We start from the raw sequence: 115,343 nt of genomic DNA, 5'->3' as shown, positions 1-115,343 counted from the left end.
CCCACCACGGATGGCCCGAATGGAGTACTGTGGCGAGCCCTGGGTCCGGTCTCCCGTCAGGGTGCCCGGGACTCTTCGCACCGGAGCGGCCGGCCATCCGGCCGAAGCGGGTCCGTCCGCGAGGGGACGACCGGCGGTGGTGGGAGAGTTCCGTCGCCTCTGGGAGTCCGGGTGGTCACTCAGCGTTGCAAATGAGTACCGTGCCATAACGGAGTGTCAGGGCCCCTGCCCGACACGCCGGGCAACTCGGCAAGGTTGTGGCAGGCTGCACCCGGGCAGGCCACACTCGACTAGCGGAAGCAGCGACGCACGTGACGTCGGCAGGCACCACCCGGGAGGTCCCCATGCCCGAACTGCGTGTCGTGGCCGTCAGCAACGACGGCACACGTCTTGTGCTGAAAGCTGCCGACAACACGGAGTACACCCTCGCCATCGACGAGCGGCTGCGCGCCGCCGTGCGCGGCGACAGGCCGCGCCTCGGCCAGATCGAGATCGAGGTCGAGAGCCACCTGCGGCCGCGGGACATCCAGGCCCGTATAAGGGCAGGGGCGAGCGCGGAGGAAGTGGCGCAGCTCGCGGGCATCCCCGTGGACCGCGTACGGCGCTTCGAGGGCCCCGTCCTCGCCGAGCGCGCCTTCATGGCCGAGCGGGCCCGCAAGACCCCTGTACGCCGTCCGGGCGAATCCGCCGGGCCCCAGCTCGGGGACGCCGTGCAGGAGCGGCTGATGATGCGCGGGGCCGACAGGGAGACCGTGCAGTGGGACTCCTGGCGCCGCGACGACGGCACCTGGGAAGTCCTTCTCGTCTACCGGCTCGCGGGCGAGACGCGCTCGGCGAGCTGGACGTACGACCCGCCGCGCAGGCTCGTCCAGGCCGTGGACGACGAGGCGCGGGCGCTCATCGGCGAGTCCGACGAGCTGTCCTCGCCCGAGCCCATGCCATTCGTGCCCCGTATCGCGCGGCTGCCGCGCGAGCGCACGATCGACCGCTTCGACCGCGACCGCCCCGCGCTCCCCGACCGGCCCCCCGCCCTGCCGCAGGCGCCGGCCCCCGAGGACGGCGAGGACGAGGACCACACCCCCGCGGCCTCGGCCGAATCGGGGCGCGACTCGCTCACGAGCCTCCTGGAGGCGGTCCCGAGCTTCCGCGGCGACATGGTGGTGCCCGAGCGGTCCTCCGCCTCCGGCGAGCGCACGGGGCAGGACGAGCCGGAGCGCGAGCCCGAGGTCGAGGAGCCCCCTGCCCCCGCGGCATCGGCGGGTTCGGCGTACGCGGACGTGCTCATGCCGCGTGCGGTCTCCAGCCACCGCGACCGGCTCATCGGCTCCACCGACCGCCAGGCCGAGGCGGACGGCGTACGTCCTGGCCGCCGCGCGGCGGTTCCCAGCTGGGACGAGATCGTCTTCGGCACCCGGCGCAAGAAGCAGGACTGAGCCCGGCACGGGGCACGCTCACCACAGCGCCCGCCCCGCGCCGGGCCGACCGGCTCTCAGCCCCGCTCCGCGCCCGTGGCCACCGGGCGCCCTCCGTCGGCCGTCCACTCCGACCACGAGCCCGGGTAGAGGGCGGCCCGCACCCCGGCCAGCTCAAGGGCCAGCACCTCCTGCGCCGCCGAGACGCCCGATCCGCAGTACACGCCCACGGTGCGGGCACCGTCCGCACCCAAGTCGGCGAAGCGCGCCCTGAGTTCGGCGACGGTCCTGAACCGCCCGTCGGGCAGCACGTTCTCCGCGGTCGGCGCCGACACCGCGCCGGGGATGTGGCCGCCCACGGGGTCGACGGGCTCCACATCGCCCCGGTACCGCTCCGCCGCCCGCGCGTCGAACAGCACGCCCGTGCGCGCCAGTTCGGCGGCGCTCTCCGCGTCGAGCGTGGGCAGCGCGCCGGGCTCGGGCACGAAGTCACCGGGCGTGGGGACCGGCGCCCCGGTCTCCACGGCGCCGGTCCAGGAAGGGAATCCGCCGTCGAGCACCCGTACCGCGGCGTGCCCCGACCAGCGCAGCAGCCACCAGGTGCGGGCCGCCGCCCAGCCCTGCCCGTCGTCGTAGACGACGACCTCGCTGTCCGCGCTCACCCCGGCGGCGCGCATCGTGGCCCCGAAGCCGGCGGGCTCGGGCAGCGGGTGGCGGCCGCGCGGTCCCGGCGGGGCGGCGAGCTGGGTGTCGAGGTCGACGAAGACGGCACCGGGGACGTGCCCTTCGAGGTACGCGGGCCGCTGGCTGGGTTGCCCGAGCCGGTAGCGCACGTCGAGGACGACGGGCGGGCGGGGCCCGGCGAGCGCCGTGGCGAGGCTGTCGGCGTCGATGAGCGGGGAGACGGAGGCCGGTTGCGAAGTGGCCATGGGGTCATCCTGGCCCACCGCACCCGCGCGCACTCCCCCGGCCGCCGCACCCGCCCGCCGCTTCCGCGGCCACCGCTCGCCCCCGCCGCACCCCGCGCACTCCCCCGCCCGCGCGCCCCGCTCCCACCCGCGCGCCCCGTACGTCCCCCGGTGCGCGCGCTCGCGCGGTCGGGGCGGGGCCCGCCGGTCCCGGACAGGTCGTGCACGGCACGAGGGGTGCACAATCGGGTACGCACCGTGGCAGCGGGTGCGCTGGGTGCGGGTGGAGCGGGTGGAGAGCGAGGGGCGATGACCGAGGCACGGGCGGCGAAGGAGCGGGACGGCTTGGCGGGAGGGGCGCAGGGGGGACCGTGCTGGGTGAGCCTCATGGTGCGCGAGCCCGCCGCGGCACGCGCGTTCTACGGGGCGCTCTTCGGCTGGGAGTACGAGGAGGGGCCGCGCGGGCTCGGCCCGTACGGCCGCGCCCTGCTCGACGGACGCCCCGTCGCCGGGCTCGGGCAGCTGCCCACGGGCACGGGCCTTCCGGTGGCCTGGACCACGTACTTCGAGACCTCCGACGTCAATGAGCTGGCCGCCACGGTGCACGCCTGCGGGGGTACGGTCGGGGTCGGGCCGCTCGACTCGCCGGGCGCCGGGCGGCTCGCGCTCGCCTCGGACCCGGGCGGCGCGCGCTTCGGCCTGTGGCAGCCGGCCGAGCACCGGGGCTTCGCCGTGACCGGCGTCCCCGGCGCCCACTCCTGGTCCGAACTCCTCACACGGGACACCGCTTCCATCGCGCCGTTCTACCGCGCCGTGCTCGGCTTCGGCGTACGGCAGGACGACCCCGATCACCTGACGTTCACGCGCGAGGGGCAGCCCGTGGCCGCCGCGCTCGGCGTGGGCCGCTCGCGGGCGCGCGAGCGGGGCGCCGGCTGGCTCGCGTGCTTCGGGGTCGGCGACGTGTCCGCCGCGTGCGCGCGTCTCCCCGGGCTCGGCGGCCAGGTCGTGGAGGAGCCCGCCGATGGGCCGCGGGGGCGCACGGCGACGGTCGCCGATCCGGAGGGCGCGGTCTTCGCCCTCGTCGGGACGGAAGGCGAGCGCGGCTGAGCCGCCTCAGCCCTGCACGGGCAGGACGTCGGGGGAGCGCACGCCCGCCTTCGCCGTCGCGCTCGTCACGCGGCGCAGGTGGTGGCGGCGGCACAGCACCTCGTAACCGACCTCGCCCGCACGGCGGTTGACGTCACCGACGACGACCTGTGCGCCCTCGACGACCATTTCGCCGTCCACCGTACGGGCGTTGTGCGTGGCCCGCGCGCCGCACCAGCACAGCGCCTCGACCTGGAGCGCCTCTATCCGGTCGGCCAGCTCGATGAGCCGCTGCGAGCCGGGGAAGAGCTTCGTGCGGAAGTCCGTCGTGATGCCGAAGGCGAAGACGTCGAGCCGGAGTTCATCGACGACGCGCGCCAGCTGGTCGATCTGGCGCGGCGCGAGGAACTGCGCCTCGTCGACGATGACGTAGTCCACCTTGCCGCCCTGCGAGAGCCGCTCGACGAGGTATCCGTACAGGTCCATGTCCTCGGCCGCCTCGACGGCGTCCGTGACGAGCCCGAGCCGCGAGGACAGCTTCCCCTCGCCCGCCCGGTCGTCCCGCGTGAAGATCACGCCCTGGAGTCCGCGCGCCGACCGGTTGTGGCCGATCTGGAGCGCCAGTGTGCTCTTTCCGCAGTCCATCGTCCCGGAGAAGAAAACCAATTCGGACATCAGCGGACCGGGCCTTTCTGGAACACACGGCGGCGGGGCGGGGCGGTGGTACGGGGACGGGCGGGGCGGTACGCGCCGGGGCGACCCCAGACCCTACGCCACGGGCGCGGCCGGGACGGGGCCGGGTGCGCGGCCGGAGACGGGGCCGGGTGCGCGGCCCGGGGAGCGCGCGCCGCTCAGGTACGGATCTCGATGAGCGGCACGTACTGCTCCGCCGCCGTGAGCGAGCCGTGCATCCCGACAAGCGCCGTCTCGCGCGGCTCGGTCTCGCTCGCGACGATCGCGCTGAGGTCCCGCGGTGCGGCGACGACGTCGCCGATGCGCGCGTACACCCGCTCCTCGCACCGCTCCGGCGGCCCGAACCACCCTGCGGCGAGCGCCTCTTCGCGGCTCGCGACCCAGAAGCGGTCACCGAGGACCTCGCGCCACACGGCGAGGACGTCGGCGGCCGCGCCCGGGTGCGCGTAGACGTGCCGGGCGCGGCCTTCGCCGCCCAACAGGGCGACGCCCGCGCCGAGTTCCCAGTCCTCGTCGTAGTCGACGCGGCTCTCGGAGTCCTCGGGGACGTCCACCATGCCGTGGTCCGCCGTGACGTACAGCGCGGTACGCGGCGGGAGTTGACCCGCGAGGCGCTGCACGAGCCGGTCGACCTGCATGAGCTGGCCGCGCCAGGCGTCGGACGCGGTCCCGTACTTGTGCCCCGCGCCGTCGAGTTCGCTGTAGTACGTGTAGACCAAGGAGCGGTCCCCGGCGGCCAGTTCCTCGGCTGCGCGGTCCATGCGCTCCTCACCGGTGAAACGGCCGTGGAAGGTGCCGCCCGAGAGCGCGACCTTGGTGAGCGGCGTCTCACGGAAGTGCGGGGCGGAGACCTGCGCGGTGTGCACTCCGGCCGCGTCGGCGGCGCGGAAGACGGTGGGGTGCGGCTGCCAGGCGGTGGGGTCGGTCCAGGGCTGCCAGCGGAGCTGGTTCATGAGCGCGCCCGTCGCCGGGTCGCGCACCGCGTAGCCGAGCAGTCCGTGCTGCCCCGGGACGGTGCCGGTGCCGACCGAGGCGAGCGAGGCGGCGGTGGTCGCGGGGAAACCGGAGGTCAGCGGGCGGCCCGTGCCGCCGCGCGAGGTGCCGAGGAGGCTGTGCAGGAAGGGGGCTTCGTCGGGGTGCGCGCGCAGCTGCTCCCAGCCGAGGCCGTCGACGAGGAAGACGCAGGCGCGGTCGGCGGGGGCCAGTTCGCCGATGACCGGGGTGAAGCCGGGGACACCGAGACCGGCGGCGAGGGTGGGGAGGAGGTCGGCGAGGCTGCCGCTCCCGTACTCGGGCACGAGAGCCGAGGAGAGCGGGAGGGGGGCGTAGGGGTCGGGGCCGCGCCCGGCCTCGTAGGCGTCCCAGTCCGTGTGGTGCGTGGGGGGTGTGCCGCTCATCAGCGGCGGGTCCCCGAGGGGCCCTCGCCGAGCGCCGCGGTGGCCTCCGAGAGGGCCTGCGCGAAGGTGAGCGCCTGGCGGACCGTCTCGGGCCCGTCGCCCGCCTCGCTCACGCGCAGACTCAGGTCGTCGGCGGTGGAGCTGCCCGTGTAGCCGTGGTCGGCCTCGCAGTTGGGGTCGCCGCAGGCGGCGGGCTCCAGGTCGATGCGGGAGACGGCGCCCCAGCCGATCGTGAGGACGACCTCACGGGGCAGCGTGCCGGGCGTGTACGCCTCCGGGTTCGCGACGACGCGGCTCGTCACGACCGAGGAGATCCGCTCGATCCGTACCGACTCGGTGGACGTCGTGGCGTACGGGGTCGGCGAGGTGTCGTCGGCGGCCTGCTCGTCGGTGTGGCTCACGATGAAGCGGTGCTCGGTGAGGACGAGCACGGTGACGTGCCTGCGCACCTCGTTCGCGTCGAACGTCGTCTCCTGGTGCACCAGGTACGACACCACGGGGTCCCCGCCGACCGCGGCCTCCACGGCCTCGGCCACGAGGGCCGGGTAGTAGCCGCTGCGCTCGATCGCCGCGCGCAGCCCCTGGGTCGTCGTACCGGTCTTCGCCATGCGCCCATCCTACGGGGGCGGGGGGCATGGCCGGTCACTCCGTGGCGATTCGTCCGGGGGCGGGGGCCGGGGCACGGGGCGGGCCTGGCGCGAACACGGGGCGGCTGGCGTGGTCGTACGCCGCACCGAGCGGGAAGCGGGCGCCGCACAGGGGGCACAGGGCGGAGTCGAAGACGTGCGCGATGCCTTCGCCGAAACCGGGTCGGCGCTCGCGCGAGGCGAGGTGGTGGAACCAGGCGCCCGTGCCCCTCAGCTCGCCGGGCGCGGCCGGGCGCAGCGCGGTGCGGTGCGGTGCTCGCGGTCCCCGTCCCAGGCCGGCACGTACCGGCCGAAGCGCCCGGTGGCGCAGGTCGGCTCCGTACCGCAGTGCGGGCAGTCCAGCCGGAGGATGTCGTCCTCGAAGCCTTCGCGTACGTGCGCCCAGTGGTACTCGCCCCGGATCGCGAGGAGGTACCGCACGCAGGTGAGCCAGTCGGCGGGGCGCGTGGACAGGTGGCGGTCGGGTACGTCGCCGAACGCGGCGCTCACGGGGGGGCCAGGTCCTCCACCATGCCGTGGTGGCCGTCGTGGCCGTGGTGGCCGTGGTGGCCGTGGTGGCCGTCGTCGCCGTCGTGGCCGTGGTGGCGGGCGGCCCGCAGGACCGTCCGGCGGCCGCGCCCAGTCGCTCTCCCCGCGCCCCCGCCTCAGCGCCCGGGCGCCTCAGCGCCTCCGAGCCCCGGCACTCGTCGTCTCCGTACGTCCCGCCTCAGTACGTCGGCATCCTGCGCGGGCCCTCCGCCTGGCCCACCGCCGGGGGGTGGGCCAGGCGGAGGGAGGCGCCGAGGACGCGGACCGTGTGGGGGGCGACGACGACCGGTTCGAGGGAGACCGCGACGATCTCCGGGTGGTCGTCGACGAGGCGCGAGACGCGCTGGATCAGCTCCTGGAGGGCGTCCGTGTCGACGGGGGCCGCGCCGCGCCAGCCGAAGAGGAGGGGGGCGCTGCGCAGCGAGCGGACCTGCGCGGCCGCGTCCCTGTCGGTCACGGGGACGAGGCGGTGCGCGGTGTCGCCGAGGAGTTCGGAGGGCGCTCCGGCGAGCCCGAAGGAGAGCACCGCGCCCGCCGCCGGGTCGATGACGGCCCGTACCACCGTGTCCACGCCGCGCGGCGCCATCGCCTGCACGACGGGCCGCAGTTCGGCGGGCGCGCCGAGCAGCGCGGTGAGGTCCGCGTAGGCGCGGCGCAGGTCGCTCTCGTCGGCGAGGTCGAGGCGGACGCCGCCGAGGTCGGGGCGGTGGCGCAGGTGCGGGGCGGTGATCTTGAGCGCGACGGGGTAGCCCAGCTCGGCGGCCGCGCGCGCCGCAGCGTCGGCGTCGGGCGCGGGCAGCGCGCGCTGGACGGGGATGCCGTAGCGGCGCAGGAGGTCCTCGGTCTCCTCGGGCCCGGGCGTCGTACCGCGCGCGCCCGGTGGCAGCGCGTCGAGCAGCGCCGCGACGCGCTCGGCGGCGCCGTGCTCGTCGATGTCGTCGAACTCGGGCACGCGCCCGGGGTGCTCGGTGTCGTTACGCCACTGCGCGTGCCGCACGGCACGGGCGAGCGCGCGGACGGCGCGCTCGGGGGCGGGATAGGCGGGGATGCGTGGTGCGGCGGGGCGCTCGTCCGGCTCGTTCACGGGCGCGGGGATGCCGTGTACGGGCGCGGGGGTGCCGCGTGCGGGCGCGGGGGTGCCGTGTACGGGCCGGTCGCCCCCGTCCCGTGCCGCCGCGCCCGGCTCCCGTACGGCCGCACGCGTGGTGCCCGCCGCGTCCCGTACGGCCCCGGGCCCCGTGTCGCGCACGTCCGCGCGCACCGCGCCGCCCGGCGTGTGCGGGCCCGCGCTCGCCGGGAGCGTCGCGGTCGCCGCCGAGAGGGCGTGGGCGAGACCGCCCAGCTCGACGTGGACGACGAGGACCGGCTTGCGCGACTCCGCGGCGGCGACCGCCTCGCGCAGCGCAGCGCCGAGCACTTCGCCCTCGGGCCAGTCGAGGGCGCCCTCGCCGACCCACGGGATCGCGGTGACGACGACGGCGTCGCTGTCCGGGTCGGCGAGCGCCTGCTCCAGGGCGCGCCGGAAGTCCTCGGGGCTCGCCGATGTCGTGAGGTCGAGCGGGGTGCGCGGGCGCAGGCCCTCGGTCAGGCAGGCGTCGTACGTGAGCAGGCCGAGCGACTCGGAGTTGCCGAGGATCGCGACGCGCGGGCCCTCCGGCAGCGGCTGGCCCGCGAGCAGGACGCCGGTGTCGACGAGGTCCGTGACGGTCTCGACCCTGATGACCCCGGCCTGCGCGAGAAGCGCGGAGACCGTCGCGTGCGGGAGGCGGGTCTCGGCGACGGCGTGCGAGGGCGGCGTCGCGGCGCTGTGCCGGGCGCCCTGGACGACGACGAGCGGCTTGCTCGCGGCGGCGCGGCGGGCGAGGCGCGTGAACTTGCGCGGGTTGCCGATCGATTCGAGGTACATGAGCGCGACGTCCGTATCGGGGTCGTCGTACCAGTACTGGAGGACGTCGTTGCCCGAGACGTCGGCGCGGTTGCCCGCCGAGACGAAGGTGGAGAGCCCCGTGCCGCGCTGGTGCAGTTCGGACAGGAGCGCGATGCCGATAGCGCCCGACTGCGTGAAGAGCCCGACCCGGCCGCGCGGGGCGAGTTCGGGCGCGAGAGAGGCGTTGAGGCGTACGGCGGGATCGGTGTTGACGAGGCCGAAGGCGTTGGGCCCCACGAGCCGCATCCCGTAGCTGCGCGCCTGGCGCACGAGGCGCCGCTGCCGCGCCCTGCCCGCCGCCGCGCTCTCGCCGTACCCCGCGCTGATGACGACGAGCCCGCGGACCCCGTGCTCGCCGCACTCGGCGACGGCCTCGGGCACGCGCTCGGCGGGGACGACGACGACCGCGAGGTCGACGTCCTCGCCGATCTCCTTGACCGTACGGAAGGCGGGGACGCCGTCGAGCGTGCCCTGGTCCTCGGGGAAGCTGTTGTTGACCGCGTAGAGACGGCCCGTGTAACCCGCCGCGAGGAGATTGCGCAGGATGCTGCGGCCCACACCGCCGCCCGCGCGCTTGGCGCCGACGACGGCGAGCGAGGCGGGGGCGAGGAGGCGCTGCACGGAGCGGGCCTCGGCGCGCTGCTCGCGCGCGTACTGCACCGCGAGCGAGCGTTCGGTGGGCTCCAGGGGGAAGGTCAGGTGGACGACGCCGTCCTCGAAGCTGCGCTTCTGCTGGTAGCCCGCGTCCGTGAAGACCTTGATCATCTTGGTGTTGTGGGGCAGTACCTCGGCGCCGAAGCGGCGGATGCCGCGCTCGCGCGCGACGGCGGCGATGTGTTCGAGGAGCGCCGAGGCGACGCCGCGCCCCTGGTGCGCGTCCTGCACGAGGAAGGCGACCTCCGCCTCGTCGGCGGGCGCGGAGGCGGGACGGCCCGTCGCGTCGACGCGGTCGAAGCGGACGGTCGCGATGAACTCGCCGCCGATCGTCGCCGCGAGCCCGACGCGGTCCACGAAGTCGTGGTGCGTGAAGCGGTGCACGTCCTTCGCGGAGAGCTTCGGGTAGGGAGCGAAGAAGCGGTAGTACTTCGACTCGTCCGAGACCTGCTCGTAGAAGCTGACGAGCCGTTCGGCGTCGTCCTCGGTGATGGGCCTGATCCGCGCGGTGCCGCCGTCGCGCAGCACGACATCGGCCTCCCAGTGGGCGGGATAACCGGCCTCGTGGGGCTGCGCCGAGGGGTGCAGGTCCTGGGGACGCGGCGCGTCCAGCGGGCGTCCCCCGACGGGACGCGACGCTGCTGAGCGGGGCTCCTCGGAGCGGGACGGATCGGCCGGGGTCTGCATGGGGTCAGCGTACGACCGTGTGTACGAAGCGCGGGGGCGCCGTGCGGGTCCGAAACGACGGGATCGGGGGGGCGGAGGGATGGGGGCCTTCGGCGGATCGGGGGCTCGGTGGGGGGCTTCGGTGGGGGCTCGTGGGGCGGGGGACTCCCTGGGGGGCTTCGGTGACGGGGGGCTCGGTGGGGCGGTGGACTCCGTGGGCCGGGACTGGGTGGGGCTTCGGTGGCGAGGGGACTCGGTTGGCGGGGGCGGTCGACGGGGCAGCGGGCCAGGGCTTCGACGGGCGGAGGCGGTCGGGCGGAGGCCGTCGGGGAGGGCGGAGGCGGTCGGGGGCGCAGGCTCCGGCAGGCCGGGAGCGCGGCAGCCCGAGGTAGGTGGGGCGCGCGAACCCGGAGACGCGCAGGCCCAGGCGGGCGCGGCCCAGGGCTGGGCAGGTCCAGGCGGGCGCGGCCCAGGGCTGGGCAGGTCCAGGCGGGCGCGGCCCTGGGGCCGCGGCAGGCCGGGGGCTTGCCGCAGCCCGGCTTCGGTGGGGCAGGGCTTGCGGCTGGTGCTTCGGCGGCCGTGTCCCTCCGGTGCCCGCGAGGACCCCTCGTACGGACCCCGCCCCCTTGCGCCGCCGGGCGCGCCGTGCCACCACGAGGGGAGAACGCGTCCCGGAACGGGAAGACCCGTACCGCGACCCCGCACCGACCGCACCACCGGAACCTGAACACCCGCGTATCCGCACCGGGCCCGCACGCGCGCGGGCCCCGGACCCGAAGGGCTGCATCATGGCTGAGCGTCGCGTCACCGTCGGCTGGCCGGAGGGCCTCCATGCCCGTCCCGCCTCCCTCTTCGTCCGGGCATCGACCGCCACAGGACTCCCCGTGACCGTCGCCAAGAGCGAGGGCGAAGCGGTCAACGCCCGCTCCATGCTCGCGGTGCTCGGTCTCGGGGTGCAGGGGGGCGAGGAGATCACGCTGAGCGCGGAGGGAGAGGGCGCCGAAGAGGCCCTCGACCGGCTCGCCAAACTCGTGACGGAAGGTCTTCAGGAACTTCCGGAAACGGTCTAGTCAATGCACAGGTGACCCCGGCGCGCGGAATTCTTCCCGGCACATTCTCCGCGCGCCCGGGCCACCACGCATTTCCCCGGAGCGCACGCCGATAAAGCCCGCAGAAAACGCACCGCATTACGGGCAGCGAATACCCGCTCCGCCGGGACGGCCACCGGGACGAACGGGACCGCGCCGGGCTCCCGCGACTTCGCATCCCTTTGTATACGGCCCCCGTGTTAATGCGGAAGGCCCGGATTGTTTACGGGATGTTGCGAAGTCCTCACCGGACCTCACCGGACCTCACCGGACCTCACCCGATCTCACGGGACCTCACCCGGCCTCATCAGCCGGGCCCCGCCGCGCTCTCGACGTACGCGCCCGGCACCGGCTCGCCGGGCGGGCCTGTGCGCAACCTCCCGGCGCCAAGGCCAGCCCCGCCGGGTTTCACCCCTCCCCCACCGGACGGTCCCCGCACGGCCTCACCAGGCCGGGGCCTCCTCCGGGCTCCGCCCCGGCGGGCGGCGCGGCGGGCGGGGACCCGGGCCGCGCAGGCGGTGGGCACGGCGGGCGCGTTCGGCGTGCTGCGCGGTGAGCGCGCGGGCCCGCTCCGCGTCGCCGCGCGCCACCGCGTCGACGATCGCGCCGTGCTCGGCCCAGGACTCCTGCGGGCGGGCGGGCGACTCGACCACGTACATCCATGCGATCTTGTGGCGCAGCAGGGTCAGGAGCGAGGTCAGGGTCTCGCTGGCGCTGGCCTGGACGAGGGTCTCGTGGAACCAGCCGCCGAGCGAGCGCAGGTCCTCCTCCTGCCCCCTGCGCGCCCGCTCCTGCCCGAGCCTGACGAGGCCGCGCAGCACCTTGAGGTGCGCCTCGGTCCTGCGCTGCGCGGCGCGCGCCGCGCACAGCGGCTCCAGGAGCAGCCGGGTCTCCAGGACGTCCACGGCCTCCTGCGCCCCCGGCTCGGCGACCTGCGCGCCCGCGTGCCGGCGCGTCACGACGAAGCCCTCCGCCTCCAGCGTCCGCAGCGCCTCCCGCACCGGCACCCGCGAAACCCCGTATCTCCGCGCGAGCAATTCCTCCGTGAGCCGGCTCCCCCGCTCGAACACGCCCGAGACGATATCGTCCCTGATCGCCGTGCATACCGAGTGCGCGGGAATGCTCATGACCCGACCTCCGCATTAATCACCGCGAAACGCCGCCGTTGGACGTCCGCGAGGTGACTCCATTAGAGCAGTGACTCTATGAGAACAGCGAAGAATTCCTCACGGCAGGGCGCATTCCCCGGATATCCTCGGGCCCCGGTGCGCTGTTTACGGCGGGTTCGGGGTGGAAAGGGCGGGGTGTGCGGTCCCGGGCGGTGGAGCCCGGCCCGTACGCGGAATACCGAAAGCCCCCGGGGAGCCGAGGGCTTTCGGAGGGGACCGCGGCGCGGCGTCGGGGACATGCCGCGGGCGGGACCCCCGGGCGGCTCAGATGTCGACGCCGTGGCCGCGCAGGTAGGCGAGCGGGTCCATGTCGGAGCCGTACTCGGGGCTCGTACGGGCCTCGAAGTGCAGGTGGGGCCCCGTGACGTTGCCCGTCGCGCCCGAGACGGCGATCTGCTGACCTGCGGTCACCGACTGCCCGACCACGACGGTCGCGGCGCTGAGGTGCCCGTACTGCGTGTACGTCCCGTCGTGCATACGGAGCACGACCTCGTTCCCGTACGCGCCGCCCCAGTCGACCTTGACGACCGTCCCGGCCCCGACCGCGTGGACGGTCGTGCCGCTCGCCGCGTGGAAGTCGATGCCGGTGTGGCTGCCGGAGGACCACAGCGAGCTGCTGGCGTGGTAGCCGGTGGAGACGTACGAGCCCGGGATCGGCAGGACGAAGGTGTTGAGGCGCTTGCGTTCGGCGGCCCGTGCGGCGCGCTCCTTCGCGGCCTTCTTCCGCTCGGCCTCGCGCTTCGCCTTCGCGGCCTCCTTGCTCGCCTCGGCGGCGGCCTTCGCCTCGGCGGCCTCCCGCTCGGCCGCCGCGTGCACGAGGGAGGCCTGCGTGGCGATCTCCTCGGCGACGCTGTCGAAGCCGATGACGCGGGTGAGGCCGGTGTCGGGGCCCTCGTGGCTCGCTGCGTGCGCGGGCGCGGCGAGGGTGCCGACGACGGAACCGGTCGTGAGCGCGGCGAGCCCTGCCACCCTGACACCGGTACGGGACGTTGCGGCGGCAGGACGACGGTGCCTGCCCGTGGGGCGCGTGAACGCCATGAAGCGGCTGTTCCTTTCCTTCCCTCTCGCCTACCGGGTTAGCTGACGGGTTCGGAGCAGGAAGGTCTCCTACGGCCACCGGCGGACGGCGCCCGATTCACCCCTGGGACACATGGGTCCCCGGCTCCCGGGTACGAGCCCCGGAACTCGGCGAAGGCCGTCCGCTGCCGCGGGTGCGGCGCATACCTGACGAACAGCCGGAGTGACGCTAAGCGGGACAAGACTTCCGCAACAAACGGAACCGCGCCTTTGTTGCTCATGCCACACCCCAGACAGGCCGCCATGCACCCAATCCGGACACAGACATGGTCGATATTCGGACAGCGATGCACTCGTTTTCAGACACGCGGGAGTCCTTGTCCGGACAAAGACGCCCAGCCGGTCGTACGGAATCACCCCGGCCCCACCGCCCCGAGGCCCCTGACCGCCCTTCACGGCCGGCGGACCACCGGACATGAGCAGCCGTCACCCGCCCGGTGCCGCATGCGCCGGACGGCCCGCGCGACCGGTCGTACGGGGCCACCCCTGCCTCCCTCGTACGGGGCCGCCGACCCCGGCCCGGCCACCGGCCGCGCACCCCGCCGGAGACTCAGCCACCCCCGAGGGACCGCGCCACGAGCGGCAGCGGGCGAGCCCGGTGGCGGGCGAGCCCGGTGGCGGGCGAGCCCGGTGGCGCTGAAGGCGTCGGTGTCGGAAGCCGGACATGGTGAAGCCGTGCCGGGTGCGGGGAGACCTCCGAGGTCCGGTCGGCCCCGGCGGCGCCGACTGCCTCGTGCAGCGCGCCGAGGTCCTCGGGCGTCAGATCGCCCTCCGCGTGGCCGAGATGAACCTGCCCGGTGAGCGCGGCACAGACACGGGGCCCTGCCGCCCCCACGGGAGCTGCGACGGCGGCGACGGCGGCCACCTTCGCCAGGGTGCGGCGAGGAAGGCGAGGTAGGCGGGGAAGGCTGGGTAGGCGTCCGCGTCCCTGCGGGCGCGTTCGGCGGTGTGCGCCTCGACGAGAGGCATCACCCGGGCGACGGCCGGCGCCTCGCCCTCTCCCCCGATGTACGCGGGGAGTGCGGTCACGGGACGGGCCCGTGCCGGTGAACTGGGCGGGCACGAGCACGTGAGTGCCCGCGCCCGCCCAGTTCACCGGCGAGGTCCCGCAGTACGAGCCGGAGGCCGAAGCCGTCCGGGTGCAGGAGCACCCCGGGGTGCCGCTCCCCGTACGCGGAAAAGGCCGCGACAGGCTTCGGCGTAGCCGTCCTCGGTCGCGATGGTCAGCGTCTTGGCGGGCATGAACTCTCCTGTCGTGGTTGATGTGCCGAAGCTGCGATCACCACGACGGAGGGCGGAGAGCGGACGGCGGCCCCGGAGCCGTGACGGCGTACCGGAGAACGCGGCCGGAGAACGCGGCCGGTGAGGGCGCCCGGGAGAGCGTGCCCACGGCGGCACCGGGAGACTCCCGGGTCGCGGGGGCACGCGACCGGTCCGCCGAGGCTCACGTCCGAACCGCGTCCCGGCGGCACGAGGCGGCGACAGGCCCCCCGCGACGGGCGTGAGCACCGGCCCCGGCGACGGGCGTGAGCACCGGCCCCGGCGACGGGCGTGAGCACCGGCCCGCGCGACGGGCGTCAGTACGGGGCCCTTGCGGCAGGCGGCCGTTCCTGGTCCGCTGCCGACCGCTCGGCCCGCCGTCCCGGCCCGCCCGGCACTCAGGAGGACACCGGGTCACCGATCCATGCGTGGCCCGAGGCCGTCCCGGTCGTCATGCCGCGGAGCCAGCCCGACCGCCGTGCCGCGGCGTCCGGTTCAGCGGCTTTGCGTCCCTCCCCGCACCACTCCCCGCTCTGCCAGGGACGTCGGCGGAGTCGCGTACGACCACGCCCCGCCCTTCCGTCCTCCACCGGGCAGGGCACCCGCGCGGGACAGCGCCCCGGCTCGTCGGCCGGAATCCCCCGGCCGCGCCGCCCGCGCCCACCCGGCCTCCTCACCGGACCGGCCGGACCGCGCCGCCCGGCCGGCCCCCGTGGAGGATTCAGCCCTGCACCACCGTCACCTCCCCGATCCCCAGCTCCCGCACCGGCTCCGCGATCTGCGCCGCGTCGCCGACCAGGACCGTGACGAGGCGGTCCGCCGGGAAGGCGTTCACGACGGCGGCCGTGGCCTCCACCGTGCCCGTCTCGGCGAGGCGGCGGTAGAAGGCCGCCTGGAAGTCGTCCGGGAGCTGCTGCTCGACCTGATCGGCAAGCGTCCCCGCGACGGCGGCGGCGGTCTCGTACTTGAGCGGCGCGACGCCCACGAGGTTCTGTTCGGCCGTCTCGCGCTCCGCGTCGGTGAGCCCGCCCGCCGCGAGGTCGCGCAGCACCTTCCACAGGTCGGCGAGCGCGGGCCCGGTGGACTCGGTGTCGACCGAGCCGCTGATGGCGAGGAGCGCGGCCCCCGGCGCGAGCCCCGTGCCCTCGGCCGGGCTCCCGGAGCGCAGCACCTGCCCGAAGGCCCTTACACCGTAGGTGTAGCCCTTCTCCTCGCGCAGCACGCGGTCCAGACGCGAGGTCAGCGTCCCGCCGAGGCAGTAGGTGCCGAGCACCTGCGCCGCCCACACCTGGTCGTGCCTGTCGGGGCCCGTACGGCCGATGAGGAGCTGCGTCTGCACGGACCCGGGGCGGTCGACGATGTAGACGCGCCCGGTGTCGTCCGAGGTGATCGGGCTCATGGGCGGCGAAGCGGGGCCCGAGCCCGTCCACGTGCCGAGGCTCTCGGCGAGCAGCGCGTCGAGGTCGGCACCCGCGAAGTCGCCGACGACGACCACGGTGGCCGTGGCCGGGTGCACGTACCGCTCGTACAGCTCCCGCACGGCCTTCGCGTCGATCGCCTCGACGGTCTCCGCCGTGCCCTGCCGGGGGCGGGAGATGCGGCTGTCCGCGGGGAAGAGCTGCTTGAACAGCTCCTTGGCCGCCCGACGGGCCGGGTTGGCGGCCTCGTGCGGGATCTCGTCGAGCCTGTTCCGGACCAAGCGCTCGATCTCGGACTCGGCGAAGGCCGGGGCGCGCAGGGCCTCGGCGAGCAGGTCGAGGCCCTTGGCCAGGCGCGAGACCGGCACTTCGAGCGAGAGCCGGAGTCCCGGGTGGTCCGCGTGCGCGTCGAGGGTCGCACCGCAGCGCTCCAGCTCGGCGGCGAACTCCTCGGCGGAGTGCTTGTCCGTGCCCTCGGTGAAAGCACGCGCGAGGATCGTGGCGACGCCGTCGAGGCCCTTCGGCTCGGCGTCGAGCGGAACGTCGAGCAGCACCTCCACGGCGACGAGCTGCTGGCCCGGGCGCTCGCAGCGCAGCAGGGTCAGCCCGTTGGGCAGCGCCGAGCGCTCCGGGGCGGGGAAGGCCCAGGGCTTGGCGGGGCCCGGCTGGGGGCGCGGGTGGAACTTCATGGTGCTCTGCACGGCTTCACTCACTGCTGTGCCGCCTCCTCGTCCTGGTCGGTGGCCGCTTCCTCGGCGGCGGGGGTCTGCTCGGGCGCGGTGGGTTCGTAGACGAGGACCGCGCGGTTGTCCGGGCGCAGCCGGGCGGCAGCGACCTCGCGCACCTCGTCGGCGGTGATCGCGAGGAGGCGGTCCACGGCGGTGAAGGCGAGCTGCGGGTCGCCGAAGAGCACCGCGTACCGGCACAGCTGGTCGGCGCGGCCGGCGACGGTGTCGAGCTGGTCGAGCCACTCGCGCTCCAGCTGGGCCTGGGCGCGCTCCATCTCCTCCGCCGTCGGCCCCTGTTCGGCGAAGCGGGCCAGCTCCTCGTCCACGGCCGTCTCGATCGCGGGGATCTCGACGTCCGCGCTCGTCTTGACGTCGAGCCAGCCGAGCGAGGGCGCCCCCGCGAGGCGCAGCATCCCGAAACCGGCGGCGACGGCCGAACGGTCGCGGCGCACGAGGCGGTTGTAGAGCCGCGAGGACTCGCCGCCGCCGAGGATGGTGAGCGCGACGTCGGCGGCGTCGCCCGCGCGGGTCCCGTCCTCGGGGAGCCGGTAGGCGGCCATGAGCGCCCGCGAGGGGACGTCCTCGCGCACGGTCTCACGCAGCTGCCCGCCCATCACCTCGGGCAGCGCGCCGTCACGCGGCGGGCGCTTGCCGTCGTGGCCGGGGATGGAGCCGAAGTACTTCTCCACCCAGGCGAGGGTCTGCTCCGGGTCGATGTCGCCGACGACGGAGAGGACCGCGTTGTTCGGCGCGTAGTACGTGCGGAAGAAGGCGCGAGCGTCCTCCAGGGTCGCCGCGTCCAGATCCGTCATGGAGCCGATGGGGGTGTGGTGGTACGGGTGGCCCTCGGGGTAGGCGAGCGCGGTGAGCTTCTCGAAGGCGGTGCCGTAGGGCACGTTGTCGTACCGCTGACGGCGCTCGTTCTTGACCACGGCGCGCTGGTTGTCGAGGGACTCCAGGTCGAGCGCGGTGAGCAGGGAGCCCATGCGGTCGGCCTCCAGCCACAGGGCCAGTTCCAGCTGGTTCGAGGGCATGGTCTCGAAGTAGTTGGTGCGCTCGAAGCTCGTCGTGCCGTTGAGGGAGCCGCCGGCGCCCTGGACCAGCTCGAAGTGCCCGTTCCCCTTGACCTGTGCCGAGCCCTGGAACATCAGGTGCTCGAAGAGGTGCGCGAGCCCGGTGCGCCCGGCGACCTCGTGGCGCGAGCCGACGTCGTACCAGAGGCAGACGGCCGCCACCGGGGTCAGGTGGTCCTCGGAGAGGACCACGCGCAGTCCGTTGGCGAGCCGGTGCTCCGTCGCGGTCAGTCCGCCGGAACCGGCCCGCTCGGTGGCCGTGTCACTCATGGGCATGTACGTCCCTTCGTGTCGCCGAACCGCTCGTGGCCGCCGCGAGGCGCCGGGCGTGCTCGTCGCGCAGCTGTTGAGTCGGAATCGCTGTTGTCTCGTCGCGCTGTCACTCTATGCAACCGCACCGACGAGCGGGGAAGTTCCCGCCCCCGGAGTTCATTCGCCGCGGATCGGCGCAGGGGGCGCGCGACGTTGTTCGTACGCGCCCCGCGCGCCGGTCGGGTACGTACCCGCGCGCCGCTGCGGTACCTCCGGGGGAGACGGCACCGTACGGAGCGCACACGAGGCCCGCCGCGCTCCGGCACGTACGCCCCCCGGGGGAGAACACGCCGGGGCGGACGGCACCGCCTCCCGCTCACGACCGACCCGTCCCTCCTGGGGCGGAGATCAGTGACTCCGCCGGAAGTACCCCCTTGCTCCGGCTCCGTGGGCCCGCGAGGGCGTCTGCGGACGGGTCGAGGTCGGGACTGTCGGCGCGGCGGTCCACAATGGTCCGCGTCAGTACAGCCGCAGTACAGCCGATGCCGTGACGAGAACGCGAAGGAGCCGCAGCAGCGATGGCCCGCCGCAGCACGAAAACCCCGTCTCGGGGCACCTCCCGGGCCGACGAGGCAGACTTCGAGGAGAGAATCCTCGACATCGACGTCGTCGACGAGATGCAGAGCTCCTACCTGGAGTACGCGTACTCCGTGATCTACTCCCGGGCGCTCCCCGACGCCCGGGACGGGCTCAAGCCGGTGCAGCGCCGCATCGTCTACCAGATGAACGAGATGGGCCTGCGCCCCGAGCGCGGCTACGTCAAGTGCGCCCGCGTCGTCGGCGAGGTGATGGGCAAGCTCCACCCGCACGGGGACGCCTCCATCTACGACGCGCTCGTCCGCATGGCGCAGTCCTTCTCCATGCGCCTCCCGCTCGTCGACGGGCACGGCAACTTCGGCTCGCTGGGCAACGACGACCCGCCGGCCGCGATGCGGTACACCGAGTCCCGCATGGCGGACGCGGCGATGCTGATGACGGACTCGATCGACGAGAACACCGTCGACTTCGCGCCCAACTACGACGGCCAGGAACAGGAGCCCCTCACCCTTCCAGCCGCGTACCCGAACCTGCTGGTCAACGGCGCCTCCGGGATCGCCGTCGGCATGGCGACGAACATGGCGCCGCACAACCTGGGCGAGGTCGTCGCCGCCGCGCGCCACCTGATCCGGCACCCGAACGCCGATCTCGACACGCTCATGAAGTACGTGCCGGGCCCCGACCTGCCCACGGGCGGCCGCATCGTGGGCCTCGCGGGGATTCGCGACGCGTACGAGAAGGGGCGCGGCACCTTCAAGACCCGTGCCACCGTGACGGTCGAGAACGTGACGGCGCGCCGCAAGGGCCTCGTCGTGACGGAACTGCCGTTCACCGTGGGCCCCGAGAAGGTCATCGCGAAGATCAAGGACCTCGTCGGCTCGAAGAAGCTCCAGGGCATCGCCGACGTCAAGGACCTCACCGACCGCGAGCACGGACTGCGGCTCGTCATCGAGATCAAGAACGGCTTCGTGCCCGAGGCCGTACTCGAACAGCTCTACAAGCTGACGCCGATGGAGGAGTCCTTCGGCATCAACAACGTGGCCCTCGTGGACGGCCAGCCGCTCACGCTCGGCCTCAAGGAGATGCTGGAGGTCTACCTCGACCACCGCTTCTCCGTCGTACGACGGCGCAGCGAGTTCCGGCGCACGAAGCGCATGGACCGGCTGCACCTCGTGGAGGGCCTGCTCGTCGCACTCGTCGACATCGACGAGGTCATCCGCCTCATCCGCTCCAGCGAGAACTCGGCGGAGGCGAAGCGTCGCCTCATCGAGCACTTCTCGCTGAGCGAGACGCAGACGCAGTACATCCTCGACACCCCGCTGCGCCGGCTCACCAAGTTCGACCGCCTTGAACTGGAGTCCGAGCGCGACCGGCTCAACGCCGAGATCGAGGAGCTGACCGCGATCCTCGAATCGGACGCCGAGCTGCGCAAGCTCGTCTCCTCCGAACTCGCCGCCGTGGCGAAGAAGTACGGCACCCCGCGCCGCACCGTGCTCCTCGAATCGGCCGACTCCCCGGTCGCCGCGCTCCCGCTCCAGGTCGCTGACGATCCCTGCCGCGTGCTCCTCTCGTCGACCGGGGTCATCGCCCGTACGCCGGGCACCGAGCCGCTCCAGGAGGGCACGGCCAAGCGCGCCAAGCACGACGTGATCCGCTCCGCCGTGCCCGCCACGGCGCGCGGCGAGGTCGGCGCGGTCACCTCGGCGGGGCGGCTCCTGCGCATCACCGTCGTGGACCTGCCCCAGCTCGCCGAGGGCGCGGGCCCCGCGCTCGCGGGCGGGGCACCGGTGGCGGAGTTCGTCCGCCTTGAGGACGACGAGACGCTCGTGTGCCTGTGCACGCTGGACGAGTCCTCGCCCGGGCTCGCGATCGGCACGGCGCAGGGCGTCGTGAAGCGCGTCGTGCCCGATTACCCGGCCAACCGCGAGGAGCTGGAGGTCATCACGCTGCGCGAGGGCGACCGGATCGTGGGCGCCGCCGAGTTGCGCACGGGCGAGGAGGACCTCGTCTTCATCACGGACGACGCGCAACTCCTGCGTTTCCAGGCCTCCGCGGTACGTCCTCAGGGCCGCCCGGCCGGCGGGGTCGCCGGGGTCAAGCTCGCCGAGGGCGCGAAGGTGCTCTCCTTCGACGTCGTGGACCCGGCCGTGGACGCGGCGGTCTTCACGGTGGCCGGTTCGCGCGGCACGCTCGACGACTCGGTGCAGACGACGGCGAAGCTCACGCCCTTCGACCAGTTCCCACGCAAGGGCCGTGCGACCGGCGGGGTGCGCTGCCAGCGTTTCCTCAAGGGCGAGGACTGTCTCAGCTTCGCCTGGGCGGGGCCCGTCCCCGCCCGCGCGGCCCAGCGCAACGGCACCCCTGCCACACTCCCCGAGCCCGACCCGCGCCGCGACGGCTCGGGGGTCTCGCTCGCGAAGCCGGTCGCCGCTGTGGCGGGCCCGGCCTGAGCGGAGGCCGCCGTCGGCGTGCCCGTCCACGAGTTGTCGTGCGTACGGGCACGCGGGCGGCGGCCGGTGGCCGGGATGGCCCGGGGAGGATGGGCACTCCGGGGCGGTGCCCCGTCCTGGGCCGTCAGCCGTCAGGCCGGGCCACGCAGACCCCCTGGCCCGCCCAGACCCACTGGCCCGCCCAGACCCACTGGCCCGCCCAGACCGCTCGCCCGCCCAGACCGCTCGCCCGCCCAGGCCCTCGGCCCGCCTGCCTAAGGCGCGAACTCCGGCTCGTGCTCGCCCGGCTCGGGGTCGCCCGGCTCGGGGTCGCCCGGCTCGGGGTCGCCCGGGTGATCCGCCTCGGGGTCCCGTACGTACCTCAGGACGCCCCACATGCGGCGCTGCCCGTCCGCGTCCGCCCCTCCGGCGAGGCTCAACGCGTCGGGTGCGGCGGCGAGTTCCGCCTCGCGGCAGGCGTCGAGCTCGACGGTGACGCGCGCCGCGTCGATGCCCGCGCCGATGAGGACGAGTTCGCTGCGACGGGCCGCCGCGTCCGGCCAGGGCTCGGGGGTGAAGCGCAGGAAGCGGCCCACGGCGTGCACACCGTAGCGGTGGAGCGGGTCGGCCGCGCCGAAGTCCACGTACCCCTTGATCCGGTACAGCCCTTCGGGCCGCCCCTCCAGGAAGGACATGAGCCGTACGGGATCGAGCGGGACCTCGTAGGTCCGCGCCACGCTCTCGTACCCCTCGTGCAGGTGTGGGGCGGGCTCCTCCTCGGCGCGCAGGTCGTCGAAGGAGAGCTGCCCGCGCCGCTCGGTCACGGGACGGCGGTCGAAGAGCAGCTCCGGGTCGAGGCGGCCGTGCGTGACGGGTACGACGGCGGCACCGCGCGCCAGGCCCCGTACCTCCGCGAGCAGTTCGGCGCGCGCGGCGGCGCCGATCCGGTCGGTCTTGTTGAGGACGACGAGGTCGGCGACGGCGAGCCGGGTGCCGAGCCCCGGATGCCGGGCGCGGGTCGCGGGGAACTCGGCGGCGTCGACGACCTCCACGAGCCCGCCGTAGACGAGGCGCGGATTGTCGGCCGCGAGCACCATACGGACCAGCTCGGCCGGCTCGGCGAGCCCGCTCGCCTCGATGACGACGAGGTCGACGCGCACCCCGGGGGCGGTGAGCCGGGCGAGCTGTTCGTCCAGCTCACTCACATCGACCGCGCAGCACAGACAGCCGTTGCCGAGCGAGACCGTCGAGCCCGCCTGCCCCGCGACGGCCATCGCGTCGATCTCGATACTGCCGAAGTCGTTGACGAGGACGGCGATCCTGCTGCCCCTGCTGCTGTGGAGCAGGTGGTTGAGCACCGTGGTCTTCCCTGCCCCGAGGAATCCGGAAAGCACCACGACGGGGATCTGCTGCGGCGCGGGACGCGCGTTCTCTTCCGCTGTCACCCTCCCAGCCTACGAACCGTCCCCCGGCATCCCGCACCGCCTCGGGTCAGCGCGGCGCCTGGCCCGTCGAGCCCCGGACCACCAGCTCCGGCTCGAACAGCAACTCCTCGGCCGTCGCCGTCGCCCCGGCGATCTGCACCGCCAGCAGATCGACAGCCGCACGGCCCATCGCCTCGATGGGCTGCCGCACGGTCGTGAGCGGGGGCTCCGTGCAGTTCATGAAGGCGGAGTCGTCGAAGCCGACGACGGAGACTTCGCCCGGCACGGACAGTCCGCGCCGCTTCGCCGCGCGGATCACGCCGAGCGCGTACGGGTCACTCGCGCACACGAAGCCCGTGACGCCCTGGTCGAGCAGCCGTGCCGCGGCCGCCTGACCGCCCTCCAGCGAGAACATCGCCCGGACGACGTGCGCCTCGGGCAGTTCGCGGCCCTCCGCGGCGGCGAGCTGGCGGGCGGCGGCGAGCTTGCGCTGCGAGGGAACGTGGTCGGCGGGACCGAGGACGAGACCGATACGCTCGTGGCCGAGCGAGGAGAGGTGCCGCCAGGCCTGCTCGACGGCGACCGCGTCGTCGCAGGAGACGCCGGGGAAGCCGAGCTGCTCGATCGCCGCGTTGATGAGCACGACGGGGATGCGGCGCTCCGCGAGCCTGCGGTAGTGGTCGTGCGGGGCCTCGGCCTGCGCGTAGAGCCCACCGGCGAAGACCACGCCGGAAACCTGCTGTTGCAGGAGGAGATCGACGTAGTCGGCCTCCGAGACGCCGCCCTTGGTCTGCGTACACAGGACGGGGGTGAGGCCCTGCTGCGCGAGGGCCCCGCCGATCACCTCGGCGAAGGCGGGGAAGATCGGGTTCTGCAATTCGGGCAGGACCAGTCCGACGAGTCGGGCCCGCTCACCGCGCAGCTGCGTCGGCCGCTCGTAGCCGAGCACGTCGAGCGCCGAGAGCACCGCTTGGCGCGTGTTTTCGGACACCCCCGGCTTGCCGTTGAGGACCCGGCTGACCGTGGCCTCGCTGACTCCGACCTTCTGGGCCACTTGGGCTAGTCGACGTGTCATGGCCGAAAGATTAGCGCAAGGACCGCAAGCGGTTTGCGGGGTTCTTGAAAATTTCACTGCTGGCTTCCGCCGGATTCTGCTCGTCCCGCTGCGAGCGACGCACATGGCTGTCACCGAACCCGACAGCCCTCGCCCGGTCACGGCCGGAGGGCGGCCCCGTTCCGGTGCGGTTAGGCTCACCTTCGTGAGTATCTGCGCCACCGCCTCGCGTGCCCTCGGCGAACCCCTCGCCGGGACGGCGGCAACCGCCCGCACCTGGCTCCTCATCGAACAACCCGGACCGTGGGGGGCCAAGGCACTGACCTCCAGCCGCCTCGATCCCGGCCTCGGCGGACGCCTGGAGGAGGCCGCGCGCGGCACCGGCGTCCGCCTCGCCCTCGTCCGCCGCCCCGGCCGCACCGAGCCCACGTCCACCCGCCGTGTCTTCGCCGCGCACGTCGTACCCGGGCAGGGCTGGGTGTACGAGGCGAGTACCGACGACCCGGAGCGGCTGTTGAACCTGGACCTCAAGGAACTCGGCGCGGGGAACGCGGCCTCCTTCGCCGGCGAGGACAGTGCGCTCTCCGGCACCCCCTACACGGGCGCCCCCCTCGTCTGCGTCTGCGCCAACGGCAAACGCGACCGCTGCTGCGCCCTCCTCGGCCGCCCCCTCGCGGCCGAACTGCACGCGGCGGGCACGGAAGGGCTCTGGGAGGTGACGCACCTCGGCGGCCACCGCTTCTCCCCCACCCTGCTCGTCCTTCCGTACGGCTACGCCTACGGGCGCGCGGACGCCGCGCTCGCCCTCGCAGCCCAGCGCGCCGCCGCCTCGGGCCGCGTCCTCCTCGGCGGCAACCGTGGCCGCTCCGTGTGGGAACGCCCGGAGCAGGCCGCCGAGCTGGCGGTACGGGCGGAGTCGGGCGAGGAGCGGGCCGAAGCGCTGACCGTGCGCACATTGCCGCCGGGCGAGGACCCCGCGGTGCACCGCGTGCGCGTCGACCACGGCGACGGCCGCCGCTGGACGGCCGACGTGGTCCGTACGGTCACCGAGGACGCGCGTCCGGAGAGCTGCGGCGCGGCCCCCGTCGTCGCCGCCCGCTTCGAGGTCGTACGCCTGACGGCGGAAGCCCCCTCGCGCTGAACGCCGGTACGGGTACGGGGCGTCCTCCCCACCGAGGGAGGACGCCCCGTACCCGTGTACCCGCGCCCGCCCGCGGCGGCAGGCGCGTCTTCGGCGCGGGCGGGGACTTCAGACCGCTCCCGCCCCGGTGAGGGAACGCACCTCGGTCTCCGCGTGCCGGGCCTCGTCCGGTTCGTCCTTGGACGTGACCGTCCCGATCCAGCCGAAGAGGAAGCCGAGCGGGATCGAGACGAGTCCCGGGTTCTCCAGCGGGAAGAGGTGGAAGTCGACCCCGGAGATGATGGATTCGGGACCGCCGGAGACGACGGGCGAGAAGAACACGAGCAGGAGCGCGGGCACCAGTCCGCCGTAGACGGACCAGACCCCGCCCCGCGTCGTGAACCGGCGCCAGAAGAGCGAGTAGAGCAGGATCGGCAGGTTCGCCGAGGCCGCGACCGCGAAGGCGAGGCCCACGAGGAAGGCGACGTTGAGATTGCTCACGAGCAGACTCAGCGCGATGGCGAGCACCCCGATCCCCACCGCGGCGAGGCGCGCCACGGCGACCTCGCTGCGCTGCTTGCGCCCGGGGCGGCGCAGCGTCGCGTAGAGGTCGTGGGCGACGGAGGCGGACGAGGCGAGGGTGATGCCGGCGACGACGGCGAGGATCGTCGCGAAGGCGACCGCGGCGACCACGGCGAAGAGGACCGTGCCACCCGTGGAGTTCTCGCCACCGCCGAGATCGAGGGCGAGCAGCGGGATCGCGGTGTTCCCCGCCGCGTTGGAGCGCCGCACCTCGTCCGAGCCGACGAGCGCGGCGGCGCCGAAGCCCAGGATGATCGTCATGAGGTAGAAGGCGCCGATGAGGCCGATCGACCACACCACCGAGCGCCGCGCCGCGCGCGCCGTGGGCACGGTGTAGAAGCGCGACAGGATGTGCGGCAGTCCCGCGGTGCCGAGCACGAGGGCGAGACCGAGGCTGATGAAGTCGAAGCGGGAGGTCCAGTCTCCGCCGTACTTCAGACCCGGCTTGAGGAAGTCCATGCCGTGGCCGCTGCGTTCGGCGGCGCTCTTGAGGAGCTGGTTCACGTCGCCGTGGAAGCGGAGCAGGACGAGGACGGTCAGAGCGATGGCCCCGGCCATCAGGAGCACCGCCTTGACGATCTGAATCCACGTCGTGGCCCGCATCCCGCCGAACGAGACATAGATGATCATCAACGCGCCGACCCCGATGACGGTCCAGACTCGCGCCGCACCGCTCGTGCCGCCGAGGAGCAGAGCCACCAGGGAGCCCGCGCCGACCATCTGCGCCACGAGGTAGAGCACCGAGACCGTGACCGAGGCGGCCCCGCTCGCGGCCCGCAGCCGTGGCGCGCTCATCCGCGCGGCCACCACATCCGCCAGGGTGAACCTGCCGCAGTTGCGCACGAGTTCGGCGACGAGCAGCAGGACGACGAGCCAGGCGACGAGGAAGCCGACCGAGTAGAGCAGCCCGTCATAGCCGACGAGCGCGATGAGGCCGGCGATGCCGAGGAACGAGGCGGCGGACATGTAGTCCCCCGCGATGGCGAATCCGTTCTCCATCGGGGTGAAGAGACGGCCGCCGGCGTAGAACTCCTCAGCGGAACCGTGCCTGTTGCGGCTGACCCAGGTGGTAATGCCCAGGGTGACCACTACGAAGGCGCTGAACAACAACAGCGCCAGGGTCTCGTGGTTGCTGCTCAACGCCGCACTCCTCGCGTCATCTCCTGGGTGTCCCAGCGCAGTTCGAGCGCGGCCCGGTCCCTGCGGAGCCGTGCGTGACGGGCGTAGGCCCAGGTCAGCAGGAAGGTGGTGGCGAACTGCGCGAGCCCCGCCACCATCGCCACATTGATCACCCCGGCCACCGGCCGCGCCATCAGGTCCGGCGCCATCGTCGCGGCGATCACATAGGCGACGTACCAGAGGAAGAAGGCCACGGCCGCCGGGAAGGCGAAGCTGCGATAACGGCGACGCACTTCCTGGAACGCGGGGCTGTGCTGCACCTCCAGGTAGACGTCCGCCGCCCGACGGGCCGGCTCCGGCTCGGAGGCAGGTGCGGGAATGACGGGCGCAGAGGTTCCGACGCCGTCCACCCCGTCCCAGCCGGAGGCGAGCGAATCCCGCCAGGGGTCGTCGAGCCGGACCTGCCCGGCTTCACGACCATCGTGCTTTTCCACCGAACTCTCCTTGTCCGCGGCGAGCTGAGCCGCGAGCACAAGAATGAGCAGTGCGGGAAGACCCGAGGCACCTGAGCCCGGAAGTTTCACCCTTTCAGGTGAGAGCAGAACCCGGTGGCGTAACTATCCCATGCAGATAGGCATATCGGACAGCCTGGGCGCGATCGCGAAGGCCGGCTTTGGCGAACAGATTGTTGATGTGGGTCTTCACCGTGGCGGTGGACACGTGGAGCGCGCGTGCGATGTCCGCGTTGCTCATCCCCTGCGCGATCAACGCGAGCACTTCGGCCTCCCGGGCCGTCAGCCCGTCCGGCGGCGCGGCCCGTCCGGGGCCCGCCGACCGGCCCTCCGCCTGCTCCGGCGAGATGTCTCCCCCACTCCCCTTCATCCCCTCCCCCGACCGGCCCTGCGTCCCCTGCGGCGCCTGCGGAGCGGCTGGAGTCTCGCCCGCGATCCGGTCGAGAAGCCGCCGCTGGATTCCGGGAGCGAGCCCCGCCTCGCCGGAGAGCACGTCCTCGATGGCGCGCACGATCTCCTCGCCCCCCGCGTCCTTCGTGAGATACCCCCTGGCCCCCGCACGCAGGGCAGGGAAGAGGTCCTGATCATCCGCGTACGTGGTCAGGACGACGACTTGCGTACCGGGGTGCTCGGCCCGGATTCTGCGGGTCGCCTCCACACCGTCGCAGCGGGGCATCCGCAAGTCCATGAGAACGACGTCCGGAGCAAGCTCCCCGACGAGACGCACCGCCTCCTCGCCGTCCCGCGCCGAGCCCACCACGTCGATCCCGGGCAGCAGACCGAGCAGCATCACGATGCCCTCCCGGACCACCGACTGATCGTCGGCCACCACCACCCGCGCGCTCACGCCGGAACCCTCAGTCGCACCACGAAGCCTTCCTCACCGTCCTCCGGAGGCCCTGCCGACAACGTCCCGCCCAGCAACTCGGCCCTCTCCCGCATACCTCGCACACCGTAGCCGTTGCCGCTTCGCGCCAACTCGGCACCACCGAGGCCCTCCCCGCCCACCTCGTCTCCCCCGCGCACCGCATCCTCCGGACCCGCCGGCCCCGGGCTCCCCGCCTCTCCCCCGCCCTCCCCGGACGCGGCCCAGTCGCGCGGCCGGGCCGGGCCGCCGGGCGCGGCCCCTTCGACACGCTCGGCGCGCCGCGCGCGCTCGGCCCCCTCCAGCCGTTCGGCCCGACCCGACCGGCCAGCCTCCTCCCCCTGCCCCGCCACCTCCCCTTGCCCGGCCTCGTCGAGGCGCCCGGACCGCTCGGAACGCTCGCCCCACGCCACCCGCCCCGCCCACGGCTGCCGCCCTGGCCCGTTGCGCACTTCCAGCTCGATGGTCTCCTGACCGTAGACGAGGCGCAGCCGCGGTCGGGCCCCCGGCGCGTGCTTGCGCACATTGGTCAGCGCTTCCTGGGCGACCCTCCGGAGTGTCTGTCCCGCCTCCGCCCCGACAGGCCGCGCCTCACCCTCGACCCGCAGCACCGTGCCCTCCCGTGCGGCCAGCTCGGCGAGCGCCTCGGCGACGGGAGCCATGTCGCCGCGCAGCGCGGAGAGCGCCTGCCTGGTCTCCTCCAGCCCCTCCCTGGCCATCGCCCGGGCCGCGACGACCCGCTCCAGGACCTGCTGCCGGTCGGCGCCCTGTTCGAGCTGGATTCTGGCCGCCTCCAGGTGCACGAGCTGCGCCGAGAGACTGTGCGCGAGGACATCGTGTATCTCCCTGGCGATCCTCGCCCGCTCCGCGAGAGCGGCGGACTCCGCCCGCGCCGCCTGGCTCGCCTGCTCCTCGATCAGCAGCCGGTGCGCTGCTCCCCGCGCTTCCGCGTCGAGCCGCATCACGAGCCCGGCCAGGACCAGCCCGCCGCAGGTGACCAGCGACGCTATCCAGTTGTCCCTGTCCGTCAGGAAGTACGCCCCGAGCCCGAGGAGCGCCGCGCCCCCGCCGAAGGCCAGGGGAAGCCGCTCAAGGGCGACGACCGCCCCCAGGCACCAGACCACGGACGAGACGAGGTGCCAGCCGAGACCGTGGGCCCCCGCCCCCGAGAGGAGGAGGGCCGCCATGCAGGGGAGGGCCGCGCGGAGCTGGTGCTCCCGGGTCACCCGGAAGAACCGTCTCAGGGCGGCGATCGCGAGGGCGAGGAGCACGAGCCCGCCGATCACCCGGGCCGGTCCCGCGTGCGGATTCAACTGGTGGCTGACCCACAGGAGGAAGCACAGGAGCGTGAACCGGATTCCCCGGGTCGCGGCCGTGCGGGCCTCGCTCTCCACCCGGCGGCGGCTCTCCCGCGAGAGCGCCTCGCGCGAGGGCCAGGCCGACCAGACGTCCTTCCTCATACATGGTCCTTCGGGAGGGGTGCGCGGTCGTTCCGGCGAGCCGACGGGAGCGCTCCGGAACCCTCACCGTACGACGGCCCGAGAAGCGCGGCCCGGCGGTTGAGGAGGAGACCGCGGGCGAGGAAGGTGGCGGCCAGCCCCAGGAGGAGGACGGGCGTGTGCTGCGATATCCCGAGCGAGGAGCCGACCCCGTAGAGCGCGAGCCGTATCAGGATGCCGCCGCACCACACGGCACCCGCCGTCTTCGAGCCCGAGGACCACAGGCTCCCGTCGGCCTCCCGCCAGACTCGCGAGGTCCACGCCCAGGCGGCCCCGGTGAGCAGGCCGGCGAGGACGTTGAGCAGCAGGAGCGTGACGGCGGCGGAAGGGTGCGTGTGATCGACGAGCCCGGGCTGGCGGAGCGCGACGACGGCGAGGATGACGGGCAGGAGCCACCAGCGCCGACCGCCGTCGATGCGCTGAGCCCGGAACAGCCTGAAAGCGATGAGGAGGACCGCTGCCACGACAAGCAGGATCTCCAGGGCCCCGGACATATGTGCCTCCGTAGGTCGGGGTGTCTCGAACACCACCGAAACTACGGAGCGAGCCTGGTCAGGGGATCGGAGCCAGGGTGGAAAACGGGTGGATTCTGTTTCTCCACCCCAGGGTGGAGAACCCGGAGATCCGGGCCCCCGGAGGTGGAGAAACAGCATCCGGCGAAGGCGCGCGCGCCTCCGCGCCTACGCGTCGATGCGCGAGCGGTCCAGCGTCGCCGCCGAATTGGTGATGAACTCCTTGCGCGGCGCGACCTCGTTCCCCATGAGCAGGTCGAAGACCTGCTCGGCGCTGTCCAGGTCGTTCATGCTGATGCGCCGCAGCGTGCGGTGCCGCGGGTCCATCGTGGTCTCCGCCAGCTGGTCGGCGTCCATCTCGCCGAGGCCCTTGTAGCGCTGGATGGAGTCCTTGTACCGGATGTTCTTGCGCTCGAAGTCGAGCAGCGTCTCGCGCAGCTCGCGGTCCGAGTACGTGTAGACGTACTTGTCCTGCCCCTTCTTCGGCTGGCTCAGCTCGATCCGGTGCAGCGGCGGGACGGCCGCGAAGACCCGCCCCGCCTCGACCATCGGGCGCATGTAGCGCTGGAAGAGCGTGAGCAGCAGGCAGCGGATGTGCGCCCCGTCCACATCGGCGTCCACGAGCAGGATGATCTTGCCGTAGCGCGCCGCGTCCAGGTCGAAGGTGCGGCCCGATCCTGCTCCTATGACCTGGATGATCGCCCCGCACTCGGCGTTCTTGAGCATGTCCGAGACCGAGGACTTCTGCACGTTGAGGATCTTGCCCCGGATCGGCAGCAGTGCCTGGAACTCGGAGTTGCGCGCGAGCTTCGCCGTGCCGAGCGCGGAGTCGCCCTCCACGATGAACAGCTCGCTGCGGTCCACGTCGTCGCTGCGGCAGTCGGCGAGCTTGGCGGGCAGCGAGGAGGACTCCAGGGCCGTCTTCCTGCGCTGGGCCTCCTTGTGCTGACGTGCGGCGATACGGGTACGGGCGGCAGCGACGACCTTGTCGAGCACCGCGCGGGCCTGCGCCTTCGCGTCGCGCTTGGTAGAGGTCAGGAACGCCTTCAGTTCCTTGGCCACGACGTTCGCAACGATGCGGTTCGCCGCCGAGGTGCCCAGTACCTCCTTGGTCTGCCCCTCGAACTGCGGCTCGGCGAGACGCACCGTGACGACGGCCGTGAGGCCCTCCAGGGCGTCGTCCTTGACGATGTCGTCCTCGGCGACCCGGAGCAGCTTGGCGCCGCGCAGGACGTCGTTGACGGTGCGCGTGACGGCACGCTCGAAGCCCGTGACGTGGGTGCCGCCCTTGGGCGTCGCGATGATGTTCACGAAGGAGCGCACGGTGGTCTCGTACCCCGTGCCCCAGCGGAGGGCCACGTCCACACCGAGGTCGCGGACGACCTCCGTGGGGGTCATCTGCCCGTACTCGTCGAGGACGGGGACGGTCTCCTTGAAGGTGCCCTGCCCGCTCAGCCGCAGCACGTCGCACACGGCCTTGTCGCGGGCGAGGTACTCGCAGAACTCGCTGATACCGCCGTCGTAGCGGAAGGACTCCTCGCCCTTGCTCCCGCCTTCGCCGAGGCCGTACTCATCGCGGACCACGAGGGTGAGCCCCGGCACGAGGAAGGCGGTCTGGCGGGCGCGCTGGTGGAGGGTCTCCAGCGAGAGCTTGGCGTCCTTGAGGAAGATCTGCCGGTCCGCCCAGTAGCGGACCCTGGTCCCCGTCCTGGCCTTCGGGATGCGCTTGGTCTTGCGCAGCCCCGTCGTCGGCTCGAAGGAGCTCTCCGGGCCCACGCCCTTGAACTGGCCGGGGACCCCGCGGCGGAAACTCGTGGTGTGCACCGAGCCGCCCCTGTCGACCTCGACGTCGAGACGCGCGGAGAGCGCGTTGACGACCGAGGCGCCGACGCCGTGCAGGCCGCCGGAGGCCGCGTAGGAGCCGCCGCCGAACTTGCCTCCGGCGTGCAGCTTGGTCATGACGACCTCGACCCCGGACAGGCCGGTCTTGGGCTCGACGTCGACAGGAATGCCGCGCCCGTTGTCCCGCACCTCCACGGAGCCGTCCTCGTGGAGTATCACCTCGATGTGGTCGCAGTGGCCGCCCAGGGCCTCGTCGACGGAGTTGTCGATGATCTCCCACAGGCAGTGCATGAGACCGCGGCTGTCGGTCGACCCGATGTACATACCGGGCCGCTTGCGCACCGCTTCCAGGCCCTCCAGGACGAGCAGGTGCCGCGCGGTGTAGTTGGAGTCGTCGCGATCTGCTCCTGCCAGCAGAGCTGTCGACGACACGGATGTATCGGCGGTCACGCGGTTCGCTCCTCGCTGAATTTTCTTCTGGGGCCTATTGGCTCAACGTCCGGTCCGGGACGCCGCTCAGAGGGTACCGAGGCCAGGTAGAGCCGCTGTGACGCCACCCTCGCTTCAAACCCACCCTAGTGCAGAATCACACACTCGTTCGAACATGGAAGGTGGTGACTCTCATGTCACGTTCCCATCCAGGCATGAACCATCTAGGCTCCGGGCACGTCCTCATGCACAGACCGGCAATCCAGCCGGGAGGATGTGACCCTGCACACCACGCGAAACCGTAAAGCACGCCACGCTGTAATACGGCACATTCGCCGCCAACCGGCAACGGACAGCCGCCCTCGAAGTTTTTTCGCGAGAAAGGCCGCGAGCGGGAACGTTTTCGGCCTGGTTGGATGTTGACCCTGGTACGACAGCTCGTCGAGCTAGAGAAGAGGCGACGTGACTACTGTTCTGACACCCGCGAGCCCGCTGACGGCCGCTGACCGCTGCGACCGGTGCGGCGCCCAGGCCTACCTGCGCGTTGTCCTGACCAGCGGCGGTGAACTGCTCTTCTGCGCTCACCACGGGCGCAAGTTCGAGCCGGAACTCAAGAAGATCGCCGCTGAGATACAGGACGAGACCGATCGCCTGACCGCTCCCAGCACGGCGAGCGACGAGGAGCACTGAGGCTCCAGGTCGCACCCACCCACGACGAGCCGGCACCGGTGTGAGCCGGTGAAGCGGGCGGGTCTCCCCCAGGGAGACCCGCCCGCTTTCGTACGGCTCCGCAAGGCCCGGGCGCCCGCGTAGCGCCGTCGGCCCCGTACGCGCTCCAAGCGGCCCCCAGCCGCCCGCGTCACCCCCGGGGCGGCCCCGCGGGGTCGCCGCGTCGCGCGAGAGCGGCTCAGCGCTCGCGCAGCCCCTCGCTGTCCGCCACCGCGGAGATCCGCGTGTAGACGCCGGGCTTGCCCGCCTCGGCGCAGCCGCTCCCCCAGGACACGAGGCCGATGAGCTTTCCCCCGGCGACGAGCGGCCCGCCGCTGTCGCCCTGGCAGGCGTCCTTGCCTCCCTCCCGCTCGCCCGCGCACAGCATCGTGCCCTGGTCGTAGGCGCCACCGCCGCTGCCCGGGTACGCCCGACCACAGTCACCGTCCTGGAGGACCTGGACGTCCGCGGCGTGCAGAGTGCTGGCGTACGAGCCACGCCCTGTCGTGTCCCCCCAGCCGTAGACCTGGGCGCGGGTGCCTGGCCGGTAGCCCGGGTCCCCCGCGAGAGCGAGCGGCAGGACGTGGCTCTGCGGCTGAGCGGCCTCCAGCGTCAGCGTCGCCACGTCGCCGGAATTGCTGCCCGGGTCGTAGTCGGGGTTGATCCACGTCTTCGTGACACGCGCCTCCGTACCCGCCCGGCCCGAGAGGTCGTCGCGGCCGACGAGTACCCGCAGGTCCTTGAGCCGGCTGAGGGGGACGCCGAGGACCTTTCCGCTGAGGCAGTGCGCCGCCGTGGCGACCGTACGAGGCCCGACGAGCACCCCGCCGCAGTACTGGCCCGAGCGCTCCGCCCCGAAACGACTGCGACTGGAGAGGGCCACCACCCAGGGATGATCAGCCACTGCCACCTGCTTGCCACCGACGATCACCCCATCGGCGGCGGCCGGTCCTGGGACGAGGACGGGGCTGAGCGCAGCGGCCGTGGCGAGCACTCCCGCGCTCAGCCGGGTGCGAAGTCCGCGAAGCGGCATACCGTACTCCTTCACTCTGGGTACTGAACTCGCACTCAGCGTGATTCAGCCACCCGAAGAGCGCACGCCCAGCCCAGTCCCTTCCGGCAACCGGCCCAATCCGAGCGCAGCACGCCATCCCCGTGCCCGCGCATGGCGAAGGCCCCGCCGGTCGAAACCGGCGGGGCCTTCGCTGACCTGCGCCTGGGGACCTGTCGCGGGGCCCGTGGATCAGTCCAGGTAGTCGCGCAGCACCTGGGAGCGCGAGGGGTGCCTCAGCTTGGACATCGTCTTGGACTCGATCTGGCGGATGCGCTCGCGCGTCACGCCGTAGACCTTGCCGATCTCGTCGAGGGTCTTCGGCTGACCGTCGGTGAGACCGAAACGCATCGAGACGACGCCCGCCTCGCGCTCGGAGAGCGTGTCCAGGACGGAGTGCAACTGCTCCTGGAGGAGCGTGAAGCTGACCGCGTCCGCCGGGACGACGGCCTCGGAGTCCTCGATGAGGTCACCGAACTCGCTGTCGCCGTCCTCGCCGAGCGGGGTGTGCAGCGAGATGGGCTCACGGCCGTACTTCTGGACCTCGATGACCTTCTCCGGGGTCATGTCGAGTTCCTTGGCCAGCTCCTCCGGGGTGGGCTCACGGCCCAGGTCCTGGAGCATCTGCCGCTGCACGCGGGCGAGCTTGTTGATGACCTCGACCATGTGCACCGGGATACGGATGGTGCGGGCCTGGTCCGCCATCGCGCGCGTGATCGCCTGGCGAATCCACCAGGTCGCGTACGTGGAGAACTTGTAGCCCTTGGTGTAGTCGAACTTCTCGACCGCGCGGATCAGACCGAGGTTGCCCTCCTGGATCAGGTCCAGGAAGAGCATGCCGCGTCCGGTGTAGCGCTTGGCCAGGGAGACCACGAGGCGGAGGTTCGCCTCCAGGAGGTGGTTCTTCGCGCGGCGGCCGTCCTCGGCGATGATCTCCAGCTCGCGCTGGAGCTTCGGCGCCAGCTTGTCGCTGTTGGCGAGCTTGTCCTCGGCGAAGAGACCGGCCTCGATGCGCTTGGCCAGCTCGACCTCCTGCTCCGCGTTGAGGAGCGGGACCTTGCCGATCTGCTTGAGATAGTCCTTGACCGGGTCGGCGGTGGCGCCGGCGGCTGCGACCTGCTGCGCCGGAGCGTCGTCCTCGTCGTCGTCGGACAGGACGAAGCCCTGGCTCTCGCCACCGGCGGCGGGCTCAGCGGCCTCGTCACCCTTGCCCGGCGTCTCCTCGGTGTTCTCCTCGTCCAGGAGCTCGTCCGATTTCTTGCCGGCCTTCTTCGCGGTGGCCTTCTTGGCCGTCGTCTTCTTGGCCGCGGTCTTGCGTGCCGTCGTCTTCTTGGCGGCTGGCTTCTTCTCGGCGGTCTCGTCCTCGACGGTCACCGCGGCGGAGGCGGAGGGAGCGGTCACGGTCGCTGCCGCGGTCTTCTTGACCGCCGTCTTCGTGGCCACCGTCTTCGTAGCGGTGCGCTTCGCCGGACTCTTCGCTGCGACGCTCTTGCGGGTGCGCTTGGGCTCCGCGGCACTGACCATCAGCGTCACACCCTCTTCCTCAAGGATTTGGTTGAGGCTGCGCAGTACGTTCTTCCACTGAGTGGCCGGAATCTGGTCAGCTTCGAAGGCCCGACGCACATCGTCACCGGCGATCTGCCCATTAGCCTTTCCCCGCTCGATGAGCGCCATGACAGACACAGACTCGGCGATCTCCGGCGGGAGCGTACGGGATGTGCTGGCCGACACGAACAACCTCTCGGAACGTTGGAAAACGGCTTCCGGCTCTCGCCCGGAGGGCGGGGGCCGACGACCGTCGGTGGGGATGACCGACGACGCGGGCGGGCGCCGCGGGGACCACAGCACCGGAACCAGTGGCCGTATTCCCCTGAGCGACTCTCACCTCTTAGGTCATCGCGCTGTACCCGGGAGCGTTACGCGCAATCTGCGTGGCCCGAGTCACACACCGAAAGGACACAAGGAGGCACATACACGAGCATATGCGCTCGGCAAACGTTCCGGAATGGTCGGTGACGGACACGAAGATCAGCGGTGGAGGCGAGGTGCGGCGCGGGGACACAAGGGGGCACGGGGGCATGAAAAGGGCGGGCACAGGGGGGTTCGGCAGCATGAGGGCTCGGGGTACGGGACGCCCTCGGACGGCCTGATCCAGCGCCCGCGACGTCCGGCGCAACGGCCCGGGGCCCCTCCTCCACTAGGGAGAGGGGCCCCGGGCCAAGGTGCGCGTGACTAGTGCTGCTCGCGGGGCCCGGGCACGACGCGCTCGCCCTCCGGGTGCACGGTGAGCAGCTGGCGCATCGCCGCCTCGGCACCGACCCCGTCCCCCGAGGCGAGGGCGTCGACGATGCGGGCGTGATGGGCGACGGACGCCTCGTTGGGGCGTTCGCAGCCCATCGCCGGGCCGCCCGAGACGTGCAGCGCCGCGCTCACGATCCCCGAGAGGTGCTCCAGCATGCGGTTGCCACCGATCTGGATCAGCAGGGAGTGGAATTCGGCATCGGCACGCGAGAACGTGATGCCGTCCCCCTGCCCCAGGGCGTGCCCCATGATCTCGACCATGTCGACAAGACGCTGCTGCACGTCCTCGCGGCCGTGCCCTGCGGCGAGCCGCGCGGCGAGCGGCTCGATGCTCCAGCGCAGCTCGTTCAGCTCGCGGCGCTGGTCATCGCGCTGCGGGCCGTAGGCGCGCCATTCGATGATGTCGGGATCGAGCAGATTCCAGTCACTGACGGGACGCACCCGGGTCCCCACATTGGGGCGGGCGCTCACCAGGCCCTTGGCCTCCAGGACGCGCAGGGATTCCCGCACGACGGTACGGGACACCTCGAAACGCTGGCCGATCTCCTCGGGGACGAGGGGGCGGTCGGCACCCAGGTCGCCCGAGACGATCATCTGGCCCAGCTGCTGAACGAGTTGGCCGTGCAGGCCGCGGCCTCGGCCGGCACCGCCGCGTCGCGGCACCCGGCCAAGTTCCGGCTCCGCGGCACCCCAGGAAGGAACTCCGATCCTGTCCTGGGCGGCCTCGGCATAGGGGTAGCGGTCGATGTCGCCCGGGCCGGCGAGGCCGGAGTCGGCGGAACGGGCGGCGGTCATCATGGTGTGCGCAACGGTACTCACAAAAGCTTTGTCGGCGTTCCCCTCAACAGCCTTGAGGTCTTTGGTGAAAAGCACACGAAAGGGTGATCGCTTACCGTTAGCCAATTGACGCTTTATCGGAAATTCCCGAGCAACTGGCGGGGAGTTGCGCGCGTTTCCCCTCAGTTTCCCCTCACGCACGGCATCTTGCGGTATGGTCCGCGCCCACCGCTCGCCACGACGGTTCAGCAACCCCCAAAATCCGCGCGGCAGCGTCGACTTCGGGGCCCCGCAAGATCACACAAAGGAACCGGCCCAGGATAAAGCCCTGTTCGAGGAGCGCGGAACGCTACTCTCCGTGAGAAGCGCACTCTTGTACGTGTCATGGCAGCCGCCGGCGCGCCCGTCAGATCTCCGGGCGCAGCATGGGCGGATTCAGCAGCGTGGCGCCTCCCGCCCGGAAAAGCTGCGCGGGCCTGCCACCCTGCCGGGTCGTGGTGCCGCCGGTGGGAACGAGGAAACCTGGCGTACCTGTCACCTTGCGGTGAAAATTGCGCGGATCGAGCACGACTCCCCAGACCGCCTCGTAGACACGGCGGAGTTCACCAACTGTGAATTCCGGGGGGCAGAAAGCAGTGGCGAGCGAGGAATACTCGATCTTCGAGCGTGCGCGCTCGATCCCGTCGGAGAGAATCCGCGCGTGATCGAAGGCAAGGGGCAGTAGTTGCTCGTCTTCGCGCCCCGCTCCCTCCTCACCCAGAAGGCGCTCGACCGGCGCCCACCTGGCACCGCTGGCGTCGCCGCCCGCGGTGGGCGAGGGAAGGTCGGGGGCCAGGGCGAGGTGCGCCACGCTCACCACCCGCATCCTGGGATCGCGCCCCGGGTCCCCGTAGGTGGCGAGCTGTTCCAGGTGCGCGCCATGTCGTTCCTCACCGGAGCCCCCCACGCACTCACCGTCGTGGGCGCACAAGCCGGTCTCCTCCTCCAGCTCCCGTCCCGCCGCGGCCGCAAGATCCTCTCCGGGACGGACGAACCCCCCGGGCAAGGCCCATTGCCCCTGGTACGGGGCCTCCCCACGGCGGACGAGGAGTGCCCGCAGCCCGTTGTGCCGCACCGTGAGCACCACCAGATCGACGGTGACAGCGAAGGGCGGAAAGTCGGAGGGGTCGTAGGGAGACATGTGCCTGATCATAGTCGTCCACCTGACGATAAGCACGTCGTTCGCCGAAGCTCGGGGGCTCCCCACTGCCTGAAGACGCCGTCCCGCTCGCCAGCCTCCGAGAGCCCCGGGCCAGGCCTGCGGCTCGGCCTCTCCGAGCGAAGGCCGCACCACCCTGGAAACGTTCCCGCCCCGGCTGCCCGGCTCCCTCTCGTCCGCTCATCGAGGGATGCCGTCACCAACTCCCCCCGTCCCCCAAGCGTCGTGCCACGCCGAGCCGGCCCTGGTACGGCCGCGAACCGTCGCTCCCGAGTCGGCATCGGGAGCGACGGCCCGCTGACCGCGCCCTCACGCCCGCAATTGCAGACGCTCGGGCGCCTCCTCCACCATCGCGAGCCCCAGCCGGGTGACTCGCGCGGAGAAGCTTTCCCCGGCAACGCCGAGACCGGTCAGGCCCAGCTCGCCGAGCGGCGCGCCACGCACGGGGCGCAGTGCGACGGACCCCTCGGGAACGTCTGGGCGGATGCCCACGAGCCCCGCGATCACGTGCACCCCGGCGGCTGCCGCCACCGCCGCCGGCCGACAGGCGGCGGGGTGCGGCCACGGCTTGGTCCCCTCACCGCGCGGCTCGCCTGCGAACATCTCGGGCAGCCGGTACTCGAAATGCTCCGCCGCCGCGAGCAGGCCGTGCAACAGGGCGTGGGACTGCTTCTCGTAACCGGCGGCGGCGAGGCCCGTCACGGCGATCGCCGTCTCGTGAACCCGCACGGCGCCGCCCCGGTGCCCGAACGGGCTGTACCCGTACTCTTTCGCGCTCAGACTCCGCAGCCCCCAGCCGCTGTCCATCGCCGGGGCGCCGAGCAGGCGGGCAAGCTGTCCTGTCCGGGCCGAGTCGAGGAGCGAAACGGCCTGTTGGCCCGCAGGCCCCAGGCCGGTGTCGAGCAGGTGCGCCACCGTACTGCCCAGGTGCGGCACGGGGCGGCCCGCCGGGTCGAGCGCCGCGGGAGGCCGTCCGCCACCGCGGTCGTCGCACCAGAAATCGGCCTGGAAGCGCTCGGCGAACTCCACTCCCCAGTCACGGAGTTCGTCGCCGCCGGACCGGTTGATCCCGTCGAGAAGGCCCGCTCCGAGAAGGGCGGCACGGTAGGCGTGCGCCTGTGTCTCGACGCGCGCCATGCCGCCGGTCTCCCGGTCCCGTACGTAGGCGTGCCGTGCGGTCTCACGCCGCAGCCAGCCAAGACAGGCCTCGGCGGCCGGGGCGAGTTCCTCGACAACGGAGGTGTCGAGCCCCCACCGCCACGCCTCTGCCAGCAGCGCGGGAAAGAGCGCGGTCGCCTCCACGCTCGTGCTCCCAGGCGGCAGGTGCGGTCCGGCGTCTCGCAAGGGGCCCGGAATCCGGCCCTGTTCGGGGCCCTGCGGCACCTGTGTACGCGCCAGAGTCCGCAACGTGCCCACCGCGAGCCGGGTGCCGAGGGGCAGGGCCATGCGGGCGGCGGCCAGAGCCTCGGCCGGAGCGAGGCCGCAGCGCCACGGAGCCCCTGCCGCGAGGTGCACCTCCCCCGCCTCACCCGGCTCCCGCACCAAGAGCGCGTTGAGGTCGCCGAGCGAAGCCCGCAGCAGGGCCGCAGCCCGTGGATCGTCTCCAGAGGCATGGGCATCGGCGAGGATCGGCGATCCCCCGCGCGCCACCGGGCGCACGCCACCGGGGAGTTCGGGCTTCAGTCGCAGTTCGATGGACCTTCTGCCTCCCGCTGGGATCTCCAGCACCCAGCGCAGCAGGCCCGATGCGGCCACGACATCGGCCGCGGGCGGATCAGCGGTGAGCGCCACCTTGCCGACGGGGGACGACCACTGCAATCCCGCACCGTACACGGAAGCCCGCAGGGCGGGGACCGGGTGTCCGGCTGCCACCGCTCCGAGGTCCGCGAGGTCGCAGCCCAGGGTCACTTCGACCACGAGCCGCAGCGGCCGCACGGTCGTACTCCGCAGGGTGATGCGCTCGCTGCCCTCCGCATGCCGCTCTCGCTCCACCAGCAGATCGGGATCGGGCCCCGGTCCGCCCAGCCCCCGCAGCACCCCAGCGAAGCGCGAACTGCCCGCCCCCACCGCGCGTGCCTCCACCGGCAAGGGGTCGCGCCCGGCGACCTTGAGCCGGCACAGCGAGAGCAATCGCTTTCCCGAGTGGTAGAAGCCTTCAAGCCCTTGGCCGGTCAACTGCCCGTGCTCGGCGGAGATCGCGAGGCCCGGCAGGGCGACGGCGGTCAAGGTCCGGTGCGTCGCCGGAGGTTCCGCCGGAGCCCGCCCCCCGCCGCCGCGCGGGCCGGGCGCGGGAGCCGGTCTTCCCGGGGCGGATCGGTACTCGCGACCACCGGGTCGTGGTGCGGTCAAGGACATCAGGGGGCTTCTTCCGCGTGCCGATCGAGGGGAGGGGGCGGGGCGGTACGCAGGGGCCGAACGACTCCGCCACCGAATGAACGCCCGAAGGGGGGTACGGGTCACGGGCGCAGGACGACTTCCCCCGACATTCCTCCAGCCGTCCGTCCCCGGCGCTGCCGCGGTCGGCCCTGCCTTCATCCCGTGCGGGGAAATCCTCCGCATGCGTCGGGTCCCTCCTCCTCACGTCTCAGGGGTTCGCCGCTATTCCTCGCCGGTCGAAGGCGCCTGGTCACGACCGGGACGCGGGCGGGGCGACGACGCCTCCTGACCGGACTCGGTCCGGCGCGCGGGCACGTCGCTATCGGCCAACTCCGAATCGGCCACCCGTGCGTTGTCACCGCCACGTCGTGATCCAGACGCCGGGGCCTCCTGACTGCCCCGGCCCGAGCCACGGAAAGGCGCCTCGCGGCCGTCCCGCTCCCCACCGGACGCCAACGCGTGGCGGCTGTCCCGCTCCCCGTCGGGCGTCGGCACCTCGCGGCCGCGCTCCATACCGGGCACGTGTCCGTCGTGCACTTCCGCCCCCGAGCCCTGTACGGGCGCATCCTGGCCAGGAAGTTCAGGGCACGGCGCGCTGCTCGTCAGCGAGGGTTCGGCCTTGCCTGTGGGCTCCTCGCGGTTCGCCTCCGGCCGCTCCTCCTCCCTGGGCCGTGTCAGGGCATCCGAGGCCTGGGGATCGGGGCGCCGCTGGTCAGAGGACCGGAAATCCACGTGCCGCTGGTCCGCTTGCTGGAGGTCCTGATGGTCTCGCCCGTTCAGCGGCGGACGGTCGACCGCGGCACGGCGGTCACTCGCCCCGGCCCGCCCCGCCTCCCGTTCCTGCTGCTGCGGCTCCCCAGGGGCCGTCCGCTCACATCCGGGCGGCGTCACCGTGAGTCGCCGCCGGGCTCGCGTGTACGCCTCCTTGCCCGTACCTTGCTTCCCCTTCACGGCTTTGCCCCCGGGACGCCCCGGCACGGCTTCACCAGGACGCCTGGCGTCGCGCCGTCGTGTCGCCGGGCGAGCGGTGGCACCCCTGCGGCGGCGTCCGCCGCCTGCCCTCCCTTGAGTGCTCTCCCTGCCGGGGCCACTCTCCGGTGACTCCTCCGCCCTTTGGGGCGCTCCAGTCTTCCCCTGGCTCCCCGGTACGCGCCCCACACCGTCGGTGGCCGAGCCTTTGCACGCCGAAGCAGGACCGGCGGACGTACGGCGCACGGCGGGGCGTGCCGTACACCCGCCCAACTTGCGCTTGATCTCTTCCGGTTCGATTCCGTCGTCGAACGCCTGGTCCAAAAGCGCCGCGAAGGTGTAGTGCGGGTCGACGGCAAGGGCGAGGTGCAGAGCCAAACGTGCCTCACTCTCGTCGCCCAGCGACCAGGCCGTCCAGCCGACGAGGGAGAGCGGAGCGGCCGCGTGTTCCTCGTACGAGAGCACACACCTGCGTGCGAGAGCCCGCCACAAACGACGCGCGGCGTCGGGGAAGACGAAGAAACTCGCCGCCTCGTCCCTGGCCTCCCTGTCCTGGAGACCGATGACGAGCCGTGCGGCTTCCTCGTGGGTGAGCGCCTCGTCATCCGCGAGGTCGGCTTCGAGCGGATCCGAGGGGACGGACGCCGTGGCGAAACGCGTCAGCACGTTGTCCAGCAGCCCGATGGTCCCCCGCCGGATCATGAGCACGTTCTCCCTGCTGCTGAGGATCTGCGGCAGGAGATCGAGAGCGACCAGGTCGAGAACCCGCTCCTGGGCGTGCGCGGCAGCCGTGCGCCAGGGCAGCAACCGGCCCTCCAGCTTCGCGGCGGGGAGCGGGATCGGCGTCCCCTCGTAGACGGAGGTCGCGGCGAGGACAGAGCTTCCGGCGGGCAGCAGGGCGGCGCCCGCCTGCTCCTGCTCCTCCAACGGGGTCACGTAGGACCAGGAGCGCCCGTTGGAGAGGCACAGCGCCTCGACGACCGGGACATCGAAACGGCCGCAGGCCACGCGGATGTGCTGGGCCAGGGGACGCAGGCCCTCGCGCACCTCTGCGGCTCCCGGAGGCGGCACGGCACCGGGCTTGGCCTCCTCCGGCTCCTGGAACAAGAAGGCGATGACGCCGTCCGGCCAAGAGTTGCCACGCCGCTTTCGCGAGTGGCGGGCATCGCCCCGGCCGGGGCCGTCCGCGGGGGAATCGAGCAGCATCGTGGCCACTCGCTCGGCGGCGTGCGGCCACTGCGCCGGGTCATCGGGGATGCGCACCGCCGTGCGACGCCCCAGCCGGCCTCGTACTCCGTGCAGCGCGAGCAGGACGACGCTGTTGCCGGGGGCGTAGCCCAGAAGGTAGGGGAGGGAGTCGGCGAGATCCGCGAGGGACTTCAGTGAGATCGTCTGGCTTCCCGCAAGCCTCTCCTCGAAGGACTCCACGTCGGGCAAGGACGCGGAGGGTCCTGTGTCGGGGGCCCCGAACGGGCTGTGTTCGTCCCGGTGGTGCGAGGGGTCGCCCTCGGGTGAGCGTCGCTGCCCGGGAACCCTGGGCTCCTCGGGCGGCGACGCCGGAGAGCCCCCGCCTGTGCGCTGGGTGGGGACGACGGCGTCCGGCTCCTGGGCGACTGCGGGGTGATCCGGCGCGGGTCCAGAGGGGGGCGAGTCGGTTGCGGAAACGGACGGCGGCTCCTCGGTGGGCTGCCGGTGCGGACGAGTGGTGCGGTCGTGGGCTGTGTCCTGCGCCTGCTCCCGAGTCGGTTCGGAGGGCTGATCCCGCAGCGAAGCGAGGGGCTGCGGCGGGGATACGTCCCGCGCTTCGAGACCGGTCGCCGGTTCGGCGGACGGAGTCGCGGGCTGCTCGGGGGAAGGCACGGCGGATTGCGGGGCGGAAGGGACGGCGGACGGGTCGGATGCGTCGTTGCGATGCGTCATGGAGAGCACTCTGCACGGAAAAGCAAAACTCTGGCTCGCCCGCCTGTGGATAACCACTCGTATTGAGTTTTGTCGCACACGCTCTTTATCGGATTTTCTCAATACTCTCGCGTTCGTTCATCCGATGATCTCCAGATGAGGGAGTTATCCACAGCCCGCGAGGCCCTCGTTCGCCGGTTGTCGCTCCGATCAGGTTGCATGGGGGCATGAACGACGAAGACCTGCGGACCAGTGCCGACGAAATCCTCGCCCAGCTGGTGGGGGACCCCACCGGGCGAGCACGGCTGCGCGAGGACCAGTGGCAGGCCATCGAAGCGCTGGTCGTGCACCACCGCAGGGCCCTGGTCGTGCAGCGCACGGGCTGGGGGAAGTCCGCCGTGTACTTCGTGGCCACGGCGCTCATCCGGCGACGCGGCGGCGGTCCGACCGTCATCGTCTCCCCGCTGCTGGCTCTCATGCGCAACCAGGTGGAGGCGGCCGCCGCCGCGGGAATCAAGGCCCGCACGATCAATTCGGCGAATCGCGAGGAGTGGGACACGGTCCAGGAGGAGATCCGAGCCGGAGAGGTCGATGTACTTCTCGTGAGCCCGGAGCGCCTCAATCATCCGGTGTTCCGCGACGAGGTCCTGCCGAGTCTCACGGCAGCGACAGGGCTGCTCGTGGTGGACGAGGCGCACTGCATCTCGGACTGGGGACACGACTTCCGCCCGGACTACCGGCGGCTGCGCACCATGCTCGCCGAGTTGCCGGCCGGAGTGCCCGTGCTGGCCACCACCGCGACGGCGAACGCCCGAGTAACCGCGGACGTCGCGGAGCAGCTCGGCACCGGCGGTGACGGGGACGGTGCTCTCGTGCTGCGCGGTCCGCTCGACCGCGAGAGCCTCAGCCTCGGCGTACTCCGCCTGCCCGATGCCGCCCACCGCCTCGCGTGGCTCGCGGATCACCTCGACGAGCTTCCGGGCTCGGGAATCATCTACACCCTGACTGTCGCCACGGCCGACGAAGTAGCGGCGTACCTGCGTCAGCGCGGCCACGACGTGATCTCGTACACCGGTCGCACGGAGAACGCGGACCGGCTGGAGGCGGAGCAGGCCCTCCTCGCCAACCGCGTGAAGGCGCTCGTGGCGACGTCCGCACTCGGCATGGGCTTCGACAAGCCTGACCTCGGCTTCGTGGTCCACCTCGGCGCACCTTCGTCGCCCATCGCCTACTACCAGCAAGTGGGCCGTGCGGGCCGCGGGGTGGAGCACGCCGAGGTGCTGCTGCTGCCGGGCAAGGAGGACGAGGCGATCTGGAAGTACTTTTCCTCCCTCGCGTTTCCTCCGGAGGAGCAGGTACGGCGCACCCTGGACGTCCTCGCCGGTTCCTCCCGCCCGATGTCCACCCAGGCACTCGAACCGCTCGTCGACCTGAGGCGTACCCGGCTGGAGGCCATGCTGAAGGTCCTCGACGTCGACGGGGCGGTCCGCAAGGAGAAGGGTGGCTGGACCGCCACTGGGCAGCCGTGGGCCTACGACGCGGAGCGGTACGCCTGGGTGGCCGGGCAGCGCGCGGTCGAGCAGCAGGCGATGCGGGATTACGTGACGAGCACCGGATGCCGGATGGAGTTCCTGCGTCGTGCGCTCGACGACGAGGCGGCCGTGCCCTGCGGCCGTTGCGACAACTGCGCGGGGTCACGCTTCGGCACGGAGGTGTCCCCGGTCGCCCTCACCTCGGCACACGGTGAGCTGGAACGCCCCGGGGTCGACGTGGAGCCACGCCGTATGTGGCCGACGGGCCTGAGCGCCGTCGGCGTGACGCTCAAGGGGCGTATTCCGGCCTCCCAGCAGGCCGAGACCGGACGGGCTCTGGGCCGGCTGTCGGACATCGGCTGGGGCAGCAGGCTCCGTCCGCTGCTCGGCCCCGACGCACCTGACGGGCCGGTGCCCGACGACGTGCTTCAGGCGGTGGTGACGCTCCTCGCCGACTGGGCCAAGGGCCCCGCCGGCTGGGCCTCGGGCGAGGAGAACGCGCTCACGCGGCCGGTCGGAGTGGTCACGCTTCCTTCGCGGACTCACCCCGAATTGGTGGACTCGCTCGGCGAGCGTGTCGCCCGGATCGGTCAACTGCCGTTTCTCGGCGGGCTGGTCCTGCACGAGGACAGCGAGCCGCGGCGCGCGCACCGGGGGAACAGCGCGCAGCGACTTCTCTCACTGCGGGGAACCCTCGCCGTACCCGCCTCGCTCGCCGAGGCGCTGAAAGGGCACCCCGGCCCCGTCCTCCTCGTGGACGACTTCGCGGACACGGGCTGGACGATCGCCGTGGCGGCAGGCCTGCTCAAGGACGCGGGCGCGGAGGAGGTGCTGCCGTTGGTGCTCGGAGTCCAGGGCTGAGAGCCCGGGAAGCGGGCCGCTGAGGAGCGACGACCGACCTCAGGAAAGTGGATGGCCAGTCCATCCACCGGTCGTCGGGCGCGTACCGCATCGCGGACGGCAAGGAGTTGAGGAGATGGACAGCGAGGAGGGAAATAGGGAATGCATCGTCAGATATGGGGCCGGCTTGGCGAATGCTCGTTGCCGCAGCTCTCTCCTCGTACGAGAATTGAAGTCGCTCCCCGTACGGCGATTCCGGCTCCGGTACTGCCGTTAGGTGGTGCGCTCTCCCACGTCCCGATCCCGCCCGCAGTGCGGGCGCGTAGCCGAAGGGAGGACCGTGACCTTCGGATTCGCTCCGTCCGCCGCGTCGAGGAAGACGCCACCGCCCCCGTCCACTGCCCCCTCGCCCCTGGTGCCGGTGCCGTCCCTGCCCGCCGAGCCGACCGGCTCGCCACCGCGTGTGGTCGGTGCGCAGGAGTGGTCCACCGCGAACGTCCCGCTGCTCGGCAACCCGCGGGAGGTCGTGACCGGACTCTACGAACGCCATCACCCGGCGGCCGGGACCGTAGTGGTGGGGGTCCTCGATCCGGACGAACGTCTACGGGCGAGCGCGTCCTTCACGCGCCGCCCGGGCGAGTCCGACGGCTGGGTCTTTCGCAACGCGCTGCTGGCCCAGTTGCGCAGGATCATCCCCCACGACCTGCGCCGGAGAACGCCGGTGCGCACGGCGGTGCTGCTGCACTGCCGCGAGGGCGAGTCCCGCTGGACGGTGGAGGACGGGGCCTGGATGTGGGGCCTGCGCGACGCCTGCACGTTGCACGGCCTGCGCTGCGGAGCGTACGTGACGCTCACCGGCGCGGGTTGGCAGGTCCTCGGCGAGGGACGCGGGGGTCGTCATCCCCAGCTCGGCTCCCGTACCACCCTGTTCGTGCCCCGGACGGACAAGGTCTCATCACTGCCGGGGCAGTTGGGACCCCTGTCGGAACAACGTGCCCACCGCGCGGAGCGCTTCGCGCCGGGTACGGAGCTGCCGGAACAGCGCTCGCCGCGTGCGGAGTCGCTGACGGAACGGGCCGCTGGACTCCTGTCGCGGCCGATCGACACGCCGCGGGAGCAGTGGCCGCGTACCGCCGTGCGCTGACCTCGGCACGCCCTTCGCCCGCAAGGCATGCGGACGGGCCTTGCGGCCGACCCGGCGGCACCGGTGATCGGCTCCGCTCCGCCCGGCCGGTGCCGGCCGGGCGGGGGCGGTGTCGGTCAGACGCCCGCGCCCAGCACCGCGTTGACGCGTTGCGGGTCACCGCAGACGATCAGCAGGGTGTTCGCGCGCTCGCGGGCGAGGGGCAGGATCGTGGCGACGGCGCTGTCCGTGCCACCGTTGAGAGCCACCACGACGACCGGGCGCGAGGCGAGACGAGCCGCGTGCGCGAGGTCGGCATAGAAGACGTCGTCACCGGCCTCGTGCTGGGCCCAGTAGGCGGCCTCGCCGAAGGACAGCTCGTGGGTGGTCCACGGGTGGGCTTCGCCGGTGGTCAGCACCAGGACCTCGCCGGGCGCGCGGCCCGAGTCGAGGAGCAGGTCGACGGCCTCTTCCGCGGCGTCGAGCGCGCCGTCGGCAGGGGCGGGAATGAGCTGGATCTGCGTGGCGACCGGAGCCTGTGGCTTCGGCTGCTTCTCGCGCTGGGCGGGAGCCGGGCGCGGGGGCCCCGGACGACCGGGGCGAGGCGGCGCCACAGGACGCGGGCCGGGTACGGGGCGGGGGGTCTGGGCGCTGCGGCCTGCGGCCGGAGTCGCGCGGGGACCCTGGGCACTCTCGGGAATCTGAGGCTCCTCGGGACTGAGAGGCATGACATGACTGGTGGGCTGGTCGCCGGGGTCCGTCCCGGCGATGCTGCCCGTACGGGCGATCGGAGAATCAGAAGTCGAAACCGAGCTGTCCTTCGATCGCCGCAGGGCTCCCGTCCGTCCGGGCGCGCACCTTCTTCAGATGCCGCCATTGGGGCATCGCGTCGAGGTACGACCAGGAAAGCCGGTGGTACGGGGTCGGACCCCGTTCCGCCAGGGCCGTCTTGTGCGCCGGCGAAGGGTATCCGGCGTTGGCGGCGAAGGCGAAGTCTTCGTGTTGAGCCCCGAGTTCGGCCATCAGGCGGTCACGGGCGACCTTGGCGAGGACGGACGCCGCAGCGACCGACACGCAGGACTGGTCCCCCTTGATCACCGTGCGGACGTTCCACGGTGCTCCGAGGTAGTCGTGGTTGCCGTCGAGAATCACCCAGTCGGGACGTACCGGGAGTCCGTCGAGCGCCCGTATGGCGGCGAGCCGCAGGGCGGCCGTCATACCGAGCTCGTCGATCTCCTCCGGCGAGGCGTGACCGAGGGAGTGAGCGGTGACCCATTGCTCCAGCTCCACGACGAGAGCGGCACGTCGTTTGGGAGTGAGGAGTTTGGAGTCGGTCAGCCCCTCGGGTGGTCGCCGCAACCCGGTGACCGCGGCGCAGACCGAGACAGGCCCGGCCCAGGCCCCACGTCCCACTTCGTCGATGCCTGCCACGACCTTGGCTCCAGTCGTGGCACGGAGCGAGCGCTCAACGCTGTGGGTGGGTGCTTCGTACGGCATAGCGGGTGACAGCGTACGCGCCCTTCATCCGGTGCGACACCCCGGCTCCCCTCTGCTGCCGTAATGAGACCTACCGGAGACCTGGGCCTGGCGCCGAAGGCCGTTCGGCGTCATTTTCGTGGGCGAGTTCGGCCCAGGCCGGGAGGGATTCGGTCCGCTCGCGCCAGGCGGGCGGCGGCGCGCCCGCGGGGCTCGCCGCGACGATCCCGCCGACGATGGCGCAGGTCGTGTCGATATCGCCGCCCGCACGGGCGGTCGTCCAGAAGGCTCGCTCGAAGTCGCCGAGCGAGCGAGCAGCGGACCAGATGGTGAAGGGCACCGTGTCCTGGGCCGTCGTACGGCGCCCGCAGCCCAGGACAGCGGCGACCGTGGCGACGTCGTCGTAGTCGAGCATCGAGGCGGCGCGTCGGAGTCCGAGTTCCACGGCGCCGCGCGGTACAAGCGCGAGGACGGAATCGAGCAGCGCGCCGGGCTCCGGCGAGGTCGGTCCCGCGGCCGCGACGAGGGCGGCCGTCACGGAAACGGCCACCGCCCCGGCGATGCCCTCGGGGTGCCGATGCGTGGGACGTGCCGAGAGGACGGCCTGACGTGCGGCTTCCTTGGGGTCGTCGGCGTACCAGGCTCCGAGCGGGGCGACGCGCATGGCAGCGCCGTTGCCCCAGGACCCTTGCCCCTGGAAGAGCCCGGCGGAGAGTTCTTTCCAGTCACCCCCTTCACGCACGAGGCGGAGGAGCCGGTTGACGCCGGGGCCGTAGCCGCGGTCGAAATCGTGGTGGTGGGCGAAGGAGTGGGCGAGAACGTCCTCGTCGATCCGCCCGTCGGTAGCCAGAACGGTCACGACCGAACTGGCCATCTCGGTATCGTCCGTCCACTGCCAGCGGCCTGGAGGCAGCTGTCCTGTTGTGAGGTGGGGACGGTTCCGTGGCACGAAGAACTGCGAGCCGAGTGCATCGCCGACGCGGAGCCCGGCGAGGCTCGCGCGGGCGCGGGCGAGACGTGCGGGGGTGGAGGAGGAATCGGGAGAAGAGGTCTGTTCGGCGGTCATGGCCGCATCACTCTATCCAGCGACGGCACGTACGCCGACTGAGAAAAGGATTCCTCTTGTCCAACGGCACGCATGGTTCCGCGAGGTTCAGCTGGTCACGCCGTACGGCTCCGGCTCGCGCCATTGAGCGAAGGGACGGTCCAGGTGATAGCGACCGTCCGGGCCGAGTTCGAGACAACGCGTCTCGCCGTTATCCGGGTTGGAGAGCGACTCGAATTCGGCCACCGTCCAGTGGAACCAGCGCATGCAGAAAAGCCGCATGGTCAGCCCGTGGGTGACAAGGAGCACGTTCGGGGGGTGGTCCGGGGCCTCGAAACTACGGAAGAGACTCTCCAGAAAAGCGCCGACCCTGTCGTACACGTCCGCGCCGGATTCACCCTGCGCGAAGCGGTAGAAGAAGTGCCCGTAGGCGTCGCGGTATGCCTTCTGGAGACGCACGTCGTCACGGTCCTGCCAATTTCCCCAGTCCTGCTCCCGCAGCCGCGGCTCCTCGCGGACCCGGACGCGGTCGGGGTCGAGGTGGAAGAGCCGCAAGGTCTCGTGGGTCCTGCGGTACGGGGAGACATAAACGCTGACGCGTTCGTCGCCGAAGAGCGTGCGCAGCCTGTCCCCCGCAGCAAGGGCCTGGGCGCGCCCGGCCGCAGTCAGACACAGGGCGTGGTCGGGCTCGCGCTCGTACACGCTGTCGTCGGCGTTGCCGTCGGATTCACCGTGCCGGACCAGAACGATGCGTCGTGGTCGTGCCATGTCCTCCAGCCTAGGACGCGGTCCACAGGGAGGTGCGGCGGGGCGGGCTCCATCCGGAGCAGCAGCTGCGGCGGCCGCCCGGGGCGGCGGCTGTCGCGGCGCTCCGGGATGCGGGCGAGGACGCGGGCCGGGTCAGACGGTCCAGGAAGGTTCCAGTTCGACTACGGCGCCGTCCAGACTGAGGACGTCTTCCTCCGCCTCGGCCCGCGCCGAAAGCCGGTGCAGGCCTTCTGGCCGGTATTTGCCTCGTTCGGCAGTGGACTGCCACATGGAGAGCACGAGGAATTCGCTGCCGGGAGCCTCCGCGAAGAAGCCGCGGACCATCCCGGGCGAGCCGGCCATCGCCGGGTTCCAGATGCGGCGCTGCGCAAGGGTGAAGTGCTCGACGCGCTCGGAGCGTACGCGGGTGTGGGCGATCCGGACGAGATCCACGTCGTGGAAGAGCGGCTCGAATCCCGTCTTCACGTCGAAGCGGTGGTCGAAGAGCGTGGTGCGCACGTCCGTGCAACTGCCCGCCTGGGCGGCGGCGAGCCGGTCGTGGGTACGGGCCATGAAGGAGTCGTAGAAGGCCCTGCTCTCCCAGAAACCGAAGATGTGAGCCTGCCCCGGTTCTTCGCGACTCCACCCTCCCGCCTGTCCCCTGAATCCTCGTACGTCGGCGAGTTCCGCCCATCGCCGCTGACCTCGATCGAACCGGCTCCGGTCGGCGACCTCGCAGCGAATCCACTTGAACAGCACCGCGCCATCGTACGGCGGCGGGACGGGTACCGGTCATCCTGCACCACGGCTCCGACACTCGTTCGGTTCCCGTGCCACCATGAAGAACGAGCATGATATGCCGCCTGCCTGACAAGACGTCAGTCACGCGGTCGCACGATGCGTCCCAAGCGAAGGGAAAGCCCAATGGAGAGCTTGAGCAAGGGTCTCGCGAAAGTCGAGGTCGCTCTCAAATGGGATCCGAGCCCGCCCGGTGCACCCGACATGGACCTGGATCTCGTCGCGGCGGTATTCACCCTGGACGACCCGCACGGCACGCCGGCCTACGCCGTTTACTTCGATCACCGTGCTCCGGACGGCACCATCACCCTCAACCGCGACAGCCGTACGGGCCAGGGCCTGGGTTTCGACGAAATCATGGTCCTGGAGCTGAACCGGCTCTCCGAGGCGTACGGCAGGGTGGCCGTCGGCGTGGTGATCCAGCAGAACGGCGGACACCGCACCTTCGCCGACGTCCACCAGCCCGGCCTGCGGCTGCGCGAGGGTTACGACGAGTTGGGGACGGTCGACTTCGCGGGCCTGGCGGGCGCCACCGGCGCGGTGGTGGCCGAGTTCCAGCGAGGGGACGAGGGCACGTGGGGGTACGTGCCGACAGTGCGGGGGTACGACACCGAGCTGCCCGACTTCCTGGAACGACTGCGCGGCAAGCCCGAAGCCGGCTGATCCGGCGGGGGGCCGGCCCGCCGAGGAAGGATGTCGCACGAGGGCAGGGCCCCGCCGGAACCGGGTGACCACGCCGCCGCGCTCGCCCGGCCACCGCAGCCCTCCTTGCGGGCCGCGCCAGCGCGCGGTGCGGGAGCGCTCCCAGTACCTGTAAGGCGATCAAGGACGCGCCATGCCGCTCCCCCCGTTGCCTCCCCCTCTGGCCTATCACCCGTTCGAAGGAGGATTCGAGCGCAGGACCGTTTCGGCGGATTTCTCACTGGCAGGATTGCTCTCACGAGGCCCGCTGCACCACCGCGGACGTTGAAACCTTCGCCGTGGACATGGTCTCGTGCACCCCGGGAGGAGCCGGCTCGCCGACTCTTCTCCTCCCGGGGTCCTTTGGTCCCGCTCCGTGGTCGTCCCTATGCCGCTGGTGAGCCGACGCTCTCACTCCGGCGGAATCGGTACGGGCACACGACCGAACTTCTCCTGGCACTCCCGCAGCCACGCGTGCCGGGGGTCGGTCACGTACTCCAGGAAGAGCCGCAGCGCGAGCCGGTACGTGCTGATGGTGGAGAGTCCGATGGGACGCTGGGCGGAGCGGAGGTGGGCAGAGAGCAGGTGGTCGAGGAAGGCGTCCGCCTGCCCCGGTTCCCACTCCCAGGGATAGCGGTCGGTGTAGACCGCGAAGCGATAGACGAGGTCGAGTCGGGACTGGACGGTGTACGACGGCAGGGAGCCCGCCCGTTGCTGGCGCGTCCAACCATCCAGCATCGCTTCGAAAACCGGTTGAGCCTGCGGGCTGTGGGCTGCACTTGTCACGACGCGCACAACGCGCGAGAACGGGCGTGGTTACGCCCGGGAAGAGGAGGGACACGCGAAAGGGGACACTGACGGGTGGCGGGCTGACCTGCTGGTACTACAAAGAGGCGGCCAAAGAGCGGGCGCCAAGGGTGCGGGATCGCTCCCCCGCGGACGCTGCGGGTCGCGGGGACGACCGCACCAGGCGGACAACAAGGCAGGCACACGAGCGCGACGCGGCACCGGACCTTCCCCGGTGCGGCGTCCCGGTCGAATCGCAAGCACGCGGCGGGTTCCCCGCCGATGGGGAACCCACCCGGCGGGGAACCCACGCAGCCGGAAACCTACGCGGCCGGAGACCCGCCCGGCCGCGAGGCCCGCGCGCGCAGGGAGCACGGCTCAACCGGCGGCAGGGCTCCCACAGCGCCGCGCATCTTGGAGGGGGACGCCTCTCCAGGGGGACCTTCCTGTTCCGCCTCCCGAGCGGCCTCATACGGTTCAGCGTCGACCGTCAGCGGGCCGCCGGGGAGTGGAGAGGGCGCGGGCTGCCCACAGCACGCCGGGAGGGGGCCGACCCTGCGGAACGGCTCTCTCCCGCGGCCGCGCTTCACGCGCTCGTCAGGCACCTGGCCGTCGTCAGGCACCTGGCCAGGGGTGGCCGAGCTGATCGGCCAACGTCTTCGAGCCGCCGCACGTCTCGGCGGTCTCGCGCGGGTCTTCACCGGTGAGACGCGCCTCAAGGCCCTCTGCCTGGGCATCGGGTTCGTCTTTTGAGACCGAAAGGATCACCCGGAACTGAAGCCAGGGACGGCCTTCCCTGCGCGAGGGACGGCGGGGGATGGAACAAGAAGACACTGATCCGGTGCGGTTCCCCCCCGCCAAGCCGAGACGGCTTGCAGTGCGCATTCCCAGGTCGTCAGTCGGTCGACACTCCCCCTGAGCCGTTCCTCCGCAAGTCTGGCGACCGTTCGGACCTGCCATTCCCAGCTGTGGTCGGTGGAGACCCGGCGGACTTCCGCGTCGTACTGACCGACGTCGAACCGGAACTCTGGGAGATCGATATCGCCCTTGTCCGGGTTGCGCCAGCCGCTCCGGACAACCTGTTGTGCCTCGCGCCTCACAGTCACGTAGACAGCGCCGCAGCAATCTTCGGTGCACTCGGCCTCGGCAAGCCGTACCCCGTGCGGAGCGTCTGTCGCGTGAAGCGGCGCGCTGGGCCCCAGCAGATACCGGGGGTCGTCTGCCGGCCCTTCACCGAACACGTCGGCCGGGATGTCTCGTCCGTTGACGATCGGACGGCATTGCACGCTGCCATGCCGGCTTCCCGGCGACGGCACGACGATACGGTGCGACAGCGCATACGGTTCTGCGGCCAATGGCTGATGGTCTCGGGGCCGGGGGAAGTTGTCCTGCGTATTCCTTGGTGGAAAGAGCGTGCGACTCCGCATTGAACGCTCTTACCCACATGGCTGGAGGCCGCACGGCGTGGCGTGGCGTGGAGCGGCTGAGCGCTCGGTCCAGGAAGCCCTGCCGAAGTCCGACCTGCGGAGGGAGGGCGGCGAGGCCACTGTCCAGCCAGGCGGGGCGGTCGAGTTCCTCGTGTCACGGCCCGAGAGCGCGCTGAGGCGAGGGACGCCGCAGGAACCTTTGGCTGAGCCCGATCGGTGCGGCCAGGCGCCGGTGCCGATCCCGCACGTGTGGAACGCGGTCCATCCCACAACAGCACACGCATACGAGGGCGCCGCCGGTCGGCGCCCTCTGACCCACGAGGCCCCGGCATGGCTCGACGCTGACGTTGGCGGCATCACGCCGCCCAGGGCCAACTCCGTATGCCAGGCCCAGCGATGTCGCGCGATGCCGAGGGGCCGCGCTGTGCGTTCCGCCAGTGCCACCGGGAGCAGCACCCGGCCGCATCCGCTGGCTGATCGGATCTGGGACTCGGCCACTGGACCTACCCCCGACGCGCGGTGCCCCAGCTGCGTTCTCACCGCCTGCCTTCCGTTGCTGCTGTCCGCCCCGACAGACGCATCCGGGCACCGCGACTGCCTTTGCTTTGCGCCCGGTCTGGCCCGCACTGGCCCGCCCCGCCCCGCCCTGGCCCGCTCCAGGCCGCGCATCCGCCGTCCTCGAACCGGGCTTTGAAAGGCGGGCCCATGCGGTCCGGCATGCCCGGGGAGCCGCCGGTGCAGGCTCGGGATGCGCGGCCTCTGTCGTCCGCCGGCACCTGATCGGGCCAGGCCCGATCAGGCAAGAGGAACGACGAGAGGGACCGGCCCTTGGCCGGTCCCTCTCGTGAGCCGCTAGTCAGCTAGCCGCGCGGAGTGCGTCGGGTGTGGCATCCAACGCCACTCCGCCCGGGATCAGCTGCACCCGCTCGTCGAGCCACAGCCCTCGCAGATGTAGCAGGAACCGGCGCGCTGCATCTTCGTACCGCAGGAGAGGCAGAGCGGGGCGTCGGCACTGATGCCGAGCTGCATCTCGACCAGTTCGGCGGAGGTGTGGGCCTCGCGCGGAGCCGGTGTGGCGGCCTCGTCGGTGCCGGCCACGACCGTCGTCGCCTGGACCGGGGCGGACTCGGCGAGCGCCTCGGTGTCGGACTCCTCCTCGGCCGGTTCGTAGGAGCCGGTGTCGAGGTGACGCTGGCGCTCCTCGGCGGAGTGGATACCGAGGGCGGAGCGGGTCTCGAAGGGCAGGAAGTCCAGGGCCAGGCGCCGGAAGATGTAGTCGACGATGGACTGCGCGAGGCGGACATCCGGGTCGTCGGTCATACCGGCCGGCTCGAAGCGCATGTTGGTGAACTTCGAGACGTACGTCTCCAGGGGAACGCCGTACTGGAGGCCCACGGAGACGGCGATGGAGAAGGCGTCCATCATGCCCGCGAGGGTCGAGCCCTGCTTGGACATCTTGAGGAAGACCTCGCCGAGGCCGTCATCGGGGTAGGAGTTGGCGGTCATGTACCCCTCGGCGCCGCCCACCGTGAAGGAGGTGGTGATGCCGGGACGGCCCTTGGGGAGGCGCTTGCGCACCGGGCGGTACTCGACGACCTTCTCGACCGCCGCGCGGATGGTCTCCTCGGACTTCTCGGTGATCTCGGCCTGCTTCTCCTCCTTCTTCTTGGCGGAGAGGGGCTGGCCGACCTTGCAGTTGTCGCGGTAGATCGCGAGAGCCTTGATGCCGAGCTTCCAGGCCTCGAAGTAGATCTCCTCGACCTCTTCGACGGTCGCCGACTCGGGCATGTTCACCGTCTTGGAGATGGCGCCGGAGATCCAGGGCTGGATCGCGGCCATCATCCGGACGTGGCCCATCGGGGAAATCGCGCGGTCGCCCATCGCGCAGTCGAAGACCTCGTAGTGCTCGGTCTTGAGGGCGGGGGCGTCGACGACGTTCCCGTTCTCGGCGATGTGCGCGACGATCGCCTCGATCTGCTCCTCCTGGTAGCCCAGGCGGCGCAGGGCCTGCGGGACCGTGCCGTTGACGATCTGCATCGAGCCGCCGCCGACGAGCTTCTTGAACTTGACCAGGGCGAGGTCGGGCTCGACACCGGTGGTGTCGCAGGACATCGCGAGGCCGATGGTGCCGGTGGGGGCGAGCACGCTCGCCTGGGCGTTGCGGAAACCGTTCTTCTCGCCGACGCGCAGGACGTCCTGCCAGGCTTCGGTGGCCGCGGCCCAGACCGGGGTGTCGAGGTCGTCCATCCGGACGGCGGCACCGTTGGCGTCGGCGTGCTGCTTCATGACGCGCTTGTGGGCTGTGGCGTTGCGGGCGTAGCCCTCGTACGGGCCGACGACGGCGGCGAGTTCGGCGGAGCGGCGGTAGGCCGTGCCGGTCATGAGCGAGGTGATGGCTCCGGCGAGCGCGCGGCCGCCCTCGGAGTCGTAGGCGTGGCCCGTCGCCATGAGGAGGGCGCCCAGGTTGGCGTAGCCGATGCCGAGCTGACGGAAGGCGCGGGTGTTCTCGCCGATCTTCTCGGTGGGGAAGTCGGCGAAGCAGATCGAGATGTCCATCGCGGTGATGACCAGCTCGACGAGCTTGGCGAAGCGCTCCACCTCGAAGGACTGATTGCCCTTGCCGTCGTCCTTGAGGAACTTCATGAGGTTGAGCGAGGCCAGGTTGCACGAGGTGTTGTCCAGGTGCATGTACTCGCTGCACGGGTTCGAGCCGTTGATACGGCCGGACTCGGGGCAGGTGTGCCAGTTGTTGATGGTGTCGTCGTACTGGATGCCGGGGTCGGCGCAGGCCCAGGCGGCTTCGGCCATCTTCCGGAAGAGGCTCTTCGCCTCGACCTCTTCGATGACCTCGCCGGTGAGGCGGGAGCGCAGCCCGAACTTGCCCGCAGTCTCGACGGCCGTCATGAACTCGTCGTTGACACGGACGGAGTTGTTGGCGTTCTGGTACTGGACGGACGTGATGTCGTCACCGCCCAGGTCCATGTCGAAGCCCGCGTCGCGCAGGGCGCGGATCTTCTCCTCCTCCTTGACCTTGGTCTCGATGAAGTTCTCCACGTCCGGGTGGTCGACATCGAGGATGACCATCTTGGCCGCGCGACGCGTGGCGCCGCCGGACTTGATGGTGCCGGCCGAGGCGTCGGCACCGCGCATGAAGGAGACGGGGCCCGAGGCGTTGCCGCCGGAGGTGAGCAGCTCCTTGGAGGAGCGGATGCGGGAGAGGTTGAGACCGGCGCCCGAACCGCCCTTGAAGATCATCCCCTCTTCCTTGTACCAGTTCAGGATCGACTCCATCGAGTCGTCCACGGAGAGGATGAAGCAGGCGGAGACCTGCTGCGGCTGCGGGGTGCCGACGTTGAACCAGACCGGGGAGTTGAAGCTGAAGATCTGGTGGAGGAGCGCGTAGGCGAGTTCGTGCTCGAAGATCTCGGCGTCCGCGGGGGAGGCGAAGTAGTGGTTCTCCTCGCCGGACTTCCGGTAGGTCTTCACGATGCGGTCGATGAGCTGCTTGAGCCCGGTCTCGCGCTGCGGGGTACCGAGGGCACCCCGGAAGTACTTGCTGGTGACGATGTTGACCGCGTTGACCGACCAGAAGTCGGGAAACTCGACGCCACGCTGTTCGAAGTTGATCGAACCGTCACGCCAGTTGGTCATGACGACGTCACGCAGCTCCCAGTTCACCTCGTCGTAGGGGTGAACCCCAGGCGTGGTGTGGATGCGCTCGACCTTGAGCCCCTTGCCCGCCTTCGCGTTCTTGCGGGTCCCGCGTGCCGGACCACTCGCCGTCTCTGTCATGCCGCCTCCTCGTACCAGGCTTCAACGCCTCGTAGCGCCTCAGACTTCCGTCCTGGCGCGGTTTTTCTCCGCTTTCCCCGGAGCCTCCCGGGGAACATGAGCCCCATACGTCGTCCGCCGCAGGGACGACGGGCGCGGGCTCGACCTGGTACGGAGCGCCGGTGGAACGCTCCGCACCACTTCCCGGGCTACTTCGCTCGCCCGGGCCCCCGCTTTCGTGTCTCTCCGTGCGTGACGCCCTCCGTTCGGAGACTCGGCGCACGCATGACCGCGCCCCGTCACCAGGGGCGCGAACCGACGAAGAGTGACCACTCAAAGAACAGAATTGATCACACAGGGTGATAAATGAAGTGTCGGCGCGGTCCGCGCGGGTGCGTGACACATCCCGCCCGTCCCGCTCCAGCACTCCTGCTACGCCGCAGGCGGGCCGCCGCTCGCTCGTGCGCTCACTCGCGCGCGCCCGCCGGGGTGGGCACCTCGGGGTGCACACGCAGTTCGGCGATGGCCGTCTCGAAGTCCTCCAGCGAGTCGAACGCCCGGTACACGGACGCGAACCGCAGGTAGGCGACAAGGTCCAGCTCCTGGAGCGGACCCAGTATGGCGAGACCGACGTCGTGGGTGCTCAGCTCGGCGTTGCCCGTCGCCCTCAGCGCTTCTTCGACCCGTTGACCGAGCAGGGCCAGGGCGTCCTCCGTGACGGGGCGACCCTGGCACGCCTTGCGCACTCCGTTGATCACCTTCGTACGGCTGAAGGGCTCCGTGACACCACTCCGCTTGATCACCATCAGTGAGCAGGACTCAACGGTGGTGAAGCGGCGGGAGCAGTCCGGGCACTGCCGGCGGCGGCGAATGGCCGCCCCGTCGTCAGTGGTCCGACTGTCCACGACCCGACTGTCCGGATGCCTGCAGAAGGGACAGTGCACGGGACTCCCCACCCTCCTAGACGACACGACACTCTGTGCTCACCAGGAACCTGAGCCCCTGGAAGCAGCCCCCAGCATAGGTGATGCCCGAGGCGGCGAAGCACCCGGACCACAAGTTCTAGGTTGCGCCACACAGCTGACCACTAGATCTTGGGACGCAGGGGCCTTGCAGCGAAGGCAAGCATTCCGCGTGTCGCGCGGAGGGGACGGGGCGGGCCGACCGGCGGGGGCGCACCCCGCGGAAGGCACGGGCGGCTTACGGACCACGCTCGACGGACGCGTGGATCCCGCGCGGACGGCCCGCCGCAGGAAACACCACTCGGGGTCGGCACTCGCATCACCGGGGCACACACGGAGTGTGACGCCGAAGGCGCCGCCGAGCGGTCAGAGCGTACGTCGCGCGCGGTGGACGACGAGGCCGGGGGTGCTCCCCGCGCAGGCGGGCGCGGGTGACAAACTGGGGCCGCCCCTTTTCGCACCCGGGAACGTCGCGGACGGGGACAGGAACACCACTCTCGTCAACGCCCCACACCCCAACCCCCACCACCCCTCACGCGTCACGCACTCAGCGCCGCCTCAGGTGTTCGAGTACCGGCCCCGGCGAGAGCCCCGCGCCGGGGTGCCGAGTTCGCGCAATTCCCCTTTACCCACACGAAATAGCCCCGCCTCTATACACCTCAGGCCCCGTTCTCGACAGGTAAGTGCGGGTTTTTCACTCGAACGTGTGTTTGGCGCAACCTTTCGAAAGCCACTACCGTTGTGCAGCCAGGGAGACCATTCGAGAGGGGCCCAATGTGACCACCACAGCCGACAGTGCCACCATCACTGCCCAGGACCGCTCCCAGGGACGATTCCAGCCGGCCCGGGCGCTCGGCAATGAGAGCGCCACACACCAGGAGGGCGGTAAGCCCGCGCGCTCACTCCCTGGACGACCTCCTGGCATCCGGGCGGACAGCACCGGACTGACCGACCGGCAACGACGGGTCATCGAGGTGATCAGGGATTCGGTGCAGCGACGGGGGTACCCGCCGTCGATGCGAGAGATCGGCCAGGCGGTCGGCCTCTCCAGCACCTCTTCCGTCGCACACCAGCTCATGGCCCTCGAACGCAAGGGCTTCCTGCGCCGCGACCCGCACCGCCCCCGCGCCTACGAGGTGCGCGGCTCGGACCAGCCGAGCCCCCAGCCCGCCGACACGACCGGCAAACCCGCCGCCTCCTACGTCCCCCTGGTCGGCCGGATCGCGGCCGGCGGCCCGATCCTCGCCGAGGAGTCCGTCGAGGACGTCTTCCCGCTCCCGCGGCAACTCGTCGGTGACGGCGAGCTGTTCGTCCTCAAGGTGGTCGGCGACTCCATGATCGAGGCGGCCATCTGCGATGGCGACTGGGTCACCGTGCGGCGCCAGCCAGTGGCGGAGAACGGCGACATCGTGGCCGCGATGCTCGACGGTGAAGCGACGGTGAAGCGGTTCAAGCGCGAGGACGGCCACGTCTGGCTGCTCCCGCACAACGCCGCGTACCAGCCCATCCCCGGCGACGAGGCGACCATCCTCGGCAAGGTCGTCGCCGTACTCCGGCGGATCTGACCGGCCGACCCGGCGGCCCGGTACCGCCTCCTTCAGCAGGGCCCTGAGACTCACTGCGCCGGTCTCGGGGCCCGTCGCGCACACAGGCCCGAGGGCCGGAGGCCGCGGCCCATCGTTGTCGCCCGGCCCGAGCAGAGCCGGGAGCCCAAGGGCGCACGGGGACGGGGCAGGCCCGGCCCCAGCCAGTTCGCGGGCCCCCACCCAGTTCACCGGCCCGCCCCGGCTCGCAGGCCCGCCCACAGTTCGGGTCAGGCCCGCCGCAGGCGCGGGCCGAGGGCGCCCGGACACCCGTCTACAGGCGGCGCGAGCCCGTGCGATCGGAGCCCCTGAGTCCCCCGCAGCCACGCCTGCGGTGGACCTCGACGACACCCGCCGGCCGCGCTCTCGCGCCCGGCACGCGCCGTCCCCTCCTCACCCCTCCGCGCCGACCACCACCTGCTCCCCCGACGGAGCCTTGGGCTCCGCGGCCTTCGCGGCCGCCTCCGCCTTCGCCGCCGCGTCGATCGCCGCGAGGGAGCGGCGGACCTGGTTGCGGTCGTTCGTGTACCAGAAGTCGGGGAGCGAGGCCCGCAGGTAGCTGCCGTACCTGGCGGTCGCGAGACGCGGATCGAGGACCGCGACCACACCCTTGTCCCCCGTGGCGCGGACGAGGCGGCCCGCGCCCTGGGCCATCAGCAGGGCCGCGTGCGTCGCCGCGACCGCCATGAAGCCGTTGCCGCCGCTCTGCTCCACCGCCTTCTGCCGCGCGCTCATCAGAGGATCGTCCGGGCGGGGGAAGGGAATGCGGTCCATCACGACGAGCTGGCAGCTCGGCCCCGGCACATCCACGCCCTGCCACAACGACAGCGTCCCGAACAGGCACGTGCGCGGGTCCTCGGCGAAGGCGCGGATCAGCTCGCCGAGCGTCTCCTCGCCCTGGAGAAGTACGGGGACGTCGAGTCGGCTCCGCAGCTCCTCGGCCGCCGCCTGCGCGCCCCGCATCGAGGAGAAGAGCCCCAGCGTGCGGCCACCCGCCGCCTCGACCAGCTCGGTCAGCTCGTCGAACATGTCCGTACGCGTGCCCTCGCGTCCGGGTGGGGACAGGTGGCGCGCCACGTAGAGGATGCCCTGCTTGCGGTACGCGAAGGGCGAGCCGACGTCGATGCCCTTCCAGACCGGCAGCTCGTCCGTCTCCGGGGCCCCCGAGCCGGCCACTCCTTCCGGAGCGAGGCCGAGCGAGGCCCCGACCCCGTTGAAGTCCCCGCCGAGCTTCAGCGTCGCCGAGGTGAGCGTCACGGAACGATCGGCGAAGAGCTTCTCGCGCAGCAGCCCCGAGACCGACAGCGGCGCGACCCGCAGCGAGGCGCCGAAGCGGTCGTGCCGCTCGCACCACAGCACGTCGTACTCGGAGAGCCCGGTCATCCGCTCGGCCACGCCGTGCACGGTCTCCACGGACGCGAGCGCCTGTTTGCGGACCGCGTCCTCGTCCTGCACCGAGCGGTCGCGCGTGTTGCCGATCGCGGTGATCACCTGCCGGGCGGCGTCGCGGAGCGCGGCGAGCGCGTACCCGAGGTCGTCGGGCAGCGCTTCGAGTCGCCCGGGCAGCGCCAGCTCCATGACCCGCTCGAAACCCTCGGCAGCGGCCTGGAAGGCGTCCGCGACCTTCTCGTCGACGAGCTTCGCGGCCCGGCGGGCGGCCCGGTTGACCTGGTTCGGGTTCAGCTCCCCCGTGGCCACGTTCGTGACGCGGCCGACGAGTTCGTGGGCCTCGTCGACGATCAGGACCTCGTGCGAGGGGAGCACGGGGGCGCCCTCGATGGCGTCGATCGCGAGGAGTGCGTGGTTGGTGACGACGACATCGGCGAGCTTGGCGCGCTCGCGCGCCGTCTCGGCGAAGCACTCGGCACCGTAGGCGCAGCGGCTCGCGCCCAGGCACTCGCGCGAGGAGACGGAGACCTGTGCCCAGGCCCGGTCGGAGACTCCGGGGCTCAGGCCGTCGCGGTCACCCGTCTCGGTCTCGTCCGCCCAGTCCCGCAGGCGCAGGAGGTCCTGCCCGAGCTTGCTGGACGGAGCGGCCGCCTCGAACTGGTCGAAGAGCGCCTCCTCCTCGTCCTTCGGCATGCCCTCGTGGAGGCGGTGCAGGCAGAGGTAGTTGGAGCGGCCCTTGAGCATCGCGTACTCGGGGCGGCGGCGCAGCACGGGGTGCAGGGCATCGACCGTACGGGGCAGGTCGCGTTCCACCAGCTGGCGCTGGAGTGCCAGCGTGGCCGTCGCGACCACGACCCGCTCCCCGTGCGCCAGCGCGGGCACCAGGTAGCCGAGCGACTTCCCGGTGCCGGTGCCGGCCTGGACAAGGAGGTGGGAACCGTCGTCGATGGCCGCTTCGACCGCCTCGGCCATGGCCACCTGGCCCGGCCGTTCGGTGCCGCCCACTGCGGCGACAGCGGCGTGCAGGAGCTCGGGGAGTGAGGGCTTCGTCATAGCCCGACCACCCTACGACGCGGCACCGACAGCTCCGTCCGCTCCGTCCACAGGCCCGGTCCGATCATGCGACCACTCCCCGTCGAGCGCTCCCGCTCCGGGCCCGCCCGCTCCCCGCGCGGCGGCACCTCGCCCCCACCCCGCACGTGGCCGGAACGCGCCCGCGTGCAGCGGGTTCACGACCATGCCGTCCACCGCCGCGTGCGGCCGCTCCGCCCGGTCCCTGTAACCGTCGAGGTGGAGGCGGTTGCGGTTGAGACAGAGCCGCTCGATCTCCGGGCCGAGCAGTTCGAACAACTCGAAGCGCTCCTTCAGCTCGGGGAAACGCGCCTGGTACGCGAGGATCTCGGCGCGCACGAGACCCCAGAAATCCTCGTCGGGGACGCCGAGCTGGGTGCGGCACAGCGGGGCCAGATAGCGGAAGACGCCGACGAAGAGACCGGAGTGGATGAACTGCGGGAGGAAGGAAGGGTCTTCCGTCAGCAGGATGTCGCGCACCTCCGCGGGCATGTCGTCGTGCTCGGGCAGCGGTCGCGCACTGAGGTTGACGTCGTCGACGAAGTCCTTGACCGCGAGCCTCGTGGGGATGTCGCGCGCGTCGAAGACGACGATCGCGTTCTCGCCGTGCGGCGAGAAGACCGTGCCGTGGCGGTAGAGGAAGTGCAGGAGCGGCGGCAGCAGGGCGCCGAAGAGGCGGCGCAGCCAGTCGCGCGGTGCCAGGCCGGAGCGCGTGACGAGTTCGGCGACGAAGGCGCGGCCTTCGCGGTCCACGTGCAGGAGCGAGGCGAGGGTCCGCGCGCCTTCGTCCTTGTCGAGGAGAGGCGCGAGCGGTTCGCGCCAGATCGCGCCGAGGAGTTCCTTGTACTGGTAGGGCACCTCGGGCAGCGCGTCGTAGAGCGGGTGCCGCACGGCCACGGAGGCGACCTCGCCGAGCAGGATGACGCGGCACTCCTCGCTCAGGAAGGGGTCGTTGTCGCGTACGGACCGCACCCAGGTGGTGACGGCGGGTGCGGCGACCGTGCGGCGGGTGGGCAGCCCGCGCCAGACGAGCGTGTTGAGGACCGACAGCGGCAGTTTGACCGTGTACCGCTCGGGGTCGTCGAGGTTGAGGAAGGTGCGGATGGACTGCTGCGGCAGACGCTGGGCGCCGTCCGAGGGCAGCGGCACGAGATCCCCGGCGGCGACGCCCGCGGCGTGCAGGGGCAGCACCGTGGTGTCCCACTGCCAGGGGTGCACGGGGAGGTAGAGGTAGTCGGCCGGATCGAGACCGCGCGTGGTTAAGACGGCGTCGAAGGACTCCCTTGCGGCGGGCGTCAGTTCGGCCGCGTAGAGCTGCTCGGGCGTGTCGAGTCCGGGGACGCCGCGATAGGTGGCGAGGTGGGTGCGGACAGCGAGCCACGGGAGGCGGGCCCGGACGCGGCTCTCGGGTGCCCAGCGCGCTGCGTCCGAAGCACCGAAGCCCATGCGGCCCTTGTTGAGGACGATCCAGGGGTGCCCGGTCTGGTGGCCCTCCAGTTGCGCGTACCCGAGGTCGGCGAGGTCCGCGCTGTTCAGGGCGGTGTGGAGAAGGCGTGCGTCGGCGGCGAGCGTCGCGTTCAGCTCGCGCAGCAGGTGGCCGAGCGTCGCGCCGTCGATGCCGAGGACGTGCCGGGCGCGCACGAGGAAGTCGAGCGGGTCCGTGAATGGCTGGGGAGCGGCGGAGACGCGTGCGTCGTCCGTGCTCCCCTCGGCCGGGGTGTCCCCGGTCCCTCCGGTGTCGAGGCGCAGGCTCCCGGGGTCGACCTCCCAGTGGCCGTAGGCGCTGCGGGTGGCGTCGAAGAGGAGAGCGCTCCGCCCCGCCGCCTCCTCCCCGGCCGCCTCGTCACGCGGCGTCTCGTCCCGCGCCGCCTCGTCGTGCGGCGTCCCCTTCGGCCCCCCGAGCGGCAGGCGGTACGCGCGGCTGTGGAAGGGGACATCGGGTGACTCGGGGTCGTCGGGGCGGGGGGCGAAGAGGCCCTCGTACGAGAATTCGGCGACCATTTTGGCGAGGAGCCGCCGACCGGCCTCGCGCCACAGCTCGGGGGTCAGCTCGGCCGGGGCGAAGAGCCCGTGCGCCGGCGGGCCTTCGGGGGCGGTCAGCGGCGGGAGCGCAGGTCCTGCGGGCTCTTCGGGGGATGTCCAGGGACGCGGTGCGGGGAGGTTCTGCACGAAAGACTCCTTCGGTGGCGACCGGTGTGCGGACGTGCGGGGGTACGGCGGGAGGTGCGGGAAACGCGGAAGGACGGCGGCGCGCGCCGACCGCGGCCGTGCCTGCGGTGGCGGGGCCACGTGGAGTACGTACCGCTGTCCTGTACGTACCCGCACCGCCCGGAAAGGCGCGTGGGTGCTGGTTCCCGCGCGGGAGGACAGCGGCGGGCCGCTCGGGCCTCAGCCGGGAGACGTCGGGGCGCGGTCCCTGATCATCAGGGCGGCGCGCTTGCCGGGGAGGTCCAGCTCACGATCCTTGCGGTACCCGGCGCGCAGGAACGCGGCGACGGAGCGGGCGTTGCGCACATCGGGTTCGGCGAGGACACGGGTGGCGCACGGGCGGTACGTGAGGACCAGCTCCGTGACGGTGCGCAGCAGCGCCGTGCCGACGCCGCGCCCCCGGTCCGTACCGCCGCCGAGCAGCAGGTGGACGCCGATGTCGTGCGGGCGTGCGGGGTAGTGCGGGGTGAGCACGTCCTGGTCGGCGCGGTAGATCTCCCAGTAGCTCATCGGCCGCCCGTCGAGCAGCCCGAGGCAGGGCAAGCTGCGTCCGTCGCCCTCGATCTGGGGGCGGATGTGGGACTCGGTGTTGTCGGGCGGGCCCGCGAGTTCCCAGAAGGCCGCCACTTCGGGGTCGTTCATCCATCCCGTGAGCAGGGCGAGGTCGTGCGGCAGCGTGACGGGCCGCAGCCGGAAGAGGCCGTGGGGCGTGGGAACGGGTGCCCAGTCGCCCGGCGGAACGGTGCCGGTGCGCGTGCGCGCGGGCCGCGGCGGCGCGGCGGTTTCGGGGCCTGGGCCGGGACGACCGGCCCTGGCTATGCCGGGGCCCGGGGCCTCGCTGTCCGCGGCGCCGGACGCGGGCGGCGCGGCCCCCGCGAGGGGGGTGTCCGCTGTGGGCATGGGGTGCACTCCTCGGTTCGGGGACGATCGCGGGCGGTACGGGGCGGGGCCGGGTGGGTGAGGTCCGGCCCCGCGAGGGGTCAGGCCCTGTGCAGCGGGTTGGGGAAACGCACGTACACGGACTGGGTGTCGACGGGGCCGACGAGTTCGTCGAGTCCGTGCAGCCGGGTGAGCAGATTGGCCTTGCAGCGCAGGACCGGGCTGTCGAGCAGCAGGGCCGGCAGCCCCGAGCCGAGGGCTTCGGGGCCGTGCGCGGCCTCGGTGAGGAAGCCGCGCAGCGCGGCGAGCAGCAGGTGCTCGTCCGCGAGTCCCTGGGAACCGAGGGCGCCGACGAGGCCGAGGACGTTGTTGATGGCGAGGTAGTACGTGAAGCGCTCGTCGGTCACATCGTCGGGGACGAACGTGTCGCTCGTCGCGCCGATGCCGGGCAGCCGCTGCTCCAGGGCCTCGCGGTGCGAGTCGCGGAAGTAGTAGCCCTGGTTGTCGCGGTACCTGCCGCCGTTCGGCCAGCCCTCCGCGTCGAGCAGGACGACCGTGTTCTGCTGGTGCGCCTCCAGGGCGACGCCCGCGTGGCCGTCGAGCCACAGGATCGGCCGGACGACGTGCTCCAGGTAGCGCAGGAACCACTCGGTGGCGACGGTGCCGCGTGGCCTGCCGGTGCGCTGCGCGAGCCGGGTGATCAGCTCGCTGAGCCGGGACCGCATGGGCTGCTGGACCTGCGAGTCGTGCGCGAGGAGCCCGTTCGGCACCGCGGGTGGCTCGCCGATCGGGGCGAGGGGGCGCGGCGAGACGAGCCCGGCGAGGCAGGCGGCGTCGGTCGCCGCGGTGAAGGGGTTGTGGCGGATCATGACGTCCACGCCGCGCAGGGGTTCGCCGTCCGGGCCGTCGACGGCGATCCACGCGGGGTCGCGCACGATGTCGAAGCCGGGGTGCGCGGCGTGCCACTCGGCGCCGAGCCCGGTGCGCAGGAGGCGGTGGACCTCGACACCGCGGTGGAGTTCCTTGCGGAGGTTCTCGCGGCGCGAGTTCGTGATGCGCAGGCCGAGCGAGAGCTTGAGCATCGCGGGGGCATCGGCGCGGTGGACGGTGCGCACCGAGGAGGTGGGCGACCACGGTTCCCCGTACGGGCCGAGCGGCGTGAGCAGTCCCGCGTCGGCCAGCGCGTGGACTTCGGGGCGCTGCGCGAGGTCGCGGGCCTGCCAGGGGTGCAGCGGCAGCGCGACGGTGCCTGGCGGCAGCGCGAGCCCCGGGCCCGCGAGGCGCTCGGTGAGCTGTCCGGCCGAAACGGTCCTGCCTCGTTCGGTCCAGGCGGAGTCGGTGGCGAGGACGTCCTGGTGCACGGCGAGCCAGTGCAGCGGGAAGGCCCCGCGCAGTTCGGGCGAGTAGAGCCGGGCCTCCGCCTCGCTGAGTCCCTCCCTGCTCTTGGGCGTGGGGTGGAGCGGGTGGCCGAGCAGGAGCGCCTGCTCGGCGGCGAGGAAGGGGGTGGGCGAGTCCTCGGTGTGGCGGCGGCGGAAGGAGAGGAAGACGGCGGTACGGCGTACCGAGTCCCTGACCCGTGCCACGAGGTCGTCGTCGGGGGCGGGCGGGGCCTGCCTCGGGACGGTGGGGGCGGGCTCGCTCGGGGAGGCGGGCGGTACGGAGGCGGCCCGCGCGGCGCCGCCGGCCCCGCCCGGCGCCGTACCGTCCGTCGCAGTCCCGTCCGGCGCCGTACCCTCTGTCGTCGTCTCGCCCGGCGACGTACGGGCTGCCACCGTCGCCGCCTGTCCCGTGCCGTCCGTCACTGTCCCCGCGCGGACTTCCGCGCTGAGCACCTCGGCGACCGTGGCGGCGTCAAGGGGCGCCGTGAGGCGCGGTGCCCTGCCCGGGCGGACGACGGCGCGCGGGAAGGCGCTGCCGGTGCGGGCGGGGGCGGGTCCGTGGTGTTCGAGCCGGGGCAGGCCGAAGCGGTGCAGCCCGGCGGCCGACCAGTACCGCACCGGGACGACGAGTGTCGCCTCCTGCGCCGGCAGGGAGATGCGCAGTGGTCCGTGTTCCGCGGCCTCGACGCCGGTCTCGCGGACCCAGCAGCGCAGCAGCGCTTCCAGGGCAGCAGCCTCGGCCGCTGTCGGCACGTCGGGGTGTTCGAGGAGGTCGACCGCGGCACCGTCGAGGTGTTCGGTGGGAGCGGCCGTGTGCTGCCGGGGGACGAGACCGTCTTCGGGGCCTGCCGAACTCGTACTTCCGGCCTCGGGGGCGAGGGGGTACCGGCCGTCGGGTGCGGTGTTCGGGTTCACGGGCGCTTCCTTGAGGGACGTGATCGTGTGGCCCCGCGGCTGAGGGGACGGGGCCGGTGGGGGGACTGGCACGCGGCGGAGCGGGCTCAGACGGGCGGGGTGCGCGGCGCCCGTACGCGTGGATCGCGGTCCACGGCGTCGAGGGCGTCGGCGAAACGGTCCAGGACGGCGGTGGCCTGGTCGTCGGTGAGGGTGAGCGGGGGCAGCAGCCGCACCACGGCGGAGTGACGGCCGCCCAGCTCCACGATGAGGCCGCGGCGCAGGCACTCCCTGCGCACGGCGACGGCGCGCGTGGCGTCGGCGGGTGGTGGCCCCGCGGCTCCCGGCCTGGCGCCCTCCGGGTCGACCAGCTCGACGCCGAGCATGAGCCCGCGCCCGCGCACGTCCCCGATCCAGGCGTGGCGCGTCGCGAGGGAGCGCAGGGCGGAGAGCATCCGGGCGCCCAGGACCCTGGCCCGTTCGGCGAGGCCGTGTTCGCGGACGTAGGCGAGAGTCGCGGCGCCCGCGGCCATCGCGAGCTGGTTGCCGCGGAAGGTGCCGGCGTGGGCGCCCGGCTCCCAGACGTCCAGGTCCTCGTGGTAGACGACGACGGCGAGCGGGAGACTTCCGCCGATCGCCTTGGAGAGGACCATCACGTCGGGGACGACGCCCGCGTGGTCGACGGCCCAGAAGGCCCCTGTGCGACCCACGCCGGTCTGTACCTCGTCGGCGATGAGGGGCAGTCCGTGCGCCCGGGTGAGGGCGCGCATGCGGCGCAACCACGCGTCCGGCGCCGGGTGCACCCCGCCCTCGCCCTGGACCGGCTCGACGATCATCCCGGCCGGTGCGGGCACACCCGACTTCGGGTCGTCGAGATAGCTCTCGGTGAGCCGGGCACCGAGCGCGGCGCCCTCCTCGCCGCCCACACCGAAGGGGCAGCGGTAGTCCTGCGGGTACGGGAGGCGCAGTGTGTCCCTCACCGAGGCGGCGGCAGAGGACACGTCGAGCGCCCCTGCGGTCATGCCGTGGTACGCCCCGGTGAAGCCGAGCACGGGCTGCCGGCCGGTGGCGCGCCGTACGAGCTTGAGCGCGGCCTCGACGGCGTCGGTCCCCGCGGGCCCGCAGAACTGGATGCGGCCGCGGGCCGCCAGCTCACCGGGCAGCGTGCGGAAGAGCTCGGTGACGAAGGCGTCCTTGACCGGGGTCGCGAGATCCAGCACGTGCAGCGGGGCCTCGGAGTCGAGGACGTCCCTGATCGCCTGGAGGACGACCGGGTGGTTGTGACCGAGGGCGAGGGTGCCCGCCCCGGAGAGACAGTCCAGATACCGGCGGCCGTCCGCGCCCTCGATGGTCAGGCCCCTGGCCCGGACGGGGACGATGGGCAGGGCGCGGGCATAGGTCCTCGCGGCCGACTCCCGCAGGGACTGCCTGCGCAGTACCCCTTCCTGCGTGGTCGTCGGTGCGATGGGCACGGACTCGGTCACGGCCAAGGCGGTAGGTCCTCCCGCGGTGCGAAGGGCGTGTCGGGGCCGAGGGCGGGCATGCCGACGACCCCCGTACGTACCAACGACGCACACCGCTCGGGATAACGGCTCATCCGAAGATCCTTGGCCCGTGCGGCGAAGTCGGCCGGAAACCGACGATCCGTCCGGAACACGACGGCTGGGGAGGGGGGTTGGGGCGGATGCCGTGGGGGCTGACGGGCTTGGAGCTGGGTTCGGCGGGAGGCCGGTGCCGGATGCCGGGGACGGGGCGGGAGCGGGAGCGGGAGCGGCGGGCCGGGAACCGAGGGGCGGGGCGTCCGCGGGAGTGGCGGCTGGGGACTCGGGGCCAGGCCGGGCCGGGGAAGGGACGCTGCGAGCTGGACGGGTGGCCTGGGCCTGGAGTGAGGGCCTGGAGCGGGGACGCGGGTTGGGGACCTGGGTTGGGAGCCTGGGTTGGAGGCCTGCGGTTCCACCGTGACCCAACTGTTGCAGCCGCGCGGTAAGGCTGTTGAGGCGCCGTCATAGTGTGTGGGGTCGGCAAGGTCCAGCACTACCAGGGGGATTGAGCATGCACATACCACGGGCACGGACGGGGCGGGGGCCACGCCGGGGCGCCTGGCCAGTGGCGATCGGGGCCGCGCTGACCCTGACCCTCACGCTGACGGCCTGCGGCCCCGACGACGACTCGGCCGACGGCGACGACGGCGCGCAACCCGTCGCGTCGGGCTCCTCGGCCTCGGCGGGCGATCACAAGATCCGTATCCCCGACAACGTGCGGGACCGGCTCAAGGAGCACGGTATCGACCTCGGGAAGTGGGAGAACGGCGCCTGGCGCGAGTGGGACAAGGACACCTGGCTGCGCAAGGCGGAGGACTACATCAACCCGATCATCGACGGGCTGTGGGACCCCGACCGGATGCGGCGGGCCGAGGACCCGCAGAAGAAGGTGGACGACGGCGACCTCGCGGACGATCAGGGCGTGACCGATCCGGCTCCCGCGCCGGTGAAGGCCGCCGCGGTGACCCCGCCGTACCACGACGCGCTGCCGGAGGCGGGGAAGGTCCTCTTCGATTCCCCCGAGGGTTCGATGGTCTGCTCGGCCACGGTCGTCGAGGACCCGGCCCACCCGGGGAAGTCCAACCTCGTGTGGACCGCGGGCCACTGCGTGCACGCCGGGCAGAAGGGCGGCTGGTACCGCAACATCGCCTTCGTGCCCGCGTACAACAATGCGGGCAAGTCGACCGCCGAGTTGGAGAAGGCCACGCGCGAGGAGATCGCTCCGTACGGGGTGTGGTGGAGCGACTGGGCGCAGACCTCCAAGGAGTGGATCGCGAACGGCGGTCCCACGGGCGGCGCGGGGGCGCCCTACGACTTCGCCGTCCTGCACGTGACGCCGGAGAGCGGCGGCGGAAAGTCGCTGGAGGAGACCGTGGGCGGCGCGCTGCCCGTGGACTTCGCCGCGCCTTCGGCGGCGAAGACGCCCTCCCTGACGGCCTCCGGCTACCCGGCGGCGCCGCCCTTCGACGGTCAGGCCCTGTACCAGTGCCCCGCCAAGCCCGGCCGGCTCTCGCTCGGCGCCGACCAGCCGACGATGTACCGCATCGGGTGCACCATGACCGGTGGCGCGTCCGGAGGCGGCTGGGTCGGCAAGAACGCGGACGGCAAGCCCGCGCTCGTCTCGAACACCTCGATCGGCCCGGTCACGGGCGGCTGGCTCGCGGGCCCGCGCCTGGGCAAGGAGGCGGAGGACATCTACCGCGCGGTGAGCGACAAGGCCGACAGCCTCTCCTGAGAGCCGACGGCCGGCTCCCGAGAGGGGGCCGGCGCGGTACGCGAGAGACGGCCGGTCGCGTACGCGGCCGCCGACGTGATCGATCATCGGGCCGATGGGCGCGACCGGTCATCGAGGCGGCAGGCACGACCAGTCGTGGAAGTGGCGGGCGCGACCGTGCCGACGGGCGATCCGCTCCGCGTGACGCGAAGGGCCCGCACCCCAGGGGTACGGGCCCTTCGGCCGTCCGCCGTGTCTCCGCCGGTACGGGCGGAGGCCACCCGTGGCTCAGTGCGCGCCGACGGGGCTGAACCGGTGCAGTTCCGCGGCCAGTTCCTCGTGCACGAGGGCCTTGAGCCGGGTGCCCTCGGGGGTGTGCTCCTCGGCGAGGACCTCGCCCTCGACGTGTGCCCTGGCGATGTACTTGCCCTCGGTGTAGGGGACGAGCACGTCGACCTCGACGGCCGGGCGGGGCAGTTCCTCGTCGATGAGGGCGAGGAGTTCCTCGATGCCCTGGCCACTGCGGGCGGAAACAGCGATCGAGTGCTTCTCGACGCGCAGGAGACGCTGGAGGACCACCGGGTCCGCCGCGTCCGCCTTGTTGATCACGACGATCTCGGGTACATCGGTCGCACCGACTTCCCTGACGACCTCGCGCACGGCGGCGAGCTGCTCCTCGGGCGCGGGGTGCGAGCCGTCGACCACGTGGAGGATCAGGTCGGAGTCGCCGACCTCCTCCATCGTGGAGCGGAAGGCCTCCACGAGGTGATGCGGCAGGTGCCGCACGAAGCCCACCGTGTCCGCGAGCGTGTAGAGCCGCCCGCTCGGCGTCTCGGCCCGGCGCACGGTCGGGTCGAGGGTGGCGAAGAGGGCGTTCTCGACGAGTACTCCCGCGCCCGTGAGGCGGTTGAGCAGGGAGGACTTCCCGGCGTTGGTGTAGCCGGCGATGGCCACCGAGGGGACCTTGTTGCGCCGACGTTCCTGGCGCTTGAGGTCACGACCGGTCTTCATCTCGGCGATCTCCCGGCGCATCTTCGCCATCTTCTCGCGAATGCGCCGACGGTCGGTCTCGATCTTGGTCTCACCGGGACCACGGGTCGCCATGCCGCCGCCCGAGGAGCCGGAGCCACCGCCACCCATCTGCCGGGAGAGCGACTGACCCCAACCGCGCAGGCGCGGCAGCATGTACTGCATCTGCGCGAGCGAGACCTGCGCCTTGCCCTCGCGGGACTTGGCGTGCTGGGCGAAGATGTCGAGGATCAGCGCCGTGCGGTCCACGACCTTGACCTTGACGACGTCTTCGAGGTGGATGAGCTGCCCAGGGCTCAGCTCACCGTCGCAGACGACGGTGTCGGCGCCGGTCTCCAGGACGAGGTCACGCAGCTCGACGGCCTTGCCGGAGCCGATGTACGTGGCGGGGTCGGGCTTGTCCCTGCGCTGGATGACGCCGTCGAGGACGAGGGCCCCCGCGGTCTCGGCGAGCGCGGCCAGCTCCGCGAGGGAGTTCTCCGCGTCGTGGACGGTGCCCGAGGTCCAGACGCCCACGAGGATGACCCGCTCCAGACGCAGCTGGCGGTACTCGACCTCGGTGACGTCCTCCAGCTCCGTGGAGAGCCCGGCGACCCTGCGCAGAGCCGCTCGCTCCTCGCGGTCGTACTGCTCGCCGTCCCGCGCGCCGTCGACCTCGTGGCTCCAGGCGACGTCCTCTTCCATCAGGGCATCGGCCCGCAGGCCGTGGCTGTGGGACGGCTGCTGTCCCCGCGGGTGCGTCTCGTTCACGGTGTCCTCCGCGCCGAAGGGCGCGTGCTGGTCTCCGGAAGTGTCCTGGGAAAAGGGAGGGGTGTGGGTCATTGGTTCCTTAATGACGAGTGCGGTCGACGAGCGGACCCGGTCCGCTGCTGTGAGCAACGCCCGGGGAGCCCCGGGAATTCCCGGGCCGGCGGGCGCCGCTCGCCCGGAAATGGTCCCACGGCGCTCCTCGTGGAGTCACGCGAGTATCCGGCTGCCCTCCGGGATCGGGGCGCCAGGCGCGCGGGCCGTCGGGCCGGCGCGTGGACGGCGCCGACGAGGACGCGAAACGTCCCTGGTCACCGGCTACGTGGTGGCGCGGCCAGATGGTGCGGGGTCGTGCTCCGTGGCTGCTCGGCGCCCGGCGCGGCTCCGGTCCACTCGGGGTGCCCGGGCATCGGCGGCGTCTTCGCCCCGTACAGCCACGGGTGGAGGAACGCGCCGAGATCACGCCCCGCGACGTCGGAGGCGAGCCGGACGAAGGCCGCGGTGTCCGCCGTGCTGTCGCGGTGCTCGGCGACCCAGCGGCGTTCGAGGCGGCTGAACGCCTCGGCCCCGATCTCCTCGCGCAGGGCGTAGAGCACGAGGGCGCTGCCGTCGTACACGACGGGACGGAAGATGCTGATCTTGCCGTTGCCCGGAGCCTTGGGACGAGCCGGTGGTCCCCCGGCAACGCGCCAGCCATCGCTCGCGCGGTACGCCTCGCGCATCCGGCGCTCCAGGGTCGGCCCGCCCTGCTCCTCGGCGTAGAGGGCCTCGTACCACGTGGCGTGGCCCTCGTTGAGCCACAGGTCCGACCAGGTGCGCGGGCTCACGCTGTCGCCGAACCACTGGTGAGCCAGCTCGTGCACGAGGACGGAGCCCACGTACCACTCGGGGTAGCGGCTGTCGGCGAACAGGCGCCGTTCGAAGAGCGAGAGCGTCTGGGTCTCCAGCTCGAAGCCGGTGTTCGTATCGGCGACGAGCACACCGTAGGTCTCGAAGGGGAAGGCCCCGACACGCTCCTCCATCCACCGCAGCTGGCCAGGAGTCCTGCGCAGCCACGGGTCGAGGAGCGCACGGTCGCCCGCGGGGACGACGTCACGCACCGGAAGGCCGTGCGGCCCTGCCCTGCGCAGCACGGCGGAGTCGCCGAGGGAGATCTGGACCAGCTCGGTGGCCAGGGGATGCAGGCTGCGGTACGTCCAGGTCGTGCCACCGTCCGCCGCGTCGGCACGGCCCGTCAGGAAGCCGTTGGCGACGACGGTCACGCCGCGCGGCGCGGTGACGTGGAAGGTGAAGTCCGCCTTGTCGGAGGGGTGGTCGTTGGCGGGGAAGACCCGGTGGGCGGCATCGGCCTGGTTGGCCATCGCGAGGCCGTCCTTGGTCAGGACCCAGCCGCCCTCGCCCTGCCCGGCGGCAGGTGGGCGTGGGTCGCTCGTGTGGCGAACGACGATGCGCAGCCACTCGCCGGGCCGCACGGGCGCCTTCGGGGTGACGACGAGGTCCTGTCCCGCGGTCGTATGGCCGGCCGAGCGGCCGTTGACAGTGACGGAGCGGACCTCGCCGTGCGAGAAGTCGAGGTTGAGGTGGTCGAGAGGCGCCTCGGCCTTCGCGGTGATCCGCGTGACGGCGTCGAGGGGGGCCCGGTTGTCGCCCGTGTACGTCAGCGAGAGGTCGTAGGCGAGCACGTCGTAGCCGGGGTTGCCGAGGTGCGGGAAGAGCCTGTCGCCGATCCCCTGCGGCCCCGGAGCGGGCGAGGCGGCGGCGATGAGCGCGAGGCAGACGGCGAGCACCGGCACGAGCACGCGCACCGTGGGGAGGGCGCGGCGGCGCGGGCGCTGCGGGGCCGCTCGGCGGCGGTGCTCCGCGCCGATGCCGGGCCCCGACCTCGCCGGGGTGTTCGCAGGAATGCGCTCCAGGTCCATGACTCGGAGTTACCGCAGCGGATACGCACAGCAATCATTCGGCGGGCAGAACAACCCGAAGGAGTCAGTTCGTTCACGCTGTGCTGACGTTTCGTTGACTCTGTGCTGACGTCTTCCTGTACTGAGGTCTTCGACGCGAAGCGCGAGGCGCGGGCGCGGGCACGTGTGCGTGTGCGTGTGCGTGGCATGCGGCTCATGGCTCACCGCCCGCGGCAGGCCACTGCCCCTGCCACCGCCCCGCCACCGCCCCCGCCGGGCGCCCGCTCGTGCCCCGTGCAGAAACCTCTCTGCTGACTGCGAGTCCTCGACCCCTGCCTCAAACCCCGGAAGCAGACGCCGCACTCCGTGCCCTGCTCACGTCGTACACCCCCGGCACGTCCCGCATGGCCCGCATGAGCCCCGGCAGGCGCGCGGCATCGGGCAGGTGCAGCGTGTACGTGTGCCGTACTCCGTGCTCGCTCGGTGGTTCGACCGTGGCCGAGATGACCGCGACTCCCTCCCCCGCGATCGCTTCGGTGAGGTCGGCGAGCAGGTGCGGCCGCCCGAAGGACGCCGCCCGCAGGGTGACACGGCAGTCGCCGGTGTCGCCCCAGTCCGCGCCGACCGTGCGTCGCCCGGCCGCCGCCATGCGCACCGCTCGCGGGCACTCCGCGCGGTGCACGGTGACCGCGTTGCCCCGTACCGCGAAGGCCGTGACCGCGTCGGGGGGCACCGGGGTGCAGCAGCCCGCGAGACGCACCGTGGCGCCGGGCTGGTCGACCGTGACGCTCGCGGCGAGCGGGCGCGCGGCGGGAGCGGGGAGAGTGGGGCGGGGCAGGGGGTCCTCGCGCCGTACGTCCTCGGCCGGGGTGTGTGTGGGGTGCGCGGTGAGCCAGCGGCGGATGGCGAGTCCGGCGGCAGGGGTGCGTACGTGGTCGAGCCAGTCGGGCGAGGGGCCGCCGCCCGCGGCGTCCTGACCCATGAGGAGCTGGACCGTGTCGCCGTCCTCCAGGACGGTGCTCAGCGGGGCGAGGCGGCCGTTGACGACCGCCCCCATACACGCGTGCGCGTCCTCGCCGTACTGCGCGTAGGCCGCGTCGACGCAGCTCGCGCCCGCGGGCAGCCCGAGCGCGCCACCGCCCTGGCGGAAGACCGTGATCTCGCGGTTCTGGGCCAGGTCCTCGCGCAACACGGACCAGAACAGCTCCGAGTCGGGCACCGCGCTCTGCCATTGCAGGAGGCGGGAGAGCCAGCCGGGCCGGGTCGGGTCGGCCCGCTCGGCCTCTGCGGCGTCAGCGGCGGCGTCGGCCGTTTCCGCGGTCGCCGCGTCGAGAGCTGCCGCGATCGCGTCGGCAGGCGCCGGGTCCGGCGCGTCCAGCGGCCGCTGTCCGCCGGTCCCGCGGCTCGCGGCCCCTCGCCCCGTTCCCGCGTGCCCGTGTTCGCCACCCGCCGCGTACGGATTGCCGAGGGCGACGACACCGGCCTCGGCGACGCGATGCATCTGGTGCGTGCGGATGAGGACTTCGGCGATGCCGCCCTCCGGCGTCGCGACAGCGGTGTGCAGCGACTGGTACAGGTTGAACTTGGGGACCGCGATGAAGTCCTTGAACTCGGCGACCACCGGAGTCAGGCACGTATGGAGTTCGCCGAGCACCGCGTAGCAGTCGGCGGTCTCGCCGACCAGGACGAGCAGGCGCCCGAAGTCGGTGTCGCCGAGACGGCCGCGTTTGCGGTGGACACGGTGCACGGAGAAGAAGTGGCGGGGACGCAGCTGCACGTCAGCGGTGAGGTCCGCCTCACGCAGCACCTCGCGCACACGCGCGGCGACGGCGGCGAGGGGGTCGGGGGCGGCGAAGTGGTCGACGATGAGGCGGCGCGTCTCCTCGTACTCCTCGGGATGGAGGATGGCGAAGACCCGGTCCTCCAGCTCGGTCTTGAGCGTCTGCACACCGAGCCGTTCGGCGAGCGGGATGAGTACGTCGCGCGTGACCTTCGCGATCCGGACCTGCTTCTCGCGCCGCATGACGCCGAGGGTGCGGACGTTGTGGAGGCGGTCGGCGAGCTTGATCGACATCACGCGCACGTCGTTGCCGGTCGCGAGGAGCATCTTGCGGAAGGTCTCGGGCTCGGCGGCCGCGCCGTAGTCGACCTTCTCCAGCTTGGTGACCCCGTCGACGAGATAGCCCACCTCGCTGCCGAACTCCTCGCGGACCTGGCCGAGGGTGACGTCGGTGTCCTCGACCGTGTCGTGCAGGAGCGCCGCCGTCAGGGTCGTGGTCTCGGCGCCGAGTTCGGCGAGGATCAGTGTCACCGCGAGGGGGTGCGTGATGTAGGGCTCGCCGCTCTTGCGCATCTGGCCGCGGTGCGAGGACTCGGCGAGTACGTAGGCGCGACGGAGCGTGTCGACATCGGCCTCGGGATGGTGTGCCCTGTGCGCGTCGACGACGTGCGCGATCGCGTCGGGGGCACGGTCGCGCCCGGTGTGGCCGAGGAGCGCGGCGCGGCCGAGACGGCGCAGGTCGATGCGGTGCCGGGCACGCTTGCGGGGCTGCGCCGCGCCGGCGGCCTGGAGGGCTTCGGGAGGCCCCCCGGGCGTCACTGGATTCATTGCCTCCGCACTCATGGGCACCTCCGGCTGCGTCGACCGGTCGACGGGGTGCCCGGAGCACGGGGCCCCGGGACAGCGGGCGGTGTCCCCGTCCGGGCCGGTGCTTGATGCTATCGAGCCCACCACGCGCCGCCGACCGCCTCTCGCCGAGCGTGAAAGGGATCACCCATTCGAGCGAAGTCGATGGGCGACACGAGCGCGAGGAGTGACCTTTGCGGCGCTCGCGCGTTGCCCTGGATACGCGTCGGGCGCGCGCCGGGGGGTGCGGCGCCCGCGCGGCAAACCTCTTCGCCGGTCGGCCCGTCCTGTCGGCCGGCCGGCGTCCGGCCGGTCGCGCGAGCCCGGACGGGCGGAGCGGCGGGCGACCGCTCAGGCCGTCAGCGCCGCCAGCCAGGCCCCGTCGATCTCGCCTTCGGCGACGAGGACCGCGGGACCGGTCATCTCCACGACGCCGTCGGTGCGTTCGGTGATGGTGAGCCGGCCGCCGGGCAGATCGACGGTGTACGTGGCGGGGCGGCCCGTACGGGCGGGGTCGAGGCCGTCCCTGCGCGCGGCCGCCACGGCGACGGCGCAAGCGCCCGTACCGCAGGAGCGCGTCTCGCCCGAGCCTCGCTCGTGCACGCGCATCGCGAGCGCGCCGGGTGCCCGCTCCACGACGAACTCGACGTTGACACCGTGCGGGTAGGCGCTCGCGGGCACGACCTCGGGGGCGGTGCGCAGCTCCCCGGCGTCGGCGAGGTCGGTGACGAAGGTGACGGCGTGGGGATTGCCCATGTCGACGTGCGTGGCGGGGCGCAGCCCGGAGCCGACCCGCACCTCGACCCCGCCCTCGGGCAGCCGCGCGGCGCCCATCTCCACGGTGATCTCGCCGGGCACCCCGGGCGCCTCCTCCTTGGCCAGGTGGGCGCGCTTGATCCCGGCCCGCGTGGCGACCGCCAGTTCCCCGGCGTCGACGTGCCCGGCGCGCTGGAGGTAGCGGGCGAAGACGCGGACGCCGTTTCCGCACATCTCGGCGACGGAACCGTCCGCGTTGCGGTAGTCCATGAACCACTCGGCCCCGTCGGCGTACGCGCGGCCCTCCGGGTGCGCGGCCGAGCGCACGACGTGCAGCAGTCCGTCGCCACCGATACCGGCCCGCCGGTCGCAGAGCGCGGCGACCGCGTCGGGACCCAGATCGAGGGTGTTCTCGGGGTCAGGAATGATCACGAAATCGTTCTGCGTGCCGTGGCCCTTGAGGAAGCCGATCGCGGTGCTCATCCCTCGATCGTACGGGGCCGGGGCCGGGGTCCGCGCGGTCGTACGGGGTCGGCGGGGACGGGTCCGCGTGGCACACGAGGACCCCTGGGGTGAGGCCCGCGCGCCTGGACGGTGTCCCCCGTCCGCAGGTCCGCGGCCCTCAGCTGTACGGGCCGCGGGCGCAAGGACCGGGGGGCATGCGGACGTAGGGGCCCCAGGTGTATGAAGCGGGGGTGTACGGACCGGGGTGTATGGACCGGGGCGCCCCCGTGGGGTCCACGCCCCAGCGCAATCGCGAGCCCCGTGGGGCCCACCGGCTCAGCGCAGTCGTGCGACGCGCCAGACCGCGAGTCCGGCGATGACAAGGACGACGAGCGTGTAGATGCCGATCGCGCGCCACTGCGGCTTGCCGCCCCCGTGGCCGAGCCCCGGCCAGGCGTAGCCGACGCGGCGCGCCGCCATCACGGCACCGCCCGCCGCGGAGGAGCTGAGCAGGAGGCCGAGCATCGCGACGACGGCGCCGCCGTCACCGGCCTCGAAGGCGAGCGGGAAGGCGAACATGAGCGAGCCGATCGCGGCGAGCACGACGATGGGCGCCAGCTGCCAGAGCCGCAGTCTGCGCTGCGGCCTCAGCTCGACCTCCACGGCGTCGTCCTCGGCGGCCACGTCGTCCGTCGCCGTCCCTTCGCGTCCCGATGGGAGCGCGCCCAGGGCCACGGCATCACCGTCTGCCACCGTCCGGTCGGCGACCGTCGGAGGGTCGTCGGCGGGGCCGTCCTGGACGAGCTGTTCCCGCTCTTCGCGTCCGGTGTCACGAGGGCCGGCCTCCATCGCCACTGTGCCCTCCCACTCGGACTCCGCCAGGTCGATCGCAGCTTGATGATGGCACGGCGTCGGGGGCCCGTATGACGCCCGGAGCGTCCCGATGCCATCACGTGATCAGGCTGTAACCGCCCGTTCGACCAACGCCAGAGCCCGTCCGGAAAGTTCCGCTCGCCCGGAGAGTCCCCCGTCGAGCCAGTGGATACGGGGATCGCGCCGGAACCACGTGTCCTGACGGCGTGCGAAGCGCTTCGTGGCGCGCACGGTCTCGGCGCGCGCCTCCTCCTCGCCGCACTCCCCCGCGAGCACGGCGAGGATCTGCTGGTAACCGAGCGCACGCGAGGCCGTGCGCCCCTCGCGCAGTCCCGCTTCCTCCAGCGCGCGCACCTCCGCGACGAGGCCGCGTTCCCACATCACGTCGACGCGGCGGGCAATGCGCTCGTCGAGTTCCGGACGGGCGACGTCGACCCCGATCTGGAGCGTGTCGTAGTACGCCTCGCGGCCCGGCAGGTTCGCGGTGAAGGGCTTGCCGGTGATCTCGATGACCTCCAGGGCGCGCACGATGCGCCGCCCGTTGCTGGAGAGGATCGCCGCGGCGGCCTCGGGGTCGGCGCGCGCGAGCCGCGCGTGCAGCACGGCGGGACCCGCGTCCTCCAACTCGGCCTCCAGGCGCGCGCGCACGGCCGGGTCGGTGCCGGGGAACTCCATGCGGTCGACGACGCCCCGCACGTACAGCCCCGAACCGCCCACGAGCACGGGGACGCGCCCCGCGGCGAGCAGCCGGTCGATCTCGGCGCGCGCGAGCGCCTGGTACTCGGCGACGCTCGCGGTGCGGGTGACGTCCCAGATGTCGAGGAGGTGGTGCGGGACGCCCTCACGCTCGGCGAGCGTCAATTTCGCGGTTCCGATATCCATCCCACGGTAGAGCTGCATGGAGTCGGCGTTGACGACTTCTCCGCCGAGTCGCTGCGCGAGGAAGACTCCGAGATCGGACTTCCCTGCGGCGGTAGGCCCGACGACGGCGATGACCCGTGGGGTGGGGGGTGCGGTACTCACCGGCCCAGTGTCCCAAACCAGGAGGAGCACCTCGAACGAGTTACGTGACGCGACGCGGGCCGCCTCGTTTCCCGTTGCGAGGTCCCGACCGTCGGTCGCGGGCCCCCGGGGCCGTGGCCGCGCGCAGTCGTCGCGCCGCCCTCACCCGTATCCACTTGTCACCACCTGTCCCTTGGAGCACTCGATGGGCCTCTTCTCCTTCCTCCGCCGCAAGCCGCAGGCGACCGATCCCGCGTCAATCTTGCAGGAGGAGGCCGCCCGGGCGGCCGAAGAAGCCGGGGCGGGGGGTGCGGAGGCCCCCGGAGCGGACACGCCAGGGGCGGAGACCGCCGGGGCGGAGACCGCCGACCCGAAGGCTGCCGCTGCCGAGACCGCCGGTACGGAGGCCGTTGGCGCGAAGACCGCGACGGACGCCGTCGAGCCGGAAGCGAAGGCCGCGGTCCCGGCCGAGGCCGCCCCGGACGACGAGGGTGCCGGTACGAGGGCGGACGGCGCGGTCCCCGCAGCGAAGGCGGCCGATGGCGCGGCCACCGAGGAAGCGGGCCCTGCCGCCGCCACCGGCGCGGACGACGGCGAGACCGCCGAGGGCGGCATCCCCAAGCAGCAGTCGGTCGACGAGGCCGCCGAACGCGAGGCCGCCGACCACGCACGTCACTGAGCGCGCGAGCGGGACTCCGCGCGCCTGTCGAGCCCTCCGGGACGGACCACCGGCCCGGGGGCCCGACAGGCGCGCGCGGCCGATCCGTAGTAAGCCAGCAGTAGGCGCTCCGCGCGGGGCGCCCACTTCCCGGTTTCCGGCGAGGAGGGACCCCACATGGGTTTCATCGACAACATCCGGGCGCGTCTGTCCCCCGCGAAGGACAAGGTCGCCGATCTCGCCCAGCAGCACGGCGGCAGGATCGGCGACGGTCTCGACAAGGCCGCGAAGACCGTGGACGAGCGCACGAAGGGCAAGTACTCCGACCGCATCCAGTCGGGCACGGACAAGGCCAAGGGCGCCGTCGACCGCATGGGCAAGAAGGAAGGCGACGAAGGGAGCGGCGGCTCGCAGCAGCCGCCCGACTCGTCGAGAGGCTGAGGTCCGCGTGGCGGACGCCGGACGGGCGTCCTGCGGGCCCGCCCGCCGCACAGGACCGGTTGAGGCTGGTACGGGCCGGGGCGGACCCGTCCCCGCACGTACCAGCCCACCGGGCGGGGGCGAGCCGCTCCGGCCGTGCGCCGCCTCGATGGGTACGGACGTCGCTCAGGACCACGCGGCGACGAAGTAGCCGACTCCGTACGGGGCGTCCTCGTGCAGCAGGCTGCCCTTGAGGTCCGCGCCGCGCGCGGCACCGGCGAGCACCTGCCAGGGGGCACGCCCGGCGCAGCCGAGCCGGTGGGCGACGACGGGGTCGAGTCCGGCGAGGGCCTCGGTGTCCGCGTCGGCGAGGGCTTTCGCGACCGCGGCGTCCCAGGGGGCGGCCCGCTCGTCCAGGTAACCGGGGGCCTTCACCGTGCGGGTCGTGCTCCCGTCGCCGAGAGCCAGCACCGCGAGGCGCTCGTGGGGAACACGCAGTGACTCGCCGAGGGCGAGGCACTCCCCGGTACCGCTCTCCTCGCCGACCGCGAGCCCGGAGACGGGCGCCGCCGCCCAGGCGGCCTCCTCCAGCAGCCAGGCACCCACGGCGAGAGAGGCGGGGAGCGCGGGAGTGTCATCCCTCGTGGGTGGCTGAGGCTGTCCCGCCCGGGCGAGCCGTACGTTCACGGGCACCCCGAAACCGTGGAAACCACCGTGCGCCCCCTCACCGTGGCGCTCGGCCCCCGCGCCCTCCGCCGGCCCGACGACGACGAGCCGATCGGGCCGGGACGCGGCCAGCACCGCGAGCGCGTCGGCGCAGGCTGCGCGTAGCCCGTCGAGTTCCGCCGCGGCTCCCGCAGCGATCCGGGGAACCAGCAACGGAGGACACGGGCAGACGGCTGCGGCGACAAGCATGATCGGCAGCGTAACGCGTGCGGGGGCGGGCGGGGCGGTGCGAGGCCGGGGCCGGGGCCTGGGCCTGGGCCGACGGGGCGGCCTGAGTGCCTCGGCGGGTCGGGCGGGCGAGGGCACAGGGCCGTCCGGGCAGTGCGCGGCGGGTCCGGGCGTGGGGGGGGAAGGTGGCACCGCCGCGTGGCGTCGGGCCGCCTACCGCAGCTCCGCGTGACCGCCGTCGCGGCCCTGCGCCCACCCGCGCGCACGGGTCCACGCCGCCGTGCCGGTCGGGGCCGAGCGGACCCGGTCCCTCCCGCGAAGGCCCACCGGAGCGGTCAGTCGCAACCGCAGCCCTGCGCGGCCGCGGCGGCCGGCTGGGGGGCCGGGGCGCCGATCGTCGGGAGGCCCAGCATGACACCGGCAGGCTTGGCGGTCTCGGCAGTCGTGCGCTTCTCCCAGGCGTCGCCAGCGCGGGTTCGCCTGACGCCGCGCGGAGTGCCCTCGGCGAGGAGGTGGTGGGGAGCCGCGTAGGTGATGTCGACCGTGACGACGTCTCCTGGTCGTACGGCTTCCTGCGGCTTGGTGAAGTGGACGAGGCGGTTGTCGGGGGCGCGCCCCGAAAGCCGGTGGGTGGCGCCGTCCTTGCGCCCCTCGCCCTCGGCGACCATGACGTCCAGGGTGCGTCCGACCTGCTTCTTGTTCTCCTCCCAGGAGATCTCCTCCTGGAGTGCCACCAGGCGTTCGTAGCGCTCCTGGACGACCGCCTTGGGGATCTGGTTCTCCATCTCGGCGGCCGGGGTGCCTGGGCGCTTCGAGTACTGGAAGGTGAAGGCCGCCGCGAAACGGGCCTCGCGCACGACGTGCAGGGTCTGCTCGAAGTCCTCCTCCGTCTCACCGGGGAAGCCCACGATGATGTCGGTGCTGATCGCCGCGTCGGGGATCGCGGCGCGGACCTTCTCGATGATGCCGAGGTAGCGGTCCTGGCGGTACGAGCGGCGCATCGCGCGCAGCACGGTGTCCGAACCGGACTGGAGCGGCATGTGCAGCTGGGGCATCACGTTCGGGGTCTCGGCCATAGCGGCGATGACGTCGTCAGTGAAGTCGCGCGGGTGCGGGGACGTGAAACGGACCCGCTCCAGGCCCTCGATTCCGCCGCAGGCGCGCAGCAGTTTGCTGAACGCCTCGCGGTCACCGATGTCGCTGCCGTAGGCGTTCACGTTCTGGCCGAGGAGGGTGATCTCGCTGACGCCCTCGGCGACGAGCGCCTCGACCTCGGCCAGGATGTCGCCCGGCCTGCGGTCCTTCTCCTTGCCGCGCAGGGCGGGGACGATGCAGAAGGTGCAGGTGTTGTTGCAGCCGACGGAGACGGAGACCCAGGCGGCATAGGCGGATTCGCGGCGGGTCGGCAGCGTGGAGGGGAAGGCCTCCAGGGACTCGGCGATCTCGACCTGGGCCTCCTCCTGGACGCGGGCGCGTTCGAGGAGGACGGGGAGCTTGCCGATGTTGTGCGTGCCGAAGACGACGTCGACCCAGGGGGCCCGGTCGACGATGGTCTGCCGGTCCTTCTGCGCGAGGCAGCCACCGACGGCGATCTGCATGCCGGGCCGCTCGGTCTTCTTCGGGGCGAGGCGGCCGAGGTTGCCGTAGAGGCGGTTGTCGGCGTTCTCGCGCACCGCGCAGGTGTTGAAGACGACGACGTCCGCGTCGCCGTCTCCCGCGCTCTCGGGGGCGCGCACGTATCCGGCACCCTCCAGGAGGCCGGCGAGCCGTTCCGAGTCGTGCACGTTCATCTGACATCCGTAGGTGCGGATCTCGTATGTCCTGGCCTGTGTCCCGGCCTGCTGAACGTCCACCACGGGGCTCCGGTCGCTGCTGCTCATGCGGACAAGGGTAGGCGAGCGGGGAGAAGCCGCCGACCGCCGGTGGGAGGGACGCCACGGGCGACCCCGAGGGCGGAGGAGGCCGGGCGCGCGGTGGGCGGGGCGGGCGGGGGCCTTGGGAGCACTGGGAAGCGGCGGTGCGGGCCGGGAGCGGGCCCGGGCCCGCACGGGGCGGAACCCTGAGCTGGGCGGGGCATCGGCTCAGGGTTCTTTCAGGGATGTCCCCGAGTCCCCTCCCGGGGACATCCCTGAGAGCGGTCTCAGGGCGAACCCTGAGGCATCCCTGATCTCTGCCGCATCCCCTGGTGTTCACGCTGTGTGACTGGCAGGATCGTCGCCATGACCACGTTCCTCTCCCGGTTCGGCCGGGGCACGGTGCTCGGCGGCGCTGCGGTGTGCGCCGTCGTGATCGGGCTGCTGCTGTGGTGGCTGCTGCCCCTCGGCAATACGCAGCCGCGCGGGACGGTGGTGTTCAGCACCGGAGTGAGTTCGGGCGTCTACGAGAAGTACGGGGAACTCCTCAAGCACGCGGTGGACCGGGATCTGCCGGGTGTGCGGATGGAGTTGCGCGCGAGCGAGGGCTCGCAGCAGAACGTGGCGCGGGTGGCGACGGGGAAGGCGGACTTCACCATCGCGGCCGCCGACGCCGTCGAGAAGTACCGGGAGGACGGGGGCGAGGGGGCGGAGACTCTGCGCGGCTGCGCGCGGTTGTACGACGACTACCTGCAACTCGTCGTCGCCGAGTCCTCCGGCATCCACACGGTCGGCGATCTTCGGGGCAAGCGGGTCGCTGTGGGGCAGGTGGGATCGGGGGTGCGGTTGATAGCGGACCGCCTGCTCACGAAGGCGGGCCTCGATCCGGAGCACGACGTCACCCCGGTGGGCATCGGCATCGACAAGATGAACGAACAGCTGAAACGCGGGAAGATCGACGCCTTCTTCTGGTCGGGCGGCCTGCCGACGGTCTCGGTGCGCCAGTTGTCCGAGAGCTTTCCCGTGCGGTTCGTACCGCTCGGGGACCTCGTGGACGCCGTGCGGCACGCGGGCGGGGAAGGGCGCTTCTACCGGACGGCCGTGATGCCGCGCGACGCCTACCCCGCCGCGCACAACGACGGCACCGTGATGACACTCGCGGTCGCGAATCTGCTGGTCACCCGGGATTCCCTGGATCCGGACCTGACGGAGGGAGTCACGCGGACGGTCATCGCCAGCCGCGACGGCATAGGCCAGCAGGTGCACGCGGCGCAGAAGGTCGATCTGCGTACGGCGATCTACACGGACCCCCTCGAACTGCACGACGGTGCGCAGCAGTACTACCGCTCGGTGAAGCCATGAACTCGTGACGCCGGGGCCCGGGACGGGGTGACCTCGTGGCACCGGGGCGTCCAGGCGGCGGCGTGACGGCGCGGTGTGCGGGCCCTGTGCCGGTGGCCTCCTGACGCGACGCCTCATGTCGCCGTGAGCGACGAGGCCGGACGCGGGGGCAGCGAGGGCGGGACGCGGGGGCAGTGGCTTCGGGCGCGAAGCGCGGGGCAGCGAGGGCGGGACGCGGGGGCGGCGGCCTCGGGGGAAGCGGCCTCTTCGCCTCGCACAGCCCGGTCGGTGCCGTTCCTCGCTGTTCGCCCGCTACTCGTTCAACTCGCCCGTCAGCGGTCCCGTGCCGGCCGGGCGGTTGCGGGGGATGACGAGGTCGGCGCTGAGACCGTGCGGGCTGTGATGGCGGTACTCCAGGGCACCGCCACCGGCTTCGAGGAGGGCGCGGGTGATGGAGAGGCCGAGGCCGGAGCCGTGGATGTTCTGGTGACGGTTGCTGCGCCAGAAGCGGTCGCCGATACGGCCGAGTTCCTCGTCGGTGAGCCCGGGGCCCTCGTCCGTGACGGTGATGACGACCTCGCCGGGCCTGGCCTCCACCGACAGCTCCACGGCGGCACCGGCGGGGGTGAACTTGAGGGCGTTGTCGAGCACGGCGTCGAGGGCGCTGGAGAGGGCGATGGGGTCGGCCCAGCCGGTGACGGCGGGACAGGTTCCGGAGAGCCGGACGCCTTTCTCCTCGGCGAGGGGCCGCCAGGAGGCGAGGCGCTCCCGGGCGAGGGCGCCGATGTCGGTGAGTGAGAGATCGGCCTCGGAGTGCTCGGCGAGGGCGAGGCCGAGGAGGTCGTCGAGCACCCGGGCGAGGCGTTGGCCCTCGGTGCGGACGGAGGCGACTTCTTCGTTGTCCTCGGGGAGTTCGAGGGCGAGGAGTTCGATACGGAGCAGGAGTGCGGAAAGGGGGTTGCGGAGTTGGTGCGAGGCATCGGCGACGAAGGCACGTTGTTGTTCGAGGACACTCTCGACGTTGTCGGCCATCTCGTTGAAGGAGGTGGCGAGGCGGCGGAGTTCGGGCGGGCCGCCGGTGGGGGCCACGCGCGACTTGAGCCTGCCGGTGGCGATGTCGTGGGTCGTGGCGTCCAGGACACGGACGGGGCGCAGCACCCAGCCTGTCAGGCGCAGGGCCGCGCCGAGCGCGAGGAGCATGGCGGCGCCTTCGCCCGCGGCGACGAGGAGCCATTTCTCAAGGGTGCGCGAGCGCAGGGCGCCGGTCGGGGAGTCGGTGACGACGACCGCGATGACATCACCGTCTCTTATCACCGGCGAGGCCACGACGAGGCGCCGGCTCGTCTGCCAGGGCCACACCTGCTCCGGGTCGGGGCTGCGGCGGCCGTTGAGGGCCTCGTCGTAGGCGGAGCGCGCCTCCTGGCCCGCGTCCTGGTCCGGCTCCGTACGGCTGTGGACGGAGGCGGTGGGCTCCGGCGCGGCGGAAGCGTCGGGTCCCGGGGAGAGGGTGGTGGTGCCGGGGAGGAGGGTGTCCGCCTGCGCGGATGGCAGGTGCCAGTTGTGCGGGGCGGTCGCGAAGGGCTCGCCGAGGCGGTCGAAGACGCCGACGCGGATGCCGTAGAGGCGGTAGTAGCGCCCGAGTTCGGTGTCGAGCGTGGCGCTGCGTTCGGCGTCCTCGACGGTCGCGCCCGCACCGCCGCCGTCGGTGTTGACGAACTGGGCGAGCGAGGCGAACCGCGCGGAGTCGTCGATGCGGTCGACGATGACCTTCTGCTGCTCCCCCGCGGCCATGCTGATGGCGAGCGGGAAGCCGAGGGCGAGCAGGACCCCCGCGAGCAGGATGATGAGCAGGGGAAGGAGCCTGGTGCGCACCTGGACCCGCTAGGCGCCGGGGACGACGAGCTTGTACCCCACGCCGCGCACGGTCTCGATGAGGGCCGGCACCCCGATCTTGGCGCGGAGCGAGGCGACATGGACCTCCAGGGTGCGCCCCGTCCCCTCCCAACTCGTGCGCCACACCTCGCTGATGATCTGTTCGCGGCGGTAGACGACGCCGGGACGCTGGGCGAGGAGGGCGAGGAGATCGAACTCCTTGCGGGTGAGCTGGACCGGTTCCCCGTGGACGCTCACCTCGCGGGTCTCCGGGGCGAGGCGGACCGGGCCGAGCGCGGTCGTCCCCGGCTCGGACGCGCTGGAGTGGGTCCGGCGGGCGACGGCGTGGATGCGGGCGAGGAGTTCCCTCGTGTCGTACGGCTTGACGACATAGTCGTCGGCGCCGAGGTTGAGTCCGTGGATACGGGAGCGGACGTCGGCGCGCGCGGTGACCATGATGACGGGTACGGCGGAGCGCGTACGTATCTTTCCGCAGACCTCGTAGCCGTCCTGGTCGGGAAGTCCCAGGTCGAGGAGGACGACGGCGTAGGGCTCCTCCTGCTCCTCGCCGGGGAGCAGGGCGCGCAGGGCGTCCTCGCCGTTGCGGGCGTGCGTCACCCGCAGGCCGTGACGGGCCAGTACGGCGGAGAGCGCGGCGGCGACATGGTTGTCGTCCTCCACGAGCAGCAGTCTCACCGTCCGTCACCTCCGTCGGCTGGGGCCGCCCGCGCCCCACCGGGGCCGGGTGTGCTGGTACGCACGCGACCCGCGCCGTGGCCGGTTCCCGCGGGCGCGGAGCACGCGGGCGGTACGGGCGGGAGCGCGCGGGGCGCTTTGGCATGTACTCCGATCCGCCCGGCATGCGTCAAGGGGGTTCGGGGTTCGGGCGCGTTCCGTTATCCAGCCGGTACGAGGGGGTGACGCGACAGGCACGCGACGTGCGCGGACGATCCCGGATCGTGATGCTCAAGTTCCGCTCAGATGTGCTGACGGTGCTCGCACGTGCTCACTAGGGTCCACCCAACCGAGGAGGACGGAGTTGTGAGCCGATGACCGCAGTATCGGTGTCGAAGGACGCCGCGCCCACGAGCGAGGACCTGGTGGTCCTGAGCAAGGTGAACAAGCACTTCGGCGCACTCCATGTGCTTCAGGACATCGATCTGACGATCGGGCGTGGCGAGGTCGTCGTGGTGATCGGTCCCTCCGGGTCCGGGAAGTCCACGCTGTGCCGCACCATCAACCGCCTGGAGACGATCGACGACGGTGCCATCACCATCGACGGCCTGCCCCTGCCGCAGGAGGGCAAGGAACTGGCCAAGCTGCGCGCCGATGTGGGCATGGTCTTCCAGTCGTTCAACTTGTTCGCCCACAAGACCGTGCTCCAGAACGTGATGCTGGGGCAGGTGAAGGTGCGCAAGGCCGAGAAAGGGGCCGCGGAGGAGAAGGCGCGGCAGCTGCTCGACCGGGTGGGGGTCGGTTCGCAGGCCGACAAGTACCCGGCGCAGCTCTCCGGTGGTCAGCAGCAGCGCGTCGCCATCGCGCGGGCGCTGGCGATGGACCCCAAGATCATGCTCTTCGACGAGCCGACCTCCGCGCTCGACCCGGAGATGATCAACGAGGTCCTGGAGGTCATGCAGCAGCTGGCCCAGGAGGGCATGACGATGGTGGTCGTCACGCACGAGATGGGCTTCGCCCGCTCCGCGGCGAACCGCGTGGTCTTCATGGCCGACGGCCGCATCGTGGAGGAGGCGACTCCCGACAAGTTCTTCAGTGCCCCGCGCAGTGACCGGGCCAAGGACTTCCTGTCGAAGATCCTCCAGCACTGAGCGCTCCCCGGCGCTGAGCGTCATCCGGCGCTGAGCGTCATCCGGCGCTGAGCGTCATCCGGCGCTGAGCGATCTTCGCCACTGGGCCTCCACCGGCCTGGAGCACGCGCGAGTTCGCCGGACACCCACGACAGACATCCCGCGTCTCCCCCACAGGCACCAGCGCGCCTCCGCCCGTCCCGGCCGTTCGCCGGGGCGTGCGCCGCGCAGGTCGCCGGGCGTCCCCAGGCCCGTACCCGCGACCGCCGTTCCACCGATTCCGATCCGCCGTCGATCACGATCGACCGTTATCGAAGGACTCACCATGAAGTTCCGTAAGGTTTCCGCCGCCGTCGCCGTGGTCCTCACCGTCGGCCTCGCCGCGAGCGCCTGTGGCAAGAACGACGACGACAAGGGTTCGGGCTCCGGGGGCGGCAAGAAGATCACCATCGGGATCAAGTTCGACCAGCCGGGTCTCGGCCAGAAGCTGCCGAGCGGCAAGTACGCCGGCTTCGACGTCGACGTCGCCACGTACGTCGCCAAGGCCCTCGGCTACAAGACGAACCAGATCGTGTGGAAGGAAGCGAAGAGCGCCGACCGCGAGACGATGCTGGAGCGCGGCGACGTGGACTTCATCGCCGCCTCGTACTCGATCACCGACGAGCGTGAGGCGAAGGTCGACTTCGCGGGCCCGTACCTCCTCGCCCACCAGGACATCCTGGTCCGCTCGGACGAGAGCGGCATCAAGGACCCGAAGGACCTGAACAGCAAGAAGCTGTGTTCGGTCAGCGGCTCGACCTCCGCCCAGAACATCAAGAAGGAGCTGGCCCCGAAGGCCAAGCTCCTGGAGTACGGCGGCTACTCCGAGTGCCTCACCGGCCTGGAGAACAAGGCCGTCGACGCCCTCACCACGGACGACTCCATCCTCGCGGGCTACGCCGCGCAGAAGGAGTTCCAGGGCAAGTTCAAGCTCGCCGGCTTCAAGATGACGAACGAGAACTACGGCATCGGCGTCAAGAAGGGCAGCGACCTGAAGGACAAGATCAACGACGCCCTGACGAAGATGGTCGAGGACAAGTCCTGGGACAAGGCGGTCCAGGACAACTTCGGTCCGGCGAACTACAAGAACGAGCCCGCCCCGGCGATCGGCGACGTCAAGAAGTAAGCGACAACGCTTCGCCAGATGACAGCTCGCGTGCTTCCCCGCCCGCTTCCGCACGGCGGCGGGCGGGGACCGCGCGGGACAGTAGTCGGGGTGCGGACGGTGCGCGGACGGTGACGACCGCGCACCGGACCCATCCCCCGCGTGGAAGCACGGGAGATCGTGTTCGACTTTCTTGAGGGTTACGACCTGCTCGGGGCGTTCTGGACGACGGTGAAACTCACCGCTCTCTCCGCCGTGGGCTCCCTGATCTGGGGCACCGTGCTCGCCGCCATGCGGGTCGGGCCCGTCCCCCTGATGCGTGGCTTCGCCACCGGTTACATCAACATCGTGCGGAACATCCCGCTCACGGTGATCATCGTCTTCACCTCGCTCGGCCTGTTCCAGACACTCAACATCGACCTGGGCGCGAGCGACTTCACGGCGATCAACTTCCGCCTCGCAGTGCTCGGATTCATCCTCTACACGTCCACTTTCGTGTGCGAGGCGGTCCGTTCAGGCATCAACACCGTCCCGATGGGCCAGGCCGAAGCCGCACGCGCCCTGGGGCTGAATTTCCGTCAGGTCCTGACGCTGATCATCCTTCCGCAGGCGTTCCGGTCGGTCGTCAACCCGCTCGCCAACGTCCTCATCGCGCTCACGAAGAACACGACCGTCGCCGCGGCGATCGGCGTGGCCGAGGCCGCGCTGCTGATGAAGGAGATGATCGAGAACGAGGCACAGCTCATCCTGATCGCGCTCGTCTTCGCCTTCGGCTTCGTCGTGCTCACACTCCCCACCGGTCTCATTCTCGGCTGGGTCAGCAAGAAGGTGGCGATCAAGCGATGACCTCGGTTCTCTTCGACGCCCCCGGCCCCCGGGCCAAGCGGCGCAACATCCTCTACTCGACCCTGTTCGTCATCGTCGCGGCCCTCGTCGTGTGGTGGGTCGTCGTCAAGCTGAACGAGAAGCATCAGCTCGACTGGATCAAGTGGAAGCCGTTCCTCACCGACAGCCAGGCGTGGACGACCTACCTGCTGCCCGGGCTCTGGCACACGCTCCTCGCCGCGGCGATATCGATGGTCATCGCGCTGCCGCTCGGCGCGATATTCGGCATCGCCCGCCTCTCGGATCACGCATGGCTGCGGGTGCCCGCCGCGGTGGTGATCGAGTTCTTCCGCTCGATCCCCGTGCTGATCCTGATGATCGTCTCGCTCGCGCTGTTCGCCGAGTACACCTCGATCAACACGGATGACCGGCCGCTCTACGCCGTTGTCACCGGCCTCGTGCTCTACAACGCCTCGGTGCTCGCCGAGATCGTCCGGGCCGGCATCCTCTCGCTTCCGAAGGGTCAGACCGAGGCCGCGCAGGCGATCGGGCTCCGCAAGGGGCAGATCATGCGGTCGATCCTGCTGCCGCAGTCGATCACCGCGATGCTGCCCGCGATCGTGAGCCAGCTCGTCGTGGTCGTGAAGGACACTGCGCTCGGCGGCTCTGTGCTCACCTTCAGCGAACTGCTCGCCTCGGTGCGCCCCCTCTCGGCCGCCTACGGCGCCAACACCATCGCGTGCTTCACCGTGGTCGCGGTGATCTACATCATCGTCAACTTCACGCTGACGAGCTTCGCGACGTGGCTGGAGAAGCGTCTGCGCGCCGGCAAGAAGTCCACCGGCGCGGTCCTGAGCGCCACCACGGTGGACACCGGCGGTGGCGGTACGACGGGCGTCCGGCCGGTGAAGGCCGACAACTGACCCGCTGTCACAGACTCCCGGTACACCCGGGTCTCGCGGCCCGCACGCGGGAGGCTCCGGTCTCCCGCGACGGGTGCCCCGTCGGCGGCGGGGCACGCGACGCGGACGCGCACAAGAGGACGGGACGAGAGCCTTGGGGGGCTTTCGTCCCGTCTTTGTGCGTGAGAGCACGACGCCGCCTGGGCTCCTGCGCCGGGCGGTGGCACCCGGCGCGCGGAGGCCCGGTGCCTGGGCGGCGGGGCGGCGCCTGCGCGGCGGGGCGGGGCCTGGGCGGCGGGCGGCGGGCGGCGGGCGGCGGGCGGCGGGCGGCGGGCGGCGGGCGGCGGGCGGCGGGCGGCGGGCGGCGTCAGCCTCCGTACGTGCCCCCGCACCGCACCACCGCGGCGATCGTTCCCCGTACGTGCTCCCCCGCGCGCCCTCGCCGCGCCGACGCCGCGCCCGGGCCGGACCGTCGTCGCGCCCGGCGGGGCCGCCACCGGGTCCGTGCCCCGCGCGCCCGGGGGTGCTTCGCTTGACGCGGGCACCCGCAATAGGTTGCATACGGTCTGTGATCACCCACCGGTTTCCACTCGCACGCATCACCGAAGCCTCCCCCTCCCGGGCCCGCACCGGAGCGCTGCCGTGGAACCGGTGATCGTGGTGGGCGCCGGGCCGGTCGGTCTCGCGCTCGCCCTGGCCCTGACACGGCACGACGTGCCCTGCGTCGTCCTCGACGAGGGCTCGTGGAAGGACGAGGAACGCCTCGCGCGTACGGCGGTGCTGCGCGCCGACACGGCGAACTGGCTGGAACAGCTGACCGGCGTCGTGCTCTCCGCGCCGACGGACGCCCCGGGTGCCGCGCCCACTCGTGCCGAGCCGCGCGCACCGGGCTCGCGCGCGGCCGCGCGCACCGCGCTCCCCGCCGCGTCGCCGGTCACGCAGGGCGATGCCCCCGCAGCCGGAACCCGGTGGTCCGGGTGGCGGCTGACGCGTCGCAAGCAAACGGTGCGGCACGTCGTCTTCGGCGAGGGTGGCGTCGCGGCGGGCGGCGCCAGGTCGCGTGCGGGAGAACCCTTCGCCGCCCCGTCGCACCTCCCGCAGCACGCGCTCGTCGTGGCGCTGCGCCGCGCGCTCGTCGGTTCGCCGCTCGTGACGCTCGTCGCCGACAGCCGCGTCGTCGCACTGGAACAGGACGCGGACGGCGTGACGGTGCGCACCCGCGGTGCGGGGGGCAACTGGTGGCGTGGCAGCCATGTCGTCGGCTGCGACGGGGCGCGCTCCACGGTGCGGAAGCTCATCGGCGTCCGTTTCCCCGGGCGTTCGGGCCTCGAACGCCACGCGGTCGCCGCGCTGCGCGCGGAGCTGCCGCACCCCGGCGAGGCGCTGTTGCACCGTTCGCCGCCGTGGCGCGGCGCGAGCCCGGAGATCGCCGCGCGTCCGCTGCCGGACGGCGTGTGGCGCCTCGACTGGCTGCTGCCCGCCGAGGGCGACCTGGTCACGCCTGACGCGCTCGTGGCGCGGGTGCGGGAGACGCTGGCCGGCTGGTGCGGGGGCGGGACACCTCCGTACGAACTCCTCGACACCGGCGTGTACACGGTCCACCACAGGCTCGCGCGGAGCTGGCGCGTGGAGCGCGCGTTCCTCGCGGGCGATGCCGCGCACCTGGTCGGCGCGGTCGGCACACAGGGGCTCGACGAAGGGCTGCGCGACGTGCGCAACCTCGCGTGGAAGCTCGCCGCCGCCGTGCATGACGAAGCGGGCCCCGCGTTGCTCGACAGCTACCAGGCCGAGCGGCTCGGCGCCGTCGCCGCGCGGCTGCGCGCCGCCGACCAGTCGTTGCCGATACTGCGCGGCGGCGGACTGCTGCGCGAGCTGGTGCCCGGTACGGCGCGCGGGCACGAGTCACTCCTGAGCGACGCACACCTCGGCGACGGCCCGCTCGGCGCCCCGCCCTCGTACGCACGCTCGCCGCTCGCACCGCGCGTGACCGATACGGCGGTCGCCGTGGGCACCGCGCCTGGCGCCCCGGTCGCCGACGTGCTCGCGATGGGTGAGGACGGCGCGCCGACGCCGCTCTCCGCACGCCTGGGACACGGCGCCTTCCTCGTCCTGCTCATCGCCCCGGGCACCGGAGTGTGGGACGCGCGGCACTGGCGTACGGCGGGCATCATGCCGCGCCTGGCGGCCGCCGTGGACGCGCTGCCGTGCCGCGCGGAACTCCTGGTCGCCGAGGGGTACCCGGGTGCCGCCGCGCACACCGTGCTCCTCGTACGGCCCGACGGGCACCTCGTCACCGCGCTGCACGGTGTCCAGCCCGCCGCGTTGTACGGGGCGGCCGACGCGGCGTTCGGAGGCGCGGGCTCACCGGCGGACCCGGCGAACGGCCGGAGCGAGGCGGCGCACGACCGGCTCCGCGCGACGGAGGACGACGCGTACGGCGACGACCCCGACGGCGCGTACGGCGCGGAGCCGGGTGGGGCGTACGGGGACGACGCGGGACCGGGCGACGTCTTCCACGACGACGCGGGACCGCGGCCGGGGTCGGGGGCCGGGTCGGGGTCGGGGTCGGACGCGTACCGCGACGGCGGCACGGAGGCCTCGTACGGCAGTCGTACCGACGACGCGCCGTCTCACGGCGCACGCACCCCCCCGGCGCTCGGTCCCGCGGCGCACGAGCAGCCGCCCGCGCCCCGTCGCGGCGAGTCCTCCGCGCGCGAGGGTGCCGCATCGGGGGCACGCGCCGACACCGAGACCCGGCGACTCACGACCCGCCCGGGGAGCGAGTGAGCGACCCGCCTCAAGGTCCCCTTGCCTCCGCCCAGAGGCATGGGGCGCACGGGCGCGCGCACGGTACGTGACGGGCGGACACCGGCGCGTGGGGCCGCCGGTCCCGCCCCCGCGCGCCATCAACCGCCGGGTACGGGCGAATTGACGGCACTCCTCCGCCGTGGTCTACTCCCGATCATGACCGACACCGATGTGCGCCTGTGGCGACGGGTCCATATGGACCTGCTGCGCTACGCGGGCTGCGTGTGTCGCCGTCCTCGCTGAATCCCCCTTTCTCCGGCACCTCTTCGTGCCTTCCCCCGCGTATGCGCCGTGGCCAGTCGTGGCCCCCGTCGCGCTGCGCACCCTCAGCGAACCCAGGACGGTTCACATGTCTGTCACCGCGCCCGCCACCCCTGTCCCCGCGCCCGGCGCCCCAGCTCCCGCGACGCGCACCGAAGCACCCCCGGCCGGCACCACTGCCCCCGCCGCCGCGGGACCGACCCCCGCCGAACTCCTCGACTTCGTCACCACCACCGCCGCCGACGCCGACCTCGTCGCCGCTCTCCCCCTCGATCCCGAAAACCGCACCTGGGTACAGCTGGAGGGCCCCGGCGGCAGCGAGGCGTGGCTGATCGGCTGGCCGCCCGGAACCGGCACCGGCTGGCACGATCACGGGGGCTCGCAGGGAGCCTTCGCGACCGCCGCGGGGACGCTGCGCGAGGACTCTCTCGCCGTGCGGCTGCCCACCGAGGGCTGGCGCACGCTGGAGCTGGAGGACGGCGTCGACCGCTACCGCGCGCTCTCCACGGGCGAGGGCCGTGCCTTCGGGCGCCACCACGTCCATCAGGTGCTCAACGAATCGGGCAGCGAGCACGCCGTCTCCGTGCACGCCTACTACCCGCCGCTGCCGCTCATGCGCCGCTACAGCCGTACGGGGCAGCTGCTCCGCCTCGAAGAGGTCGAGCGCCCGGAGGACTGGCAGTGACCACTACCCCGCCGCCCGGAGCCACCGGGATAGACGAACTGATCGACCGGATACGGACCGGACTCGACCGCCTCAGCGCGCACCAGGCCAGGGACGCCGCCGCCGAGGGCGCGCTGCTCGTCGACATCCGCTATGCCGCGCTGCGCGAGCGCGACGGAGTGATTCCGGGCGCGCTCGTCGTGGAGCGCAACGAGCTGGAGTGGCGGCTCGACCCCTCGGGCAGCCACCGCGTCCGCGAGGCGAGCGGCCACGACCTGCGCGTCGTGGTGATCTGCGACGAGGGCTACGCCTCCAGCCTCGCGGCCGAGTCCCTGCGCCGCCTCGGCCTGCACCGCGCCACCGACCTGGACGGCGGTTTCCAGGCATGGCGCGCGGCGGGCCTGCCGGTGGAACCGGGTCCGGGCACGGCGGCCCGGCCCGGTCTCGACGGCTGAGACGGCGACAGGCACGGCGACAGGCACAAGCGGGTCCCCCTCCGCGGGACACGCACCAAGCGGGCCCCCCATGCGCGGGAGCGTGCGTGGGGGCCACCCGAGGTCAGGAGCACGTGGAGCCTCTGGTCCGGGACGGGGCCGCCCGAGTTCCTCCCCCGGCCACGACCCTCCTGCCCAGCTGCCCGTCGTCGGCACTCCCCCACCTCCGTCAGCGCTCCCCCTCCGCCAGCACCCCCTCCGCCAGTGCCCGGCCCATCAGGCGCCGAACAGCGAGGTGCCCTCCCGGTCCGGGCTCCCGGAGCAGTCATCCGGGCATCCGCCTGGGAGGTCGCCCGCAACCGCCCTGGCCGCGGCATCGCGGCGCACGCGAAGCCCCACCCGCCCCGTGCCACCACGGTGAGCCGGTCCGCCGACCCGCCACGGTGAGTCCGCCCGCCGGACCTCGCCGCCCCTCCGGCACAGCCACCGACGCCCCACCCGCGTACGTCACATGTCCGTCCCGTCCCCGGCCGCTACACCCCGTCCGGGAACTCCTCCAGTTCCTCGCCCTCCGCCTCCAGTGCCTGTCGTACGACCCGCAGGGCCAGACCCTCCGGGTAGCCCTTGCGGGCGAGCATCCCCGCGAGCCGGCGCAGCCGCTTGTCGCGGTCGAGACCCCGCGTCGCCCGGAGCTTGCGGTCGACGAGCCGGCGGGCGGTCGCCTCCTCCTGCTCGGAGTCGAGCTGCCCCACCGCCTCGTCGATGAGGCCGCTCTCGACGCCCTTGGTCCGCAACTCCCTCGCCAGGGCGCGCCGGGCGAGCCCCCGGCTGTGGTGCCGGGACTCGACCCAGGCCCCGGCGAAGGCGGCGTCGTCGATGAGACCGACTTCCTCGAAGCGCGAGAGCACCTCTTCGGCCGCCTCCTCGGGGATCTCCCGCTTGCGCAGAGCCTCGGCGAGCTGCTTCCGGGTGCGCGCCGTACCGGTCAGGAGGCGCAGGCAGATCGCCCGGGCCTGCTCCACCGGGTCCTGGGGCGGCTCCTCGCCGCGCCCGCCCCGGGCGGAGGGGAGCCCTGCCGGTGGTGGTTCCCCTCCGCCCGTACGACCGCCGTACCCGTCGCCGTGCCCGTCCCCTGTGAAGGGGGCCGCGTACTCGCCGCGTCGTGTCACGGCTCAGCCCTTGGCGGCCGCGGCCTTGGCTCCCCTGGGCGCCTTGGCCGCCGCCGGAGCGGGCACGGTCTTGGCGCCGGCCGGGGTCTCGGCCGCCTCCTCGGCAGCGGCGACCTCGCCCTCGGGCTTCTCGGCCTTCTCCGGCTTCACCCCGACGCCGAGCTTCTCCTTGATCTTCCGCTCGATCTCGTCCGCGAGGTCGGGGTTGTCCTTGAGGAAGTTGCGGGCGTTCTCCTTGCCCTGGCCGAGCTGGTCGCCCTCGTACGTGTACCAGGCGCCGGCCTTGCGGACGAAGCCGTGCTCGACGCCCATGTCGATGAGCCCGCCCTCGCGGCTGATGCCCTGCCCGTAGAGGATGTCGAACTCGGCCTGCTTGAACGGCGGGGCGACCTTGTTCTTGACGATCTTGCAGCGGGTCCTGTTGCCCACCGCGTCCGTACCGTCCTTGAGGGTCTCGATACGGCGGATGTCGATGCGCACCGAGGCGTAGAACTTCAGCGCCCGGCCACCCGTGGTGGTCTCGGGGGAGCCGAACATCACACCGATCTTCTCGCGGAGCTGGTTGATGAAGATCGCGGTCGTCTTCGACTGGTTGAGCGCGCTGGTGATCTTCCGGAGCGCCTGGCTCATGAGGCGCGCCTGGAGACCGACGTGCGAGTCACCCATCTCGCCCTCGATCTCGGCGCGCGGCACGAGGGCCGCCACGGAGTCGATGACGATGAGGTCGAGGGCACCGGAGCGGACCAGCATGTCCGTGATCTCCAGGGCCTGCTCGCCGTTGTCCGGCTGGGAGAGAATCAGGTTGTCGACGTCGACGCCGAGCTTCCTGGCGTACTCCGGGTCGAGCGCGTGCTCGGCGTCGATGAAGGCGACGGAACCGCCGGCCTTCTGCGCGTTGGCCACCGCGTGCAGCGTCAGCGTGGTCTTGCCGGAGGACTCCGGGCCGTACACCTCCACGACGCGGCCGCGCGGAATCCCGCCGACGCCGAGGGCGATGTCGAGCGCCGTCGAGCCCGTGGGGATCACCTCGATGGGCTCGTTGGGCCGCTCGCCCATGCGCATGACGGCGCCCTTGCCGAACTGCCGTTCAATCTGTGCGAGTGCGGCGTCGAGCGCCTTCTCGCGGTCCGTGCCTGCCATGGGTTCCACCCGATTTGCTTGAGTCGATCGCTTCACGTCGAAGACGCTACTGCCTGCCACTGACAATGCGCCGCGACCGCCTCCTGACCTGTGGATAACTCCCGGTCCCGGGCACGCGGGAAGCGTGGGACAGGGGGCACCACCTGGGCAGAACGGCGCACCAGGTTTTTCATAAGAATGCGTGTTCGATTTCCGTGTCAAGTCGGCACGCCGCCCCGAAGCCGGGCGACGGACGCCGCCTGCCGCCCGGGCATCCAGCGCCCGGCCCACCGTCCGGCACCCGGAGCCCGCCGTCCGGCGCCCCGCGTCACCCGGCCTTGACCGCACGGCATCGAGCGGCCGCGGCTACGGCCGGAGCACGATCTTGCCGTGGGTGTGGCGCCGTTCCAGTTCGCGGAAGGCGTCGCGCACCCGCTCCAGCGGGTAGGTGCGGGCGATCGGCACCTCCAGTTCCCCGCGGGCGGCCAGCCGGGCCAGTTCACCGAGCACGACCGCGCTCGCCGCCGCGCCCTCACCGTAGGTGCGCGCGCCGGTCCTGGCGGCGGCGGGCCAGTCGCGGATCGTGTTGATCCGCTCGGGGCGTACCCCCAACTCCACCGCGAGGTCGACGTACCCCTCGCCGAAGGTGTCGATGAACGCGTCGACATGCCCGCCCGCAGCCTCTCGGACCCGTCCGGCCACGCCCTCCCCGTACGTCACCGGGACGACCCCGTGTTCCTTCAGCCACGTGTGGCTCCGCTCGCCCGCCAGCCCGATCACCGTCGCGCCGCGCCGTCGCGCGAGCTGCACAGCGAGCGACCCGACCCCGCCCGCAGCACCGGACACCACCACCGTCTCGCCCGGCCCCGGGTCCACCGCGAACACCGTGGCGTACGCGGTCGTACCGGCCACGTACAGCGCACCGGCCACGTCCCAGGACAGCCCCGCCGGACGCGACACCAGGTTCACATCGTCCACCGCGACGAACTCCGCGTGACTCGCCCGGTTGTGGGTGAAGCCCAGGACCTCGTCGCCCACCGTGAACCCGCGCGCGTGCGCGCCCGTCTCGACCACGACCCCGGCGAGGTCGCTGCCCTGCCCGGAGGGGAAGGTCGCCGGCCAGCGGTCGTGCCGGGCGCCCTCCCGTATCGACACCTCGCCCGGCTGTATCCCGGCCGCGCGCACCTCGACCAGCAGTTGCGCCGGGCCGGGCACGGGTCGCGCCACCTCCTCCACCCGCAGCACATCGATTCCGCCGTACGTGGAGAATCGCACCGCTCTCATCCCGCGCTCACCGCACTTCCTCGCTCGAACTCGCTCGACCGCTCGAACTCGCTCGAACTCGCTCGCATCGGATTCCTGCTCCCCGCCCACCGGATCGACGCGCACGGGCCGGGCCACGGCGTTCAATGGCCCGGGGACGAAGGGTTATTCCCGGGATGCCGGGCGCTCGCGGACGTCCCTGCTCAGCCTTGGCAGCCCGGGGCGATCCGCTCCGCGAGGCGCGGCAGCGCGCCTCATGCCGGGTCGTGGGAGTCCGGAGGCGCGAGCCAGAAAGTACCGCCCGACCCGGCGCGCCGAGGGGACGCGCCGAGGGGATGAGGCGGACTCAGCCCCCTCGGTTCGGCAGCGGCCACCCGGAACCGGAGCGTGCGCCCCGGCGGATGTCACCCAAGAGCGTCGCCACGGTCGGCGGCGAGGACCCTCCCCGCCGATACGCTTTCGCCCCACCCCACCGGCCACACCCCACCGGCCACACCGGCCGCATCCGGTCGGCCGCGTTCGCACAGAATCGGAGACCCTCATGTCCAAGATCGCTCTGTACGGTGCCACCGGCGCCATCGGCTCCCGCGTCCTGGACGAGGCACTGAGCCGCGGCCACACGGTCACCGCCGTCGTACGCGACCCCGCCAAGCTCACCCGCACGCACCCGAACCTGCGCGTGGTCACCGGCGACGCGCTCGACCCGGAGTCGGTCGCCGAGGCGGCCAAGGGCCAGGACGTCGTCGTGAGCGCGGTCGGGGGCGGCGACGGGCCCGGCCACATGGCCACCATCAGGCCGAGCGTCGAGTCGCTCGTCTCCGCGCTGCGCACGCTGGGCGCCGACGCGCCCCGGCTGGTCCTCGTCGGCGGCGCGGGTTCCCTGCGCGTGCCCGGCGGCAAGCAGGTCTGGGACGCGGAGGGCCTGCCCGATTTCGTGCTCCAGATCATGCACGCCCACGGCGACGCCCTCGACTACTGCCGCACGGTCGACGACGTGCGGTGGACCAGCCTCAGCCCCGCGGCGACGATCGAGCCTGGCGAGCGCACGGGCTCCTACCGCACAGCGACCGACGACCTCGTCGTCGACGCGGACGGCAACAGCCGCATCTCCACCGAGGACTACGCGGTCGCCCTGCTCGACGAGATCGAGGAGCCGCGGCACACCGGCGAGCGCTTCACCGTCGGCTACTGAGCCCGGCGACCGGCCGCGGTGCCGCCCGGCCCGGCGACCCGCCGCCCCGGCACCGCGGTCCGGTCCGAGCGCCGCGGCCGGCCCCCCGCGGTCGCCCCGTACCGCCGCCGCAAGCACTCACTGCTGCGCGTGCAAGGACTCGGCTGCGGCGGCAGCCACCGTCTCCGCCACGAGCGACAGAGCCGGTACGTCCAGCTTCCACTGCTGCCAGTAGAGCGGTACGTCCACCGTCCGGCCGGGCGCCAGTTCCCTGAGCGCCCCGGAGCGCAGCAGGGGCTCCGCCTGCTGCTCCGGTACGAGGCCCCAGCCGAGCCCCGCTGCCACCGCATCGCAGAAGCCCTCCGACGTCGGCACGTAGTGGCGGAACGGCCCCGCACCCGGCGCGCCGGGAACCAGTGACCGCACGAAACGATCCTGGAGTTCATCGCGCCGGTCGAAAACGATCACAGGCGCGCCGGGCAGGCGCTCCTGAAGCGGACCGTCCGCCAGGTGGCGCGTTACGAAGTCAGGGCTCGCCGCCGGGAGATAACGCTCCAGGCCCAGGGGCCGTACGGTGCAGCCCGCCACCGGTTCGGCCGAGGAGGTCACCGCCGCCATCACCTGCCCCTCGCGCAGCAGCGCGGCGGTGTGCGCCTCGTCCTCGCGGCGCAGTTCGAAGCAGACGGGCGGACTCTGCGGGACCCGGGTCAGTGCCGGCAGGAACCACGTGGCGAGGGAATCCGCGTTCACCGCGATGGGCAGCCTGGCGGGGCCCGCTCCCGCGGCGATGCCGAGTTCTGTCCACGCGTCCCGCTCCAGCGCGGCGAGCTGGCGGGCGTAGCGCACCACCACCTGCCCGGACTCCGTGGGCCTGACCGGCTTCGTGCGCTGGAGCAGCACCCGCCCCGCGCGCTGCTCCAGCGTCTTGATCCGCTGGCTGACCGCGGAGGGCGTCACGTGCAGGACCGCCGCGGCGGCGTCGAAGGTGCCCTCGTCGACGACGGTGAGGAGCGTACGCACCTGGTCGTGGGGCAGGTAATCCATCACAGTCGCTAATGCTACGTAAAAAACTTTAGCTGTACTCATGTCGTGACGCTCTCTAGCGTCAGAGCGTGAACAACGGCATTCTCACGGCGACTCTCGCCGGGTTCGGGACGGGCATGTCCCTCATCGTCGCCATCGGCGCGCAGAACGCGTTCGTCCTCCGGCAGGGGGCGCGCAGGCAGGCCGTACTCGCCGTCGTCGGCATCTGCGCCGCGTCCGACGCGGTCCTGATCGCACTCGGCGTGGCCGGGCTCGGCGCCGTGGTCACCGCGTGGCCCGTGGCACTGACCGCGGTGGGTCTCGCGGGTGGCGGCTTCCTGCTCTGCTACGGGGTACTCGCCGCCCGCCGCGCGCTGCGGCCCGCCGGGGCGCAGGCCCTGACGGCGCGGGGTGCCGGGGTCGGTTCGGTGCGCACCGCCGTCCTCACCTGTCTCGCCCTGACCTGGCTCAACCCGCACGTCTACCTCGACACCGTGCTGCTGCTCGGCTCGGTGGCCTCCGACCGGGGCTCCCTGCGGTGGGTCTTCGGTCTCGGCGCGATGCTGGCCAGCCTGGTGTGGTTCGCCGGTCTCGGCTACGGGGCGAGGCTCCTCGGCACCGTCCTTGCCCGCCCGGGCGCGTGGCGGTTCCTCGACGGGCTGGTCGCTGCCACGATGCTCGTGATGGGCGGCTCGTTGCTGATCCGCACCCTCTGAAGCGACGGCGCGTGCGACGCGGCGCGTACGGCTGCGCGGCGCATACAGCGCGGCGCGTACGGCACGACGCGTACGGCGTGTGACGCCGCGTGGCGTCAGGCGCCCGGTCGTGGCCCTTCGTCGTCGCGTCCCTCACCGTCGCGCCGCCCGCCGTTCGGCCGGGGCGCGTCGTCATTCCGCGAGGGCGCGTCGTCCGGGGCCGCGGGAGGGGTGCCGCCCGGCGTGGCCGTCCCCGTGTCCGTCTCCCCCGGCGTTCCCGCCGTCCCCGCCTGCTCCGCGTCGGCCGACGGCGGAGTGCCCGGCTCGTTCGGGCCCCTCAGGGCGCGGCGGACCCGGGCGAGCACAGGCGAGCCGCCGGGGCGGGGTCGGGGCCCCATGACGCGCGGGTCGTCGGTCACGTCGTACCGCTTCACGTACGCCGCGAGGAACGCCTGCAAGGTCGCGACGGCCGGGATCGAGACGAGCGCGCCGACGGCGCCGAGCAGCGCGGTGCCCGCGATCACGGAACCGAAGGCGACGGCGGGGTGGATGTCGACCGTGCGCGCCGTGAGCTTCGGCTGGAGCAGGTAGTTCTCGAACTGCTGGTAGACCACGACGAACACCAGCACCCACACCGCGTACCAGGGGTCCACGGTGAAGGCGATCAGCATGGGCAGGGCCCCGGCCAGATACGTGCCGATGGTGGGGATGAACTGTGAGACGAGCCCGACCCACACACCGAGCGCGGGTGCGTAGGGGATGCCGAGCGCCTGAAAGAGGATGTAGTGCGCGATGCCGGAGATGAGCGCCATCAGACCGCGCGAGTAGAGGTAGCCGCCGGTCTTGTCGACCGCGATCTCCCAGGCCCGCAGCACTTCCGCCTGCTTCGCCGGTGGCAGCACCGAGCACAGCGCGCGGCGCAGTCGTGGGCCGTCGGCAGCGAAGTAGAAGGCGAAGAGCAGCAGCGTGAGGAGCTGGAACAGGCCGCCGAGCACCTGCGCGGAGACGTCGAGCACCCCCGAGGCGCTGTTGCGCACGTAACGCTGGAGCCAGTCCGAGTGCAGGACGCTGTCCTGCACCTCAAGGCGCGACAGGTCGGTGTGGAACGTCCCGTTGACCCACTTGATGAGGGAGTCGAGGTACTTGGGGAAGTCCTCGACCATGTTCTGGATCTGCCCCGCGAGCATCGAGCCGAGCAGCGTCACGAAGCCGGCGGCGAAGATGAGGATGCCCAGGAAGACGAGGCCCGTCGCCGCGCCGCGCCGCATCCCGCGCGCCGACATCCAGCTCACCGCGGGCTCGATCGCGAGGGCCAGGAAGAAGGCGATCAGGACGTTGATCAGCAGCCCGGTGAGCCGGTGGAAGGCCCACGTACCGAGCTGGAAGCAGGCGATCAGGAGCAGCGCGGAGACCATAGCGCGCGGCAGCCAGCGGGGCATGCGCCCGCCCTGCCCGCCCGCCCCTGAGCCGGAGGCAGGCGGCCCTGGGGCGTCCGCGCCCGGCGGGGCCGTGTGTCCGGTGGTCTCGTCTGTCGCTGCCACGTCAGTCAGTCTCGCCTACGCCTCGGACATTCGGACAATCGCTCGGTCCGCCGACAATTCCCGGCCACGATCATGGCCGGATCAGGCCGGTCTCTCGGGTCGGTACGCGAGCGGGGGCACGCGGACGGGGCGGCCTGCGCGGCGGAACGGGAACCGGGCGGCGCGAACCGCGGGGGGTACGGGAGGGGCGCGGCCGCGGGGGTACGGGAGGGGGCGCGGCCCGCTCAGCGCTCGCTCTCCGGCACGTCGGCCGCCTCGCACACCGCGCGCCACACGTCCTTCGCCTCCCAGCCGTCGGCGAGCGCCTGCTCCACGGTGCGCCCGCCGAGCTGGGACATGACGTGATCGTGCGCGAAGGACTCCACGTAGCCCGCGCCGAAGTGATCCGTCATCTTGCGCCAGAAGACCGTCAACCGCATGGGGCCAGTATCCGCGATCTCCGTGCGGGCCGTCGCGCCGGGCCGCTCAGCCCGCGAGGGCCCGTACTCCCGCCGTCACGAGCACCGCGGCGCCGACGACCACGAGGAACGGCGCGCGCACGAGCAGCGCGAGCGCGGCGGCACCGACACCGGCGGCGCGCGCGTCGAGGACGAGCGAGGTGCCGTGCGCGAAGGTCTGCTGCGCGGTGAGCGCCGCGAGCAGCGCGACGGGCAGCAGGGCCGCGAGCCGCCGCACGAGGGGCCGCTCCAGGACGCCGCCGGGGACCAGGAGCCCGGCGAGCTTGACCGCGTAGCAGCCGACGGCCGTGAGCACCACGGCGAGCCAGACGTTCATCGTTCGTCCTCCTGCGGGGCGTCGGGGCGGGCGGTGGCGTCGGGACGCGACGTCGCCGCGTCGTCCGTACGGGACGGGGCGGCGTCGCGGGAACGCGGCGGGGCGGCGTCCTCCGTACGCGGCGACGCGGTGGCGTCGCGGCGTCGCCACGTCGCGCCGCGCGCCGTCCGCCTGCCGCGCGCCGTCCGCCTGCCGTCCGCCGTCCGCCTGCCGTGCGCCCACAGCACGGCGGGCGCGGCGAGGGCCGAGACGAGGACGGGGACGCCCGCGGGGAGCACCGGCAGGAGGCCGAGTCCGAGCAGGACGGCGAGCGCCGCGACGGCGCGTTCGGCGGTGCCGCGCACCATCGGCGCCAGGAGCGCGAGAAAGACGGCGGGGCCCGCGGCGTCGAGGCCCCAGGCGTCGGTGTCCCCGATCGCCTCCGCGCCCACGGCACCGAGGAGAGTCGTCAGGTTCCACAGGAGGTAGAGGGACAGCCCCGTGACGGTGAAGCCGATGCGGGCGCCGCGCCGGTCGGGCTGGGCGAGCGCGACCGCGCTCGTCTCGTCGATGACCCACTGCGCGGCGAGCGGGCGCAGCGCGCGGGGCACCTGGAGCAGCTGCGACAGGCGCAGTCCGTAGAAGGCGTTGCGCACCCCGAGGAAGAAGGCCCCCGCCGCGGCGGCGTATGCGCCGCCGCCGCCCGCCAGGGCACCCACCAGCGCGAACTGCGAGGCACCGGTGAAGACGAGCAGGCTCAGCGCGCAGGTCTGCGCGACGCTCAGCCCCGCCCCGGCCGATGTGACCCCGAAGGCGAAGCCGGAGAGCCCCACAGCGATGCCCACGCCGAGCGCGTCGCGCACGACGGCGGCATCGGGTTTGCGCGACGTGGGGTACGCACCGGACGCGGCGTGAGGCGCCGGAGACGCGGCGTCGGGCGCGGAAGGCGCGGAAGGCGCGGAGGTACCGTGCGGCGGGGGTCGGTTCTCGCTGTTCACGGCCTCAGGCTAGGAAGGCCCGCGCGCGTGGTCTTGTACGTTCTTGCGTGCCACCCGTGCCACCCGTGCCACCCACGCCACCCGTGCCACCCACGCCACCCCGCCCACCCGCGCGCACCGGCCGCGTGCGGCGTCACCCCGGCAGCCGCTCGCGGCGGTACGCGCCCGGTGGGACGCCCACGATGCGCGTGAAGTGGCGGTTCAGGTGGGGCTGATCGCTGAAGCCCACCGCGTGCGCGACGTCGGCGGGCGTGAGGCCCGCGTCGAGGAGGCGGCGTGCCGCACGCACCCGCGCGTCGGTGAGCCACGTGTGCGGCGGCATCCCGTACGCGGCGCGGAAGGCGCGCAGGAGGGCGTACGGGCTGGTGCCGAGGCCGGCGGCCAGCGCGCCGAGCGAGGGCGGGTCGTCGAGACGGCCCGCAAGGATGTCGCGTGCCTCGGCCGCGACGCGGGCCCCCGCGCCGCGCACCGTCCTGGCCCGCAGTGGTCCCCCGTTGCGGCGCAGCAGCCGGGTGACGGTGACGCGCAGCAGCGTGTCGGCGGTGAGCGCGTCGCCCTCCTCCGCCGCGCGCAGCAGGCGGTGCACGAGGCGCGACGCGTACGGGTCGGCCAGGACCGGCGCGGCGAAGCCCGGCGCGCCGCGCAGCGTCGTCGTCTCGCGCGCGATCTCGGCGACGAGGCCCGGCGCCGGGTAGACGGCGCCGTACCGCCAGCCCTCGGGCCCCTGGGCGCGTCCCGTGTGCGGCGTGTCCGGATTGACGAGGGCGAGACTGCCCGCGCCCGCGTACTCCTCGGTGCCGCGGTGCCGGAAGACCTCCACGCCCGCGGTCACCGCGGCGATGACGTAGTGCTCGTGGGTGTGCGGCGCGAAGGTCTTGCGGACGTAGCGGGCGCGCAGGAGGTCGACGTCGGGCAGCTCCGCGTACCGCCAGTGCCGCGCTCTCTCGGCCGCTCCACGCCGCGTCCCCTCGCTCGCCGTCATGGCGCCATTGTGCGAGGGGACGCGCCGCAGGCGACGGAGCGTTCCACGGTACGGACGCGCCACGCGCCGTGCGGCGTCGCCCACCCCCACGCGGCGCCGCACGCCCCGTACGACCGCGCCGTACGACCGCCCCGTACGTCGCGTACCGCCCCCGCCACGCGACGTATCCGCGCCCCGCTCCCCCAGCCGTTGTCAGTGCCACGGTGCACGATGGGGAGCATGGCCGCTTCCGCCCTCCAGGGGTTCTCCGCCGCCACCCGTGACTGGTTCACGGGTGCCTTCTCCGCGCCGACCGCCGCGCAGGAGGGCGCGTGGCGCGCCATCCAGGAGGAGTCGGACGTCCTGGTGGTGGCCCCGACCGGTTCCGGCAAGACCCTCGCCGCCTTCCTCGCCGCGCTGGACGGTCTCGCGTCCACGCCTCCTCCCTCCGAGGCCCGCAAGCGCTGCCGCGTCCTGTACGTGTCCCCGCTCAAGGCCCTCGCCGTGGACGTGGAACGCAATCTGCGCAGCCCCCTGACCGGTATCCGGCAGGAATCGGTGCGGCTCGGGCTGCCCGAGCCCGAGATCCGCGTCGGCATCCGCTCGGGCGACACCCCGGCCGCGGAGCGCCGCTCGCTCACGACGCGCCCGCCCGACATCCTCATCACGACGCCCGAGTCCCTCTTCCTCATGCTCACCTCGCAGGCGCGCGAGGCGCTGACCGGCGTCGAGACGGTGATCCTCGACGAGGTGCACGCCGTGGCCGGCACGAAACGCGGCGCGCACCTGGCGCTCTCGCTGGAGCGGCTCGACGAGCTGCTGCCGCGTCCCGCGCGCCGCATCGGCCTCTCGGCCACGGTGCGCCCCGTCGACGAGGTGGCGCGCTTCCTGTCGCCGCAGCGCAGGGCGAAGGTCGTGCAGCCGGCGTCGGGCAAGGAGTTCGACCTCTCGGTCGTCGTGCCCGTGCCGGATCTCGGCGAGATGGGCGGCTCGCCCGTCGGCGAGGACGACAAGGGCGAGTCGCCGTCCGTGTGGCCGCAGGTCGAGGAGCGGATCACGGACCTCGTGCAGGCGCACCGCTCGACGATCGTGTTCGTCAACTCGCGCCGTCTCGCCGAGCGCCTGTGCAACCGCCTCAACGAGATCGCCTACGAGCGCGCGACGGGCGAACCCCTGCCGGAGGACCACGGCCCGGCCCAGCTCATGGGCGGCTCGGGCCCCGCGAAGGGCGCGCCGCCCGTGCTCGCGCGGGCGCACCACGGCTCGGTCTCCAAGGAGCAGCGCGCGCAGGTCGAGGAGGACCTCAAGGCGGGCAGACTGCCCGCCGTCGTCGCGACGTCGAGCCTGGAGCTGGGCATCGACATGGGCGCCGTCGACCTCGTCGTGCAGGTCGAGTCGCCGCCCTCGGTCGCCTCCGGGCTCCAGCGCGTCGGGCGCGCGGGGCACCAGGTGGGCGCGGTCTCGACGGGCGTCGTCTTCCCGAAGTACCGCGGCGACCTCGTGCAGTCCGCGGTCGTCACCGAGCGGATGCGCGGCGGGCTCATCGAGGCGCTGCGCGTCCCGTCCAATCCGCTCGACGTCCTCGCGCAACAGCTCGTCGCGATGACGTCGATGGACACGTGGCAGTACGACGACCTGCTCGCGCTCGTCCGCCGTGCCGCGCCGTTCGCCGCGCTGCCCGAGTCGGCCTTCGAATCGGTGCTCGACATGCTCGCGGGCCGCTACCCCTCGGACGCCTTCGCCGAGCTGCGCCCGCGCCTCGTGTGGGACCGCGTCGCGGGCACTCTCACGGGCCGCCCCGGCACGCAGCGGCTCGCGGTCACCTCGGGCGGCACGATCCCCGACCGCGGCCTCTTCGGCGTCTTCCTCGCGGGCTCGGACCCGAAGAAGGGCGGCGGCCGCGTCGGCGAGCTGGACGAGGAGATGGTGTACGAGTCGCGCGTCGGCGACGTCTTCACGCTCGGTACGACGTCGTGGCGCATCGAGGACATCACGCGCGACCGCGTGCTCGTCTCGCCCGCTCCCGGGGTGCCCGGCAGGCTCCCGTTCTGGAAGGGCGACCAGCTGGGCAGGCCGCTGGAGCTGGGGCGCGCGCTCGGCGCCTTCGTACGGGAGCTGGGCGGGCTCTCGCAGGAGGACGCGCGCCTTCGCCTCGTGGCGGCCGGTCTCGACGCCTGGGCGACGGACAACCTGCTCGCGTACCTGGACGAGCAGCGCCGCGCCTGCGGGCACGTCCCCGACGACCGCACCATCGTCGTCGAGCGCTTCCGCGACGAACTCGGCGACTGGCGCGTCGTCGTGCACTCCCCCTTCGGCGCGCAGGTGCACGCGCCGTGGGCGCTCGCGATCGGCGCGCGGCTGCACGAGAAGCTGGGCCTGGACGCGCAGGTCGTGCACGCCGACGACGGCATCGTGCTGCGCCTGCCCGACGCGGACCTCCTCGGCCTCGACCTCCTCGACGCCGACGCGGCCCCGAAGGCGCCGGGGACGGAGTACGACAGCGAGCAGGCCCCCGTCGGCGCCACCGACACGCTCTTCGACCAGGAGGAGATCGAACGGATCGTCACCGACGAGGTCGGCGGCTCCGCGCTCTTCGCCTCGCGCTTTCGCGAATGCGCCGCGCGCGCCCTGCTCCTGCCCCGCCGCGACCCCGGCCGCCGCACCCCGCTGTGGCAGCAGCGCCAGCGCGCCTCGCAGCTGCTCCAGGTCGCGAGCGAGTTCGGCTCGTTCCCGATCGTCCTCGAAGCGGTGCGCGAGTGCCTCCAGGACGTCTTCGACGTGCCGGGGCTGCGCGAGCTGATGGGCGACATCGCGGCACGCCGCGTCCGCCTCGTCGAAGTGACGACCCCCGAGGCGTCCCCCTTCGCCCGCTCGCTGCTCTTCGGGTACGTGGCGCAGTTCCTGTACGAGGGCGACTCGCCCCTCGCCGAGCGCCGCGCCGCCGCGCTCTCGCTCGACTCGCGCCTGCTCTCCGAGCTGCTCGGCCGCGCCGAGCTGCGCGAACTGCTCGACCCCGAGGTCCTCGCCGAGCTGGAGCGTGAGCTGCAATGGCTCACCGAGGACCGCGCCGTCAAGGACGCCGAGGGCGTCGCCGACCGCCTGCGCCTCCTCGGGCCGCTCACGGACGAGGAGCTGACGCGGCGTGGCGCGGAGCCCTCGTACGTAGGGGAACTGGCGGAGACGCGCCGCGCCATCGAGGTGCGCGTCGCAGGGCGCGCGTACTGGGCGGCGATCGAGGACGCGGGACGGCTGCGCGACGCGCTTGGCACCGCCCTGCCCGTGGGCGTGCCCGAGGCGTTCACGGAACCGGTGAAGGACCCGCTCGGCGACCTCCTCGCACGCTACGCGCGCACGCACGGCCCGTTCACGACGGCGGACGCGGCCGCGCGCTTCGGCCTCGGCACCGCGGTGACCGAGGGCGCGCTCCAGCGGCTCGCGGCGGGCGGACGCGTCGTGGCCGGCGAGTTCCACCCGGCGGGGCGCGGCCAGGAGTGGTGCGACGCGACGGTGCTGCGGCGCCTGCGGCGGCGCTCGCTCGCGGCGCTGCGGCACGAGCTGGAGCCGGTGGCGCCGAGCGCGTACGCGGACTTCCTGCCGCGCTGGCAGCACCTCGACGGCAACGGGCTGCGCGGCGTCGACGGCCTCGTGCGCGCCGTCGAGCAGTTGCAGGGTGCGACGGTGCCCGCGTCCGCGCTCGAACGCCTCGTCCTGCCCTCGCGCCTGTCCGCGTACAGCCCGGCGCTCCTCGACGAGCTGACCTCGGCGGGTGAGCTGCTGTGGGCAGGGGCGGGCGCGCTGCCGGGCAAGGACGGCTGGATCGGTCTCTACCCGGCCGATTCCGCGCCGCTCCTGCTCCCGGAACCGCTCCCCCTCGAACTGAGCCCGCTGCACCAGTCGCTCCTGGACGCGCTCTCGGGCGGGTACGGGCTCTTCTTCCGCCAGATCGCCGGACAGGTACGCGCCACGACGCACCCGGACGCGACGGACCCCCAGCTCGCCGACGCCTTGTGGGACCTCGTGTGGACCGGGCGGCTCACGAACGACACGCTCGCGCCGCTGCGCGCCCTGCTCGGCTCGGGGCGCACGGCGGGCTCCACGGCGCACCGCGCGCGCCGCACCGTGCCGCGCGGCAGGTACGGCTCCCTCACCGCCGCCGCGCGCACCGCCTCGCGCTCGGGGCCGCCCACCGTGGCGGGCCGCTGGTCGCTGCTGCCCCCGCGCGAGGGCGACCCGACGGTGCGCGCGCACGCCCTCGCCCGTACGCTCCTCGACCGCTACGGCGTCGTCACGCGCGGCACCGTCGCCGCCGAGGGCATCGAGGGCGGCTTCTCGAAGGTGTACCGGGTGCTCGCCGCCTTCGAGGAGAACGGGCAGGCACGGCGCGGGTACGTGGTGGAGGGGCTCGGTGCCGCGCAGTTCGCCGTCGAGGGCGCCGTGGACCGGCTGCGCGCCGTCGCGACGGCGGCCGAGCGCGGCGACGCGCGTACGGGGCACGCCGTGGTCCTCGCTGCCGCCGATCCCGCGAACGCCTACGGCGCGGCGCTGCCGTGGCCGGAGCCACCCGAGAACACCCCGCACAAACCGGGCCGCAAGGCGGGCTCGCTCGTCGTCCTCGTCAACGGCGCGCTGACCGTCTACGTCGAACGGGGCGGCAAGACGCTCCTCGTGTGGCCCGCGACGCCCGGCGAGCCCGTCGCCCCGGACGATCCGCGCATCGCCGACGCGCTGGGCGCCCTGGCGGAGGCCGCGGGGGCCGGGGCGCTCGGCACCCTGACCGTCGAGCGGATCAACGGCGCGCCGGCGCTCACGGCCCCGCTCGGCCCCGTACTCGAAGCGGCCGGTTTCCACGCGACGCCGAGGGGGCTGCGGCTGCGGGCACAGTAGCGGCGGACAGGCACAGGAGCAGGCGGAGGCAGGCGAAAGGCGCAGGCAGGAGGGACACCATGCCCGAGGGCGACACCGTCTTCCACACGGCGCGACGCCTCCACGACGCGCTCGCGGGGCAGCGGCTCACGGTCGCCGACCTGCGCGTGCCGCGCTTCGCGACGGCGGACCTCACCGGGCGCGAGGTGCACGACGTGACGCCGCGCGGCAAGCACCTCCTCACCCGCCTCTCGGGCGGGCTCACGCTCCACACCCATCTGCGGATGGACGGCGCGTGGCGGGTGTACGAGGCGGGCGAGCGCTGGCGGGGCGGTCCTGGCCACCAGATCCGCGCGGTCCTCGGCACGGGAGCCCGCACCGCCGTCGGGTACCGCCTCCCCGTCGTCGAACTGCTCCGTACCGCCGACGAGGACCGCGCCGTCGGCCACCTCGGTCCCGATCTCCTCGGTCCGGACTGGGACGCGGACGCCGCGCTCGCCCGGCTCCTCTCCGCGCCGGAGCGCCCCCTCGGCGAAGCCCTGCTCGACCAGCGCAATCTCGCGGGCATCGGCAACGTCTACAAGAGCGAGCTGTGCTTCCTGCTGCGCGTCACCCCCTGGACCCCGGTGGGCGACGTCCCCGCCCTCGCGCGCGTCCCCGCGCTCGCCGCCCGGCTCCTGCACGCCAACCGCGACACCTTCCGCCGCGTCACGACGGGCCGCCGCGACACCCCGCTCTACGTCTACGGCCGCGCGCGCCGCCCCTGCCTGCGCTGCGGCACTCCCCTCCGCGAGGCGGAGCAGGGCGACGGCACGAAGGCCCGCCCGACGTACTGGTGCCCACGCTGCCAGGAGGGCCCGGCACCGCTCTGAGCGGCACGCCACCGCCGCCCGCCACTCCCCCTTGCCACCACCGCCGCCCCACGCCGCCACCCCATGCCGCCACCGCACGCCGCCGCGCCGCGTCTCCCGCCTCGGCCTGCCCACGCGGCCCTTCCCGCGACGCGTGGCGCGGCGGCTCCCGCCCCACAAGAAAGCCGGAGCCAGCGCCGTTCTCACGGCGCGAAGGCTCCGGCTCCGCCATATGGCTACTGCGTCGTGAAGGCCCCCGAAGGAACCGTCACTCGTTGTTCGATGCCTGGAACATCCAGTGATGTTTCTCCAGGTCGGCCGTGATCGCGATGAGGAGGTCCTGCGTGACCGGGTCGGGCTCTTCCGTCGCCGCGACCCGCTCGCGCAGCCGCTTGATGGCCGCGGCGAGGGCGTCGGTCATGGCGGCGACCGCGTCGTTGTCCTTGATCCAGCCGTCACCGATCTTGCCGATGCCGCTCGTGGCGGCGACGGTGCCCGCGCGGCCGTCCGGCGAGACGCCGAGCGTCGAGGCGCGCTCAGCGACCTCGTCCATGTGCGTACGGGCCGATTCCACGACGTCGTCGAGCTGGAGGTGCACCGAGCGGAAGCGGGGGCCGATGACGTTCCAGTGGATCTGCTTGGCGACCAGGGAAAGATCCACGAGGTCGACCAGCGCACCCTGGAGCGCGTCGGAAACGATCTTGAGATCGGCTTCGGCAAGGGGGCTCTTCACTACGTACATCCGAATTCCTCCATCTCACTCACGACTCACGTGCCCCCGTTCCGCTCTCTCAACCATGACATAACGCAGTGAGGCAGGTCACAAGATAAAGGGCGTTCCGCCGGCGTGGAGCGACCACCCCGCACGAGCCGACCACACGGGCCACGTACGGCGTCCGCGCCCACGGGCCCGCCCGCAGCCACCGCACAAGCCGCCGCACCGGCCGGGACGCACCAGCCGCACACGCCGGCGGTATACGGGACCGGGCACGCGAAAGGCGGAGCCCCCACCGAAGTAGCCGGTGGGGGCTCCGCCATACGTGGGGCGCGAGCGTCGTGCGACCGGTCAGGCCGCGACCACGTCCACTGCCTCGGTCGGTGCCTTGATGGTGACCCGCTCGGGCGGGACACCCGTGACGGACACCGAATTCAGTACCGGACGGCGTACCGGCGGCACCGGGTCGGCGGCTGCCGACTCGGCCAGCTCAGCGAGGGCGAGTTCGTCGCTGACCTCGTGCATCAGCTCGGACATCCGTACATCAAGCGCGTCGCAAATAGCGGCAAGCAGTTCGGAGGATGCCTCCTTCTGCCCCCGCTCCACCTCGGAGAGATAGCCGAGTGAGACCCGGGCGGACGAGGAGACTTCGCGCAGAGTACGGCCCTGGCGCTGGCGCTGCCGACGCAGCACGTCACCCAGCAGGCGACGGAGCAGAATCATCGGTGGCTCCCTCCTCGGACCGTGTTACCGCATCCTTCTCGCCCCACCGTACCGCCTGGGACCGTGGCCGTGCGGGGAGCGAAGACGTGTTCACTCAGGGCTGTAAACATCAAGTCCCCCCGTTTTCTTCCGTATCCTGTGCGCGCGCATTTCTGATCAGTTCATCGCGGAGCAGGCCGAGCACGATCCGCACGCTATCCCTACGGATTTCCGCACGGTCACCGTTCAACCGCAGTGCCAGAATTTTCTCGCCCCGTGCACCGGTCAAACCTGTTACGGATCGCTTTTCGGTGTCCCCTGCGCCACTCGTGTCCCCACCGTTCGTCTTCCCCTCGACGCTCGTCTCGCCCGCCACGGTTCCGTGGTGCCCGAGGCTCTCGCCGGGCGGGGGCGGGGCGGCGGCGACGGCGGGCCCGGCGACGGCCACGTACACCGTGCCGACGGGCCGGCCGTCCTGCGGCTCGGGTCCCGCGACGCCGGTCGTCGCCGCGCCCCAGTCCGCGCCGAGCGCGTCGCGGACGCCCGACGCCATGTGCGCGGCGACCTCCGGGTGCACGGCGCCCTCGCGGGCGAGGAGCGCGGGGTCGACGCCGAGCAGCCGGTGCTTCAGCTCGGTCGCGTAGGCGGTGACGGAGCCGCGGAAGGCGGCGGAGGCGCCGGGGGCAGCGGTCAGCTCGGCGGCGACGAGGCCCCCCGTGAGGGACTCGGCGACGGCGACGGTCTGCCCGGCCTCGCGGGCGAGGGCGATGACGTCGACCGCCGCGTTCTCGGGCAGGGCACCGCCGGCATCGCGCGCGCTCACGCCTGGCTCCTCCGCCCGCGCGCCGCGGTATCGCGCGCCGCGGTATCGCGCGCCGCGGTATCGCGCGCCGCGACGCCTTCCGACGCGACGTCCTGCGCCGCGACGCCTTCCGGCGCCGTGTCCTCCGACCCGACGTCGCCCGGGGCACCCTCGCCGGACGCACCGTCCCCGGGCCTCGCCGGCTCGCCCGCGGCCGCCGTCTCCCGCGCGTCCGGCGCCGCCTCGCCCGCCTCCGCCTCGCGCGGCGCCTTTCCGCGCACCACGGCCTCCACCCGCTCCCCCGTCCCGAGGTCGCGCGCCCGCGCCTCGTCGAGGACGACGGCACGGCGCGCCGCGATGCCCTCGCGG

General features: G+C 72.6%; 87 protein-coding genes and 1 riboswitch (1 of these 88 only partly in view). Of the genes, 26 read left to right on the top strand and 61 right to left on the bottom strand.

The features are described from left to right. The first annotated feature begins 344 nt into the window (after positions 1-344). Complete coding sequence (sepH, locus tag ACQYWQ_RS23860) at positions 345-1,433, top strand: septation protein SepH (RefSeq protein WP_431037341.1); 1,089 nt, start codon at positions 345-347, stop codon at positions 1,431-1,433. Between the two features lie 56 nt (positions 1,434-1,489). On the opposite strand, the gene ACQYWQ_RS23855 is transcribed toward sepH, so the two are convergent. Next, positions 1,490-2,341: a sulfurtransferase gene (locus ACQYWQ_RS23855; RefSeq protein WP_431037339.1), complete on the bottom strand. Its 852-nt coding sequence runs from the start codon at positions 2,339-2,341 to the stop codon at positions 1,490-1,492. A 288-nt stretch (positions 2,342-2,629) separates the two neighbouring features. Here ACQYWQ_RS23855 and ACQYWQ_RS23850 point away from each other — a divergent pair, with 288 nt between their 5' ends. Then, positions 2,630-3,427: a VOC family protein gene (locus tag ACQYWQ_RS23850; RefSeq protein ID WP_431037338.1), complete on the top strand. Its 798-nt coding sequence runs from the start codon at positions 2,630-2,632 to the stop codon at positions 3,425-3,427. Positions 3,428-3,433: 6 nt separating this feature from the next. On the opposite strand, the gene ACQYWQ_RS23845 is transcribed toward ACQYWQ_RS23850, so the two are convergent. The 5 genes from ACQYWQ_RS23845 to ACQYWQ_RS23825 form a co-directional block, all read right to left on the bottom strand. Further along, positions 3,434-4,081 carry a thymidine kinase gene (locus ACQYWQ_RS23845; RefSeq protein WP_431037337.1) on the bottom strand — a complete coding sequence of 216 codons (648 nt, stop codon included), beginning with the start codon at positions 4,079-4,081 and terminating at the stop codon, positions 3,434-3,436. Between the two features lie 176 nt (positions 4,082-4,257). Next, the gene (locus ACQYWQ_RS23840; RefSeq protein WP_431037336.1) at positions 4,258-5,496 is read right to left on the bottom strand and encodes an alkaline phosphatase family protein; all 1,239 of its coding nucleotides are present in this window, start codon (positions 5,494-5,496) and stop codon (positions 4,258-4,260) included. Then, positions 5,496-6,104: a DUF5998 family protein gene (locus tag ACQYWQ_RS23835; RefSeq protein WP_431037334.1), complete on the bottom strand. Its 609-nt coding sequence runs from the start codon at positions 6,102-6,104 to the stop codon at positions 5,496-5,498. Before ACQYWQ_RS23835 ends, ACQYWQ_RS23840 begins: the two co-directional genes overlap by 1 nt. A 249-nt stretch (positions 6,105-6,353) precedes the next feature. Beyond that, positions 6,354-6,632, bottom strand: a complete 279-nt coding sequence (locus tag ACQYWQ_RS23830; RefSeq protein ID WP_431037332.1) for a hypothetical protein — start codon at positions 6,630-6,632, stop codon at positions 6,354-6,356. Between the two features lie 217 nt (positions 6,633-6,849). Beyond that, entirely contained in the window at positions 6,850-9,939 is a 3,090-nt protein-coding gene (locus ACQYWQ_RS23825; RefSeq protein ID WP_431037330.1) for a GNAT family N-acetyltransferase, read from the bottom strand. A gap of 767 nt (positions 9,940-10,706) precedes the next feature. Here ACQYWQ_RS23825 and ACQYWQ_RS23820 point away from each other — a divergent pair. Next, complete coding sequence (locus tag ACQYWQ_RS23820) at positions 10,707-10,988, top strand: HPr family phosphocarrier protein (protein WP_431037328.1); 282 nt, start codon at positions 10,707-10,709, stop codon at positions 10,986-10,988. Positions 10,989-11,449: 461 nt separating this feature from the next. Here ACQYWQ_RS23820 and ACQYWQ_RS23815 read toward each other — a convergent pair whose 3' ends face one another. The 5 genes from ACQYWQ_RS23815 to ACQYWQ_RS23795 all read right to left on the bottom strand — a co-directional run bounded on the left by ACQYWQ_RS23815 (position 11,450) and on the right by ACQYWQ_RS23795 (position 18,007). Further along, complete coding sequence (locus tag ACQYWQ_RS23815) at positions 11,450-12,133, bottom strand: GntR family transcriptional regulator (protein ID WP_431037326.1); 684 nt, start codon at positions 12,131-12,133, stop codon at positions 11,450-11,452. Positions 12,134-12,439: 306 nt separating this feature from the next. Further along, a complete protein-coding gene (locus ACQYWQ_RS23810; protein WP_431037324.1) occupies positions 12,440-13,213 on the bottom strand; it encodes a M23 family metallopeptidase in 774 nt (257 codons plus the stop codon). A 12-nt stretch (positions 13,214-13,225) separates the two neighbouring features. Continuing rightward, a riboswitch (cyclic di-AMP (ydaO/yuaA leader) is annotated at positions 13,226-13,376 on the bottom strand. 635 nt (positions 13,377-14,011) lie between these two features. Then, positions 14,012-14,281 carry a hypothetical protein gene (locus tag ACQYWQ_RS23805; RefSeq protein ID WP_431037322.1) on the bottom strand — a complete coding sequence of 90 codons (270 nt, stop codon included), beginning with the start codon at positions 14,279-14,281 and terminating at the stop codon, positions 14,012-14,014. 952 nt (positions 14,282-15,233) lie between these two features. Next, the gene (locus ACQYWQ_RS23800) at positions 15,234-16,619 is read right to left on the bottom strand and encodes a M16 family metallopeptidase (RefSeq protein WP_431039319.1); all 1,386 of its coding nucleotides are present in this window, start codon (positions 16,617-16,619) and stop codon (positions 15,234-15,236) included. 20 nt (positions 16,620-16,639) lie between these two features. Continuing rightward, complete coding sequence (locus ACQYWQ_RS23795; protein WP_431037320.1) at positions 16,640-18,007, bottom strand: M16 family metallopeptidase; 1,368 nt, start codon at positions 18,005-18,007, stop codon at positions 16,640-16,642. Between the two features lie 554 nt (positions 18,008-18,561). Between ACQYWQ_RS23795 and ACQYWQ_RS23790 the strand changes: the two genes are divergently transcribed. Beyond that, positions 18,562-21,030 (top strand): DNA gyrase/topoisomerase IV subunit A, encoded by a 2,469-nt coding sequence (locus ACQYWQ_RS23790; protein WP_431037318.1) that lies wholly within the window; start codon positions 18,562-18,564, stop codon positions 21,028-21,030. A 254-nt stretch (positions 21,031-21,284) separates the two neighbouring features. On the opposite strand, the gene ACQYWQ_RS23785 is transcribed toward ACQYWQ_RS23790, so the two are convergent. Next, positions 21,285-22,454: a CobW family GTP-binding protein gene (locus tag ACQYWQ_RS23785; RefSeq protein ID WP_431037316.1), complete on the bottom strand. Its 1,170-nt coding sequence runs from the start codon at positions 22,452-22,454 to the stop codon at positions 21,285-21,287. A 46-nt stretch (positions 22,455-22,500) separates the two neighbouring features. Next, the gene (locus ACQYWQ_RS23780) at positions 22,501-23,508 is read right to left on the bottom strand and encodes a LacI family DNA-binding transcriptional regulator (protein WP_431037314.1); all 1,008 of its coding nucleotides are present in this window, start codon (positions 23,506-23,508) and stop codon (positions 22,501-22,503) included. A gap of 184 nt (positions 23,509-23,692) precedes the next feature. On the opposite strand from ACQYWQ_RS23780, the gene ACQYWQ_RS23775 reads away from it, so the two are divergent. Further along, positions 23,693-24,628 carry a sucrase ferredoxin gene (locus ACQYWQ_RS23775; RefSeq protein ID WP_431037312.1) on the top strand — a complete coding sequence of 312 codons (936 nt, stop codon included), beginning with the start codon at positions 23,693-23,695 and terminating at the stop codon, positions 24,626-24,628. 108 nt (positions 24,629-24,736) lie between these two features. Here the strand turns inward: ACQYWQ_RS23775 and ACQYWQ_RS23770 are convergent, their stop codons facing one another. From ACQYWQ_RS23770 to ACQYWQ_RS23745, 6 genes are all read right to left on the bottom strand, one after another. Then, positions 24,737-26,329: a solute symporter family protein gene (locus ACQYWQ_RS23770; RefSeq protein ID WP_431037310.1), complete on the bottom strand. Its 1,593-nt coding sequence runs from the start codon at positions 26,327-26,329 to the stop codon at positions 24,737-24,739. Continuing rightward, positions 26,326-26,841, bottom strand: coding sequence for a DUF485 domain-containing protein (locus ACQYWQ_RS23765; protein ID WP_431039318.1), 516 nt, complete (start codon positions 26,839-26,841; stop codon positions 26,326-26,328). The genes ACQYWQ_RS23770 and ACQYWQ_RS23765 overlap by 4 nt, the downstream gene beginning before the upstream one ends. Positions 26,842-26,896: 55 nt before the next feature. After that, entirely contained in the window at positions 26,897-27,667 is a 771-nt protein-coding gene (locus ACQYWQ_RS23760; RefSeq protein ID WP_431037308.1) for a response regulator, read from the bottom strand. Next, entirely contained in the window at positions 27,664-29,145 is a 1,482-nt protein-coding gene (locus ACQYWQ_RS23755; protein ID WP_431037306.1) for a histidine kinase, read from the bottom strand. Before ACQYWQ_RS23755 ends, ACQYWQ_RS23760 begins: the two co-directional genes overlap by 4 nt. After that, positions 29,142-29,678, bottom strand: coding sequence for a DUF1453 domain-containing protein (locus ACQYWQ_RS23750; RefSeq protein ID WP_431037304.1), 537 nt, complete (start codon positions 29,676-29,678; stop codon positions 29,142-29,144). The genes ACQYWQ_RS23755 and ACQYWQ_RS23750 overlap by 4 nt, the downstream gene beginning before the upstream one ends. Positions 29,679-29,864: 186 nt before the next feature. Continuing rightward, positions 29,865-31,988, bottom strand: coding sequence for a DNA gyrase/topoisomerase IV subunit B (locus ACQYWQ_RS23745; RefSeq protein WP_431037302.1), 2,124 nt, complete (start codon positions 31,986-31,988; stop codon positions 29,865-29,867). 441 nt (positions 31,989-32,429) lie between these two features. Between ACQYWQ_RS23745 and ACQYWQ_RS23740 the strand changes: the two genes are divergently transcribed. Continuing rightward, entirely contained in the window at positions 32,430-32,657 is a 228-nt protein-coding gene (locus tag ACQYWQ_RS23740; protein ID WP_007821322.1) for a DUF7455 domain-containing protein, read from the top strand. Between the two features lie 217 nt (positions 32,658-32,874). Here ACQYWQ_RS23740 and ACQYWQ_RS23735 read toward each other — a convergent pair whose 3' ends face one another. The 6 genes from ACQYWQ_RS23735 to ACQYWQ_RS23710 all read right to left on the bottom strand — a co-directional run bounded on the left by ACQYWQ_RS23735 (position 32,875) and on the right by ACQYWQ_RS23710 (position 42,775). Beyond that, positions 32,875-33,708, bottom strand: coding sequence for a S1 family peptidase (locus tag ACQYWQ_RS23735; protein WP_431037299.1), 834 nt, complete (start codon positions 33,706-33,708; stop codon positions 32,875-32,877). A gap of 210 nt (positions 33,709-33,918) precedes the next feature. Then, complete coding sequence (locus tag ACQYWQ_RS23730) at positions 33,919-35,463, bottom strand: RNA polymerase sigma factor (RefSeq protein ID WP_431037297.1); 1,545 nt, start codon at positions 35,461-35,463, stop codon at positions 33,919-33,921. A 495-nt stretch (positions 35,464-35,958) separates the two neighbouring features. Then, complete coding sequence (locus tag ACQYWQ_RS23725) at positions 35,959-36,846, bottom strand: FadR/GntR family transcriptional regulator (RefSeq protein WP_431037296.1); 888 nt, start codon at positions 36,844-36,846, stop codon at positions 35,959-35,961. A 364-nt stretch (positions 36,847-37,210) separates the two neighbouring features. Continuing rightward, positions 37,211-37,984 (bottom strand): NUDIX hydrolase, encoded by a 774-nt coding sequence (locus tag ACQYWQ_RS23720; RefSeq protein WP_431037295.1) that lies wholly within the window; start codon positions 37,982-37,984, stop codon positions 37,211-37,213. Positions 37,985-38,311: 327 nt separating this feature from the next. Beyond that, complete coding sequence (locus ACQYWQ_RS23715) at positions 38,312-40,228, bottom strand: glycogen debranching N-terminal domain-containing protein (RefSeq protein ID WP_431037293.1); 1,917 nt, start codon at positions 40,226-40,228, stop codon at positions 38,312-38,314. 372 nt (positions 40,229-40,600) lie between these two features. Next, entirely contained in the window at positions 40,601-42,775 is a 2,175-nt protein-coding gene (locus ACQYWQ_RS23710) for a DUF4192 family protein (RefSeq protein ID WP_431039317.1), read from the bottom strand. A 698-nt stretch (positions 42,776-43,473) separates the two neighbouring features. Here ACQYWQ_RS23710 and ACQYWQ_RS23705 point away from each other — a divergent pair. Both ACQYWQ_RS23705 and ACQYWQ_RS23700 read left to right on the top strand, forming a co-directional pair. Beyond that, positions 43,474-45,639: a RecQ family ATP-dependent DNA helicase gene (locus ACQYWQ_RS23705; RefSeq protein WP_431037291.1), complete on the top strand. Its 2,166-nt coding sequence runs from the start codon at positions 43,474-43,476 to the stop codon at positions 45,637-45,639. A gap of 400 nt (positions 45,640-46,039) precedes the next feature. Further along, positions 46,040-46,762, top strand: coding sequence for a hypothetical protein (locus tag ACQYWQ_RS23700; protein WP_431039316.1), 723 nt, complete (start codon positions 46,040-46,042; stop codon positions 46,760-46,762). 116 nt (positions 46,763-46,878) lie between these two features. On the opposite strand, the gene ACQYWQ_RS23695 is transcribed toward ACQYWQ_RS23700, so the two are convergent. The 5 genes from ACQYWQ_RS23695 to ACQYWQ_RS23675 all read right to left on the bottom strand — a co-directional run bounded on the left by ACQYWQ_RS23695 (position 46,879) and on the right by ACQYWQ_RS23675 (position 50,768). Next, positions 46,879-47,469 (bottom strand): hypothetical protein, encoded by a 591-nt coding sequence (locus tag ACQYWQ_RS23695; RefSeq protein ID WP_431037290.1) that lies wholly within the window; start codon positions 47,467-47,469, stop codon positions 46,879-46,881. A gap of 67 nt (positions 47,470-47,536) precedes the next feature. Continuing rightward, complete coding sequence (locus ACQYWQ_RS23690; RefSeq protein ID WP_431037289.1) at positions 47,537-48,238, bottom strand: ribonuclease HII; 702 nt, start codon at positions 48,236-48,238, stop codon at positions 47,537-47,539. 70 nt (positions 48,239-48,308) lie between these two features. After that, positions 48,309-49,283, bottom strand: a complete 975-nt coding sequence (locus ACQYWQ_RS23685) for an ADP-ribosylglycohydrolase family protein (protein WP_431037288.1) — start codon at positions 49,281-49,283, stop codon at positions 48,309-48,311. Between the two features lie 87 nt (positions 49,284-49,370). Next, positions 49,371-50,030: a histidine phosphatase family protein gene (locus ACQYWQ_RS23680; protein ID WP_431037286.1), complete on the bottom strand. Its 660-nt coding sequence runs from the start codon at positions 50,028-50,030 to the stop codon at positions 49,371-49,373. Positions 50,031-50,162: 132 nt separating this feature from the next. Further along, positions 50,163-50,768, bottom strand: a complete 606-nt coding sequence (locus ACQYWQ_RS23675) for a YdbC family protein (protein ID WP_431037285.1) — start codon at positions 50,766-50,768, stop codon at positions 50,163-50,165. Between the two features lie 165 nt (positions 50,769-50,933). Between ACQYWQ_RS23675 and ACQYWQ_RS23670 the strand changes: the two genes are divergently transcribed. Then, positions 50,934-51,470: a TerD family protein gene (locus tag ACQYWQ_RS23670; RefSeq protein ID WP_431037284.1), complete on the top strand. Its 537-nt coding sequence runs from the start codon at positions 50,934-50,936 to the stop codon at positions 51,468-51,470. Positions 51,471-51,899: 429 nt separating this feature from the next. Here ACQYWQ_RS23670 and ACQYWQ_RS23665 read toward each other — a convergent pair whose 3' ends face one another. From ACQYWQ_RS23665 to nrdR, 3 genes are all read right to left on the bottom strand, one after another. Continuing rightward, entirely contained in the window at positions 51,900-52,226 is a 327-nt protein-coding gene (locus tag ACQYWQ_RS23665) for an integrase (protein WP_164290434.1), read from the bottom strand. 2,387 nt (positions 52,227-54,613) lie between these two features. Continuing rightward, the gene (locus ACQYWQ_RS23660) at positions 54,614-57,493 is read right to left on the bottom strand and encodes a vitamin B12-dependent ribonucleotide reductase (RefSeq protein WP_431037283.1); all 2,880 of its coding nucleotides are present in this window, start codon (positions 57,491-57,493) and stop codon (positions 54,614-54,616) included. Between the two features lie 446 nt (positions 57,494-57,939). Then, a complete protein-coding gene (gene nrdR, locus ACQYWQ_RS23655) occupies positions 57,940-58,416 on the bottom strand; it encodes a transcriptional regulator NrdR (RefSeq protein WP_431037282.1) in 477 nt (158 codons plus the stop codon). Positions 58,417-59,210: 794 nt separating this feature from the next. Between nrdR and lexA the strand changes: the two genes are divergently transcribed. Beyond that, entirely contained in the window at positions 59,211-59,999 is a 789-nt protein-coding gene (gene lexA, locus ACQYWQ_RS23650; protein WP_431037280.1) for a transcriptional repressor LexA, read from the top strand. 411 nt (positions 60,000-60,410) lie between these two features. Here the strand turns inward: lexA and ACQYWQ_RS23645 are convergent, their stop codons facing one another. The 5 genes from ACQYWQ_RS23645 to ACQYWQ_RS23625 all read right to left on the bottom strand — a co-directional run bounded on the left by ACQYWQ_RS23645 (position 60,411) and on the right by ACQYWQ_RS23625 (position 69,327). Continuing rightward, complete coding sequence (locus tag ACQYWQ_RS23645; protein WP_431037279.1) at positions 60,411-62,459, bottom strand: ATP-dependent DNA helicase; 2,049 nt, start codon at positions 62,457-62,459, stop codon at positions 60,411-60,413. Positions 62,460-62,471: 12 nt separating this feature from the next. Beyond that, positions 62,472-64,646, bottom strand: a complete 2,175-nt coding sequence (locus tag ACQYWQ_RS23640) for an IucA/IucC family protein (RefSeq protein ID WP_431037278.1) — start codon at positions 64,644-64,646, stop codon at positions 62,472-62,474. Between the two features lie 219 nt (positions 64,647-64,865). Next, the gene (locus tag ACQYWQ_RS23635; RefSeq protein ID WP_431037276.1) at positions 64,866-65,585 is read right to left on the bottom strand and encodes a GNAT family N-acetyltransferase; all 720 of its coding nucleotides are present in this window, start codon (positions 65,583-65,585) and stop codon (positions 64,866-64,868) included. An 80-nt stretch (positions 65,586-65,665) separates the two neighbouring features. Beyond that, positions 65,666-67,858, bottom strand: coding sequence for an IucA/IucC family protein (locus ACQYWQ_RS23630; protein ID WP_431037275.1), 2,193 nt, complete (start codon positions 67,856-67,858; stop codon positions 65,666-65,668). A gap of 86 nt (positions 67,859-67,944) precedes the next feature. Continuing rightward, entirely contained in the window at positions 67,945-69,327 is a 1,383-nt protein-coding gene (locus ACQYWQ_RS23625) for a diaminobutyrate--2-oxoglutarate transaminase family protein (RefSeq protein ID WP_431037274.1), read from the bottom strand. 616 nt (positions 69,328-69,943) lie between these two features. Between ACQYWQ_RS23625 and ACQYWQ_RS23620 the strand changes: the two genes are divergently transcribed. Further along, complete coding sequence (locus ACQYWQ_RS23620) at positions 69,944-71,113, top strand: trypsin-like serine peptidase (protein ID WP_431037272.1); 1,170 nt, start codon at positions 69,944-69,946, stop codon at positions 71,111-71,113. Between the two features lie 267 nt (positions 71,114-71,380). On the opposite strand, the gene hflX is transcribed toward ACQYWQ_RS23620, so the two are convergent. The 6 genes from hflX to miaA all read right to left on the bottom strand — a co-directional run bounded on the left by hflX (position 71,381) and on the right by miaA (position 80,488). Then, positions 71,381-72,805 carry a GTPase HflX gene (gene hflX / locus ACQYWQ_RS23615; protein WP_431039315.1) on the bottom strand — a complete coding sequence of 475 codons (1,425 nt, stop codon included), beginning with the start codon at positions 72,803-72,805 and terminating at the stop codon, positions 71,381-71,383. A gap of 374 nt (positions 72,806-73,179) precedes the next feature. Beyond that, on the bottom strand, positions 73,180-74,787 hold the full coding sequence (locus ACQYWQ_RS23610; RefSeq protein WP_431037271.1) for a M1 family metallopeptidase: 1,608 nt from the start codon (positions 74,785-74,787) through the stop codon (positions 73,180-73,182). Between the two features lie 316 nt (positions 74,788-75,103). Then, positions 75,104-77,389 carry a RelA/SpoT family protein gene (locus ACQYWQ_RS23605; protein WP_431037270.1) on the bottom strand — a complete coding sequence of 762 codons (2,286 nt, stop codon included), beginning with the start codon at positions 77,387-77,389 and terminating at the stop codon, positions 75,104-75,106. 354 nt (positions 77,390-77,743) lie between these two features. Next, on the bottom strand, positions 77,744-78,631 hold the full coding sequence (gene dapF / locus ACQYWQ_RS23600) for a diaminopimelate epimerase (protein ID WP_431037268.1): 888 nt from the start codon (positions 78,629-78,631) through the stop codon (positions 77,744-77,746). A gap of 297 nt (positions 78,632-78,928) precedes the next feature. Then, a complete protein-coding gene (locus ACQYWQ_RS23595; protein WP_431037267.1) occupies positions 78,929-79,447 on the bottom strand; it encodes a hypothetical protein in 519 nt (172 codons plus the stop codon). Positions 79,448-79,549: 102 nt separating this feature from the next. Beyond that, on the bottom strand, positions 79,550-80,488 hold the full coding sequence (gene miaA, locus ACQYWQ_RS23590; RefSeq protein WP_431037266.1) for a tRNA (adenosine(37)-N6)-dimethylallyltransferase MiaA: 939 nt from the start codon (positions 80,486-80,488) through the stop codon (positions 79,550-79,552). 184 nt (positions 80,489-80,672) lie between these two features. Between miaA and ACQYWQ_RS23585 the strand changes: the two genes are divergently transcribed. Next, complete coding sequence (locus ACQYWQ_RS23585; protein ID WP_431037264.1) at positions 80,673-81,146, top strand: hypothetical protein; 474 nt, start codon at positions 80,673-80,675, stop codon at positions 81,144-81,146. 156 nt (positions 81,147-81,302) lie between these two features. Beyond that, entirely contained in the window at positions 81,303-81,566 is a 264-nt protein-coding gene (locus tag ACQYWQ_RS23580) for an antitoxin (RefSeq protein ID WP_431037262.1), read from the top strand. A gap of 165 nt (positions 81,567-81,731) precedes the next feature. On the opposite strand, the gene ACQYWQ_RS23575 is transcribed toward ACQYWQ_RS23580, so the two are convergent. Both ACQYWQ_RS23575 and miaB read right to left on the bottom strand, forming a co-directional pair. Beyond that, positions 81,732-82,460 carry a class III extradiol dioxygenase subunit B-like domain-containing protein gene (locus ACQYWQ_RS23575; RefSeq protein WP_431037261.1) on the bottom strand — a complete coding sequence of 243 codons (729 nt, stop codon included), beginning with the start codon at positions 82,458-82,460 and terminating at the stop codon, positions 81,732-81,734. 314 nt (positions 82,461-82,774) lie between these two features. Continuing rightward, positions 82,775-84,319, bottom strand: a complete 1,545-nt coding sequence (gene miaB, locus ACQYWQ_RS23570) for a tRNA (N6-isopentenyl adenosine(37)-C2)-methylthiotransferase MiaB (RefSeq protein WP_431037259.1) — start codon at positions 84,317-84,319, stop codon at positions 82,775-82,777. Positions 84,320-84,658: 339 nt separating this feature from the next. On the opposite strand from miaB, the gene ACQYWQ_RS23565 reads away from it, so the two are divergent. Continuing rightward, positions 84,659-85,654: a TAXI family TRAP transporter solute-binding subunit gene (locus tag ACQYWQ_RS23565; RefSeq protein ID WP_431037258.1), complete on the top strand. Its 996-nt coding sequence runs from the start codon at positions 84,659-84,661 to the stop codon at positions 85,652-85,654. Positions 85,655-85,945: 291 nt separating this feature from the next. Here the strand turns inward: ACQYWQ_RS23565 and ACQYWQ_RS23560 are convergent, their stop codons facing one another. Together ACQYWQ_RS23560 and ACQYWQ_RS23555 are read right to left on the bottom strand one after the other, a co-directional pair. Continuing rightward, complete coding sequence (locus tag ACQYWQ_RS23560) at positions 85,946-87,505, bottom strand: sensor histidine kinase (protein ID WP_431037257.1); 1,560 nt, start codon at positions 87,503-87,505, stop codon at positions 85,946-85,948. A 9-nt stretch (positions 87,506-87,514) separates the two neighbouring features. Beyond that, positions 87,515-88,201, bottom strand: coding sequence for a response regulator transcription factor (locus ACQYWQ_RS23555; RefSeq protein ID WP_431037256.1), 687 nt, complete (start codon positions 88,199-88,201; stop codon positions 87,515-87,517). Between the two features lie 353 nt (positions 88,202-88,554). On the opposite strand from ACQYWQ_RS23555, the gene ACQYWQ_RS23550 reads away from it, so the two are divergent. The 8 genes from ACQYWQ_RS23550 (at position 88,555) to ACQYWQ_RS23515 (ending at position 96,369) form a co-directional block, all read left to right on the top strand. Continuing rightward, positions 88,555-89,331 (top strand): amino acid ABC transporter ATP-binding protein, encoded by a 777-nt coding sequence (locus ACQYWQ_RS23550; protein ID WP_431037255.1) that lies wholly within the window; start codon positions 88,555-88,557, stop codon positions 89,329-89,331. A gap of 304 nt (positions 89,332-89,635) precedes the next feature. Further along, positions 89,636-90,475, top strand: coding sequence for a glutamate ABC transporter substrate-binding protein (locus ACQYWQ_RS23545; protein WP_431037254.1), 840 nt, complete (start codon positions 89,636-89,638; stop codon positions 90,473-90,475). A 159-nt stretch (positions 90,476-90,634) separates the two neighbouring features. Next, entirely contained in the window at positions 90,635-91,300 is a 666-nt protein-coding gene (locus ACQYWQ_RS23540) for an amino acid ABC transporter permease (RefSeq protein ID WP_431039314.1), read from the top strand. Further along, the gene (locus tag ACQYWQ_RS23535) at positions 91,297-92,202 is read left to right on the top strand and encodes an amino acid ABC transporter permease (RefSeq protein WP_431037253.1); all 906 of its coding nucleotides are present in this window, start codon (positions 91,297-91,299) and stop codon (positions 92,200-92,202) included. The genes ACQYWQ_RS23540 and ACQYWQ_RS23535 overlap by 4 nt, the downstream gene beginning before the upstream one ends. A gap of 621 nt (positions 92,203-92,823) precedes the next feature. After that, positions 92,824-94,968, top strand: a complete 2,145-nt coding sequence (locus ACQYWQ_RS23530; protein WP_431037251.1) for an FAD-dependent monooxygenase — start codon at positions 92,824-92,826, stop codon at positions 94,966-94,968. Positions 94,969-95,007: 39 nt separating this feature from the next. After that, a complete protein-coding gene (locus tag ACQYWQ_RS23525; RefSeq protein ID WP_431039313.1) occupies positions 95,008-95,232 on the top strand; it encodes a putative leader peptide in 225 nt (74 codons plus the stop codon). Between the two features lie 106 nt (positions 95,233-95,338). Then, positions 95,339-95,935, top strand: coding sequence for a cysteine dioxygenase (locus tag ACQYWQ_RS23520; RefSeq protein WP_431037250.1), 597 nt, complete (start codon positions 95,339-95,341; stop codon positions 95,933-95,935). After that, positions 95,932-96,369 carry a rhodanese-like domain-containing protein gene (locus tag ACQYWQ_RS23515; RefSeq protein WP_431037249.1) on the top strand — a complete coding sequence of 146 codons (438 nt, stop codon included), beginning with the start codon at positions 95,932-95,934 and terminating at the stop codon, positions 96,367-96,369. The genes ACQYWQ_RS23520 and ACQYWQ_RS23515 overlap by 4 nt, the downstream gene beginning before the upstream one ends. A 512-nt stretch (positions 96,370-96,881) precedes the next feature. On the opposite strand, the gene recX is transcribed toward ACQYWQ_RS23515, so the two are convergent. From recX to ACQYWQ_RS23500, 3 genes are all read right to left on the bottom strand, one after another. Further along, on the bottom strand, positions 96,882-97,517 hold the full coding sequence (gene recX, locus ACQYWQ_RS23510; RefSeq protein ID WP_431037248.1) for a recombination regulator RecX: 636 nt from the start codon (positions 97,515-97,517) through the stop codon (positions 96,882-96,884). Positions 97,518-97,520: 3 nt separating this feature from the next. Further along, the gene (gene recA / locus ACQYWQ_RS23505; protein ID WP_431037246.1) at positions 97,521-98,657 is read right to left on the bottom strand and encodes a recombinase RecA; all 1,137 of its coding nucleotides are present in this window, start codon (positions 98,655-98,657) and stop codon (positions 97,521-97,523) included. Between the two features lie 345 nt (positions 98,658-99,002). Then, positions 99,003-99,920, bottom strand: coding sequence for an NADP-dependent oxidoreductase (locus ACQYWQ_RS23500; RefSeq protein ID WP_431037244.1), 918 nt, complete (start codon positions 99,918-99,920; stop codon positions 99,003-99,005). A gap of 520 nt (positions 99,921-100,440) precedes the next feature. On the opposite strand from ACQYWQ_RS23500, the gene ACQYWQ_RS23495 reads away from it, so the two are divergent. Continuing rightward, positions 100,441-101,091, top strand: a complete 651-nt coding sequence (locus ACQYWQ_RS23495; protein WP_431037242.1) for an NAD(P)-dependent oxidoreductase — start codon at positions 100,441-100,443, stop codon at positions 101,089-101,091. A gap of 117 nt (positions 101,092-101,208) precedes the next feature. Here ACQYWQ_RS23495 and ACQYWQ_RS23490 read toward each other — a convergent pair whose 3' ends face one another. Next, positions 101,209-102,114: a LysR family transcriptional regulator ArgP gene (locus ACQYWQ_RS23490; RefSeq protein ID WP_431039312.1), complete on the bottom strand. Its 906-nt coding sequence runs from the start codon at positions 102,112-102,114 to the stop codon at positions 101,209-101,211. 68 nt (positions 102,115-102,182) lie between these two features. Here ACQYWQ_RS23490 and ACQYWQ_RS23485 point away from each other — a divergent pair, with 68 nt between their 5' ends. Next, positions 102,183-102,809, top strand: coding sequence for a LysE/ArgO family amino acid transporter (locus ACQYWQ_RS23485; protein ID WP_431037241.1), 627 nt, complete (start codon positions 102,183-102,185; stop codon positions 102,807-102,809). Positions 102,810-102,904: 95 nt separating this feature from the next. Here ACQYWQ_RS23485 and ACQYWQ_RS23480 read toward each other — a convergent pair whose 3' ends face one another. From ACQYWQ_RS23480 to ACQYWQ_RS23460, 5 genes are all read right to left on the bottom strand, one after another. After that, positions 102,905-104,227, bottom strand: a complete 1,323-nt coding sequence (locus ACQYWQ_RS23480; RefSeq protein ID WP_431039311.1) for an AI-2E family transporter — start codon at positions 104,225-104,227, stop codon at positions 102,905-102,907. A 326-nt stretch (positions 104,228-104,553) separates the two neighbouring features. Further along, the gene (locus ACQYWQ_RS23475) at positions 104,554-104,748 is read right to left on the bottom strand and encodes a DUF3046 domain-containing protein (RefSeq protein WP_431037240.1); all 195 of its coding nucleotides are present in this window, start codon (positions 104,746-104,748) and stop codon (positions 104,554-104,556) included. 46 nt (positions 104,749-104,794) lie between these two features. Next, positions 104,795-105,103, bottom strand: coding sequence for an AzlD domain-containing protein (locus tag ACQYWQ_RS23470; protein WP_431037239.1), 309 nt, complete (start codon positions 105,101-105,103; stop codon positions 104,795-104,797). Beyond that, positions 105,100-106,080, bottom strand: a complete 981-nt coding sequence (locus tag ACQYWQ_RS23465; protein ID WP_431037237.1) for an AzlC family ABC transporter permease — start codon at positions 106,078-106,080, stop codon at positions 105,100-105,102. Before ACQYWQ_RS23465 ends, ACQYWQ_RS23470 begins: the two co-directional genes overlap by 4 nt. Positions 106,081-106,213: 133 nt before the next feature. Continuing rightward, positions 106,214-107,062: an AraC family transcriptional regulator gene (locus ACQYWQ_RS23460; protein ID WP_431037236.1), complete on the bottom strand. Its 849-nt coding sequence runs from the start codon at positions 107,060-107,062 to the stop codon at positions 106,214-106,216. A 219-nt stretch (positions 107,063-107,281) separates the two neighbouring features. Here ACQYWQ_RS23460 and ACQYWQ_RS23455 point away from each other — a divergent pair, with 219 nt between their 5' ends. Together ACQYWQ_RS23455 and ACQYWQ_RS23450 are read left to right on the top strand one after the other, a co-directional pair. After that, positions 107,282-111,925: an ATP-dependent helicase gene (locus tag ACQYWQ_RS23455; RefSeq protein WP_431037234.1), complete on the top strand. Its 4,644-nt coding sequence runs from the start codon at positions 107,282-107,284 to the stop codon at positions 111,923-111,925. A 59-nt stretch (positions 111,926-111,984) separates the two neighbouring features. Beyond that, positions 111,985-112,776 (top strand): Fpg/Nei family DNA glycosylase, encoded by a 792-nt coding sequence (locus ACQYWQ_RS23450; protein WP_431037232.1) that lies wholly within the window; start codon positions 111,985-111,987, stop codon positions 112,774-112,776. A gap of 247 nt (positions 112,777-113,023) precedes the next feature. Here the strand turns inward: ACQYWQ_RS23450 and ACQYWQ_RS23445 are convergent, their stop codons facing one another. The 4 genes from ACQYWQ_RS23445 to pgsA all read right to left on the bottom strand — a co-directional run. Continuing rightward, positions 113,024-113,497: a Dps family protein gene (locus ACQYWQ_RS23445; RefSeq protein ID WP_431037230.1), complete on the bottom strand. Its 474-nt coding sequence runs from the start codon at positions 113,495-113,497 to the stop codon at positions 113,024-113,026. A 324-nt stretch (positions 113,498-113,821) separates the two neighbouring features. Continuing rightward, on the bottom strand, positions 113,822-114,193 hold the full coding sequence (locus tag ACQYWQ_RS23440) for a helix-turn-helix domain-containing protein (RefSeq protein WP_007821437.1): 372 nt from the start codon (positions 114,191-114,193) through the stop codon (positions 113,822-113,824). Between the two features lie 109 nt (positions 114,194-114,302). After that, complete coding sequence (locus ACQYWQ_RS23435) at positions 114,303-114,995, bottom strand: CinA family protein (protein WP_431037229.1); 693 nt, start codon at positions 114,993-114,995, stop codon at positions 114,303-114,305. Continuing rightward, positions 114,992-115,343, bottom strand: the end of a protein-coding gene (gene pgsA, locus ACQYWQ_RS23430; RefSeq protein ID WP_431037227.1) for a CDP-diacylglycerol--glycerol-3-phosphate 3-phosphatidyltransferase. The gene runs 611 nt beyond the window's last position; only the last 352 of its 963 coding nucleotides appear in the window; its start codon lies off the right edge, out of view — the gene reads right to left on this strand; it ends in the stop codon at positions 114,992-114,994. The genes ACQYWQ_RS23435 and pgsA overlap by 4 nt, the downstream gene beginning before the upstream one ends.

Source organism: Streptomyces sp. P6-2-1, assembly GCF_050613165.1.
GTDB lineage: Bacteria > Actinomycetota > Actinomycetes > Streptomycetales > Streptomycetaceae > Streptomyces.
This window is presented reverse-complemented; position numbering and strand designations above follow the sequence as displayed.

What these genes read in the sequence shown, in the direction of transcription:
- sepH (WP_431037341.1), top strand. Translation starts at nt 345, where the DNA reads ATGCCCGAACTGCGTGTCGTGGCCGTCAGCAACGACGGCACACGTCTT.
- ACQYWQ_RS23855 (WP_431037339.1), bottom strand. Translation starts at nt 2,341, where the DNA reads ATGGCCACTTCGCAACCGGCCTCCGTCTCCCCGCTCATCGACGCCGAC.
- ACQYWQ_RS23850 (WP_431037338.1), top strand. Translation starts at nt 2,630, where the DNA reads ATGACCGAGGCACGGGCGGCGAAGGAGCGGGACGGCTTGGCGGGAGGG.
- ACQYWQ_RS23845 (WP_431037337.1), bottom strand. Translation starts at nt 4,081, where the DNA reads ATGTCCGAATTGGTTTTCTTCTCCGGGACGATGGACTGCGGAAAGAGC.
- ACQYWQ_RS23840 (WP_431037336.1), bottom strand. Translation starts at nt 5,496, where the DNA reads ATGAGCGGCACACCCCCCACGCACCACACGGACTGGGACGCCTACGAG.
- ACQYWQ_RS23835 (WP_431037334.1), bottom strand. Translation starts at nt 6,104, where the DNA reads ATGGCGAAGACCGGTACGACGACCCAGGGGCTGCGCGCGGCGATCGAG.
- ACQYWQ_RS23825 (WP_431037330.1), bottom strand. Translation starts at nt 9,939, where the DNA reads ATGCAGACCCCGGCCGATCCGTCCCGCTCCGAGGAGCCCCGCTCAGCA.
- ACQYWQ_RS23820 (WP_431037328.1), top strand. Translation starts at nt 10,707, where the DNA reads ATGGCTGAGCGTCGCGTCACCGTCGGCTGGCCGGAGGGCCTCCATGCC.
- ACQYWQ_RS23815 (WP_431037326.1), bottom strand. Translation starts at nt 12,133, where the DNA reads ATGAGCATTCCCGCGCACTCGGTATGCACGGCGATCAGGGACGATATC.
- ACQYWQ_RS23810 (WP_431037324.1), bottom strand. Translation starts at nt 13,213, where the DNA reads ATGGCGTTCACGCGCCCCACGGGCAGGCACCGTCGTCCTGCCGCCGCA.
- ACQYWQ_RS23800 (WP_431039319.1), bottom strand. Translation starts at nt 16,619, where the DNA reads ATGAAGTTCCACCCGCGCCCCCAGCCGGGCCCCGCCAAGCCCTGGGCC.
- ACQYWQ_RS23795 (WP_431037320.1), bottom strand. Translation starts at nt 18,007, where the DNA reads ATGCCCATGAGTGACACGGCCACCGAGCGGGCCGGTTCCGGCGGACTG.
- ACQYWQ_RS23790 (WP_431037318.1), top strand. Translation starts at nt 18,562, where the DNA reads ATGGCCCGCCGCAGCACGAAAACCCCGTCTCGGGGCACCTCCCGGGCC.
- ACQYWQ_RS23780 (WP_431037314.1), bottom strand. Translation starts at nt 23,508, where the DNA reads ATGACACGTCGACTAGCCCAAGTGGCCCAGAAGGTCGGAGTCAGCGAG.
- ACQYWQ_RS23755 (WP_431037306.1), bottom strand. Translation starts at nt 29,145, where the DNA reads ATGAGGAAGGACGTCTGGTCGGCCTGGCCCTCGCGCGAGGCGCTCTCG.
- ACQYWQ_RS23750 (WP_431037304.1), bottom strand. Translation starts at nt 29,678, where the DNA reads ATGTCCGGGGCCCTGGAGATCCTGCTTGTCGTGGCAGCGGTCCTCCTC.
- ACQYWQ_RS23735 (WP_431037299.1), bottom strand. Translation starts at nt 33,708, where the DNA reads ATGCCGCTTCGCGGACTTCGCACCCGGCTGAGCGCGGGAGTGCTCGCC.
- ACQYWQ_RS23720 (WP_431037295.1), bottom strand. Translation starts at nt 37,984, where the DNA reads ATGTCTCCCTACGACCCCTCCGACTTTCCGCCCTTCGCTGTCACCGTC.
- ACQYWQ_RS23705 (WP_431037291.1), top strand. Translation starts at nt 43,474, where the DNA reads ATGAACGACGAAGACCTGCGGACCAGTGCCGACGAAATCCTCGCCCAG.
- ACQYWQ_RS23695 (WP_431037290.1), bottom strand. Translation starts at nt 47,469, where the DNA reads ATGCCTCTCAGTCCCGAGGAGCCTCAGATTCCCGAGAGTGCCCAGGGT.
- ACQYWQ_RS23690 (WP_431037289.1), bottom strand. Translation starts at nt 48,238, where the DNA reads ATGCCGTACGAAGCACCCACCCACAGCGTTGAGCGCTCGCTCCGTGCC.
- ACQYWQ_RS23685 (WP_431037288.1), bottom strand. Translation starts at nt 49,283, where the DNA reads ATGACCGCCGAACAGACCTCTTCTCCCGATTCCTCCTCCACCCCCGCA.
- ACQYWQ_RS23680 (WP_431037286.1), bottom strand. Translation starts at nt 50,030, where the DNA reads ATGGCACGACCACGACGCATCGTTCTGGTCCGGCACGGTGAATCCGAC.
- ACQYWQ_RS23670 (WP_431037284.1), top strand. Translation starts at nt 50,934, where the DNA reads ATGGAGAGCTTGAGCAAGGGTCTCGCGAAAGTCGAGGTCGCTCTCAAA.
- ACQYWQ_RS23665 (WP_164290434.1), bottom strand. Translation starts at nt 52,226, where the DNA reads ATGCTGGATGGTTGGACGCGCCAGCAACGGGCGGGCTCCCTGCCGTCG.
- ACQYWQ_RS23660 (WP_431037283.1), bottom strand. Translation starts at nt 57,493, where the DNA reads ATGACAGAGACGGCGAGTGGTCCGGCACGCGGGACCCGCAAGAACGCG.
- ACQYWQ_RS23645 (WP_431037279.1), bottom strand. Translation starts at nt 62,459, where the DNA reads ATGACGAAGCCCTCACTCCCCGAGCTCCTGCACGCCGCTGTCGCCGCA.
- ACQYWQ_RS23635 (WP_431037276.1), bottom strand. Translation starts at nt 65,585, where the DNA reads ATGCCCACAGCGGACACCCCCCTCGCGGGGGCCGCGCCGCCCGCGTCC.
- hflX (WP_431039315.1), bottom strand. Translation starts at nt 72,805, where the DNA reads ATGGAAGAGGACGTCGCCTGGAGCCACGAGGTCGACGGCGCGCGGGAC.
- ACQYWQ_RS23610 (WP_431037271.1), bottom strand. Translation starts at nt 74,787, where the DNA reads ATGGACCTGGAGCGCATTCCTGCGAACACCCCGGCGAGGTCGGGGCCC.
- ACQYWQ_RS23605 (WP_431037270.1), bottom strand. Translation starts at nt 77,389, where the DNA reads ATGAGTGCGGAGGCAATGAATCCAGTGACGCCCGGGGGGCCTCCCGAA.
- dapF (WP_431037268.1), bottom strand. Translation starts at nt 78,631, where the DNA reads ATGAGCACCGCGATCGGCTTCCTCAAGGGCCACGGCACGCAGAACGAT.
- ACQYWQ_RS23585 (WP_431037264.1), top strand. Translation starts at nt 80,673, where the DNA reads ATGGGCCTCTTCTCCTTCCTCCGCCGCAAGCCGCAGGCGACCGATCCC.
- ACQYWQ_RS23580 (WP_431037262.1), top strand. Translation starts at nt 81,303, where the DNA reads ATGGGTTTCATCGACAACATCCGGGCGCGTCTGTCCCCCGCGAAGGAC.
- ACQYWQ_RS23575 (WP_431037261.1), bottom strand. Translation starts at nt 82,460, where the DNA reads ATGCTTGTCGCCGCAGCCGTCTGCCCGTGTCCTCCGTTGCTGGTTCCC.
- miaB (WP_431037259.1), bottom strand. Translation starts at nt 84,319, where the DNA reads ATGAGCAGCAGCGACCGGAGCCCCGTGGTGGACGTTCAGCAGGCCGGG.
- ACQYWQ_RS23565 (WP_431037258.1), top strand. Translation starts at nt 84,659, where the DNA reads ATGACCACGTTCCTCTCCCGGTTCGGCCGGGGCACGGTGCTCGGCGGC.
- ACQYWQ_RS23550 (WP_431037255.1), top strand. Translation starts at nt 88,555, where the DNA reads ATGACCGCAGTATCGGTGTCGAAGGACGCCGCGCCCACGAGCGAGGAC.
- ACQYWQ_RS23545 (WP_431037254.1), top strand. Translation starts at nt 89,636, where the DNA reads ATGAAGTTCCGTAAGGTTTCCGCCGCCGTCGCCGTGGTCCTCACCGTC.
- ACQYWQ_RS23535 (WP_431037253.1), top strand. Translation starts at nt 91,297, where the DNA reads ATGACCTCGGTTCTCTTCGACGCCCCCGGCCCCCGGGCCAAGCGGCGC.
- ACQYWQ_RS23525 (WP_431039313.1), top strand. Translation starts at nt 95,008, where the DNA reads ATGGGGCGCACGGGCGCGCGCACGGTACGTGACGGGCGGACACCGGCG.
- ACQYWQ_RS23520 (WP_431037250.1), top strand. Translation starts at nt 95,339, where the DNA reads ATGTCTGTCACCGCGCCCGCCACCCCTGTCCCCGCGCCCGGCGCCCCA.
- recA (WP_431037246.1), bottom strand. Translation starts at nt 98,657, where the DNA reads ATGGCAGGCACGGACCGCGAGAAGGCGCTCGACGCCGCACTCGCACAG.
- ACQYWQ_RS23500 (WP_431037244.1), bottom strand. Translation starts at nt 99,920, where the DNA reads ATGAGAGCGGTGCGATTCTCCACGTACGGCGGAATCGATGTGCTGCGG.
- ACQYWQ_RS23495 (WP_431037242.1), top strand. Translation starts at nt 100,441, where the DNA reads ATGTCCAAGATCGCTCTGTACGGTGCCACCGGCGCCATCGGCTCCCGC.
- ACQYWQ_RS23490 (WP_431039312.1), bottom strand. Translation starts at nt 102,114, where the DNA reads ATGGATTACCTGCCCCACGACCAGGTGCGTACGCTCCTCACCGTCGTC.
- ACQYWQ_RS23480 (WP_431039311.1), bottom strand. Translation starts at nt 104,227, where the DNA reads ATGCCCCGCTGGCTGCCGCGCGCTATGGTCTCCGCGCTGCTCCTGATC.
- ACQYWQ_RS23475 (WP_431037240.1), bottom strand. Translation starts at nt 104,748, where the DNA reads ATGCGGTTGACGGTCTTCTGGCGCAAGATGACGGATCACTTCGGCGCG.
- ACQYWQ_RS23470 (WP_431037239.1), bottom strand. Translation starts at nt 105,103, where the DNA reads ATGAACGTCTGGCTCGCCGTGGTGCTCACGGCCGTCGGCTGCTACGCG.
- ACQYWQ_RS23460 (WP_431037236.1), bottom strand. Translation starts at nt 107,062, where the DNA reads ATGACGGCGAGCGAGGGGACGCGGCGTGGAGCGGCCGAGAGAGCGCGG.
- ACQYWQ_RS23455 (WP_431037234.1), top strand. Translation starts at nt 107,282, where the DNA reads ATGGCCGCTTCCGCCCTCCAGGGGTTCTCCGCCGCCACCCGTGACTGG.
- ACQYWQ_RS23450 (WP_431037232.1), top strand. Translation starts at nt 111,985, where the DNA reads ATGCCCGAGGGCGACACCGTCTTCCACACGGCGCGACGCCTCCACGAC.
- ACQYWQ_RS23445 (WP_431037230.1), bottom strand. Translation starts at nt 113,497, where the DNA reads ATGTACGTAGTGAAGAGCCCCCTTGCCGAAGCCGATCTCAAGATCGTT.
- ACQYWQ_RS23440 (WP_007821437.1), bottom strand. Translation starts at nt 114,193, where the DNA reads ATGATTCTGCTCCGTCGCCTGCTGGGTGACGTGCTGCGTCGGCAGCGC.